At 59.2% G+C, this 109,598-nt stretch carries 120 protein-coding genes (1 of these 120 only partly in view); 79 read left to right on the forward strand and 41 right to left on the reverse strand.

The window, feature by feature from the left end:
* Positions 1 to 314: 314 nt before the first annotated feature.
* The 34 genes from CXF97_RS10830 (at position 315) to CXF97_RS10995 (ending at position 28,533) form a co-directional block, all read left to right on the forward strand.
* Positions 315 to 803, forward strand: a complete 489-nt coding sequence (locus CXF97_RS10830) for a phage regulatory CII family protein (RefSeq protein ID WP_101158738.1) — start codon at positions 315 to 317, stop codon at positions 801 to 803.
* Positions 796 to 1,002 carry a TraR/DksA C4-type zinc finger protein gene (locus tag CXF97_RS10835; RefSeq protein WP_101158491.1) on the forward strand — a complete coding sequence of 69 codons (207 nt, stop codon included), beginning with the start codon at positions 796 to 798 and terminating at the stop codon, positions 1,000 to 1,002. Before CXF97_RS10830 ends, CXF97_RS10835 begins: the two co-directional genes overlap by 8 nt.
* Entirely contained in the window at positions 999 to 3,698 is a 2,700-nt protein-coding gene (locus CXF97_RS10840) for a DUF5906 domain-containing protein (RefSeq protein WP_101158492.1), read from the forward strand. Before CXF97_RS10835 ends, CXF97_RS10840 begins: the two co-directional genes overlap by 4 nt.
* Complete coding sequence (locus tag CXF97_RS27970; protein ID WP_157830878.1) at positions 3,695 to 4,039, forward strand: hypothetical protein; 345 nt, start codon at positions 3,695 to 3,697, stop codon at positions 4,037 to 4,039. Before CXF97_RS10840 ends, CXF97_RS27970 begins: the two co-directional genes overlap by 4 nt.
* Positions 4,040 to 4,047: 8 nt before the next feature.
* Entirely contained in the window at positions 4,048 to 4,518 is a 471-nt protein-coding gene (locus CXF97_RS10845; RefSeq protein WP_241662889.1) for a hypothetical protein, read from the forward strand.
* A gap of 191 nt (positions 4,519 to 4,709) precedes the next feature.
* Complete coding sequence (locus CXF97_RS10850) at positions 4,710 to 5,054, forward strand: phage holin family protein (RefSeq protein WP_064364626.1); 345 nt, start codon at positions 4,710 to 4,712, stop codon at positions 5,052 to 5,054.
* A gap of 146 nt (positions 5,055 to 5,200) precedes the next feature.
* Positions 5,201 to 5,803 (forward strand): terminase small subunit, encoded by a 603-nt coding sequence (locus CXF97_RS10855; protein WP_101158493.1) that lies wholly within the window; start codon positions 5,201 to 5,203, stop codon positions 5,801 to 5,803.
* A 4-nt stretch (positions 5,804 to 5,807) separates the two neighbouring features.
* Positions 5,808 to 7,829 (forward strand): phage terminase large subunit family protein, encoded by a 2,022-nt coding sequence (locus tag CXF97_RS10860; RefSeq protein WP_101158494.1) that lies wholly within the window; start codon positions 5,808 to 5,810, stop codon positions 7,827 to 7,829.
* Between the two features lies 1 nt (position 7,830).
* A complete protein-coding gene (locus CXF97_RS10865; protein ID WP_101158495.1) occupies positions 7,831 to 8,037 on the forward strand; it encodes a phage head-tail joining protein in 207 nt (68 codons plus the stop codon).
* The gene (locus tag CXF97_RS10870; RefSeq protein ID WP_101158496.1) at positions 8,037 to 9,518 is read left to right on the forward strand and encodes a phage portal protein; all 1,482 of its coding nucleotides are present in this window, start codon (positions 8,037 to 8,039) and stop codon (positions 9,516 to 9,518) included. Before CXF97_RS10865 ends, CXF97_RS10870 begins: the two co-directional genes overlap by 1 nt.
* Positions 9,515 to 10,675, forward strand: coding sequence for a head maturation protease, ClpP-related (locus tag CXF97_RS10875; protein ID WP_101158497.1), 1,161 nt, complete (start codon positions 9,515 to 9,517; stop codon positions 10,673 to 10,675). The genes CXF97_RS10870 and CXF97_RS10875 overlap by 4 nt, the downstream gene beginning before the upstream one ends.
* Positions 10,672 to 11,016, forward strand: a complete 345-nt coding sequence (locus CXF97_RS10880; RefSeq protein ID WP_034156291.1) for a head decoration protein — start codon at positions 10,672 to 10,674, stop codon at positions 11,014 to 11,016. The genes CXF97_RS10875 and CXF97_RS10880 overlap by 4 nt, the downstream gene beginning before the upstream one ends.
* Positions 11,017 to 11,080: 64 nt before the next feature.
* Positions 11,081 to 12,076, forward strand: a complete 996-nt coding sequence (locus tag CXF97_RS10885; RefSeq protein WP_101158498.1) for a major capsid protein — start codon at positions 11,081 to 11,083, stop codon at positions 12,074 to 12,076.
* A gap of 2 nt (positions 12,077 to 12,078) precedes the next feature.
* Positions 12,079 to 12,399: a hypothetical protein gene (locus CXF97_RS10890; RefSeq protein WP_101158499.1), complete on the forward strand. Its 321-nt coding sequence runs from the start codon at positions 12,079 to 12,081 to the stop codon at positions 12,397 to 12,399.
* Complete coding sequence (locus CXF97_RS10895; RefSeq protein ID WP_101158500.1) at positions 12,396 to 13,061, forward strand: hypothetical protein; 666 nt, start codon at positions 12,396 to 12,398, stop codon at positions 13,059 to 13,061. The genes CXF97_RS10890 and CXF97_RS10895 overlap by 4 nt, the downstream gene beginning before the upstream one ends.
* Positions 13,054 to 13,569: a hypothetical protein gene (locus tag CXF97_RS10900; RefSeq protein ID WP_101158501.1), complete on the forward strand. Its 516-nt coding sequence runs from the start codon at positions 13,054 to 13,056 to the stop codon at positions 13,567 to 13,569. The genes CXF97_RS10895 and CXF97_RS10900 overlap by 8 nt, the downstream gene beginning before the upstream one ends.
* 29 nt (positions 13,570 to 13,598) lie before the next feature.
* A complete protein-coding gene (locus tag CXF97_RS10905; RefSeq protein WP_101158740.1) occupies positions 13,599 to 14,153 on the forward strand; it encodes a phage baseplate assembly protein V in 555 nt (184 codons plus the stop codon).
* 55 nt (positions 14,154 to 14,208) lie between these two features.
* Complete coding sequence (locus CXF97_RS10910) at positions 14,209 to 14,457, forward strand: hypothetical protein (protein WP_256589762.1); 249 nt, start codon at positions 14,209 to 14,211, stop codon at positions 14,455 to 14,457.
* Positions 14,458 to 14,462: 5 nt separating this feature from the next.
* Positions 14,463 to 14,789 (forward strand): GPW/gp25 family protein, encoded by a 327-nt coding sequence (locus CXF97_RS10915; protein WP_101158502.1) that lies wholly within the window; start codon positions 14,463 to 14,465, stop codon positions 14,787 to 14,789.
* Positions 14,786 to 15,667 carry a baseplate J/gp47 family protein gene (locus CXF97_RS10920; protein WP_101158503.1) on the forward strand — a complete coding sequence of 294 codons (882 nt, stop codon included), beginning with the start codon at positions 14,786 to 14,788 and terminating at the stop codon, positions 15,665 to 15,667. The genes CXF97_RS10915 and CXF97_RS10920 overlap by 4 nt, the downstream gene beginning before the upstream one ends.
* Before the next feature lies 1 nt (position 15,668).
* On the forward strand, positions 15,669 to 16,277 hold the full coding sequence (locus CXF97_RS10925) for a phage tail protein I (protein WP_101158504.1): 609 nt from the start codon (positions 15,669 to 15,671) through the stop codon (positions 16,275 to 16,277).
* Entirely contained in the window at positions 16,270 to 17,913 is a 1,644-nt protein-coding gene (locus tag CXF97_RS10930; RefSeq protein ID WP_101158505.1) for a phage tail protein, read from the forward strand. The genes CXF97_RS10925 and CXF97_RS10930 overlap by 8 nt, the downstream gene beginning before the upstream one ends.
* A gap of 2 nt (positions 17,914 to 17,915) precedes the next feature.
* Entirely contained in the window at positions 17,916 to 18,356 is a 441-nt protein-coding gene (locus CXF97_RS10935; protein WP_256589763.1) for a phage tail assembly chaperone, read from the forward strand.
* Positions 18,357 to 18,483: 127 nt separating this feature from the next.
* Entirely contained in the window at positions 18,484 to 19,650 is a 1,167-nt protein-coding gene (locus CXF97_RS10940) for a phage tail sheath family protein (RefSeq protein ID WP_101158506.1), read from the forward strand.
* Between the two features lie 14 nt (positions 19,651 to 19,664).
* On the forward strand, positions 19,665 to 20,168 hold the full coding sequence (locus CXF97_RS10945; RefSeq protein ID WP_101158507.1) for a phage major tail tube protein: 504 nt from the start codon (positions 19,665 to 19,667) through the stop codon (positions 20,166 to 20,168).
* 13 nt (positions 20,169 to 20,181) lie between these two features.
* Positions 20,182 to 20,781 carry a phage tail assembly protein gene (locus CXF97_RS28765; RefSeq protein WP_101158508.1) on the forward strand — a complete coding sequence of 200 codons (600 nt, stop codon included), beginning with the start codon at positions 20,182 to 20,184 and terminating at the stop codon, positions 20,779 to 20,781.
* A 149-nt stretch (positions 20,782 to 20,930) separates the two neighbouring features.
* Positions 20,931 to 23,549: a phage tail tape measure protein gene (locus CXF97_RS10955; RefSeq protein WP_101158509.1), complete on the forward strand. Its 2,619-nt coding sequence runs from the start codon at positions 20,931 to 20,933 to the stop codon at positions 23,547 to 23,549.
* Between the two features lie 9 nt (positions 23,550 to 23,558).
* Positions 23,559 to 24,404, forward strand: a complete 846-nt coding sequence (locus tag CXF97_RS10960) for a phage tail protein (protein WP_101158510.1) — start codon at positions 23,559 to 23,561, stop codon at positions 24,402 to 24,404.
* Positions 24,379 to 24,585, forward strand: a complete 207-nt coding sequence (locus CXF97_RS10965) for a tail protein X (RefSeq protein WP_073472996.1) — start codon at positions 24,379 to 24,381, stop codon at positions 24,583 to 24,585. The genes CXF97_RS10960 and CXF97_RS10965 overlap by 26 nt, the downstream gene beginning before the upstream one ends.
* A gap of 90 nt (positions 24,586 to 24,675) precedes the next feature.
* Positions 24,676 to 25,725, forward strand: a complete 1,050-nt coding sequence (locus CXF97_RS10970) for a phage late control D family protein (RefSeq protein WP_101158511.1) — start codon at positions 24,676 to 24,678, stop codon at positions 25,723 to 25,725.
* A gap of 49 nt (positions 25,726 to 25,774) precedes the next feature.
* On the forward strand, positions 25,775 to 26,338 hold the full coding sequence (locus CXF97_RS10975) for a glycoside hydrolase family 19 protein (protein ID WP_101158512.1): 564 nt from the start codon (positions 25,775 to 25,777) through the stop codon (positions 26,336 to 26,338).
* Complete coding sequence (locus CXF97_RS10980) at positions 26,320 to 26,862, forward strand: lysis system i-spanin subunit Rz (RefSeq protein ID WP_101158513.1); 543 nt, start codon at positions 26,320 to 26,322, stop codon at positions 26,860 to 26,862. The genes CXF97_RS10975 and CXF97_RS10980 overlap by 19 nt, the downstream gene beginning before the upstream one ends.
* A 150-nt stretch (positions 26,863 to 27,012) precedes the next feature.
* The gene (locus CXF97_RS10985) at positions 27,013 to 27,807 is read left to right on the forward strand and encodes a DNA adenine methylase (RefSeq protein ID WP_101158514.1); all 795 of its coding nucleotides are present in this window, start codon (positions 27,013 to 27,015) and stop codon (positions 27,805 to 27,807) included.
* A gap of 480 nt (positions 27,808 to 28,287) precedes the next feature.
* Complete coding sequence (locus CXF97_RS10995; RefSeq protein WP_095180631.1) at positions 28,288 to 28,533, forward strand: hypothetical protein; 246 nt, start codon at positions 28,288 to 28,290, stop codon at positions 28,531 to 28,533.
* 19 nt (positions 28,534 to 28,552) lie between these two features.
* On the opposite strand, the gene CXF97_RS11000 is transcribed toward CXF97_RS10995, so the two are convergent.
* The 6 genes from CXF97_RS11000 to CXF97_RS11030 all read right to left on the reverse strand — a co-directional run bounded on the left by CXF97_RS11000 (position 28,553) and on the right by CXF97_RS11030 (position 31,445).
* A complete protein-coding gene (locus CXF97_RS11000; RefSeq protein ID WP_073472985.1) occupies positions 28,553 to 28,807 on the reverse strand; it encodes a DUF6555 family protein in 255 nt (84 codons plus the stop codon).
* 121 nt (positions 28,808 to 28,928) lie between these two features.
* Entirely contained in the window at positions 28,929 to 29,552 is a 624-nt protein-coding gene (locus CXF97_RS11005) for a chemotaxis protein CheB (protein ID WP_157830879.1), read from the reverse strand.
* A gap of 186 nt (positions 29,553 to 29,738) precedes the next feature.
* Positions 29,739 to 29,987: a hypothetical protein gene (locus CXF97_RS11010; protein ID WP_101158516.1), complete on the reverse strand. Its 249-nt coding sequence runs from the start codon at positions 29,985 to 29,987 to the stop codon at positions 29,739 to 29,741.
* Positions 29,984 to 30,229 carry a hypothetical protein gene (locus CXF97_RS11015; RefSeq protein WP_101158517.1) on the reverse strand — a complete coding sequence of 82 codons (246 nt, stop codon included), beginning with the start codon at positions 30,227 to 30,229 and terminating at the stop codon, positions 29,984 to 29,986. The genes CXF97_RS11010 and CXF97_RS11015 overlap by 4 nt, the downstream gene beginning before the upstream one ends.
* On the reverse strand, positions 30,226 to 30,549 hold the full coding sequence (locus tag CXF97_RS11020) for a hypothetical protein (RefSeq protein ID WP_101158518.1): 324 nt from the start codon (positions 30,547 to 30,549) through the stop codon (positions 30,226 to 30,228). The genes CXF97_RS11015 and CXF97_RS11020 overlap by 4 nt, the downstream gene beginning before the upstream one ends.
* A gap of 677 nt (positions 30,550 to 31,226) precedes the next feature.
* Positions 31,227 to 31,445 carry a hypothetical protein gene (locus CXF97_RS11030; RefSeq protein ID WP_101158520.1) on the reverse strand — a complete coding sequence of 73 codons (219 nt, stop codon included), beginning with the start codon at positions 31,443 to 31,445 and terminating at the stop codon, positions 31,227 to 31,229.
* Positions 31,446 to 31,866: 421 nt separating this feature from the next.
* On the opposite strand from CXF97_RS11030, the gene CXF97_RS27975 reads away from it, so the two are divergent.
* The 6 genes from CXF97_RS27975 (at position 31,867) to CXF97_RS11055 (ending at position 37,722) form a co-directional block, all read left to right on the forward strand.
* The gene (locus tag CXF97_RS27975) at positions 31,867 to 33,198 is read left to right on the forward strand and encodes a hypothetical protein (protein ID WP_130910389.1); all 1,332 of its coding nucleotides are present in this window, start codon (positions 31,867 to 31,869) and stop codon (positions 33,196 to 33,198) included.
* Between the two features lie 363 nt (positions 33,199 to 33,561).
* Entirely contained in the window at positions 33,562 to 34,266 is a 705-nt protein-coding gene (locus CXF97_RS11035) for a hypothetical protein (RefSeq protein WP_101158521.1), read from the forward strand.
* 163 nt (positions 34,267 to 34,429) lie between these two features.
* Entirely contained in the window at positions 34,430 to 34,642 is a 213-nt protein-coding gene (locus CXF97_RS11040) for a hypothetical protein (protein ID WP_101158522.1), read from the forward strand.
* Positions 34,643 to 34,655: 13 nt separating this feature from the next.
* Positions 34,656 to 36,011, forward strand: a complete 1,356-nt coding sequence (gene chrA / locus CXF97_RS11045) for a chromate efflux transporter (RefSeq protein ID WP_101158523.1) — start codon at positions 34,656 to 34,658, stop codon at positions 36,009 to 36,011.
* A 239-nt stretch (positions 36,012 to 36,250) separates the two neighbouring features.
* Positions 36,251 to 37,135 (forward strand): manganese catalase family protein, encoded by an 885-nt coding sequence (locus CXF97_RS11050; RefSeq protein WP_101158524.1) that lies wholly within the window; start codon positions 36,251 to 36,253, stop codon positions 37,133 to 37,135.
* Positions 37,136 to 37,212: 77 nt separating this feature from the next.
* A complete protein-coding gene (locus tag CXF97_RS11055; protein WP_101158525.1) occupies positions 37,213 to 37,722 on the forward strand; it encodes a ferritin-like domain-containing protein in 510 nt (169 codons plus the stop codon).
* Between the two features lie 48 nt (positions 37,723 to 37,770).
* Here the strand turns inward: CXF97_RS11055 and CXF97_RS11060 are convergent, their stop codons facing one another.
* Positions 37,771 to 38,760, reverse strand: coding sequence for a ribonuclease Z (locus tag CXF97_RS11060; RefSeq protein WP_101158526.1), 990 nt, complete (start codon positions 38,758 to 38,760; stop codon positions 37,771 to 37,773).
* Between the two features lie 218 nt (positions 38,761 to 38,978).
* On the opposite strand from CXF97_RS11060, the gene CXF97_RS11065 reads away from it, so the two are divergent.
* From CXF97_RS11065 to CXF97_RS11075, 3 genes are all read left to right on the forward strand, one after another.
* Positions 38,979 to 40,556, forward strand: a complete 1,578-nt coding sequence (locus tag CXF97_RS11065) for a histidine kinase famiy protein (RefSeq protein WP_256589768.1) — start codon at positions 38,979 to 38,981, stop codon at positions 40,554 to 40,556.
* A 91-nt stretch (positions 40,557 to 40,647) separates the two neighbouring features.
* The gene (locus CXF97_RS11070) at positions 40,648 to 40,878 is read left to right on the forward strand and encodes a hypothetical protein (protein WP_101158528.1); all 231 of its coding nucleotides are present in this window, start codon (positions 40,648 to 40,650) and stop codon (positions 40,876 to 40,878) included.
* Positions 40,879 to 40,898: 20 nt separating this feature from the next.
* Positions 40,899 to 41,876: an SDR family oxidoreductase gene (locus CXF97_RS11075; protein ID WP_101158529.1), complete on the forward strand. Its 978-nt coding sequence runs from the start codon at positions 40,899 to 40,901 to the stop codon at positions 41,874 to 41,876.
* Positions 41,877 to 41,892: 16 nt separating this feature from the next.
* On the opposite strand, the gene CXF97_RS11080 is transcribed toward CXF97_RS11075, so the two are convergent.
* The 3 genes from CXF97_RS11080 to CXF97_RS11090 form a co-directional block, all read right to left on the reverse strand.
* The gene (locus CXF97_RS11080) at positions 41,893 to 42,411 is read right to left on the reverse strand and encodes a DUF4142 domain-containing protein (protein ID WP_101158530.1); all 519 of its coding nucleotides are present in this window, start codon (positions 42,409 to 42,411) and stop codon (positions 41,893 to 41,895) included.
* Between the two features lie 50 nt (positions 42,412 to 42,461).
* Positions 42,462 to 42,686, reverse strand: a complete 225-nt coding sequence (locus CXF97_RS11085) for a hypothetical protein (protein WP_101158531.1) — start codon at positions 42,684 to 42,686, stop codon at positions 42,462 to 42,464.
* A gap of 145 nt (positions 42,687 to 42,831) precedes the next feature.
* Positions 42,832 to 43,023 carry a DUF1508 domain-containing protein gene (locus CXF97_RS11090; RefSeq protein ID WP_101158532.1) on the reverse strand — a complete coding sequence of 64 codons (192 nt, stop codon included), beginning with the start codon at positions 43,021 to 43,023 and terminating at the stop codon, positions 42,832 to 42,834.
* A gap of 202 nt (positions 43,024 to 43,225) precedes the next feature.
* On the opposite strand from CXF97_RS11090, the gene CXF97_RS11095 reads away from it, so the two are divergent.
* Positions 43,226 to 44,155 (forward strand): LysR substrate-binding domain-containing protein, encoded by a 930-nt coding sequence (locus CXF97_RS11095; protein WP_101158533.1) that lies wholly within the window; start codon positions 43,226 to 43,228, stop codon positions 44,153 to 44,155.
* 167 nt (positions 44,156 to 44,322) lie between these two features.
* Positions 44,323 to 44,688: a 5-carboxymethyl-2-hydroxymuconate Delta-isomerase gene (locus CXF97_RS11100; protein ID WP_101158534.1), complete on the forward strand. Its 366-nt coding sequence runs from the start codon at positions 44,323 to 44,325 to the stop codon at positions 44,686 to 44,688.
* Between the two features lie 3 nt (positions 44,689 to 44,691).
* Here the strand turns inward: CXF97_RS11100 and CXF97_RS11105 are convergent, their stop codons facing one another.
* Positions 44,692 to 45,627 (reverse strand): LysR family transcriptional regulator, encoded by a 936-nt coding sequence (locus CXF97_RS11105; protein WP_101158535.1) that lies wholly within the window; start codon positions 45,625 to 45,627, stop codon positions 44,692 to 44,694.
* Positions 45,628 to 45,803: 176 nt separating this feature from the next.
* On the reverse strand, positions 45,804 to 46,946 hold the full coding sequence (locus CXF97_RS11110; RefSeq protein WP_101158536.1) for a cyanate transporter: 1,143 nt from the start codon (positions 46,944 to 46,946) through the stop codon (positions 45,804 to 45,806).
* Positions 46,947 to 47,294: 348 nt separating this feature from the next.
* Between CXF97_RS11110 and CXF97_RS11115 the strand changes: the two genes are divergently transcribed.
* From CXF97_RS11115 to CXF97_RS11130, 4 genes are all read left to right on the forward strand, one after another.
* Entirely contained in the window at positions 47,295 to 48,944 is a 1,650-nt protein-coding gene (locus tag CXF97_RS11115; RefSeq protein ID WP_101158537.1) for a phosphoethanolamine transferase, read from the forward strand.
* Positions 48,945 to 49,107: 163 nt separating this feature from the next.
* Positions 49,108 to 50,241, forward strand: a complete 1,134-nt coding sequence (gene rnd / locus CXF97_RS11120) for a ribonuclease D (RefSeq protein ID WP_071174688.1) — start codon at positions 49,108 to 49,110, stop codon at positions 50,239 to 50,241.
* On the forward strand, positions 50,238 to 50,531 hold the full coding sequence (locus tag CXF97_RS11125; RefSeq protein ID WP_101158538.1) for a YcgL domain-containing protein: 294 nt from the start codon (positions 50,238 to 50,240) through the stop codon (positions 50,529 to 50,531). Before rnd ends, CXF97_RS11125 begins: the two co-directional genes overlap by 4 nt.
* A 105-nt stretch (positions 50,532 to 50,636) precedes the next feature.
* Entirely contained in the window at positions 50,637 to 51,569 is a 933-nt protein-coding gene (locus CXF97_RS11130; RefSeq protein ID WP_101158539.1) for a D-2-hydroxyacid dehydrogenase, read from the forward strand.
* A 123-nt stretch (positions 51,570 to 51,692) separates the two neighbouring features.
* Here the strand turns inward: CXF97_RS11130 and CXF97_RS11140 are convergent, their stop codons facing one another.
* A complete protein-coding gene (locus tag CXF97_RS11140; protein ID WP_101158540.1) occupies positions 51,693 to 52,286 on the reverse strand; it encodes a nitroreductase family protein in 594 nt (197 codons plus the stop codon).
* A 165-nt stretch (positions 52,287 to 52,451) separates the two neighbouring features.
* On the opposite strand from CXF97_RS11140, the gene CXF97_RS11145 reads away from it, so the two are divergent.
* On the forward strand, positions 52,452 to 52,901 hold the full coding sequence (locus CXF97_RS11145) for a YcgN family cysteine cluster protein (protein WP_101158541.1): 450 nt from the start codon (positions 52,452 to 52,454) through the stop codon (positions 52,899 to 52,901).
* 122 nt (positions 52,902 to 53,023) lie between these two features.
* On the opposite strand, the gene CXF97_RS11150 is transcribed toward CXF97_RS11145, so the two are convergent.
* The 4 genes from CXF97_RS11150 to CXF97_RS11165 all read right to left on the reverse strand — a co-directional run bounded on the left by CXF97_RS11150 (position 53,024) and on the right by CXF97_RS11165 (position 55,192).
* The gene (locus CXF97_RS11150) at positions 53,024 to 53,401 is read right to left on the reverse strand and encodes a DUF2892 domain-containing protein (protein WP_101158542.1); all 378 of its coding nucleotides are present in this window, start codon (positions 53,399 to 53,401) and stop codon (positions 53,024 to 53,026) included.
* Between the two features lie 81 nt (positions 53,402 to 53,482).
* Entirely contained in the window at positions 53,483 to 53,953 is a 471-nt protein-coding gene (locus CXF97_RS11155) for an RNA methyltransferase (protein ID WP_007911337.1), read from the reverse strand.
* Positions 53,954 to 54,084: 131 nt separating this feature from the next.
* Entirely contained in the window at positions 54,085 to 54,456 is a 372-nt protein-coding gene (locus CXF97_RS11160; RefSeq protein WP_003222612.1) for a YajD family HNH nuclease, read from the reverse strand.
* Between the two features lie 49 nt (positions 54,457 to 54,505).
* Positions 54,506 to 55,192, reverse strand: a complete 687-nt coding sequence (locus tag CXF97_RS11165) for a spermidine synthase (protein WP_101158543.1) — start codon at positions 55,190 to 55,192, stop codon at positions 54,506 to 54,508.
* Between the two features lie 80 nt (positions 55,193 to 55,272).
* On the opposite strand from CXF97_RS11165, the gene CXF97_RS11170 reads away from it, so the two are divergent.
* Positions 55,273 to 55,557 (forward strand): hypothetical protein, encoded by a 285-nt coding sequence (locus CXF97_RS11170; RefSeq protein WP_101158544.1) that lies wholly within the window; start codon positions 55,273 to 55,275, stop codon positions 55,555 to 55,557.
* Here the strand turns inward: CXF97_RS11170 and CXF97_RS11175 are convergent.
* Together CXF97_RS11175 and CXF97_RS11180 are read right to left on the reverse strand one after the other, a co-directional pair.
* Positions 55,554 to 56,027: a cyclic nucleotide-binding domain-containing protein gene (locus CXF97_RS11175; protein WP_101158545.1), complete on the reverse strand. Its 474-nt coding sequence runs from the start codon at positions 56,025 to 56,027 to the stop codon at positions 55,554 to 55,556. The two genes, CXF97_RS11170 and CXF97_RS11175, sit on opposite strands and share 4 nt — an antisense overlap.
* A gap of 195 nt (positions 56,028 to 56,222) precedes the next feature.
* Positions 56,223 to 58,277, reverse strand: a complete 2,055-nt coding sequence (locus tag CXF97_RS11180) for a S9 family peptidase (protein WP_101158546.1) — start codon at positions 58,275 to 58,277, stop codon at positions 56,223 to 56,225.
* 234 nt (positions 58,278 to 58,511) lie between these two features.
* On the opposite strand from CXF97_RS11180, the gene CXF97_RS11185 reads away from it, so the two are divergent.
* The 3 genes from CXF97_RS11185 to CXF97_RS11195 are packed head-to-tail and all read left to right on the forward strand — an operon-like array spanning position 58,512 to position 60,356.
* On the forward strand, positions 58,512 to 59,009 hold the full coding sequence (locus CXF97_RS11185; RefSeq protein ID WP_101158547.1) for an MFS transporter: 498 nt from the start codon (positions 58,512 to 58,514) through the stop codon (positions 59,007 to 59,009).
* A gap of 15 nt (positions 59,010 to 59,024) precedes the next feature.
* The gene (locus tag CXF97_RS11190) at positions 59,025 to 59,801 is read left to right on the forward strand and encodes a class II glutamine amidotransferase (RefSeq protein ID WP_101158548.1); all 777 of its coding nucleotides are present in this window, start codon (positions 59,025 to 59,027) and stop codon (positions 59,799 to 59,801) included.
* Between the two features lie 12 nt (positions 59,802 to 59,813).
* Positions 59,814 to 60,356 carry a DUF2937 family protein gene (locus CXF97_RS11195; protein ID WP_016771223.1) on the forward strand — a complete coding sequence of 181 codons (543 nt, stop codon included), beginning with the start codon at positions 59,814 to 59,816 and terminating at the stop codon, positions 60,354 to 60,356.
* Positions 60,357 to 60,438: 82 nt separating this feature from the next.
* Here the strand turns inward: CXF97_RS11195 and CXF97_RS11200 are convergent, their stop codons facing one another.
* Complete coding sequence (locus CXF97_RS11200) at positions 60,439 to 61,353, reverse strand: LysR family transcriptional regulator (protein ID WP_101158549.1); 915 nt, start codon at positions 61,351 to 61,353, stop codon at positions 60,439 to 60,441.
* 159 nt (positions 61,354 to 61,512) lie between these two features.
* Between CXF97_RS11200 and CXF97_RS11205 the strand changes: the two genes are divergently transcribed.
* The 5 genes from CXF97_RS11205 (at position 61,513) to CXF97_RS11225 (ending at position 65,890) form a co-directional block, all read left to right on the forward strand.
* Positions 61,513 to 62,799 carry an MFS transporter gene (locus tag CXF97_RS11205; protein ID WP_101158550.1) on the forward strand — a complete coding sequence of 429 codons (1,287 nt, stop codon included), beginning with the start codon at positions 61,513 to 61,515 and terminating at the stop codon, positions 62,797 to 62,799.
* Positions 62,800 to 62,861: 62 nt separating this feature from the next.
* Positions 62,862 to 63,614: a 5-oxoprolinase subunit PxpA gene (locus CXF97_RS11210; RefSeq protein WP_101158551.1), complete on the forward strand. Its 753-nt coding sequence runs from the start codon at positions 62,862 to 62,864 to the stop codon at positions 63,612 to 63,614.
* Positions 63,611 to 64,315 carry an allophanate hydrolase subunit 1 gene (locus CXF97_RS11215; protein WP_101158552.1) on the forward strand — a complete coding sequence of 235 codons (705 nt, stop codon included), beginning with the start codon at positions 63,611 to 63,613 and terminating at the stop codon, positions 64,313 to 64,315. The genes CXF97_RS11210 and CXF97_RS11215 overlap by 4 nt, the downstream gene beginning before the upstream one ends.
* Positions 64,312 to 65,229: a biotin-dependent carboxyltransferase family protein gene (locus CXF97_RS11220; protein WP_101158553.1), complete on the forward strand. Its 918-nt coding sequence runs from the start codon at positions 64,312 to 64,314 to the stop codon at positions 65,227 to 65,229. The genes CXF97_RS11215 and CXF97_RS11220 overlap by 4 nt, the downstream gene beginning before the upstream one ends.
* 118 nt (positions 65,230 to 65,347) lie before the next feature.
* Positions 65,348 to 65,890 (forward strand): hypothetical protein, encoded by a 543-nt coding sequence (locus CXF97_RS11225; RefSeq protein WP_101158554.1) that lies wholly within the window; start codon positions 65,348 to 65,350, stop codon positions 65,888 to 65,890.
* A 53-nt stretch (positions 65,891 to 65,943) separates the two neighbouring features.
* Here CXF97_RS11225 and CXF97_RS11230 read toward each other — a convergent pair whose 3' ends face one another.
* From CXF97_RS11230 to CXF97_RS11240, 3 genes are all read right to left on the reverse strand, one after another.
* Complete coding sequence (locus tag CXF97_RS11230) at positions 65,944 to 67,122, reverse strand: VWA domain-containing protein (RefSeq protein WP_007956512.1); 1,179 nt, start codon at positions 67,120 to 67,122, stop codon at positions 65,944 to 65,946.
* Between the two features lie 12 nt (positions 67,123 to 67,134).
* Entirely contained in the window at positions 67,135 to 67,980 is an 846-nt protein-coding gene (locus CXF97_RS11235) for a MoxR family ATPase (RefSeq protein WP_076566454.1), read from the reverse strand.
* A gap of 140 nt (positions 67,981 to 68,120) precedes the next feature.
* On the reverse strand, positions 68,121 to 69,197 hold the full coding sequence (locus CXF97_RS11240) for a DUF748 domain-containing protein (protein WP_101158555.1): 1,077 nt from the start codon (positions 69,195 to 69,197) through the stop codon (positions 68,121 to 68,123).
* Positions 69,198 to 69,351: 154 nt separating this feature from the next.
* Between CXF97_RS11240 and cysK the strand changes: the two genes are divergently transcribed.
* Positions 69,352 to 70,326, forward strand: coding sequence for a cysteine synthase A (gene cysK, locus CXF97_RS11245; protein ID WP_101158556.1), 975 nt, complete (start codon positions 69,352 to 69,354; stop codon positions 70,324 to 70,326).
* Between the two features lie 183 nt (positions 70,327 to 70,509).
* Entirely contained in the window at positions 70,510 to 71,448 is a 939-nt protein-coding gene (locus CXF97_RS11250) for an aspartyl/asparaginyl beta-hydroxylase domain-containing protein (protein ID WP_101158557.1), read from the forward strand.
* Positions 71,449 to 71,490: 42 nt separating this feature from the next.
* On the opposite strand, the gene CXF97_RS11255 is transcribed toward CXF97_RS11250, so the two are convergent.
* Positions 71,491 to 71,904: a hypothetical protein gene (locus CXF97_RS11255; protein WP_101158558.1), complete on the reverse strand. Its 414-nt coding sequence runs from the start codon at positions 71,902 to 71,904 to the stop codon at positions 71,491 to 71,493.
* A gap of 441 nt (positions 71,905 to 72,345) precedes the next feature.
* Between CXF97_RS11255 and CXF97_RS11260 the strand changes: the two genes are divergently transcribed.
* Positions 72,346 to 73,209 (forward strand): DMT family transporter, encoded by an 864-nt coding sequence (locus tag CXF97_RS11260; protein ID WP_101158559.1) that lies wholly within the window; start codon positions 72,346 to 72,348, stop codon positions 73,207 to 73,209.
* 118 nt (positions 73,210 to 73,327) lie between these two features.
* Here the strand turns inward: CXF97_RS11260 and CXF97_RS11265 are convergent, their stop codons facing one another.
* Positions 73,328 to 74,236, reverse strand: coding sequence for a DMT family transporter (locus CXF97_RS11265; protein ID WP_101158560.1), 909 nt, complete (start codon positions 74,234 to 74,236; stop codon positions 73,328 to 73,330).
* Positions 74,237 to 74,450: 214 nt separating this feature from the next.
* Here CXF97_RS11265 and aceK point away from each other — a divergent pair, with 214 nt between their 5' ends.
* The 5 genes from aceK (at position 74,451) to CXF97_RS11295 (ending at position 82,823) form a co-directional block, all read left to right on the forward strand.
* The gene (gene aceK, locus CXF97_RS11270) at positions 74,451 to 76,172 is read left to right on the forward strand and encodes a bifunctional isocitrate dehydrogenase kinase/phosphatase (RefSeq protein WP_101158561.1); all 1,722 of its coding nucleotides are present in this window, start codon (positions 74,451 to 74,453) and stop codon (positions 76,170 to 76,172) included.
* A 316-nt stretch (positions 76,173 to 76,488) separates the two neighbouring features.
* Positions 76,489 to 80,400, forward strand: coding sequence for an ATP-dependent RNA helicase HrpA (gene hrpA, locus CXF97_RS11280; protein WP_101158562.1), 3,912 nt, complete (start codon positions 76,489 to 76,491; stop codon positions 80,398 to 80,400).
* Positions 80,401 to 80,721: 321 nt separating this feature from the next.
* A complete protein-coding gene (locus CXF97_RS11285) occupies positions 80,722 to 81,843 on the forward strand; it encodes a beta-ketoacyl-ACP synthase III (RefSeq protein WP_101158563.1) in 1,122 nt (373 codons plus the stop codon).
* 135 nt (positions 81,844 to 81,978) lie between these two features.
* Positions 81,979 to 82,590 carry an RNA polymerase sigma factor gene (locus CXF97_RS11290; RefSeq protein ID WP_101158564.1) on the forward strand — a complete coding sequence of 204 codons (612 nt, stop codon included), beginning with the start codon at positions 81,979 to 81,981 and terminating at the stop codon, positions 82,588 to 82,590.
* The gene (locus CXF97_RS11295) at positions 82,584 to 82,823 is read left to right on the forward strand and encodes an anti-sigma factor (protein ID WP_101158565.1); all 240 of its coding nucleotides are present in this window, start codon (positions 82,584 to 82,586) and stop codon (positions 82,821 to 82,823) included. The genes CXF97_RS11290 and CXF97_RS11295 overlap by 7 nt, the downstream gene beginning before the upstream one ends.
* 177 nt (positions 82,824 to 83,000) lie before the next feature.
* Here CXF97_RS11295 and CXF97_RS11300 read toward each other — a convergent pair whose 3' ends face one another.
* On the reverse strand, positions 83,001 to 84,323 hold the full coding sequence (locus tag CXF97_RS11300; RefSeq protein ID WP_101158566.1) for a putative porin: 1,323 nt from the start codon (positions 84,321 to 84,323) through the stop codon (positions 83,001 to 83,003).
* A gap of 281 nt (positions 84,324 to 84,604) precedes the next feature.
* On the opposite strand from CXF97_RS11300, the gene CXF97_RS11305 reads away from it, so the two are divergent.
* A complete protein-coding gene (locus CXF97_RS11305; protein WP_101158567.1) occupies positions 84,605 to 85,729 on the forward strand; it encodes a GNAT family N-acetyltransferase in 1,125 nt (374 codons plus the stop codon).
* A gap of 84 nt (positions 85,730 to 85,813) precedes the next feature.
* Here CXF97_RS11305 and CXF97_RS11310 read toward each other — a convergent pair whose 3' ends face one another.
* The 4 genes from CXF97_RS11310 to CXF97_RS11325 all read right to left on the reverse strand — a co-directional run bounded on the left by CXF97_RS11310 (position 85,814) and on the right by CXF97_RS11325 (position 90,043).
* A complete protein-coding gene (locus CXF97_RS11310; RefSeq protein ID WP_101158568.1) occupies positions 85,814 to 87,646 on the reverse strand; it encodes an ABC transporter ATP-binding protein in 1,833 nt (610 codons plus the stop codon).
* Positions 87,647 to 87,734: 88 nt separating this feature from the next.
* Positions 87,735 to 88,298 (reverse strand): peptidylprolyl isomerase, encoded by a 564-nt coding sequence (locus tag CXF97_RS11315; RefSeq protein ID WP_041478824.1) that lies wholly within the window; start codon positions 88,296 to 88,298, stop codon positions 87,735 to 87,737.
* Positions 88,299 to 88,301: 3 nt separating this feature from the next.
* Positions 88,302 to 89,105 carry an alpha/beta fold hydrolase gene (locus CXF97_RS11320; protein ID WP_101158569.1) on the reverse strand — a complete coding sequence of 268 codons (804 nt, stop codon included), beginning with the start codon at positions 89,103 to 89,105 and terminating at the stop codon, positions 88,302 to 88,304.
* 14 nt (positions 89,106 to 89,119) lie between these two features.
* Positions 89,120 to 90,043 carry a LysR family transcriptional regulator gene (locus tag CXF97_RS11325; RefSeq protein WP_101158570.1) on the reverse strand — a complete coding sequence of 308 codons (924 nt, stop codon included), beginning with the start codon at positions 90,041 to 90,043 and terminating at the stop codon, positions 89,120 to 89,122.
* 49 nt (positions 90,044 to 90,092) lie between these two features.
* On the opposite strand from CXF97_RS11325, the gene CXF97_RS11330 reads away from it, so the two are divergent.
* From CXF97_RS11330 to CXF97_RS11340, 3 genes are all read left to right on the forward strand, one after another.
* A complete protein-coding gene (locus tag CXF97_RS11330; RefSeq protein ID WP_101158571.1) occupies positions 90,093 to 90,407 on the forward strand; it encodes a 3-phosphoglycerate kinase in 315 nt (104 codons plus the stop codon).
* A 253-nt stretch (positions 90,408 to 90,660) separates the two neighbouring features.
* Positions 90,661 to 91,260, forward strand: coding sequence for an FMN-dependent NADH-azoreductase (locus tag CXF97_RS11335; protein WP_101158572.1), 600 nt, complete (start codon positions 90,661 to 90,663; stop codon positions 91,258 to 91,260).
* Between the two features lie 328 nt (positions 91,261 to 91,588).
* Positions 91,589 to 92,455 (forward strand): carboxylate/amino acid/amine transporter, encoded by an 867-nt coding sequence (locus CXF97_RS11340; RefSeq protein ID WP_101158573.1) that lies wholly within the window; start codon positions 91,589 to 91,591, stop codon positions 92,453 to 92,455.
* A 129-nt stretch (positions 92,456 to 92,584) separates the two neighbouring features.
* Here the strand turns inward: CXF97_RS11340 and CXF97_RS11350 are convergent, their stop codons facing one another.
* Positions 92,585 to 93,883: a mechanosensitive ion channel family protein gene (locus tag CXF97_RS11350; RefSeq protein ID WP_101158574.1), complete on the reverse strand. Its 1,299-nt coding sequence runs from the start codon at positions 93,881 to 93,883 to the stop codon at positions 92,585 to 92,587.
* A gap of 190 nt (positions 93,884 to 94,073) precedes the next feature.
* Here CXF97_RS11350 and CXF97_RS11355 point away from each other — a divergent pair, with 190 nt between their 5' ends.
* Positions 94,074 to 95,414 (forward strand): DEAD/DEAH box helicase, encoded by a 1,341-nt coding sequence (locus CXF97_RS11355; RefSeq protein ID WP_039761006.1) that lies wholly within the window; start codon positions 94,074 to 94,076, stop codon positions 95,412 to 95,414.
* Positions 95,415 to 95,465: 51 nt separating this feature from the next.
* Here CXF97_RS11355 and CXF97_RS11360 read toward each other — a convergent pair whose 3' ends face one another.
* Entirely contained in the window at positions 95,466 to 95,741 is a 276-nt protein-coding gene (locus CXF97_RS11360; RefSeq protein WP_101158575.1) for a hypothetical protein, read from the reverse strand.
* Positions 95,742 to 95,817: 76 nt separating this feature from the next.
* The gene (locus tag CXF97_RS11365; RefSeq protein WP_101158576.1) at positions 95,818 to 96,567 is read right to left on the reverse strand and encodes a thioredoxin family protein; all 750 of its coding nucleotides are present in this window, start codon (positions 96,565 to 96,567) and stop codon (positions 95,818 to 95,820) included.
* 173 nt (positions 96,568 to 96,740) lie between these two features.
* Between CXF97_RS11365 and CXF97_RS11370 the strand changes: the two genes are divergently transcribed.
* A complete protein-coding gene (locus CXF97_RS11370; RefSeq protein WP_101158577.1) occupies positions 96,741 to 97,133 on the forward strand; it encodes a transcriptional regulator in 393 nt (130 codons plus the stop codon).
* Between the two features lie 134 nt (positions 97,134 to 97,267).
* On the opposite strand, the gene CXF97_RS11375 is transcribed toward CXF97_RS11370, so the two are convergent.
* From CXF97_RS11375 to CXF97_RS11385, 3 genes are all read right to left on the reverse strand, one after another.
* The gene (locus CXF97_RS11375) at positions 97,268 to 98,137 is read right to left on the reverse strand and encodes a DUF6279 family lipoprotein (RefSeq protein ID WP_101158578.1); all 870 of its coding nucleotides are present in this window, start codon (positions 98,135 to 98,137) and stop codon (positions 97,268 to 97,270) included.
* A 77-nt stretch (positions 98,138 to 98,214) separates the two neighbouring features.
* The gene (locus CXF97_RS11380) at positions 98,215 to 98,931 is read right to left on the reverse strand and encodes a TorF family putative porin (protein ID WP_101158579.1); all 717 of its coding nucleotides are present in this window, start codon (positions 98,929 to 98,931) and stop codon (positions 98,215 to 98,217) included.
* A gap of 202 nt (positions 98,932 to 99,133) precedes the next feature.
* Positions 99,134 to 99,322, reverse strand: coding sequence for a hypothetical protein (locus CXF97_RS11385; RefSeq protein ID WP_016985943.1), 189 nt, complete (start codon positions 99,320 to 99,322; stop codon positions 99,134 to 99,136).
* 340 nt (positions 99,323 to 99,662) lie between these two features.
* Between CXF97_RS11385 and CXF97_RS11390 the strand changes: the two genes are divergently transcribed.
* The 3 genes from CXF97_RS11390 (at position 99,663) to CXF97_RS11400 (ending at position 102,201) form a co-directional block, all read left to right on the forward strand.
* Positions 99,663 to 100,499, forward strand: a complete 837-nt coding sequence (locus tag CXF97_RS11390) for a S1 RNA-binding domain-containing protein (RefSeq protein ID WP_016771157.1) — start codon at positions 99,663 to 99,665, stop codon at positions 100,497 to 100,499.
* 97 nt (positions 100,500 to 100,596) lie between these two features.
* A complete protein-coding gene (locus CXF97_RS11395; protein WP_101158580.1) occupies positions 100,597 to 100,989 on the forward strand; it encodes a DUF2177 family protein in 393 nt (130 codons plus the stop codon).
* A gap of 282 nt (positions 100,990 to 101,271) precedes the next feature.
* Positions 101,272 to 102,201, forward strand: coding sequence for a DMT family transporter (locus CXF97_RS11400; RefSeq protein WP_101158581.1), 930 nt, complete (start codon positions 101,272 to 101,274; stop codon positions 102,199 to 102,201).
* Here CXF97_RS11400 and CXF97_RS11405 read toward each other — a convergent pair.
* Entirely contained in the window at positions 102,149 to 103,330 is a 1,182-nt protein-coding gene (locus tag CXF97_RS11405; RefSeq protein WP_101158582.1) for an MFS transporter, read from the reverse strand. The two genes, CXF97_RS11400 and CXF97_RS11405, sit on opposite strands and share 53 nt — an antisense overlap.
* A 104-nt stretch (positions 103,331 to 103,434) precedes the next feature.
* Between CXF97_RS11405 and CXF97_RS11410 the strand changes: the two genes are divergently transcribed.
* Together CXF97_RS11410 and CXF97_RS28440 are read left to right on the forward strand one after the other, a co-directional pair.
* Positions 103,435 to 104,328 (forward strand): LysR family transcriptional regulator, encoded by an 894-nt coding sequence (locus CXF97_RS11410; protein ID WP_101158583.1) that lies wholly within the window; start codon positions 103,435 to 103,437, stop codon positions 104,326 to 104,328.
* A gap of 142 nt (positions 104,329 to 104,470) precedes the next feature.
* Entirely contained in the window at positions 104,471 to 104,599 is a 129-nt protein-coding gene (locus CXF97_RS28440; protein WP_003198971.1) for a PA1414 family protein, read from the forward strand.
* A gap of 160 nt (positions 104,600 to 104,759) precedes the next feature.
* Here CXF97_RS28440 and CXF97_RS11415 read toward each other — a convergent pair whose 3' ends face one another.
* The 4 genes from CXF97_RS11415 to speB all read right to left on the reverse strand — a co-directional run bounded on the left by CXF97_RS11415 (position 104,760) and on the right by speB (position 109,230).
* A complete protein-coding gene (locus tag CXF97_RS11415; RefSeq protein ID WP_101158584.1) occupies positions 104,760 to 106,139 on the reverse strand; it encodes a sodium:solute symporter in 1,380 nt (459 codons plus the stop codon).
* A 153-nt stretch (positions 106,140 to 106,292) separates the two neighbouring features.
* Positions 106,293 to 107,795, reverse strand: coding sequence for a cytosine permease (locus CXF97_RS11420; protein ID WP_101158585.1), 1,503 nt, complete (start codon positions 107,793 to 107,795; stop codon positions 106,293 to 106,295).
* A 51-nt stretch (positions 107,796 to 107,846) separates the two neighbouring features.
* On the reverse strand, positions 107,847 to 108,269 hold the full coding sequence (locus tag CXF97_RS11425; protein WP_101158586.1) for a nuclear transport factor 2 family protein: 423 nt from the start codon (positions 108,267 to 108,269) through the stop codon (positions 107,847 to 107,849).
* Positions 108,270 to 108,279: 10 nt separating this feature from the next.
* The gene (gene speB / locus CXF97_RS11430; protein ID WP_101158587.1) at positions 108,280 to 109,230 is read right to left on the reverse strand and encodes an agmatinase; all 951 of its coding nucleotides are present in this window, start codon (positions 109,228 to 109,230) and stop codon (positions 108,280 to 108,282) included.
* A gap of 302 nt (positions 109,231 to 109,532) precedes the next feature.
* On the opposite strand from speB, the gene CXF97_RS11435 reads away from it, so the two are divergent.
* On the forward strand, positions 109,533 to 109,598 hold the beginning of the coding sequence (locus CXF97_RS11435; protein WP_007956593.1) for a LysR family transcriptional regulator. The gene runs 828 nt beyond the window's last position; only the first 66 of its 894 coding nucleotides appear in the window; the start codon lies at positions 109,533 to 109,535; its stop codon lies beyond the right edge, outside the window.

The following is a 109,598-nucleotide window of genomic DNA, read 5'->3' on the forward strand; positions in this document are numbered from 1 at the left end:
GGAGCTGCTGCGGTCTGGTTTGTCCCAGAGAGTTATTGCAGATCGCGTAGGAACAACACAGCCGACCATTAATCGCGCCGCGAAAGGAGCAGATGTCCGGTACGTAACGGGTAAGGCAATCGAATGCCTATACACCCAAGAGAAAGAAGCGGCCGATCTAAAGTCAGCAGCTTAAAAGGTGCTGAGCTGGGGCCTCTCACCAAAAAATCCCCCAGCCCAGCTACGACGATACACAGCACATGCACATCGGTCGTAGTCGTAGGATAGGGTTTACCCTGAGCTATGGCTACACCGTAAACAGGGGATTTACGGTTATGAGTCGCACAGATCTTTTGCCGGACGCTGGTCCGGTGCTGCCACTACGCCAAGCGATTTATCGCGCTGGTCGTGACTACAAGGGCGGAATCACCGCCCTTGCCTTTGACATGGTGTTGGACAACGACACCCTCCAGAAGAAACTCAAGCTCGATGAAGAACGCCGCTGGCTGAATCCAGATGAGCTTGAGGAAGTGATCAGGCTGACCGCTGATCCACGCTTGCTGGACGCATTGATGCGTCCAGCAGGTGCGGTTTGGTACCGGCCCGTGCCCGTACCGGCAACCCGTGATGCCTTGAAAGCGGTTGGTAAGCTACTCGGGGAAACCGGTGAGTTCGTGGCCAAGATGCACGACGGAGCGGCGGACAACGTCTGGGAGCTTCATGAAGTCGTGGATCTCGAAAAGCACGGAATGGATGTGATACGCGAAGTCCTTGGAATCATGGCGGGCGCTCGTCAGGCGATGGAGGATCGCATCAATGGCTGATGATATCGACCGCGCAAACGAGCAGGCGCAATACCTGCTTGATGTTGCTATTCATCGCAGTCGCCGCGTGCCATCGAGCCGCGTTAGCGCGCAGTTCTGTGACGACTGCGACGAACCAATCCCGTTGCTTAGACAGCAGAAGGTTGAAGGTTGCGAGACCTGTGTCTCTTGTCAGGAGTTGCGGGAGGCCCGGCGATGAGTGAGTCGGGCAAAGGAACAGCCATCGCTACATGGGCAAAGCGTTACATCAGTACTTTTGACTTGGCACTCGTATCGATTGATCCAGGTGAAAAGGCTCCGAAAGGCCTAGGGTGGAATAAGCCCGGAGGCTATATCACCGACGCCAACACGGCCGAGGCGTTCTGGCAACGAAACCCAAATCACAACCTTGGCGTCGTGCTGGGGCCGAGCCGCGTTTGTTCACTGGATGTTGATGACGTTCAATGGACGCGACATGTTCTGTATGAACTGTTGGGCCTTGACCTTGATGCGATGGCAGTAGTGTTCCCGACTATCGTCGGGAATCCGCTGCGATTCCGGGTGGTGTTCAAGGTGCCGGAAGGCATCGAACTCACGCGTCATTCACTTTCATGGCCGAATGAAAAAGACCCGGACGGTTCTATTTTCAAACGGTTGATGGACAAGGCTAAGGTTGCGAAAGAGCAGGGTGATCTTGGCGCAGAAGCTGCTGCACGAACCGAAGCCGAGCCGTTCAAACGTTTCACGGTCTTTGAACTACGTGCGGGATTGGTGCAAGACGTATTTCCACCATCAATTCATCCCGGTACCGGCAAACCTTACATCTGGAAAACCGCTCCAAATGCTACTGACGGGCTGCCGAGGCTGACCAACGAGCTGCTTACCATTTGGCAGAATTGGGAGTTTTTTAAGCGAGATGCTGAAGCTGCGTGTCCATGGGCGATTGTGCCACCAAAGCCACCGGTCAAAACCCAAAAGCGTCCTGCACTCGGTGGCGGCAAACAGCCCTCGGTAATTGATGAATTCAACCGTTGTCACGATGTTGCGGAGCTTCTTCGTGCCCATGGATACATCAAGCGAGGCAATAAGTGGCTGTACCCTCAAAGCAGCACCGGTCTGCCAGGGGTGACGATCAGTGAGGACAAGGTTTATTCGCACCACGGTGCTGACCCTCTCGCGAACGGGCATCAGAACGACGCCTTTGAAGTGTTCTGCTTACTCGAGCACGGTGGCGACCAGTCGAAGGCTGTGAGGGATGCTGCGCGAATGTTGGGCATGCAATACGCCGCCCGTCCAGATCCGAATGATCTTCCCCCCACCCCATCCGGTGAATTGAGCGGGCCGATCTCCGACGAAACATGCCCGTCCAGCGAGGCCGCTCCTGCTCCTGACGGGGGGGCGGGGGAGGTCATAACGTTGGATCACATTCTGCGTCGTTTTGCGTTGGTCGAGGGCACCACGCACGTGTGGGACTGCGACCAATCGAAGGTAATGAAGAAGTCCGCCTTCGAAGCTCGCGTGGGCAAGCCTCTGGCCAAAGCCTGGTTGGACGACACCGGAAAGAGGCTGATTTCTGACGACCATGTTCGCGAGATCGAGCAGGCGCGCCGCATGGCTGGGAAGAAAGGCGGTGCATTCGGGATGTCTCCAACCGATCGCTACGTTTACATCGATGGCACCAAAGACGTTTGGGATCGGGAAAAGAAGCGGCGTATAGCCGAGGGCGCGGTGAAGATGGCGCTGGGTGACACTTACCCGCTGTGGTTGAACAGCAGTGAGCGCCGCACCGTCGATGTTGAACACATCGTGTTTGATCCGACCATGACGAAGGATCCTGCGGTGTACATCAATACCTTTGACGGGTTGCCGCTTGAGCCAGTCAGGGATGATGCAGCGTGTGCCAACCTGCGTTGGCTGATTTCTTTTCTTTGTAACCACGATGAAGCTGCAACCGATTGGCTAACTCGCTGGCTGGCGTATCCGCTGCAACACCTCGGCGCCAAGATGGATACCGCTGTGTTGATGCATTCGATCATGGAAGGTTCGGGCAAGAGCCTTTTGTTCGCTGACGCACTCGGCATGCTTTACGGCCAATACGCGGCGACTGTTGGTCAGACGCAATTGGAAAGCAGTTTCAACGCGTGGCAAAGCCGCAAATTGTGGTCGGTATTTGAAGAGGTCGTCAGTCGCGATCAACGTTACAACCAGGTGGGCAAGATCAAGCACTTGATCACTGGTAAAACGGTGCGGATGGAGTCGAAATTCATTAATGGCTGGGAAGAAGCCAACCACATGAACGCGGTGTTTCTCAGCAACGAGATTCTTCCGTGGCCAATCAGCGACAGTGATCGACGAATGCTGGTCATGTGGCCTATGGAGACCCTGCCAGTCGCAAGGCAAAAGGCGATTGGTCGTGAACTGGAGCAGGGTGGGGTGGCGGCGCTCTACGGTTGGTTATTGTCGGTCGATCTAGGGGACTTCAACCAGCGTACGCGGCCGCCATCGACCGAGGCGCGTGAGCGTTTGGTGGCCTTGAGCCGGGCCGGCTGGCAAACATTCTTGCATCTGTGGAAGTACAGCGAGCTGGGGCATGGGCTTTGGGGACCGTGTCTATCGACCGACCTCTATTCGTTGTTTCTCGAATGGTGCCAGCGCAACAAAGAGCACGTGATGAGTCAGACCAAGTTCTCTCTATTTATCAGTTCCGAAGTGGATAAAACGCGGGCGATACCTTGGACTGACGGCAATAACCGTCGCTTCGGCGCGTTTTTCTTTCCTGTGGATCTGGATGCTTCCCCGCCCCCATCACTCAAGGCGGCAGAGCTGGGCAAGCAGGTGGAGAACTGGCGGGCGAAGGCTAAGCTGGCGGGCTGGCACGTGGACAGCTGGGATCACATCAAGGCGCTTGCAGCATGACTATTTTCAAAAGTGTGTTGGGTGTGTTGAGTGTGTGTCGGGTTGATTTTGAATACCCCACACAATTTGAGTGCCCTAATCACATGCCTTCGCGGGTGTTGTGTGGGGTGTGTTGGGTTTTGTGTCGCGCACGCGCATGCATGACGTTCTTTGCATCGAATTCAATAGAAGGATTTTTTTCTTATGCGAAGACTAATAAACCCAACAAACCCAACAAACCCAACACACTCAACTCAAGTACGATTAAAGCATTGGATTTAAAGGGATTTATTTGTGTTGGGTTTGTGTCGGGTTGTGGTTTTTCTGTGTTGGGTTCGGTTTTGCGGGGGGCAGGGCTGTGATTGAGTCAATGGAGTTGTTGCTGAAACATTGGGGCGAGCAATGCCGACAAGGCGGTGAGGCTGGTGGCATGGGCAGCCCGATGGCCACGATCATGGAGTGGGGCGGCTGTGCGCCGCGCGGCACGCCCGGATCACGGATCCTTCTTGGCGGTGGCGCAGGTCCAGATGCAGTTGCTCAGGAAGTTGGTGCCGCTCTTTCCGAGATTGCCCGTCAAGATGGTCGGGGTGAGAGGCTGCAACAGTTGGCAGTTTTGCGTTATGGCTTTGACCCTGCGCCGACATGGGCGGCGCAGATGCATGAACTTGGTTACGTCTCAAAGGCGAAGCAAACCTACTACGATCTTGTGCACCGCCTTCATGTCCGACTCTTTGAGGTGCTGGCCGAGCGCAAGGACGCACGTAAGTGGCTGACCGTTGGTCGGGGCGCTTTACCTCAAAGTCTCCTCAAAGTTGCGTCAAAGTTGCGTCAAGTTGGATAACCGAAAATGCCCCCTTTTCGGTTCCGTACTCAGGGGGTAAAAAGTCCCCACGATATGGATTCTGCGCCTTGGCGCTTCCCCGAGCACGTGCTGTGCACTTCGTCCTGGCGTATGCCGCGACATTGAAAACCCTGCCCTCCGGCGGGGTTTTCTTTTTTGTGTTCGGCATGCTCCTTCACTTGAGGCACAACATGACAAATGAGCAGCAAGCGCTGGCAGAAATGCCGATCTGGTTGGTGATCGTCCTGGCTCTGGTCGGCGGCGTATCCGGTGAGATGTGGCGAGCAGACAAGGATGGTGCCCGTGGCTGGGCGCTGATGCGTCGGCTTGCGCTTCGATCCGGTGCCTGCATTGTCTGCGGAGTCTCGGCAATGATGCTGATGATCGCGGCGGGTATGTCGCTCTGGACGGCGGGCGCCTTGGGTTGTCTCACGGCAATGGCCGGTGCAGATGTTGCCATTGGCTTGTACGAACGCTGGGCTGCCAAGCGGCTTGGCGTGTGCGATGTCCCGCCGAATGGCAGCGGACCAGCCTGAAACCGCCGGGGACCCTGGGGTTATTCGGAGGGTACGGGGTCGGAAACCCGCAGGAAACTGTTAGCCGCAGGCTTCCCAGCTTACTGAAATTTCAATCATTGAAATCTTGAAAGGATTCATTGAAATACGTTGAAAAAGGAGGGCTCATGACAGAACCAACCTACCTGTCAAAGAGCGCCTTCGCGGCTCGGCTCGGCAGGTCGCCGAGCTACATCACTTGGCTGAAAGACAACAACCGGCTGGTACTTTCGCCGAATGGTAAACAGGTTGATGTACATGCCACCGAAGCGCTGATTCGCGACACCGCAGACCCGAGCAAGGCCGCTGTTGCCGAACGACACCAACAGGACCGGATTCAGCGCGACGTTTACAGCCAACTATCCAGCCAGGCCGAGCCGACTTCAACGGCTGCGCCGCCGCTCACGATTACACCTGCGGGGCAGCTCCCCGACTTCCAGAAGGCCCGGGCACTGCGCGAGCACAACTTGGCACAGCTCGCCGAGATCGAGTTGCACAAGGCCAAGGGTTCGCTGGTTGCCCTCTCGGCGGTGCAGTCCGGCGCTTACAACGCCGGTCGCATGCTGCGCGATCAACTGCTGGGCATGCCGCCGCAACTGGCTCCAGAACTGGCGTCGATGACCGACCCTTGGGAAATCGAAAAGCACCTCACGGCGGCGATCCGCCGCTCGCTTGAAGACGCAGAACGCATATCTTCAGCGGATCTTGAACACGCACTGACCACGAGTTAAGCCCATGCCCACGGAAATTCCCGACGGTGCAGAGGTGTACCGCGAGGCGTATTTCCGTGGGCTACGGCCCGACCCGGATGTCTGGATCGATCAGTGGGCCGATGAGTACATGCGAATCCCGCGTGACACCGGCGCCGCTGAGCCGGGCCAGTACCGCACCTCGCGTACACCGTATGCCCGCGAGCCCATGCGGTGCCTATCGCCGGCTCACCCCTGCAAGCGCGTGATCACCATGGTCGCGTCGCAGCTAATGAAAACTCAGATCGGCCTGAATTGGATTGGCGGCCTAATGCACATGGCACCGTCGAATATCCTGGCGTTGCTGCCAAGCCTCGGCCTGGCCAAACGGGTGTCCTCGCGCATCGGCAAAACGATCAAGGCAACGCCGGTGCTACGCGAACGCGTGGCGGCCAACCGCTCGCGGGATTCGCGCAACACGATGGACACCAAAGAGTTCGAGGGTGGCACGTTGTACGTCACCACCGCCGGATCGGCCGCCAACTTGTCGGAGCTGTCGGCTCGCTACGTTTACGGCGATGAAATTGATCGCTGGGAAGTCGATATCGGCGAGGAGGGCGACCCCATTGAACTGGCGGAAACCCGGGGCAGTACCTTTGGCCGTAACGCCAAGTTCTACTTCTCCAGCTCGCCGACGATCAAGGGCGCCTCGCGAATCTCCGACCTATTCGACGGCAGTGACCAGCGTCATTACTACGTGCCGTGCCCGTACTGTGGGCACATGCAGGTGCTTGAGTGGGAGAACCTTCTTTACTCGGCCGACTTCAGCGTAGTGCATTACAAATGCGCGGCGTCCGGGATGGACTGTGATGTACTGATTGATGAGTACCACAAGGGTGAAATGCTCGCCAAAGGCGAGTGGCGCGCTCATGCCGAGGGGGACGGCGAAACGGTGGGTTTCCACCTTAACGCGTTGTATTCACCGCTTGGTTGGATGGATTGGAAGTCGCTGGCCAAGCAATTCGAGAAGGCGAAAAAGGCCCAGGCCAAAGGCGATCTTGAGCCCATGCAGGTGTTCTACAACACCCGTCTGGCGAAGGTTTGGGACGCTGCTCAAGAGCAGACCAAAGCCGACGTTCTGAGGCAGCGCGCGCGGTTGGAAGGCTACACCCTTGGCTCTCTGCCGGCGGCGGTGATGATGATCACCGGCGCCGTTGACGTTCAAGCCAACCGGCTGGAATTCATGGCCATGGGCTGGGGCGTCGGCATGGAGCGCTGGGTCGTTGATTTCCAGATAGTTTCGGGTGATCCCGCAGACGAACGCACCTGGACGGCGCTGGACGAATTGCTCAAGGCCAAATATCGCCATCCGTGCGGTGTCGGTCTGGGCATTCTTGCGGTGGCCGTTGACTCCGGTGGTCACCACACCGATGAGGTCTACCAATTCTGCCGCGTTCGTCGCTGGCGGAATGTTTTCGCCATCAAGGGGGCGAGCAAACCCGGCAAACCGGTAATTGCTCAACGCCCGTCCATGGTCGACGTGACTTGGAAAGGACAGACCGAACGCAACGGTGCCGAGCTTTGGTTCGTCGGTACCGATACGGCGAAGGACTGGATCTACAACCGCTACCCGTTTGAGTCCGGGCCGGGCGCGTTGCACTTCGCAAATGACCTGCCAGACGACTTCTTCGACCAGTGCGTAGCAGAACGCAAGGTCGCCCGTTATGTGCGTGGCCACAAGCGCATCGAATGGGTGAAGGGCAAGGCCGAGCGCAACGAAGCGCTCGATCTGATGGTGTATTGCCTCGCCATGGCGCATTACCTGGGCCTCCACCGATATAAGGAACACGACTGGGAGCGCGTGCGTCAGTCCTTGGCGCAGTCCGGACTGTTTGACGAAGCGCCTGGCATCAAGCCCGTTCAAGGTGAACGGATCGATAGTCTTGGCCCGGCTCCCCCTGTTCGGCCCCCGGCTTCACCACCCGTTGTTCCGGTCGTGTCACCGCGTCCAGCAGCAACACCACCTCAACGCCGCAGCTCCACCAGCGGCTACCTGAAGAGACGCTGATATGTCATTTACCCAGAAGCACCTCGACGCGGTTGAGGCGGCCATTGCTCGCGGTGAAAAAACTGTGCGCTACACCGACCGCACCGTGGAGTACCGCACCGTCGATGAACTGCTTAGGGCTCGCGAAGAAATTCGTTCGTCGCTGGTCAGCGCGGCCGGGCCACGTTCGCGCGTGGTCCGGCTGTTCCACGCAGGGAAGGGGGTCTGATGGCCCGCCATTTTCCGACGCTGACCCGTAACGGATTTGTGCTGCCGTCCAACATTAAAGCCAGTTACGAAGGCGCTGGTGAGGGCCGCCGATCCACTGGCTGGGACGCTCCCGACAATGGGATCAACAGCATCAACACCCCGGCACTGCGCAACCTGCGGTCGCGTTCTCGGGCAGCGGTTCGCAATGATCCGTATGCCTTCAACGTCATCGACAAGCGCGTCAGCAATCTGATCGGCACCGGCATCACCCCTCGGCCGACGACTGACGATGATGCCTTGCGCAAGCTGCTGCAGGAACTGTGGGGCGATTGGGTCGATGAGTCCGACGCCGATGACCGAACCGACTTCTACGGCCAGCAGGCGCTGGTGGCGCGCACGGTGGAAACCTCGGGCGAATGCTTCGTCCGGTTGCGTCCTCGCAGCCTGGATGAAGGCTTGGCGGTTCCGCTCCAGTTGCAGATCCTCGCACCGGAGTTTGTACCGCACGACAAATTCGAATCCACCAAAAACGGCAACGTCATCCGCGCCGGCATCGAGTTCACCCCCGGCGGCAAGCGGGTGGCGTACCACATGTACCTGTCGCATCCGCGCGATGCGGCCTCGCTGAACGCCGGCTACAACCAACTGGTGCGCGTGCCGGCCGCTCAGGTTCTGCACATCTTCGAACCGGTCGAGCCGGGCCAGCTGCGCGGTGTGCCGCGATTATCGCCGGTACTCAAACGTCTGCGCAGTCTCGACAACTACGACGACGCCGTGTTGTTCCGGCAGGAAGTGGCCAACCTGTTCGCTGGTTTCATCAAGCGCCCGGCGCCGGAATCGGGGCAGACGCCCCGCGATCCAGTCACCGGCGCGTTGCTGGATCTGGATCGCGACGGCTTCACCCCGATGGTCGCGCTCGAACCCGGCACGATGCAGGAGCTGGGGGCAGGAGAGGAGGTTGAGTTCTCCAAACCACCAGACGCGGGCAACAACTACCCGGACTTCATGCGGCAGCAATTGATGGCTGCAGCGGCGGGTAGCGGTACGCCTTACGAGATCCTCACCGGCGACATGCGCGGGATCAACGACCGAGCGCTGCGGGTGGTGCTCAACGAGTTCCGACGCCGCCTGGAACAGCTGCAGTTCAGCGTGTACGTCCATCAACTCTGCCGCCCGGTGCGTGCCGCGTGGATGGACATGGCCGTTCTGTCGGGTGTTCTGGTACTGGACGATTACGCACAGAAGCGCCGTCAGTACCTGCGCACTCGCTGGGTGCCACAAGGCTGGGCCTACATCCAGCCGGTGCAGGACGTGCAGGCACGCCGGATGGAAGTACAGGCCGGCTTTTCCTCTCGCAGCGAGATGGTGCTGCGCACCGGCTACGACGCCGAAACGGTCGATCTTGAAAACGCCGCCGATCTGGCACGGGCCACAAAACTGGGCCTCAACTACAACACCCTTGATGCCGTCGAAGACACCGACGACAAGGAGCAACCATGAGCAAGAAAGCGCGACCGCGCATTTACAACCGCGCAGGCAAACGCGTCGAAGTTCAGGACAAGACCTGGTACGCCCTGCAGGCCAGCGGAGAGGCCACCGAGCGAGTGATCGAGGTTTTCGTCTATGGCGAGATCGGCGCGTGGGGCATCACTGCCAACCAGTTCGTGCAGGATCTGCGCGCCATGGATGACGGTGTGTCTCCGGTGATCGCCGCGTTCAACAGTATCGGCGGTGACCTGTTTGACGGTCTGGCCATGCACAACGCGCTGTCACGTCTGGGCGAACGTTGCACCGGACGAATCGATGCGCTTGCTGCCAGTGCCGCGAGTGTCGCCGTGTGCGGTGCACACCGCGTAGTCATCGCGGCGAACGCCATGTTGATGATTCACAACCCATACACCTATGCAGGCGGTGGCGCTGAGGACTTCCGGCGGGTCGCTGATGTATTGGATCAAACCTTGGAGGCGATCATCGCGGCCTATAAGGCCAAGGCGCCCGACATCGATGATGCCGAGCTGCGGCGGATGGTTGATGCCGAAACCTGGCTGACTGCTTACGAAGCGGTGGCTCTTGGTCTTGCAGACGAAGTCGGCGACGGCATCAAGGTCAAAGCATGCCTCGGTCAAGGCGCGGTGTTGCAACGGTTCCAGCACGCTCCGGCTGAGTTGGTAGCGCAGCTCGACGAGCCAACTGAACCAGATCCTGAACCTGAACCGGAACCTGTGGATCCGCCGCTGGTGCCGCCTGTGGTCGACTCGGCCAAGTTGGCACTGATGATCACTCAGCGTTGCACAACGGCGGGCATCAGCAACCTGGTCGAGCCACTGCTCAAGTCCACTCAGCTTGAAAGCGAAGAGATCGTTTTGGCGGGGCTGGCACGCGCCAAGGCGGTGAACGACCTCTGCGTGGCCGCGCGTCTGCCGGAATTCAGCGCCGAGTATGTCGCGGCCGGTCTGGATGCGGCGGCGGTGCGTGCGCGTCTCTTCGACAAGATTGTCACCAGCGGCAAGGGCTTTGAGATCGACAACAGCCTGCCACTGGACGATGACCCGGCACCTAAGGTGCAAGCCAAGAAAATTGATCAGCCATCTATCTGGTCGGCCCGCCAAGCTGCCCACACAGGTAAATCCCATTCCGCTACAGGAGCAAGACGATGACGATCCAACGAGAGCCGATGCATGCAGGTGAATTTCTCCTGTCCGAAGCGGCTGGCACCATTTCCCGCGAGGCAATCAACGTCGCCGCCGGCCCTGCATTAGAGCCGGGGCAGATCCTCGGTTTAGTTAGCCTGACCGGCGAATTTGCCCCGTACAACCCAACGGCCGAAGACGGCAGCGAAAACGCTATCGCCATTCTCTACGGTCCGCTGGGTGAATCGGACGTGGTTCGGCGCGGTCGTGCTGTGGTGCGGCTGGCCGAAGTCAGCGAAGCGCACCTGACAGGCCTGGATCCGGCAGCCGAAAAAGCGCTGGCCACCCACTTCCTGATCGTCCGCTAAAGGCGATCGCCACCAATTATCCAGCCCGCCCTGTGCGGGTTTTTTGTTTTCTGGAGATAGCTTCATGGCTGACATTGAAATCTTTAACGATGACGCATTCTCGGTCTCTTCGCTGACCGCCGCCATCAACGAACAGGAATACCTCCCGGGTCGCATCAGCAGCCTCGGTCTGTTTCAGGAGGAGGGCATTACCACCCTGACGGTCCAGATCGAAAAGGACGGCGACACCCTGGCCCTGGTACCAGCCGGTGAGCGTGGCACATCAGGACTGGTCGTCGGTGGCAGCAAGCGCAATCTGATCCCGTTCAACACCGTGCACCTACCTCAACGCTTCGCCATCAAGGCCGATGAGATCCAAGGCATTCGCGCCTTTGGCACCCGTTCGGAACTGCAAGCCGTGCAGGACGTGGTCAACAAGCGTTTGGGTAAAGCTCGTCGACAGCTCGATGCTACGCACGAATTCCAGCGTATGGGTGCGCTGAACGGCCAGATCCTGGACGCGGATGGCAAAACCGTGTTGCTCGACATTTACAAAACTTTCGGTGTGACCCGCAAAAAAATGTCCATGGGACTCAACAATCCTGACACGGAATTTCGCGTTAAGTGCGGTGAAGCGCTGGATCTGCAGGAAGAACAGCTAGGCAGTATCACCAGCAGTGGTTCCAGAGCGTTCTGCGGTAAGAATTTCTGGAATCAACTCCTGACAAACGTAAAGGTGAAGGAGACTTTCCTCAACACCCAGCAAGCCGCAGCGTTGCGCGGTGATGCTCGTGAAAGCTTCGAGTTCGGCGGCATTGTCTGGGAGCGTTATCGCGGCAAGATCGCTGGTGTGTCGTTCGTCCACGACGATAAAGCATTGCTGATTCCCGAAGGCGTACCCGATCTGTACATCTCGGTGTTTGCACCGGCTGATTACATGGAGACGGTCAACACCGAGGGCGTACCGTACTACAGCAAGATCGAACCGATGCCGTTCAACAAAGGCATGCTGGGCGAGGCTCAATCGAACCCGCTGCACCTGTGCACGCGACCGCTGGCGCAGATCCTGTTGGAGCTTTGACCATGGGCTTTCGCGATCTTATCGCCGAGGTCGATGCGGTGGTGTTCGAAACGCTGGGGGATACCGCACGGATTGAGGGTCGCGAAGAGCCAGTTTTCGGCATGTTCTCCGCGCCTTGGCTGCAGCCCAAATTTGGCAAGCTCAACACCGGTTTGCGCGAGCCGCGCTTCGAGATTCGCGTCAGCGATTCGCAAGGTCTGCAGCAGGGCATGCTGGTCAGCGTTGACTTGCCTGCCTTGGACGGCGGCGGTGACTACGACCTGATCCAGCTCGAACCGAGCGGTGACGGGCTGGTCGCTCTGATTCTGAGGTTACGGCCATGAGCGTCGGCAGCTATTTCAAACCCTCGGCCGGGGGCGGGATGATCTCCATCCAGTCCTCGGCCGCACATTTTCAAGCGTTCCAGGACTTTGCCAAGGTGGTGCCGAAAGCGGCTGCTGCGGCGCATCGGCGCGCGATCAACAAAACGTTGGGACGGTTGCGCACGCACATTGCCCGAGCCGTCAGCCGGTCAGAGCGCATTGCCGTAGCAGCGGTGCGTCAGCGGTTGCGCAGCTATCCAGTTTCCGGCGCGGCCGCGAGCGGCAAATTATGGTTCGGGTTGAACACCATCGAATCCAGCCGGATCGGCCGGGCGCGGCAGACCGGTAGCGGTGTGTCGGTGGCGGGGCGGCGTTACGAAGGGGCTTTTCTCAAGAAGGTCTACGGCAACAAGCCCGACATCTGGATCCGTACGGCCAGCAAGCATTTCAACGCGGACGACTACCCGGACAGCACGGTCTCCCCCGGTCGCGGGCCGAGTTCGGGCTGGGTCGCCGAAAACGGTAGTCGTTTCCCGTTGGCCAAAGCCAAGGTGTCGCTGGAGCAAGCCCGCCCGCATTTCGACAGCTGGGTCAAAAAGGCAGACGAGATCCTGTTGGCGATTCTCAAACAAGAACTCAACTTTGAGCTGCAGAAATACCTCAAGAGGATCGGCAATGTCTGACGAACCGTTCAGCCTGGACCAGCTTTATCGGGCGGTAGAACAGCATCTGCGTGCCCACTTGCCTGGTGTGCAGGACGTCACAACCTGGCCAGACATTAAGGATCGCGTGTTGCTGCCGGCGGTGTTTCTTGAAGTGGCTGAGATCGAGCCGGGTACCGATATCGGCACCGGCGAAACCTCGCTGGTCTGTAAGTCCGAGGCTCGGATCATTGTTGACCCGATCAAGCCGCACCATCATCAACAGGCCGTGCAATTGGCGACCCAGTTGGCGGTGCTGCTGCGTGCGCAGACGTGGGGGTTGGCAGTAGAACCCGCCGAGTTTGTGCAATCGCTGCAGGACTGGACCCAGCCGCACCTGGATGGATACACCGTGTGGCTGGTGGAGTGGACTCAGCAAGTCTATCTCGGCCCGGAGGAATGGCTCTGGCCGGACGAACCGCCGGGGATGTTGCTAATTGGCTTTCAGGAAGACGTCAAAGAGGACTTTGTCCCTGCGGAGGCGATGTGAGCGGCTACGCGAGCGCCCAGCATGACCGCATGATTGCGGGGGCTGTAAAGGCTTGCTACGTGGTCGCGGTGGATCTGTCCGCATCGCCGCCGGTGTGTCGCGTGTCAGACGGCAGTGAATGGGTCAGCGCTTGGGTGCGCTGGCACAGCATCGCCGCCGGCAAGGCAAGGCACTGGCGGGCGCCGTCTTTGGGCGAGCAGGGCAGTTTGATCAGTCCCAGCGGTGACGTGTCACAAGGCACGTTTGTCCCGGGCTTGTATGGCAATGCCGGGCCGCCGCCAGATAATCGCGACCATGTCGAGGTCTGGCGTTTTGATGATGGCGGCTCGCTGGTCTACGACTGGCAGGCCAAGTCTTACACCATCACCCTGCCGAGTGGCACGGTGGCGATCAAGGTCGGCGGCACGAACGTCGTCGTTACGGATAACGCGGTAACGGTGAAGTCGGGAACGATTGATCTTGAAGCGACAGTGAATATCAAAGGGCCTGTCAATATCGACGGCCCGTTATCCGTAACGGGCAACATCGACGGCGCTGGCAACATCATGGCCGCCGGCAACAGCGACAACCACCACAAGCATTAACCCAAACATTCATCCAGCCCGCCAAGTGCGGGCTTTTTCATGCCTGGAGAACCACATGGCCAAGATCGATATGACCTCAACCGATGCGCAAACGTCCTCGGAACCGGCATTGTCATCCTCAACTTACTCATCGCCTGAGTCCTTGAAATTCCGCGACAAGCTCTACACGTCGCGACTGGTGATTGTGCCCGGTACCGACCGTTCCTATCCGGTGGAGAAGGCGACGGTCGTGGTGCCGGCCTCCGACATCGAGGCGGTCAAATTCCTGAAAGCCAGCGACGAATACGAGCCGTTCAAGGAGTGACATCGATGATCGGAATGGATCGCCAGACCGGCCTACCCATATCCGGCATCGAGCACCTGCGCCAATCCATTGCCGACATCTTGAGCACGCCGCTGGGCAGTCGTCGGCATCGCATGGAATACGGCAGCAAGCTACGGCGGTTTATCGATTTGCCCATCAACGAAGGCTGGAAAAGCGCCGTACAGGCAGAGGTCGCACGCGCTCTGGGTCGCTGGGAGCCGCGTTTAAAGTTGGATCAGGTGCGAGTCATTTCCGTCATTGGCGGACAAATCAATTTGCAAATCGTCGGGAAGTACCTGGGCGACAGCGTCACGTTGGAGGTGGCCGCATGAGTACCGTGGATCTGTCGTCGCTGCCAGCGCCGACCGTGCTGGAACCTCTGGACTTCGAAGAGGTTTATCAGGACGGGTTGAGCGTGTTTCGCGGGTACATGGGCGGAAACTGGACGGCCGCGCTGGAAAGCGATCCAGTGGTCAAAGTGCTTGAGGTCGGGGCCTACAACAAGGTCGGCAACCGCGCCCGAGTCAATGACGCCGGCAAAGCGCTGTTACTGGCGCATGCCATTCGCGGTGACCTTGATCACTTGGGCGCAAACGTCAATCTGACGCGCCTGGTCATTCAGGCCGAGGATCTGCTGGCGGTACCACCGGTGCCCAAGGTCATGGAAGACGACGATCCGTTTCGCGAGCGCATCCAGTTGGCCTATGAGGGTTTGACCACGGCCGGCCCGCGTAACAGCTACATCCTGCATGCGCGTAACGCCTCTGGGATGGTGGCAGATGCCACGGCTGAAAGTCCGGAGCCTTGTTACGTCACGGTCACGGTGTTGGGGTTGGACGGGGAGGGCGAAGCGCCGCCGGAACTGCTGGCGACGGTGGCCGCTGCTTTGAATGACGATGACGTGCGACCGGTCGGTGATCGGGTGACTGTGCAGAGCGCAGAGGTGATCCGTTACGAGATTGACGCCATTTTGCACATGGCCAGCGCCGGCCCGGAAGCGGATGCCAGTTTGGCCGAGGCGAAAAGCCGCTTGGCAGCCTGGATCAATCCACGCAAGCGGCTGGGCGTCGAGGTCGCCCGCTCGGCTATTGACGCTCAATTGCACGTTGCCGGCGTTGCCCGGGTTGAGTTGGTCGGGTGGCAGGATCTGGCCCCGACGAAAGCGCAAGCGGCGTTCTGTACGCGCTACAACGTGAGGCTGGCGGGCTGATATGAAAAGTCTACTGCCGCTCAACAGCACGCAACTGGAACGGGCCATGGAGGGCGCGTTCTTCGAAAAAACGATTATTCCTCTGCGCGACCTCTACAACGCTGATACCTGCCCGGTCCATTTACTGCCGCACCTGGCATGGGCGTGGTCGGTGGATCGCTGGGATTACCGCTGGACGGAAGCAACCAAGCGCGCGGCCATCAAGGCGTCGTACTACATCCACAAGCACAAAGGCACCATCGGCGCGTTGCGCCGCGTGGTCGAGCCGCTCGGCTACCTGATCGAGATTGTCGAGTGGTTCAACACGGTGCCTGAGGGCGTGCCGGGCACCTTCGCGCTTAAGGTCGGGGTGCTGGATACGGGAATCACTGAGGAAATGTATCAGGAGCTTGAGCGCCTGATTGACGATGCCAAGCCCGTCACCCGGCAACTGACCGGGCTGGCGATCAGCCTGGAAACGCAAGGCGATTTGAATATCGCCGTGTCCCTCTACGAAGGCGACGAAATCGACGTTTACCCACCCGTCATGCGTGACATTGAGGTCACTGGCAGCTTTGGCGTGGTCGGTCGCGAACACACCATTGATACCCTGGACGTTTATTATGATTGATGCGAATTCGCAGTTTTTCGCGATCCTTACGGATGTGGGGATGGCCAAGCAGGCGAACGCCGACGCGCTCGGCATTCCCTGGCTAATCACGCAAATGGGCGTGGGGGATGCCAACCCGAGCGGGCTGGCTGATCCGCCCAATCCGGTGCCGTCGGCCAGTCAAACTAAGCTGCTCAACGAGTGGCGTCGTAAGCCGCTCAACCAACTGAAGATTGACCCGGTCAACCCGGCGGTGATCATCGCCGAGCAGATCATCCCGGCCGACGAGGGCGGTAAGTGGATCCGCGAAATCGGTCTCTACGATGCAGACGGCGATCTGGTAGCGGTGGCCAACTGCGCGCCGAGCTTCAAGCCGCTGCTGTCGCAAGGCTCGGGCCGCACGCAAATCGTGCGGATGAACTTTATTGTCACCGGCGCAGGGAACATTCAGCTCAAGATTGACCCAGCGATTGTGCTGGCCTCGCGGGCCTACGTCGACGCGGCCATTCTGGAAGTGCTGCCGAAGAATAAGGCGCCGGGCGAATTCACCCGGCTCAAGGTCAACGATCGCGGAATTGTCGTATCGGGTGACAACCCGGAAACGCTCGCCGCCATGGGTATCAAGGACAGCTACACCAAGGCCGAAATCGAGGCGATGATTGCCCAGGCTTCGGCCTTGCCTGTGGGTGCAACGGTCGTTTTTCCGTTGGACAAGGTGGCGCCCGGTTTTCTGGAGCTGGACGGCAGCGTCAAGAGCGTTGCGGTTTATCCCGATCTGGCGGCGTACCTAGGCACGACCTTCAACAAGGGTGACGAGGGCGCGGGCAATTTCCGTTTGCCGGATTCGCGCGGCGAATTCCTGCGCGGTTGGGATCATGGGCGTGGTGTGGATGCGGGCCGTGCTATTGGAAGCTGGCAAAATGCAACTGCTGTCGCGGTTGACGCCGTAGCGTCCAACGGGCTGGCCAAGCAACTCACTACCACCGGCTACAAGCTAGGCGACTACGCGAATATGCGCGGATCGGTCGGGGGCGATCTGCTGACCGAAGGGCCTTACCCTAATGTGGGCATTGTCGTACAGGACAACGACCAGCCCGGCGTCGGCTTTACCATCGGCTCTAGCGTGTTCAGTAGTCAGGCGCTGTTAGGCGCACGGCCACGAAACATTGCTGTCGTGTGGTGCATTAAGGCCTGGAACGCGCCAATCAATCAGGGAAATATCGACATTGCCGCACTCGCGGCTTTGGCGACGCAGGCCACGGAAATCAAGCTCGGCACTGCCAAGATTGCTACCCAGTCGCAGACCGATGCCGGCTCCGATGACGCTACGATCGTGACCCCGAAAAAGCTCCGTTTTGGCTTTCAAATCAGCTTGGGCGCCAATGGTTATATCGCGCTACCGAGCTGGCTTGGCGGGTTTATTTTGCAGTGGGGGTCTACGGTTCTGATTAACAGCGGTTCGTCCGTTTCGGTGCCGCTTCCCCTCGCTTTTCCGAATGCAATTCTGAATGCTTTTATCACGCCAAACGGATCGGGAAACTTTACGTCGGCGTTGTGCGGCGGTGTGAATGCGGCCAGTAAAACGGCGATCACTGTCTATCACTTTTCCGGCGGTGGTGGCGCGGCCAACTACCGTTGGCTTGCACTGGGGAGTTAAAAATGGCGTCTGCCAAAATGTATTACTCGAAAAGCACGGGATGTACCTATCTGGAAGGTATGCATGATGGGCAAATGCCCGAGGACGCGCTGCCTATCAGCAAAGAGCGCTATCAAGCTGTAATCGCAGATCCTGAGCCAGGCATGGTGCGCAGCCATGATGCGGAAGGATTGCCGATTCTGGTTGTGCCGGAAGTAACGCCCGATGAGCTGGTGCGGGATGAGCGGGCATGGCGTGACGCGGAGATTATCCGCATCACTTGGCTGCGAGATCGTCACCGTGACGAAATCGAAATCGGTAGCGATACAACGCAGACCGCTGAGCAATATGCCGAACTACTGGCCTATATCAAGGCGCTGCGAGATTGGCCGGCACAGATTGAGTTTCCTGCCGAAGAGTTTCGGCCGGTCGTTCCCGAATGGGTGGCCAGCCAAACCCCCTAAACGCCCCGCACTTGCAGGGCGTTTTTCATTCCGTTACGCGTAACACCATCACCATCACCATCACCATCACCATCACCCTCACAGCCTCGCTTACGCGGGGCTTTTTCGTTTCCGGAGACTGACCCTTATGAGTTTTTTCCACGGCGTCACGACCACGTCGGTCGACACTGGCGCGCGCACTATCTCGCTGCCGTCGTCATCGATCATCGGTCTATGCGATACCTTCACCCCGGGTGTCCTCGGCCGTGGTACGGCCAAGGCGGGCGAACTGAAGTTGATCACCACCGAGCGCGAAGCCATCGCTGCGTTCGGCGCCGACTCGGCGATCACCAAGGCCTGTCAGGCCATCTACGTCAAAGCCAAGGCGGTGATCGTCGCCATCGGCGTGGCCAAGCTCGAAGACGCCGCGTTGCAAACCTCGGCGATCATCGGCGGCGTTTTGGCCTCGGGTCAGCGCACCGGTTTGCAGGCGCTGCTCGACGGCAAAAGCCTGTTCAATGCGCAGCCACGGTTGCTGATCGCGCCAGGCCACACCGCGACTCAGGCGGTGGCCACGGCGCTCGATAGCTTGGCGCAGAAGCTGCGCGCCATTGGCATCATCGACGGCCCGGGCACCACCGACGAAGCCGCTATGGCCTACGCCGATAACTTCGGCAGTCGCAACCTGTTCATGGTCGACCCGGGCGTCAAGTATTGGGACACCATCACCAGCAAGACCGTCGACGCGCCCGGTTCGGCTTGGGCGGCGGGGCTGTTCGCCTGGACGGATGCTGAATACGGTTTTTGGGCGTCGCCGTCGAACAAGGAGTTGACCGGCATCACCGGTACCGGTCGTGCGGTCGAGTACCTGGACGGCGACGAGACCTGCCGGGCCAACCTGCTCAACAATGCCAATATCACCACGATCATTCGCGACGATGGTTACCGCCTGTGGGGCAACCGCACGCTGTCGAGCGATCCGAAGTGGGCATTCGTTACACGCGTTCGCACGCTGTTCATCCTCATGGACGCGGTGCAGGCCGGGCACAAATGGGCGGTCGACCGCTCGATCACCAAGACCTACGTGACCGATGTCACCAACGGTCTCAACGCGTTCATGGCCGACCTGAAAGCCCAGGGCGCGATCATCAACTTCGAAGTGTTCCCCGACACCGAACTGAACACGGCCAGCCAGATCGCGCAGGGCAAGGTGTATTGGCGCATCCGTTTCACCGACGTGCCGCCGGCAGAAAACCCGAATTTCCTTTTCGAAGTCACCGACCAGTGGATGACCGAAGTGCTTGAAGCAGCCTAAGGGGGGCGTAACCAATGATTCCTCAGACTTTGTACAACACCAACCTGTTCGTCGACGGCGTGAACTTTTCCGGCGACGTGCCGAGCCTGACGCTGCCCAAGCTGACCACCAAGACCGACGAATATCGTGGCGGCGGCATGGCTGGCCCCATCGATATGGATCAGGGGCTTGAAAAAATGGAAGCCTCGTTTGTCACCAAAGGCGTGCGCCGCGAGTCGCTGAAGTACTTCGGCTTGGCTGACGGCACGGCGTTCAACGCCACGTTCCGAGGTGCCTTCAAGGGTCAAAAGGGCGCGGTGACAGCGGTCGTTGCCACCCTGCGCGGTCGCCTCAAAGAGGTCGATCTCGGTGACTGGAAAGCCGGTGATGCTGCCGAGATCAAACACGCCGTTGCGGTCACGTACTACAAGCTCGAAATCGACGGGCGCCTGATGTACGAGATCGACATGGTCGCCGGCATCCAGGTGATCGACGGCAAAGACCAACTCCTCGAAGTGCGCCAGGCGCTCGGCCTGTAAGGAATAGATTCAGATGACTCAAGTAATCGCTAAAAACCTGCCGGCCTGGCTGTCGCTAAGTGCGCTCGGTGCGGTCGTAACGCTGACCCGTCCAAGCAAGGCCAACAGTGTCGACGTCGAGACGTTGAACCTGCGTAACCCTACCGTGCGTGAAGTGCGTGCGGCCAATCGTGCTGCCAACGGCGATGATGAGCAGCGCGAACTGATGCTGTTCGCAGGTCTCGCCGAAGTCGGGCTGAAGGATCTGGAAGGCCTCAAGCTGACGGATTATCGCCGCGTGCAAACGGCGTATTCGCACCTGGTACCGAAAACCGATTATTCGGACTCGATGCCGGCGTGGTTGTCGCTGACCACCGATCAGGTGCTGGTGACGCTGTCGTGCCCGAGCGAGATCAACGGCGTGACCGTCGACAAGCTGGCCCTGCGTTCACCGACCGTGGGCGACGTGCGGGCGGCCAACCGTGAAGTGGGTGGCGATGACGAGCAGCGCGAGCTGGTGTTGTTTGCCGCGTTGTCCGGTGCGTCTGTCGCGGATCTGGAGGGGCTGAAGCTGGTGGATTTTAACCGCTTGCAGGCCGGCTATTTTCGCATGGACAACGACGACGGGCTTTAACCCCAGCGTGATCAAGTCGGCGGCGAAACGTCTGGCGGCGGAAACCGGATTTTCCGCCGCCGAGATCCAGTCGATGCCGTTCGCGGAAATGGTGTGGTGGCTCACGGATTGAGCCGCCCCGGTAGTGCTGGGCACATGAGGGCCATCACATGGCAAACAAAATCGCCCTCGGGCTGGTGATCGGCGGCGCCGTCAGTTCCACGGTCGGCGCCGCGTTCAAGGATGTGACCGGGCGTATCAAGCGCCTCGAGGCAGAAGGCAACAAAGCGCGCGTGCTGCAGCGCACGATTGGCGACACCATCCGCTTGCGCGAAGAATGGAAGAAGGCTCACGACACCGGCGCGGCCGGTGCGTCCAAATTACTCAACCGTTTGAACTCGAACCTCGACAGCTTGAAAAAGCAGGGGATCGAGGTCGGCCGGTTGGAAAAAGCCTATCGCTCGATGGGGCAGACGGCCAACAAGGCCGAGCTGAAAGCCAAGGGGCATCAGCAGATCGATTCTGGCGTAAAGGGCATGAAGGGCGCCGTCGGTGCGGCGGTGGTCGGTGTTGGTGCCATGGCGGTACCGGCCAAGGTCAGCGCTGATTTTGGCGCGATTGTGCGGGATATCGCGATCAAGGCCGGCATTGCCAACAAGCCGCAAGAGCAGGAGATGTCGCGCAAGATCATCGACACTTCACGCGACACCGGCATGGCGCGCAACGATGTGGCCGACGTGGTCAATCAGTTGGTCGGCGCCGGTATGGACCTGAGCAAGGCGCTGGAATACGCGCCTGTCGCGGCCAAGTTTGTCGTGGGGCAAGGATCCAGCGGCGTCGACACGGCGAAGATGATCAACGCCCTGGGGCAGAACGCCGAGATCACCGACCCCAAGCAGATGCAGCAGGCGCTGGAGGCGATTGCTTATCAAGGGCAGGCGGGCAGCTTTGAAGCGGCCGACATGGCCAAGTGGTTTCCCGAACTGCTGGCCAACATGGCCAGCAACGGCATCACTGGCTTGGACGCGGTGACGCAACTGGGCGCCATGTTACAGGTGCAGATGAAGCAGGCCGGCAGTTCGGATGAAGCGGCCAACAACCTGAAAAACTGGATGGGCAAAATCGGTTCGACCGACACGGTCAAGGCCTACGAAAAAGCCGGTATTGATTACAAGGGATCGATGCAGACCGGTTTGCAAAACGGTATGTCCACGCTTGAGACCAGCATGGCGCTGGCTCAGAAATACATTCAGGCGACCGATCCGGCGCGTGCGGCGAAAATGGCCGAGGCCACGGCAAAAATCAGCGAGCAAGCCGACCCTGAAAAGGCCAAGGCCATGATGGCCTCGCTGGAAGAATCCCTGCGCACCGGCGACCTATTCGCCGACATGCAGGTCAAGGCCGCGCTGTCGGCCTACATGCAGAACAAGGCGCTGTACAGCCAGCTCAAAAACGATTCGCGTGACGCGACCGGGATCCTCGACAAGAACCTTGCCGAGCGGCGCGAGTCGTCATCGCAAAAATGGGCGGAAATGGCCCAGTCGATGGATGATGCCATGCGCAGCATCGGCGATGCGCTGCGCCCGGTGACGGACACCGTGGCCGAGTCTTTGACCAAGGTTACTAAAGGCATTACGTCGCTTACGGATAGCGCGCCCGGGGTAGTTGCCGGTATCGCCACGGTCGGAGCAGGGCTGATCGCCTTAAAAGGTATCATCAGCACGGTCAAGATCGGCAGGGGGCTGTTAAACCTTGCGCGTGGGTCGCGCGGTGGTCGGGGTGGGAGCGAAACCCGCAATAAAGATTCCGGGGAGCTTGATCTGTTAGCGACTGGCCTGGATGTTGTTTCGCGGGTGAAGGAAGCGGCTACAGGCGGTGGCCTTGGTGCTGCAAATGATGCAGGTAACGACGGCGTCCAAAAGGTTTTCGTCGTTAATGCCGGCGCTATGGGTGGCGGTGTGGATGTGTCGGGCGATTCGCGCCGACGTGGACGTGGGTCAAGGCGCAGCGCTCGGCGCCGGTCGTTGCCGAGTTCGAGAGGTCCTCGCCCATCTGTTCCTCGTCCCCCTGTTTCGATCCCGTCGCCATCAGTCCCTTCCGTTCCAAGTGGGGCATTGTCCAAGCTCGGCGTCGTCGCAGGCACCGTCGGTAAGGTCGGCAAGGCGGCCAAGGTCATTCCTGGCGGCACGCTGCTGGAGTCCGGCGCGATGGCTTTTGAAACCTTTCAAAACGCCAAGACCAAGGACGAAAAAGCCGAAGGTTACGGTTCGGCCGCGGGCAACCTGGCCGGCACCATGGCCGGTGCAGCAGCAGGCGCCGCCATCGGTTCGGTTGTGCCGATCATCGGCACGGCTATCGGCGGCATGATCGGTGCTTACCTGGGCAGTCAGGGCGGTGCGGCGCTGGGCGGGTCGTTGGGCAAGTCGTTGTTCGGTGGTGAGGATGAAAAGCCCGAACAAACGGCAAAGGCGCCGGTGCCAGTCACGCCGCTCATGATTGCGTCAGCGGGCCAGCAAGGTCCGGTATTGGGGGATGTCGCGCGCTCGATGACGGTGACGGCGCCGCTCAAGTCGGCGGCGCTCGCCATTCAACCCAAGGAGCCAGAAAAACCGGTTCCGGCCAAGGTGGATCAGCAGTTTCAGTACTCGCTGAACATGCCGGTCACGGTGCAGGGCGACGTCAAAGACCCGCAAGCTTTGGCGCAGGATCTGATGCCGCACATGCAGCGAATGATGGCGGATGCGGCGAAGAGTAACGCCGCCAAGCTGTACGACGAACCCCATGTCTAAGGAGGTTTCATGGCTTACATGGAGCAAATGCAATCGAGCCTGAAGTATTTGGTCGAGGCAGCGGAAACCGGGCGGCGCAGTGCTGACGGCATGCTGACCCCGGTCAACGGCGCGATCCGCGAACTGACCGGCGCCGCGTCCGAGCTGGAGAACATCCCGTTTGTAGGTCCGGCCGTCGGCGCCAAACTTCAGCGAGTGATGCGCGGCGTCGACGCGGCTCAGGCCAAGGTCGGTCAGGTGGTAGCGGTGTACGGCCGCGCCACCCGCGCGGCGGCTGAAGTGCAGGATCGGCTGGGTACTTTGAAGGAGCAGGCGAGCAAGGCGGCCACGGCGATCAACAATGTCGCCGGCAAGGTCAGTCCGTCGCTGGCCAACATCGTGCCCACCAGTTCCTTTGCCGGGGAGGCCACGCCGGCGCCGGAGGCGGTGAAGCCATTCCCGCACTTGATGATCATTCAGCCGCGCGAACCGAAAATTGAGCCGTATTACTTCAACCTGGACACGGCAGCTTTCGACGAGCTGAGCCGTTCGACCGAATTCCGCTGGGCTTCGCAGGAGCGGCTGACGCGCCGGCCGGCGAAGCAGGCCATCGGTATGGGCGATGAAAAGTTGACGCTCAAGGGCACGATCTATCCGGGCTTCAAAGGCGGTTTAAAGCAGCTCGACACGCTGCGTTCCATCGGGGCCAGGCTGCAACCGCTGACCCTGACCACGGGGTATGGCGAAGTGATCGGGACGTGGTGCCTGAAAAACATCAACGAGGAACAGTCCGCGTTGCTGCACGGCGGGATTGCGCGCAAACAGGGTTTTACTTTGGAGTTTGAACGCTATGGCGACGACATGCAGGACGTCTGACGGCGACATGCTCGATGTCATTTGCAACAACGTTTACGGCCATCTGAATGGCAGCGTCGAGGCCGTGCTCGATGCCAATCAGGGACTGGCCGATGAGCCTCAGCCGTTCCGGTCGGGCGTGATTATCGTCCTGCCGGATCTGCCGATGCCAACTGAAGAAGGCATCTCGCTTTGGAATTGATGAGCTATAGTCGATGTGTAGCCCTTGTTACACCTGCAGCTACAACCCCTTCAAAACCCGCTTCGGCGGGTTTTTTTATGGAAAAAATATATGACACCCGTATTTCGAATCGTCGCCGATGGGGCTGACGTCACGGCAAAAATCAATGATCGGCTGTTGCAACTGCGTACCTCGGACAAACCGGGCATGGAGTCCGACGAGTTTGAGTTGCGTATCGACGACCGTGATGGGCAAGTGCAATTGCCTCGTCGCGGCAGCTCAATCGAGATTTACCTGGGGTACGCCGAAACGACCTTGGCGCGCATGGGCAGCTATACCGTGGACACGGTCGAGGTGTCAGGCCCACCCGATACGATCGTGATCAAGGGCAAGGCCAGCGACATGCGTGGCAGCGGCAAGACCATCCGCAGCGGAAGCTGGGAAGACGTGCCGTTGTCGAAGATCGTGGCTGACGTGGCCGCGCGTAATGGCTGGACGCCGGTGTGTCCGGTGTCCACCAAGGTCGCCCGGGTCGACCAGCTCAACGAGTCCGATTTCAATTTCATCACCCGGCTGGCAAAACAATACGACTGCACGGCCAAGGTCGCCGACGGCAAGCTGTTGGTGATGCCACGCCAGGGTGGGCAGACAGCCAGCGGCAAGGCGTTCGGCGCCATTACCCTGACCCGACGCGACCTCAGCCGATGGCAATTCAGTCTCGGCGATCGCAACTCGCACAAGGCGGTGGCCACCAAGCATCAGGACAAAAAGAACGGCATGCTCGCGGTGGTCACTATCGACAACGATGACGCACCGGATGGCCTGCCGGCAGTCCATACCGACCGCCATATCTACCCGAACAAAACGGCTGCAGAAGCGGCGGCCAAGGCCCGTCTTTCAGCGTTCAACCGCTCGACCGCTGATGTGCGGCTTGAGATGCCCGGCCGGACGGACATCTTCGCCGAGCGCCCCATCATCGCTCAGGGTTTCAAGGTCGGGCTTGATGGTGAGTACCTGGCGGATTCGGTCGAGCAGGTATTCACCCAGTCCGGCTGGTCCACCACGGTCGAATGCAATGCCGGCAAAGCCGGTAAATCCAAGGGCAAGAAAAAGAAAGGACCGAAATCACCCCTCAAGGTAGTGAACATCGAGAAGCAGTAGTCGCATCCCATCGCCGCCTGAGTGCGGTTTTTTTACGTCTGGAGTTTGTATGTCCATCACTGAACAACAGCTGCAAAGCATCATGCCCAACGCCCGCCGCCAAGCGGGCGTTTTTGTTTCCGCCCTCAACGCAGCCATGGCCCATCGGCAGATCAACACGCCGAAACGCCAAGCCGCGTTCCTGGCGCAAGTCGGTCACGAGTCGGGTCAGCTGCAGTACGTCCGGGAACTGGGCGGCGAGCAGTACCTGAGCAAATACGACACCGGCAACTTGGCTGCGAAACTGGGCAATACGCCGTCAGCGGATGGTGATGGTCAGCGCTACCGCGGTCGCGGTCTGATCCAGGTCACCGGCCACGACAATTATCTGCGCTGCAGCTTGGCGCTGTTCGGTGACGAGCGATTGCTGCGCACGCCTGAACTGCTGGAGCTGCCGCAGTGGGCCGCCGAGTCGGCCGCGTGGTTCTGGTCCGTGAATGGGCTGAACGCGCTGGCCGATCAAAACGAATTCAACACGATCACCCGCAGGATCAATGGCGGTCTCAATGGCCTGCAGGATCGGTTGGAGTTGTGGGGGCGGGCGAGGGCGGTGCTATGCGTCTCGGCGAACTGATCCCGGCGCCGTATCGGCTGCTGGCCAAAGGTGTGCTGCTGGTCGTCTTGGTCAGTGGTTCTGCGTCCATTACCTGGCAAGTACAGGATTGGCGCTACGGTAAACAGCTGGCAGAGCAGGCCCGACTCCACACCGAAACCCTCAACCAACTGAATCTGGCCTCGGCCGCACAGCAGCGTGCCGAACAGGACAAACGCCTCGCGCTCGAGCAGCGCCTGGCCACCAGTGAACAAACCCATTACCGAGCCTTGAGTGATGCCCAACGTGATCAAGGTCGCCTGCGCGACCGCCTTGCCACTGCTGATCTGCGCCTGTCAGTCCTACTCGACGCCACCACCGACGCCGGCAACAGATCGGTGTCAGCCACCACCGCCACCGGCGGCCTGGTTCATGGCCCCACAAAAGCCGAACTTGACCCAGCGCATGCTCAACGAATTATCGGCGTCACCGATGACGGCGACCGGGGGCTGATTGCCCTCGCGGCCTGTCAGGCATACGCCAAAGAAGTCTCAACACCGAAGTGAAAAAAGAGCGGCCGGTCTGTATGCGTCAACATCCAGACCGACCGCCGTCCCTGCAGATTGTCCCTGCAAGTCCAGCCAAGGCTCTTGCTCCGTGCACAAAGCGCGGCGAGCCTAGCACCTGTTTATCCATACAGTAAAGGTCTTGCTTTCATGTCTACACCCATCATCCCTTGGATGGGCGGCAAGCGCCGCCTGGCCGACCGCCTCATTCCGCTTTTTCCGCCACACGAATGCTACGTCGAAGTCTTTGCCGGCGGTGCCGCACTCTACTTCATGAAGCCCCAGCCATCGCCGGTCGAAGTCCTCAACGACATCAACGGCGACCTGGTCACGCTTTACCGCGTCGTACAGAACCACCTCGAACAATTTGTGCGCCAGTTCAAATGGGCGCTCAGTTCGCGACAGGTGTTCGAATGGCAGAAAATGACCCGCCCCGAAACCCTCACCGACATCCAGCGCGCCGCCCGATTCTTTTACCTGCAGCACCATGCCTTTGCTGGCAAGGTCTCGGGTCAAACGTTCGGCACGGCGACCACTGCCCCGGCCATCAACCTGTTGCGCATCGAGGAAAACCTCTCGGCTGCGTGGCAGCGCTTGTCCGGCACCTACGTCGAAAACCTCCCCTGGCTTGAATGCGCAGAACGCTATGACCGTGCTCACACCTTCCATTACATGGACCCGCCTTACTGGCAGACCGCGGGTTATGGGGTGGACTTTCCGTTCGAGAACTACGAGCGGATGGCCGACTTCATGCGCCGCTGCAAAGGCAAGGTGATGGTCAGCATCAATGACCATCCGGACATCCGCCGTGTGTTCGACGGTTTCCACTTCGAGACACTGGACATCCGCTACACCACATCCAACCAGCGGCAAGGCAAAGCCGAGGTGAGCGGTGAGCTGGTGATCATGAACTGGGCGCCAGAATCGTTGGGCGGCTTGTTTTGAGGAGTCTCGGGCTTACTTACTCCGTCCGGAGCGGGGTGGCGCACTCCGCTCCGATAGCGAAGCGCCACGATAGTGCTGCTGGCTCAATTGCGTTAAAACTCGAAGGCATTGATCAGTGGCAAAGGGTTCGACAGATGTCCCATGGCTTAGACGTTCCCATCACGCATGAATATCGCGGCCATAAGCTGGTCGTAAAATTTGATTGGAATAGGCCAAACGATCCATCGCCGACAGCGGCGCATGTGCTGGCGGAGAGCGGAGTACATGGTCTCGCCGACACGGTCGCCGAGCTGCCAGGACCATGGCCGGATTATCCTTGTGCACTTGCTGACGCGATGGCGGCCGCAGAACGCTGGATTGACAGTCAGTTACCCTAGCAACCGGTTGTCGGTCCGAGCAGTCGTATATTTTGAATAGTGTCATAATGATGTCATGTGGGAGCAGAGATGTGTGCTTCCTCCATCCATACAGTGTGACTCCATGCTCTCGACCGATGATTTTCGATTCAATGCCCATCACTTGTTGCTCGACCTCGATGCAACCACCAATCACCTCATGATGCTGGTCGTATCGCACGAAGTCAGTGGCAGTCGATGGGAAGAAGCGTTGGTTCGACAGCAGCGAGCCTATGCCGCGTGGGTCTCCATCCTTCCAGGCATTCAGATCGACCCGATGCCTGTGCTCGACGGCCGAGCGGCTGACGGGATCACCACCGTAGCTGAGTGACAAACTCAACTTCGATCATTTACGCATGATCTTCCTCCCAGACGACTGTGACGGACGCCCGCCATTTCACGTCGGTCACGCCGAAACGCTCCGCCATCGGTTTAGAAAAACGCTTCAGTGGTGGACGCCCCGGCTTGGGTATCGGAGCAAGGCCCGCATCACAGCTCGCCCACTGCCAGGCCTCCGCGTTGTTCATCAGCTTCGTTCTGATGACGAAGCTTTTTGGCTCACCGTGGAGTTGATAATCGATGACGTACAAATCAGCTGGCTTCACGAGACCTCCTATTGCTCATGAATAAGTGATTTTGCGCGGTGAAGAAAATTCAGAGAAATTGTCCGACGATCATTAACGCCATCGGTAGGTCAGTGTTCGCGGTGAGCAAGATTGCGACGAGTCAGCAGTCGACAGACGAAGTTCTATCACCCGCGGCCGTTCGCTCCAGTTCGAGAGGCGTGACGCAATGGATCAGTGCTTCCAGTAGCGCGTCGGTGCGAACCAAGCTGTTCGGATGATCTTTCTCAATTGCCCTGATCGGCATGCTGGACACCAGCGCATCGCCGGGGTCTTGCACCAGGCTCACCCCACCGGCCGCCCGCACAGCGGCCGCCCCGGCGGCGCCGTCTCCGTCATTGCCGGAAAGGATCATGCTGATGACTCTTCTTCCAAACACCGCCGCGGCAGTGCCAAACAACCGATCCACGACAGGCTTGGAGAAATGCAGTTTTGGTCCATCACTGAGATGCATAAGCCCCGGTTCAACCACTTCAAGATGTCGTCCTGGCGGGGCCACGTAGACACGACCCGCTTCGACGCGGACGCCTTCGTCTGCGTAGGCAACGGGCAGGGCTGACCAAGAATCGAATATCGATGCAAGCAATCTGGGGCTGGAGGAGCCTGTGTGCACAACGATCAATACGGCAGCAGGGAAGTCTGCAGGCAATCCTGAAAGGATCTGACGAAGAGGGCCGAAGCTGCCCTCCGATCCACCGATCACTACGATATCTCTCACGGTATCCATGTCACTCGTACGCTCTGTCTTTATGAGTGGATCAACAGCGTCGGCCAAATGTTCCAGACTGCGGCGAGAATTTGCGGGTGAAAGAATTGCAAGACAGCAGGGTGACGATGTCTCAGATCATAGGTGAGTGATTCTCGGTGTCCGCTTTGCTGCCACCGATGGGCCGATTACACAGCCAAAAACCGCTCATAACTCCACGGTGAAACCCTTGAGACCGATGCTGTCGGCGAAACGGCCCACCGCTGTCAGGCTGGCCCAGGTGCGCAGCCGCTCACGCCGCGAGCGCACCGGCACCCAGCGTGCGCCGCTGCCGTCCAGGCGGATCGACAGGCCCCAGTCGGAGCCGCCATCGATCCTGGTCACAAGGCATTCGCGCACCGCGTGTTGCTCGACCAGGGCGCGCAGCACCTCTTCATGAATGCCTTCGCCGATCATCTATTCAGTTCCCGCTGACGCGCCTGCAAAGCGCGGTCGAAAATCAGGTACATCCCTTCGATGGCCCCGAGGTTGAGTGCTTTCACCGTTTCAATGCCCAGGGTGAAACCTTCGGCTCGGTCGGCGGCGTGCAGCGTGTCGGCCAAGGTGCTTGCCTGGACGATGCCAGCGAGCAACTTCAGCGCTTGCGCGTGCACAGAACGCGGCAGGTTAAGTGCGGAAAATTCGTCGTGGTCAATCATTGCCAGTGCCATCCATGCGGGGTATCCGGTTGCTCGAGCGCCAGGTCGTGCTGCTCGACGTCGATAAGCAGCCAGCCGCCAGTCGGTTCGTTAGACCCATCGATTATGAGCCCCTGCATCATGGTTCCATGCGGCAGCATCACCCGCAGCGCGTTGGCCTCTTTGGGGCCCTGCAGGTAATGCTGCAGTTCAACGCGGACGCGACCGGAGCCCACGTTAATGAGGCGCACCGGGCATTCAAGACTGGTGAGCTCGGCCGGCTCCTGCCCTTGATAGCGGGCCAACACCGTGACAGTGGCCAGACCTTCATAAACGCACATGGGCATCCTTTAAATAATGAGTGGCCGCAGCAAGCCACGCGGTAGGAGGATGGTAGACCAGTCTTGGCACGCCTGGTTTCCGAGGTACCAACAAAAGGCCCCCGTACCTGGCACGGGTGTGGGGGCCTGTTGAACATAAGCGGCGTTCTATCCACTAGTGGCCAATAGCCGCAATAGGTCATAATTAGTGTCTCGCGCATTTGCGCACTTCAACCCGACCGACGGTCATTCCAGTCGCCCCTCTGAATTGAACCAGCCTTTTTCTGGTGCAATCCATTGGTCACGGAGGGCAATTTATGAAATGTATGTGCTGGATTTGTTGGGAAAGTGCAAAGCTTCAATATGAAGTGGGAGACTGGCAGGTTATCGACTGTTCTGCCTGTGGCCGCTATTTCATTAGCAGGCAACTCATGCAAGAGAATGTAGGAAAGACGCTCGACGTGAAGGCTACCCGACAGCTCATCGTCGACGCAGTGTGCGCTGGGGTCATCCCGGCGATCAGCGATGGAACGGCTTATTTCACGTCGTCACGTAAGCACGTAGTGTGACTCTAAGGCCAGAAAAGCTGGCCAGCCGGATTCATGTCTAGATTGCGACGGTGTACGCTGAGCTGCGCTACTGAAGCTCGTGGGGCTGACCTTGCATTTAGCCCGCGCGCCGCCAGCCAAGACCTCCCCTTAAGACTTCCGTAGCCGCATGATCGCGTCTGTGATCGCTGCTGCGTTAGTGTCCAGCGTTGCCAAGGCCACGATTGCGTTATCGGCAACATCATCTGCACCAGCTCCCGATATCCACTGGGTAATCTCTTCTATCGCCGCACCCAGCGCATGCTGGTTGTGCAACAACAGTGTCAGCGCATCGGCAGTGGTGATATTGGAATCTGCATTATTTGGCATGCTGATCGTCCTTGGATCAAAGATTCGGAAAGACTGATTTGCGCCCCTAATACAGCGTAGCTCAGCCACTCAATCCTAGAGGCTCATTTCCGCACCGAAATGGCGCATCTGTCCCAGATCTGTCCCATATGCCCATTTTTCGGACACCAAAAACCACAAACCCCCGACTTTCTCTAGGAAAATCAGGGGCTTGCGTTTACTGAATATGGCGGTGAAGGAGAGATTCGAACTCACAACACTATGGGCCTGAACCAACCCTTCTAATAACCTCAAATGCCTTACGCCAATGGCCGCTTTCGGCCAGAATCGGACGTTCGCATAAGCGATTGAGAATTTTCCGCCATACCACTACCATCAGAGTGCCACTATGCGGGTAGAAAACAATTAAAACCCAAACTAAAAGTTGAAACGGAGTTCTATAATGCAGGATCTCGGAAAATACCTATTAAAACACGTATCAACTGACACTAGGCATGCAACAAATAGGTTTGAAATTGTAGATAAAATGTTTGACAGTTGGATGTCGGAAAAAGGGGTGACTGACCTATCAAGTGAAAAAGGAAAATTTACAAGCATCAAACAGGGTGCAAATGGAACTTTTTCTCGCAAGCTCATACAGAACGAGCTTGGAAGCCTCCGTGAAATATTATTAATTGAGATTTTTGAAAATGAGCATGCATTTGTAACTGAGCTTCGAATCGGACTTGTTGATAACTCGGTTTTTATATACTGTTCACTATCTGCAAAAAGACTGTCACAGATTATCGCTCCAGTCAGAATCCATCCCCGATGCCCTAGAATTATCAGAGAAATCATCGAGAAGTTCGATGACTGGGAGCTTGATGGAGACAAGATACCTTCCTCATCGATAATAGACAGCAATGGAGAAGACGGAGGTCTTGCACTGTGCACCAGGCTACTTGATAAAGGAAGGAAGTTTCCAGTCGTGGTCATTTCTGACGATCTCGATGAGCGACCTTGGCCTAACTTAGCTGAAAAACTTGCAAGGGATCTCGTTGGAGTCGCTCATGTAGCTGTCGTAGATGACGAGGGGTCTTGGGCAATGACAGATGAGTTAGGTAAGCGAGACTCCTGTTATCTCGGTGCAGTCCGACTGTATTGGCCACTGGGTGAGAAGGACTACCTTAGTTCTTCAATTTGGACGGCAAGCAAGCTTTGGGACGAATATTCGGGGGATATACCTGGACTAGGTAGATTCCAGTCAACTATCAGAGGAATTGTTCTCGAAACGTCCTCACTATCGCTTTCAGCGCCTAAAAGCCTCCGTGAAATCCCTAAGCGTGAGATGCGCGATCGTCTAAATGCTGCAAATGCTGAAGAAAAGGAAAAAGACCTAAATTCTATTATCGATGAAAACAGCGAATTAAATGACAAATTAGAAGCCGCAAATACTGAAATTTTAAAGCTCAAAAGTCGAATTGCGTTTTTAAGTTCAAAGTTAGACGATGGCGATCCGGAAAAAGACACAAATTCGCCCGAAGACTGCGAGACCGAAATTGCTCACTCTCCGGTAGGTGAAGGGCAAATAAGATACTATAAAAAAATCGGAAAAAAAGGTGATACCGACACATTGGTTTGTGTCAAACAATGCAACCACAATTCTTGGCGACCTGCCTTCAAAGCTATCCAGGCGGAAAAAGGAATTACAAAGCTGGAAGGTAGATCGGATTGGCGAAGTATCCAGCACTGCAACGGCTGCAAAGGTGGTGGACGGTGGAAGGTTCAGTGGTGATTTTCAAAGATAATATTGTTTCGAAGCCCACCTAAAGGTGCTCTTGGAATCGTCGGCCCAGACTATCTAGCCGATGATTTCCAAGACAAACTTGATATGGTTCGTCTAGAAGCAGTCAAACGGACGGCAACGAAAGATCTTATAATAGATATTGTAAGTTAGCGCGATCTCCTGACGAGTATTTTTCCATTACTGCCGGGGCGACTTGCAATATGCGATAAGAAGCGGCAAATACGATGCGAAAGGGGGATCTGGCGCTCGCCACGAGAGGCTTAGTTAGTTTTTGCCGGGCATCTACATCCTAAGGCATTGACCTGAAATATTGTAATTATTTAGATTCTATTTGATTTAAGGAAGATACTTATGGATTCTGGTTTTGATGAGGGTGATTTCAAGAAGGCTCGGGGTATGCTCCTATCCTTTTCATCCATACTCATATCTTTATGGTTTTTTGGTGCCGACTTAAAGTCGGTGTCCTTACTTGGAACTACAATTGCCTTTACGCAAAATACGCAACACGTCTGGATGGTGGCGCTAGCAATCAATAGTTATTTTTTGCTTAGATTCTATCAGCACTCACCAAATGCGTCCTATTCAGAAAATAAGATTTATCAAAGTGCTTTTGAAGATTTTTTGATTAAAAACATGCAGCGATTGAAAAAGGAAAAAATAAAGGAAGATTTGTTCCAGAATCTGAAACATCTTGGAGCTCAGGAAAGCGGTAATTATAAGCATGAAATTGTCAGGACTAGCTTCAGCACTGTAACCAACCCCCAGGACAAAAGAAAATTTTCTCGAGGGTTCGCTCGTATAGCAAAGTTTCAAGTTCGTGGAGAATACAAAAATCTCGACGCAACTGAGCTTAAAACCTCACCAGCATTCGAATATGGATATCCGTGTCCTTACTGGCTCGTAGTGCTAGCAACTTACCGAGCCAAGATAGCTGCAAACGTTAAAACATCATACGGAACTGAATACCTGCTGCCATATTTGTGGAGCAGCTGGGCAGCAGTGATTTGTATGCATCAGTGGTTTGTTATAAACCAATTAAGTTTAATGAAGGCCTAGCTTCATCTATGCAAATCAATCTCCATTAAAAAAGATAGGTACCGCCGGAAACGGTCGACCATCAACTTCGCCTCTGGTCGTGCGTGCTCGCTTGCAAACGTCCGCTTCTGGCCGAAAGCCGTCATACCTGTTTAGGGCAAAATTAGGGCATATGGAAGGCCGCTTGAGCCCACTGTACGCCAACGGCGAAGGGCGAAAGCGCCGTTTTTGGTGGGCTAAAGCGGCCTACAAAGACTCCAGAAGGGGTTCGAATCCCTATCTCTCCGCCATTATTGAACAAGACGAAGCCCCCGTAATCATTGCTGATTACGGGGGCTTTTTCGTTTCTGGCGTTTTGTTCGTTGCGCTTTTCCGGTACAACCTGCCGACTGCATGAAAGGAACAGCTCGATGAGTGAAGTTCAGCCATTGGTGGGTGATGACGACGTGAAGCCGCAGGCCGTCAGTTTGCGCGAGGCGTTCTGGTTCTGGCTGAAGCTGGGCTTTATCAGTTTTGGCGGGCCGGCCGGGCAGATTTCGATCATGCACCAGGAGTTGGTCGAGCGGCGGCGCTGGATTTCCGAGCGGCGTTTTCTGCACGCGCTGAACTATTGCATGTTGCTGCCGGGGCCTGAGGCGCAGCAATTGGCCACTTACATCGGCTGGCTGATGCACCGAAGCTGGGGCGGGGTGCTGGCCGGTGCGTTGTTCGTGTTGCCTTCGCTGTTCATCCTTATTTTCCTGTCGTGGCTGTACATCGCCTTCGGTGAAATGCCGGTGGTGGCCGGGCTGTTTTACGGGATCAAGCCTGCGGTGACCGCCATTGTCGTGCAGGCGGCGCATCGCATTGGCTCGCGGGCGCTGAAGAACAACTGGCTGTGGGCGATAGCGGCGGCGTCGTTTACCGCAATCTTTGCATTCAATGTGCCGTTTCCGCTGATCGTGCTGGGCGCGGCAGTGATCGGTTATTTTGGCGGTCGCCTGGCGCCCGACAAGTTCAGGGTCGGTGGCCATAGCGCGGCGAAAAAGTCTTTTGCCCCGGCATTGATCGATGACGACACGCCAACACCAGTACATGCCCGCTTCAGCTGGACAAAACTGGCCATGCTCGCCGTGATTGGCGCCGCGCTGTGGGCATTGCCCATGGGCGTATTGACCGCGCTATTCGGCTGGCAGGGCACGCTGACGCAGATGAGCTGGTTTTTCACCAAGGCAGCGCTGCTCACCTTTGGCGGGGCTTATGCGGTGTTGCCCTATGTCTATCAAGGCGCAGTCGGCCACTACGGCTGGCTGACCCCGACGCAGATGATCGACGGACTGGCGCTCGGCGAAACCACGCCTGGGCCGTTGATCATGGTGGTGGCGTTTGTCGGTTTTGTCGGCGCTTATGTATCGCAGGTGTTTGGCGCCGATCAGGTATTTCTCGCCGGAGCGATCGCCGCCGCGCTGGTGACCTGGTTCACCTTTCTGCCCTCGTTCCTGTTCATCCTCGTCGGCGGCCCGCTGGTGGAGTCGACACACGATGAACTCAAATTCACCGCACCGCTGACCGCCATTACCGCTGCGGTAGTTGGGGTGATTCTCAATCTGGCGTGTTTCTTCGGCTATCACGTGCTCTGGCCACAGGGTTTCAGCGCCAGCCTGGATTGGCCCTCGGCTTTGATTGCCATTGCGGCGGGTGTTGCGCTGTTTCGCTTCAAACTCGGGGTTATTCCGGTTCTGCTGGGGTGTGCGCTGGTTGGGCTGGCGGTGCATCTACTGCGTTAAAAATTCTCTGCCAAGGGCGTTCGTGTCGTCATCATCCGCCCTGCAACCACACCGTCTCGAGCCACCCTGACTGAACAAGCGCAAGCGGCAGACTGCCGTTTCGCTTGCTCACGCGGTTCAAACCATTTGTCCTCTGATTGAAAATTTTTTGAAATTTCCTCGCGAGCAGTGCTTCACAAAAGGGTAGGCAGGCTTTTAACCCACGACTTGCCACGCTTATCCGACTGAGGAGATTTGTCATGTTTCTACATAACAAGCGACTTCAATACACCGTTCGTGTCGCCGAGCCCAATCCCGGGCTGGCCAATCTGTTGCTCGAGCAGTTTGGCGGCGCACAAGGTGAACTGGCGGCGGCTTCGCGCTATTTCACTCAAGCCCTGGCCGAGGACGATCCGGGACGCAAGGATCTGCTGATGGACATCGCCACTGAAGAACTCAGTCATCTGGAGATCATTGGCTCGATCATCGTGATGCTCAACAAGGGCGCCAAAGGCCGGATGGCTGAAGGCGTTGAACAGGAAGGCGAGCTGTATCGCTCGCTCAATGGCAACGGCAATGACTCGCACATTACCAGCCTGCTCTATGGTGCCGGTTCGCCGCTGACCAACTCGGCCGGCGTGCCATGGACGGCGGCGTACATCGACACCATCGGCGAGCCTACCGCCGACATGCGCTCCAACATCGCCGCTGAGGCACGGGCGAAAATCGTCTATGAGCGTTTGATGAACGTGACCGATGACCCCGGCGTAAAAGAGGCTCTGGGCTTTCTGATGACCCGCGAGATCGCGCACCAGTTGTCCTTCGAAAAGGCCCTGCACTCGATCCAGCCCAACTTCCCGCAAGGCAAGCTGCCTGGCATGCCTGAGTTCACCAACGTCTATTTCAACATGTCGCAAGGCACCGAAAGCATGCGCGGCCCGTGGAACCAGGGCGACGACTGGGAGTTCGTCGAAAGCCCAGCGCCGGCGGTCGACGGCGGCGATGGCCTGGCCACCGTGCAACTGGACAGCGCCGACGAAGCCCTGCTGGAAAAAATGAAAATGCGCACCATGTCCGACCCCAACAGCGAACCGGTTACCGGTGCGGACCTGGGCTCCGGCGCGCAGGCCAAGCCTGGCTTGTAAGGCACGTGGGGCGCGCCTGACATGCGATGGCGCGGCCCGGTTGATCACTGTGAAATCATCAAGAAGAGGACTCGACAATGGCTACTCCACAGGAAAACCTGCTCGACTGGCTGCGTGACGCCCATGCCATGGAGCAACAGGCCGAACAGATGCTCAAGGCGCAATCCAAGCGCCTGGAACACTACCCGCAGCTCAAGGCGCGCATCGATCAGCACATCGAAGAAACCCTCGGCCAACAGAAACTCATCGACGAATGCCTGCAACGTCTGGGTGGCGATTCATCGACGATCAAGGACCTGGGCGGCAAGTTGATGGCGTTCGGTCAGGCCGTCGGTGGATCGTTGATGAGCGACGAGGTGATCAAGGGCGCCATGGCTGGCTATGTGTTCGAGAACATGGAAGTCGCCAGCTACACCGTCCTGATCGCAGCGGCGAAAGCAGCGGGGGACACGCAGACACAGAAGGCCTGCGAACAGATTCTGCCGCAGGAAGTGGCCATGGCCGAGTGGTTGCTCAAGCACTTGCCGCAGCTTACCGAAGCGTTTCTCGAACGCTCGGCGGATCCGGACAAGGAAGCCAAGAAGTAACCCTGCCCACCGGCGTCCGCCTGCTCACCGGGCGGACGCGGTTTATAGCTAAGGCGCGACTTCCAGAGGTTTGCGCTCGATTGCCACAGGCTGCAAATGCCCAAAGCGGTCGAGGTGATAGCGCTGCAGATCCCGCGCCAGAACCAGTTGGCCGTTGTACAGCGCCGCCGCTTCGCTACGCACATCTTCGATCGACGGACTCACCGCCGGGTTGGCCTGATAGCGCGCGCTGAAGTGCGTCAGCACCAGATTGCGCACCCCGGCGGATTCGGCGAAACCGGCAACAGCGGCGGCGCTACTGTGGCCGTAACTGGCACGCGCGCGGTCGATCGCTGCCTGCACGAATGTGGCTTCATGCACCAGCACGTCTGCCGATTGCGCCACTTCTGCCAGCAGTGCAGGGCGATCGTTATCGCCACAGACGATGATGCGCCGATCAGGGCGTGCGCTGAGCAGATAGTCGCGAGCGTGCAGTGTCCGACCGTCAATCACCACGTCCTGACCATGGGCCAATTGACCCCAGAGCGGGCCGCGTTCGATTCCCTCGGCATCCAGACGCTGAACGTCCAGACGCGGTTCCGGGTCGGATTCGGTGAACACATAACCGTGACACGGCACGCGATGTGACAACTCGATGGTCTGCACCTGGACGTTGACGTTGCGCCACTGCGTGAGCGTTTCCACCGCGTGCAGGTTGATCTCGAATGGCAGGTGCGATTGCGTCACCTCCAGACTCATTTTCAGCCACGGATGCAGCGCTGCCGGCAGGATGATATCCAGCGGCCGCGTGCGCCCGGACATGCCGGTGCTCGCCAGGAGACCCGGCAGGCCCAGGCAATGATCAGCGTGCACATGGGTGATGAAAATCGCCCGCAACTCGCTCAGCGACAGCGGCGTGTGTAGCACCTGATGCTGGGTGCCTTCGCCGCAATCGATCAGGTACCAACCTTTGCCGGCGGACGCGATCAGTGCCGTGGCGCTGACATTGCGCTGGCGGGTCGGCACGCCGGCAGACGTGCCCAGAAACAACAAATCCACGGTGGTTCTCCCTGGCGGTTCGGATTTGACTATGCAGACTGCCAGACGCGGTAACCGCGTGCAGTGCTCGGTGTGCTTTCGACACTCAGCGACGCGATTCGGATCCATCGATATTGTGCGGCAACTCATCGGACACCCGTGCTGTCGGCGCCCGGCCTTGGCACTCTTCTCGCTGGTAATGGTCACAGCGAAACGCAATGAGCTTAGCGGAGGTCAACTTGCCAAGAAAATCCAGGCCGATCGTCGACCGCGCCGACGCAGCGGTTCTTTCGCAAGAGCGCAAAGATGTGTTCTTCGCGGCGGTGCAGGTCAGCCGCATGGCCATGATCGTCACCGACCCTGCGCAGCCCGACGATCCCATCATTTTTGCCAACAATGCGTTTCTTGAACTCAGCGGCTACGAGCTGGAAGAAGTGCTCGGGCGCAACTGCAGGTTTCTGCAGGGCGAACAGACCGATCGCGCCGTGTTACAGCAGGTCAAGCAAGCGCTCAAGCACCAGCACGAAACCTGTGTGGAGGTGCTCAACTATCGCAAGGACGGCTCGTCGTTCTGGAACGAGTTGTTTATCGCGCCGTTATTCAACGAGCGCGGGCAACTGGTGTATTTCTTCGCCTCGCAAATGGACGTCAGCCGCCGCCGTGATGCCGAGGACGGTTTGCGTTACAGCGAAAACATGGAAGCGCTGGGGCAGTTGACCGGTGGCATTGCCCACGATTTCAACAACCTGCTGCAAGTGATGATCGGCTACATCGAACTGATCCAGCACACCGTCAAGCGGCCGAGCATTGATCCGCAACGCATTGTGGTAGGCGCCGGTCATGCGCGCGCGGCGGCGGAAAAAGCACGTCTGCTGACCCAGCATCTGCTGGCGTTTTCACGACGGCAGCGGCTCGAAGGTCGGGTGATCAATCTCAATGCCTTGCTCGAGCGGTCAACACTGCCTTCGCATGAATCCGCTGATCTTGAGCCGCGATTCGAACTGGCTGCAGACTTGTGCAATTGCCGCCTCGACCCGGCGCAGGCCGAGATGGCGCTGAATCATCTGCTATCCAATGCCCGCGATGCGCTGAGTCAGCAACAGCAGCCGATGATTACGGTGCAGACCCGCAACGTCGATGTACCGGACGCGGCGGATCCGCATCAGGCCGGACTGGTTGAAGGGCGTTACGTGTGCATCGCGATCGCCGATAACGGCGTGGGTATTGCCGCCGACGATCTCGACAAGGTCATTGAGCCGTTCTACACCACCAAAGAGGAGGGCAGTGGCGCCGGCCTCGGGCTGTCGATGGTCTACGGCTTCGTCAAGCAATCCGGTGGCGTCATCAAGATCGAATCGACGCCAGGCCTCGGCACCACGGTGCGCCTGTTCTTTGCGGCCGACGACAGTCTGCTGGTGAAGTCCGAGTCGTCGCCCGATGCCGAACAGCTCAAGGGCACGGAGCGCATCCTGATCGTCGAGGACCGTCCGGAAGTCGCTGAGCTGGCGCGTCTGGTTCTGTCCGAACACGGTTACCGCACCGACATCGCTGCAAATGCGAGTGAGGCGTTGGCAGGGCTGCAGAGCAACAAGTACGACTTGATGTTCACCGATCTGGTCATGCCCGGCGAGATGAACGGGCTGGCCCTGGCGCGGGAAATCAGCCGGCGCTATCCGACCATGAAAATACTGCTGACGACCGGGTACTGCGCCGACGAGTCGACGGCCAGTGAGCTGGCGGACAATGAATTCGAATTGATCGCCAAGCCCTACGCGCCCGTGGATCTGCTGCGCAAGCTGCGCTCGATGCTCGGCTGAAAAAACGAACTGTTTCCCCATCGCAGACGTCCATCCTTAAGACCGCTATAAGCAGCCAGAGACGGGGCCAACCCCCGGGGAGATATTTGCAATGAGCGATTATCCGATGGACGAAACCGATGCCGATCACCGCAACCGCCAGTTTGGCCAGGCGCTGGGGCTGGATGCTGACGAGGTCGAGCTGTGGGTCAGCGCGATTGAAGAGGACGGCAGCGGCATGGGCTACGTCGTGCACTTTTCCAGCGAGACGCCGGTCGATGTGCTTGCCAAGGTGCAGGGGCTGGGCGATGACCTGATGATCAACATCGGGCCAATTGACTGAATCGCCAGGGAGGACGATCCATGCAGGAGCAACCCTTGGTGGTGATAAGCGGCGCCAGTGCTGGCGTTGGGCGCGCGGTGGCTCATCGATTTGCCGCTGGCGGCTACCGCATCGGGCTGCTCGCGAGGGATCCAGCGGGGCTGGCCGCTACGCAAGAGGAGCTGCGCGCGTATGGTGTTCAGGTTGAAATCGTCAGCGTCGATGTCGCCGATGCGCTCGCTGTGCAGGAGGCCGCCCAGCAACTGGAAGCCACCCTCGGCCCCCTGGCGGTGTGGGTCAACGCGGCAATGGTCACGGTGCTCTCGCCAATTGAGCAATTGTCCGCCGCCGAGATCGAGCGCGTCACTCAGGTGACCTACCTCGGTACCGTCCACGGTACCTTGGCGGCGCTGTCGTTGATGCGTCCTCGTAACCAGGGGCTGGTCATCCAGGTCGGCTCGGCACTGTCCTATCGTGCCATCCCACTGCAGGCCGCCTATTGCGCAGCAAAATTCGCCGTGCGCGGTTTTACTGACTCGTTGCGCTGTGAGTTGCTGCATGAGCGCAGCCGTATCCGCGTGTGCATGGTGCAACTGCCGGCGATCAACACGCCGCAGTTCGATTGGGCGCGCAACAAATTGCCCAAGCGCCCGCAACCGGTGCCACCCATTTATGATCCCGACGTGGCAGCGCGGGCAATTTTTAGTGTGGTAAAGCATCCGCCCCGCGAGCTGTGGCTCGGTGGATCGACGATCAAAGCGATTATTGGCCAGTCGGTCATGCCGGGTTTGCTCGACCGTCTGATGGCGCGAAGTGCGTGGTCCGGTCAGCAGACCAATGAGCCGCAAGACAATGAGCATCCGGACAACCTGTTCGAAGCGCAGTCCGGTTTGCATCAGATTCGGGGCCGCTTCGTCGGCCGCTCGAAGGACGCGGCGATGGCGCTGACTTCGACGCAAGTCATGGCGTTATTGGCAATCATCGCCGTGCTGGTGGGGGTGATTCTTTTACAACTCTGATGAGTTCCCGGTTCGCTCAAGGGGTGACGGATTTCAGCGCGCCGGCGGAGGGCTTGAGTTTTTCCTGCAAGTCGCGTGCAGTTTTTGCCTGCTTCTCGATGCCCCGCAACGCGGCCTCGGCGAACGCTTTGAGCTGCGGATTTTGTGAAGACATGGCTTCTTTCTTGAACAGCATCAGCCTTTGCTCAAGGGTTTCGGCCTGGCTGTCGATGTAAATGCGGTCGAAAGACTCGTCCCGCGACTCAAGCCGCAGCTGCTTGGCTTTGGAAGCGACCGAAGGCTCGGCGGGAACCGCCATGTTCTGGCTTTGCCCCAGTTGCCTGATCTGTTTATCGAACCGCTCGTGGTCGGCGATCATCTGTTTGGCAAATTCCCTGACCTCGGGCAGCGCGCTTTTTTCCAGTGCTACACGCGAGCTGCTGTTCTGGAACAGGCTCTGCTGTGCCGCCTCTTCGACAAAGGCGTCAATCGTGTCAGCGTGACCCGACTGGATGCCCAATGCCAATGCGAGACAAATCGCGGCAAGTGATTTCATGGCTTGTGACCCTCGGCAGATTCGATGGACGGTGGCAGTCCCCGATCCGCTCACGGCTGCTGGTAGTGGCCAGGCGTGTTGTGGCCTTCGTCGTGCCTCGTGCGTTTTTGTACCTGGACGTCACTCAATGAAACGTCTTTGAGTTCCGGAAAAGCGGTCTTGAGCAGCGTTTCAGCCAGGCCAGGTTCAAGCGTATCGCCATCATGGATCAGCGAGCGGCATTGCGGCTGATTGTCGACGATGAAGCTGATGAGGTAGTGATGCTCATGGGACATGGCTCTAATCCTTCAATGCGTGGCAGCAGAACTTGCAGTGCATGCAGCTTTTGATGAACGGCGCTGACGAGCATTCAAATAAACGCTTCGAATCGCGACAAACGGTGCCCCTCTCAAGTGGAAAAGGGCACCAGCCCTGGGTCGCTCAAATCTCCTTGACGGGCGTCTCGCCCTGGACGGCTTTGATCAGGCTGATCACATGCAGGCAATCGGCCTTGTTCACATACGATTCGCCACTGGCCACCGTCTCGTGGTTGCCCGCGCGCAGACGCCAGCGCCATTGGCCTTTGCCAGTGCTCGGGGTGCCTCGGATTTGTCGGTAGATTTCGAAATACATGCGGTTCGCTCCCTGCGATAGATAAGTGCGCCAGCCTGTGTGACGCATCGACGCAAGCCTAGCGCAGCGGGCTTTTTTGGCTATTGGGGATTTGTTTCCAATCGTTCGCGGATGTTTCTGCGAGCACCGCCGCGTAAAGGTTTATGGACGCAATGCCTGAGGCCTTTCTACACTGCCGCTATTCCGGGAGCAGGGGCAATGGATGAACCGCAATGAACTACGCAAGGCCGACATCAACCTGATGGTGGTGTTCGAGACCCTGATGCTCGAACGCAACGTGACCCGCGCGGCAGAGAAGCTGTTCCTCGGCCAGCCGACCATCAGCTCGGCGCTCAACCGTCTGCGCACGATGCTCAATGACCCGCTGTTCATCCGCGTCGGCCATCGCATGGAACCGACGGCCCGTGCCGAAGACATTTACCGCCATCTCAAACCTGCCCTGGATTCACTGTCGGCGGCGCTGAGCCTGACCCGTGATTTTGATCCCGCCACCAGCAGCATGACCTTCCGCATCGGTCTGTCCGATGACGTCGAATTCGGCCTGCTGCCGCCGCTCTTGCGCGCGTTGCGCCAAGAGGCGCCGAGTGTGGTGTTCGTCGTGCAGCATGTCGATTACTGGCGCATTCCTGATCTGTTGGCCGCCGGCGATATCACCGTCGGCATCAGCCAGACCCGTGGCCTGCCGGCGAACGCGAAACGTAAACTGCTGCGGCACATCCAGCCAAGCATCCTGCGCGCCGACGCCTCTGATACGCCGCTGACCCTCGACGAATATTGCGCTCGGCCGCATGTGCTGGTCTCGCACACGGCCAATGTCAGTGGCTACGCTGATGAATGGCTGGCGGAACTGGGGCGCACGCGGCAGGTGGTGTTGTCGGTGCCGCAGTACAGCGCATTGCCGGCGCTGCTGGCGGGCACCGATCTGATTGCCAGCCTGCCGGATTACACCGCAGCGGCCATGGCGGCGTCAGGGCTGCTGTTCCAGGAACCATTCCCGTTCAAGACGCCGACCCTGGACCTGTCGATGGTCTGGCTCAGCCACGTTGACAGCGACCCGGCCGAACGCTGGCTGCGCGCGCGGCTGGAGGCATTCATGAGTGAACGGCCAGCTGAGTACCACGATCCCTTGTAGGCGCTGCCGAAGGCTCGGGCCGCGATCGGACGATCTTTTGATCTTGATTGTGAAAAACACAGAATCAAAAGCTCGCAGCCTCGTTTCACTCGACAGCTCCTACAGGTAATGCGCTGAGCCGACTGTGGTATACGTACGCCCCCGCACCCATCGACTGGAGACCCGCAATGCCACACCTGCACATGGAATACACCGCCAACCTGACGCAGTTGAACGCCGACATCGCCCTGATCCGGCTCAACAACACCCTGGTCGGTTCCGGTCAGTTCGGCGCGGAGTTTGATATCAAGAGCCGAGCGATCAAGGTGGAAAACTTCAAGGTCGGCACGGCGCTGGGCGAGCGCGCCTTCGTCCATGTGAAGCTGGCCTTGCTCAGCGGGCGTTCGGCAGAGATCAAGAAGCAGCTGTCGCAAAGTCTGCTGGCGGTGTTGCAGGAACTCTGCGAATGGCCGGCCGGCCTCGAAGTGCAGCTGTGCGTCGAACTGCTGGACATCGATCGCGAGTCCTACAGCAAAGCCGCGATCGGCATCTGAGGCTCAGACGCTTTCCAGCTCGCTGCACACCTGTATCACCTGCTCGCGCAGCCAGACGTTGGCGCTGTCCTGATCGGCGTTCTGGCTCCACTGCATGTCGAGGGTGAAGCCCGGCAAACCATTGGGCGCCTCGCAGTGATTGAACACCGCATCGTTGGTCAGCAAACGCTGGATACGCCGGGGCAGGGTGAGGATGAAGTCTGTACCGGTGATCATCTTCAACGCGGCACTGTAGCTGTTGGAGCGCGCGACAATCTGGCGTTTCTGCGCCTGACGCGCGAGCCAGCCATCGACCATGTTGCTGCTCGAGGTCCATGGCGTAGGAAACACATGTCGACGCTCGGTGAACGCTTGCAGGCTCAGGCGCGGCTCCAGTGGCGTGGCGCGTTTGTCGAAGACACAGACCAGATCATCTTCAAGCAACATGCGTGATTTCAGATCTGCATGCTGGCGATGAAAGTGCGGGCCGAAACTGATCACCAGGTCGAGGCTGCCGTCGCGCAACTCTTCGGCGGGCACGTCAGTTTCAAACTTGTGCATGTTGACCATCACCGGCAAGTCGTCGAAGTCGAAACGCTTCAACAGCCGCGGCAGAATCAATTGCTCGAAATATTCGGGGGCGCAGATGTTGAAGGTCACCGCCTGCCGGCTCGGGTCGAAGGCCGGGGCGCCGGCGTGGCAGAGGTTGATGCTTTCGATGATCTTCTGCACATGCCCGTACATGCTGCAGGCCTTGTAAGTCGGGCGCATGCCGGTGCGAGTGTTGATGAACAGTTCGTCTTCGAAACTGGTGCGCAGTTTTTTCAGGCAATAACTGACGGTGGACTGGCTGACGAACAGGGTTTCCGAGACATCGGTGACGCTGCTCTGCTCGTACACGGCGACAAATACCATCAAGTCCTGCATGTCGAGCTTGCGAAGCAAATTACTGTTCAGCATGAGTTCCGTCTCGCTGTGCCCCTTGCGCAGAAGTCGCGCAAACGTGTGCGTACGATCCTAACGGAACGATGGTTCCAGAAGAAACCCTTGTAGGACATTTCACGGATACATGTGGGACAGAAACTTTTACTAACACGACGTTACCGTACCGGTGCCTGAAAGGTGGCCAGAGGCCTCTAGCCTGGGCCAGGCAAGTGGCGTGCGTAGTGGCGAGGATCGAAGCGCAAGGTTATGAGCAGCATGATCACCATCACCGCAGTCAGCACCCACCACGCGCCTTCGAAGCTGCCCAGACGATCGCGAATCATCCCTGCCAATAGCGGCGACAGGCCTGCGATCAGATACCCGATACCTTGCACAAACGCAGTGAGGCCACCGGCGCGCTGCGGCTCGTCACAGTGATCCAGCGCGACAATCAGGCTCATCGGAAACAGACCGCCAATGCCCAGCCCCAGCAGACATGGCCAGAGCAGGACGAGATGCGCCGGGGCGAAAATCAGCCCGCAGAAACCGCCGATGATCAGCATCAGCAAAACCGCCAGTATCGCGCGGCGGTCACGGCTGCGATTGGCAATGGCTGGCACTGCCAGGCCGGAAATCACCTCCATCACGGTGAGAAAACCCAACAGCAGCCCGGCGTTTTGTTCGCTCCAGCCTTTTTCGACGTAGTACGGGGCGAGCCAGGCGAGGACGCAGGTATAGGACGCTGTGCCGAGACCAAAGAAAATCGCCAGCAACCAGGCGCGACGGCGCGTGATGAAGGACTCACGCCTGGTCATCCTTGATATGGCTTGCGTGGGCTGTAGACACCAGACCAGCAAGGCGAGCAACGCAAGCCCGGCCCAAACGGCCAGCCCCGCGCGCCAGCTGCCGCTTTGCATCATTACCAGCGGCGCCAACGATGCTGCAAGCGCAGCGCCGCCCATGATCGACGTTACGTAGACCCCCATACACAGCGCCACGTTGTCAGCAAAACGCGACTTGATCAGCGCCGGCATCAATGCCTGAATCAGGGCTATGCCAACGCCGGCGAGTATCGCGCTGACGATCAGCTCGGCCGCCGAATCGATGAACAGCCGCGATAAAGTCGCCAGCCCGATGATCAGCAACGACACAAGCACCGTCCGTTGTTCACCCAGACGCTGGCTGATGTGCAGACCGAAAAACATCGCCAGCCCCATGGCCGTCACTGGCAGCATCGTCAGCAGAGAAGCGAGGCTGAAGCTCAACGGGATATCGCCACGGATTGCCGAGAGCAGCGGACCGACTGCCGCCATGGATGGACGCAGATTGAGCGCGACCAGGACGATTGCGAGCATCAGCCAGACGGGGGGCGGGGGTGGTTCATCAGCAAGCCTTCAAGTGCAGAGGCTGATGATTAGGCGTGGCGTCGCTCGCATGGGCAAATCAAAAAGTCCCGGGCCAGACCTGAAAACTCGATAACACGCCGCTCACGCCTACAAGGGAACGGTAAAAAGCCGGGAAGCTGAATAAAACCTGAACCATTCTCAAATGCTCGCAAAGTTTCACGTTGTTAATTGAGTCCAACTAATCATTAGCATCTTTTTCACGAAAAATTGATCCGGGCCTGCCTAAAGTTTGTCATGCCTCGGTGAATGAATTTTTCACAATTGACGAGGCTCTTCTTTCAGGAACAGTCACTCATCATGTTGAAGTTAAAAGCCGTGCGCCCGGAATGGGTGACGTTGTTCGCCAGCGCCTTTTTGTTGCTCGGTTTCAATCTGGTGCTTTGGCAGCATCTGTTCGAGATCACAGCCGCCGATGGCAAAGGCATCGCCATGCGCGTGGCGTTCGGTGTAATGATCCTGGCCGCATTCAACATTGTCCTGACGTTATTCGCTTTCCGGCCGTTGCTTAAGCCAGTATTGACCCTGTTGTTTTTTGTCAGTGCCGGCGTGGCTTATTTCATGAGCCAATATGGCGTAATGATCGATGCCGGCATGTTTCGCAACTTTGCCGAAACCAATGTGACGGAAGTTCGTGATCTGTTGTCGTTGAAGTTGTTTGCTTATATTGTCTTGCTCGGCGTTTTGCCGTGTTTGTGGCTGTGGAAAGTGCCGGTCATTTATCGGCGCTGGCACCGTGAGTTGTTCAGCAAGGTTATTGTCAGTGCCGCCTCTGCAGCGGTGATCGGTGTTGTGGCATTGGCTAACTATCAAGGCTTGTCGTCACTGTTTCGCAATCACCATGAGATTCGCCTGATGCTGGTACCGAGCAATTACATCGGTGCCTCCATCGGGTATCTGCAGGAGCAAGTCGTCTCGGCGCAGCAGCCGTTCATCAAGATCGGCGAAGATGCCCAGCGCAATCCTGACTTGCAGTTTCAGCCGCGCAAATCGCTCACCGTGCTGGTGGTGGGGGAAAGTGCGCGGGCGCAGAACTTCGGCATTCTCGGTTATGACCGTGATACCACGCCGCAGCTGAACAAGGAGGCGGGGCTGATCGCCTTCACCGATGTGCATTCCTGCGGCACGGAAACAGCGGTCTCGGTGCCGTGCATGTTTTCCAACATGGGCCGCAAGAATTACAACGCCAGCAAGGCGAAGAATGAGGAGGGTTTGCTCGACGTTCTCAAGCGCGCCGGCATCGATGTGGTCTGGCGCGATAATCAGTCCGGTTGCAAGGGCACTTGCGATCGCGTGACGGTGCAGGATGTCAGCAAGTTGCAGGACCCGGCGCTGTGCGCCAACAGCGAATGCCGCGATGAAATCCTCCTGCAAGGTTTGCAGAACTTTATCGATCATCTGGATAAAGACACCGTGCTGGTCTTGCACCAGATGGGCAGCCACGGCCCGGATTACTTCAAGCGTTATCCCAAGGAGTACGAACACTTCACCCCGGTTTGTGAAAGTAATGCGCTGAACAATTGCAGCCGCGAAAGTATCGTCAACGGTTACGACAACACGCTGGTGTACACCGACCACGTGCTGGCGAGCCTGATCGATGTGCTGCGCAGCAATCAGGACAAAGTCGATACCGCCATGCTCTACCTGTCGGATCATGGTGAATCGCTGGGCGAGTACAACCTGTTTCTGCACGGCACACCTTACATGCTGGCGCCCGAGCAGCAGAAGCATGTAGCGATGCTGGCATGGTTCTCAGACAACTATCAGAAGGCCTACTCGGTCGACACGCACTGTTTACAAATGAGCCGAGACAAACCGCTGAGTCAGGACAACCTGTTTCACTCAATGCTGGGTCTGCTCGAGGTACGCAGCAGCGTCTATCAACCTGCCTTGGACATGTTTGCCGGCTGTCGCGGCGCGGTGATCGACGGCGTGTTGGCCAAGGAGTGAAGCGTTTCCGGCCTGTCGCCTCGATGTGACGGGCCTTTCTGTTTCTGCCGTCAGACTATTCTTGCTGACAGGCAAGACATTTCCTTACAGCTCTTGCCCTGCAAAGGCGCGTAAATCGCCGGCGGCGATATATACTGCGCGCCATTCTTCAAGGGAGAGCCGTGTGGCTATCGATATTCACTGGATTCGCGACAACGAAAGCCTCGCGCAGTTTTGCGCCGAGTGGCAGCAGCTGCCGTTCGTTGCCCTCGACACCGAATTCATGCGGGTCGACACCTTCTACCCGATTGCCGGCCTGTTGCAGATCGGCGACGGCAAACGCGCCTACCTGATCGATCCGCTGACCATCAACGCCTGGCAACCGCTGGCCGCGTTGCTGGAAAACCCGGCGGTGCTGAAAGTCCTGCACGCCTGCAGCGAAGACCTCGAAGTGCTGTTGCGCCTGACTGGCAGCCTGCCGGCGCCGTTGTTCGACACGCAGCTGGCCGCCGCTTACCTGAACCTCGGTTTCTCGATGGGCTACTCGCGTCTGGTGCAGGAAGTGCTCGGCATCGACTTGCCCAAGGGCGAAACCCGCTCCGACTGGTTGCAGCGTCCGCTGTCCGAAACCCAGATCAGCTATGCCGCCGAAGACGCCGTGCATCTGGCCGAGGTGTTCGTCGAGTTACGCCCCAAGCTGTCCGCCGACAAGTTCGCCTGGGTGCTGGAGGATGGCGCCGAACTGGTCGCCAATCTGCGCCGCGAAACTGATCCGTACGAGGTCTATCGCGAAGCGAAACTGGCGTGGAAGCTGTCCCGTGCGCAACTCGCCGTGCTGCGTGAGCTGTGCGCCTGGCGCGAAAAAGAAGCCCGCGCCCGCGACTTGCCGCGCAACCGCATCGTCCGTGAACACTCGCTGTGGCCCTTGGCCCGCACGCAGCCGGATAACCTCGCGGCGCTGGGCAAGATTGAAGACATGCACCCGCGTACCGTGCGTCAGGACGGTCAGTTTCTGCTTGATCTGATCAAGCGCTCTGGCAGTGTGGGGCCGGATCAATGGCCGCCGGCAGTGCCCGAGCCGTTGCCGATCGAAGCCGCTGCGTTGATCAAACAACTGCGTGCGTTGGGTCAGGCCGAGGCCGAACGCCTCGGCATCGCCCCGGAGCTGATGCTGCGCAAGAAAACCCTCGAAGCCCTGGTCAAGAGCGGCTTCCCCGAGGGTCCTTACCAATTGCCCGATTCGTTGCGTGGCTGGCGCCGCGAATTGCTCGGCCAGAAGCTGCTCGACAGCCTGGCCACCGCCGGAGAACAGCCTTGAAACGTATTTGCTCCATCTACCAAAGCTCCAAGCGCAGCGGCATGTATCTCTACGTGCTCAAGAGCGATGCGCTCGAGCGCGTGCCGCAAGCGCTGATGACGGCTTTCGGCAAAGCGAAGCATTCCTTCGATCTGGTGCTGTCGCCCGAGCGCAAACTGGCCAGCGAAGACATCACCGTGGTTCTGGAAAACCTCGACAAGCAGGGCTATCACCTGCAGATGCCACCGGCCGAGGACGAGTACATCGAGCACTTGCCCGAAGAGTTGCTGCGACGCAACGACCCGGTATGACCCGCGAGGCCCTGTCCTGGGCCTCGGTTAACCCTTGAACTGTTTTTACCGCGATGGCCGGCCCCAACCCGGCGGCCGTCTGCACGGTTTGCGAAAGGTTTGAAGATGCGCGTTCTGATTGCCGAACACGACCACGCGATATACGCCCGCCTGCTGCGTCAGGCCGCGCCCGAGCTTGAAGTCCTGACCAGCGGCGACTCCGCCGAACTGGCGCGTCAGGCCGCCGATTGCCCGGTGTGGCTGGGCCAGCCGGATCTGCTGGCGACTCTGTTGCGCCAGGGCCATCAACCGCAATGGCTGCAATCGACCTGGGCCGGCATCACGCCGTTGCTCGCCGACGGCCTGCGCCGCGATTATCGCCTGACCCGCGCCGTGGGGATTTTCGGTCAGGTCATGGCCGAGTACGTTTTGACCTACATCCTCGGCCATGAGCGCGAAGTGCTGGCGCGGCTGGTCAGCCAGGTCGAGCGCAAGTGGGACAACCGCAGCGGCCAGAGTCTGGTCGGACGCAAGGTGCTGATCGTCGGCACCGGCGACATTGGCCAGAGTGTCGCGCAATTTCTGCGGCCGTTCGGCGTCGAGCTGTACGGCGTCGCCAGCAGCGCGCGGGAACAGGCGCCGTTTGTCGAAGTCGGCTCGCTGGCCGATCTGCCACGGCTGGTGGGCGAAGTGGATTACGTGGTCAATCTGCTGCCGAACACCGAGCACACCCACGATATCTACGACGCGGCGTTGTTCAAGCAATTCAAACCGACCGGACTGTTCATCAACGCTGGACGCGGTGTGGCAGTGGTCGATGCCGATCTGGTTGAAGCTTTGAAGGAAGGGCATCTGGCCGGCGCGGTGATCGACGTCTGCCGTCAGGAACCATTGCCGCAACGCCATCCGTTCTGGACAGCCTGGGGCTTGCTGCTGACCGGGCACAGCTCGGCGCCGACCTCGCCAGCGCTGATGGTGGATTTGTTTGTACAGAACCTGAAGGCGTATGAGGCGGGTGAGGCGTTGCGTGGGGAAGTGGATTTCACCCGCGGATATTGATTCGCATCCATCCACTGTGGGAGCGGGCTTGCTCGCGAAGGCGCCGGTTCAGTCGACATCGATGTTGCCTGAACCGGCGCTTTCGCGAGCAAGCCCGCTCCCACATGTGCTTTGCATTGTGGCTTATAAGGTGAAATCGCCCTCAGCCACCAGCTCGCTCAGCGGGCGGCGCGGGCTCGGTGTTTCGCGGGCTTGCAGGTATTCGGCGAGGGTTGCCTTGTCCCCCAGTTTGCCCACTGCCACCGCCGCATGCAGGGCGTAGCCCTCGGGGATATTGAGTTCCTTGCGGGTCAATTCCTGATCGAACCCGGCCATGCCATGTGTGTGCCAGCCGCTGAGGCTTGCTTGCAGTGCCAGATGACCCCACGCCGAACCGGTGTCGAAGGTGCTCCACAGCGCCGGTGTTTCCTCGCTGGCGCCCGGTGCGACGAAGGTGGTTTTTGAGATCACGATCACCAGCGCCGAAGCGTGCTGCGCCCAGCTGCGGTTGAATTCGTTGAGTAGGCCCAGATAACGTTCCCAGTTCGGCGTGTCGCGACGTGCATACAGGAAGCGCCACGGTTGCGAGTTGTACGCCGACGGCGCCCAGCGCGCGGCTTCGAAGAAGCTCAGCAGGGTTTCTTCAGGGATCGCTTCGCCGCTGAAGGCGCGCGGCGACCAGCGCTCGGTGAACTGCGGGTGAATGGCGTAATCGGCAACGCGAGGGTTGGCACTCATGCACGGATTCCTTGCAACGGATTGGGTAGAAGTTCGCTGCAAAACCCTACTGGCCGGCGCTGGGGCTGACAAGTGGATTTACCGACAGTCGCCAACGCTTGGCCCCCGCGCGCGCTGGCACTAGACTGGCGGCCTTTTCACCACCTTGATGTTGATGCTTGAGCCATGGCCGCCATTGTCGAACCGTTCTGGAAACGCAAAACCCTCGATCAACTCGATCACGAGGAATGGGAATCGCTGTGCGATGGCTGCGGTCTGTGCTGCCTGCAAAAACTCGAGGATGAAGAAGACAACAGCGTCTATTACACGCGCATCGCCTGCAAACTGCTGGATCTGAAAACCTGTCAGTGCAGCGATTATCCGAACCGGATCAAGTTCGTTCCCGACTGCATTCAGCTAACGCCGGGTCAGGCGCAAGAATTCAAATGGCTGCCGCCAACCTGCGGTTATCGTCTGGTCAGCGAAGGCAAGGATCTGCCGTTATGGCATCACCTGGTGTGTGGCGACCGCGACGCGGTGCACCATGAGCGGATTTCACAGTCCGGGCGAATGCTCGCCGAAGGCAGCGTGCCGGAGGATGACTGGGAAGATCATCTGATTTTTCGCGCGGGCTGATGAAGTGGTGGGTTCTTGAACCCGTAAAGATCAAAAGATCGCAGCCTTCGGCAGCTCCTACAAATGGAAAACGTGATTCCGTGCAGGAGCTGCCGAAGGCTGCGATCTTTTGCTTTAAAGCCTCAGACGCCGGCCTTCGGCGAGACCAGCGAATCATTGCCGGTAACGGTTGCCGTTTCGGTAGCCACTTCGGCGTTGGTCTTGAGCTTGCTCAGTTCTTCCCCGGCGCGTTCGATCTTTGCCCGCACGTTGTTCATATCCTGACGGCCTTTTTCCAACAGGCTTTTTGCCGAGCAATGGCCGGTGATGCCGCGGGCCACGGCCATGCCGCCGAGCGCCACTTGAATCAGGCCGAACACGCCGCCACGGCGCAGGCCCTTGCCGACCATCAGCACGCCGCCGGTCAACGAGCCGACGCGCTCCCAGCCGTGCACGTTCTTGTGTGCAGGGGACTGGAACGGGGTGGATTCGATGCGTTCTACGCGTTTGAGCTCGCTCATGATCTATCTCCAGGCAGGGTGCGATTGATAGATAAGCTGACTGCCGTGGCGGTCAGCTTGTTCCATCGAATGTGCAACGCTTCAGCGGAATTTCGGCCCGGAGCGAGTATTCAGGCCTTTGGCCATGCGGTCGTAGAGCACGACATTGACCGTTGCAGCGAGATTCATGCAGCCGGTGGTCGGGATGTACACGACGTCTTCGCACCAGTCGCGAATCTCTTTGTCCAGCGAGCCGTCTTCCGGGCCGAATATGTATAGCGCGCGGTCGGGGTGGGTGTATTCCGGCAGCGGCCGGGCGCCTTCGACCAGTTCCACCGCCACTGGCACGCAGTTGAGCGGGAGGATTTTTTTCAGGTCGTCGATGCCGATCAACGGAATGTCGTAGTGCACGCGTTTGGTGTCGGTGACGAAGTCGGCAGCGCGTTCATAGCGCTTGCCGGTGTAAAACACCGACGCTACGCCGTAGCAGCCTGCGGCGCGCATCACCGAACCGACGTTCTCCGGTGATTTGGGGTTATACAAACCAATGCAGCTGTACCGTTTGTCTGCCACGAGCGGGGTGCCTTCGGGAAAAAGACGACGATTATACGGGGATAAGATCAAAAGATCGCAGCCTTCGGCCGCTCCTACAGTGCAATGGCGTACACCGTGCAGGAGCTGCCGAAGGCTGCGATCTTTTGCTTTTAATCTTCTTTTTTCATCAGGCCAGCGAGGGCCGCAAACGGATTGTGCGTGGCCTTGGCGATCTTCGGTGTGCTCAGCGAGCCGTCGCCGAAATACTGCTGGTCGGTGTAGCGCGAGTGCTCGTTGTCGTGGCAGTACAGGCACAACAGTTCCCAGTTCGAGCCGTCCTGCGGGTTGTTGTCGTGGTTGTGGTCGCGGTGGTGCACGGTCAGTTCGCTCAGGCGCTTGCCGGAAAACTCACGGGCACAGCGGCCGCAGACGTGCGGGTACATTTTCAGGGCTTTGTCGCGGTAGCCCATTTCCTTGTCGCGCTGGTTGTCGGCGAGGATGCGGTCCAGCTTCGACGTGTTGGTGGGGGTGGACGAACTCATGGGTTCACCTTTGCAGAAAGACTGATGACGGTTATGCGCAGAGTTTAGCTCAGCCCTTGAGCTTCTCGGCAATCCAGATCGTGTGGCGGGTGCCCTTGTTGCCGTGGGCGAAGACCTGGACTTCTTCGGCTTTGAAACCGGCCTTCTTCAACTTGTCGGAAAACTGCCGATCGGCGCTGGCCGACCACACGGCCAGTACGCCTTTGGGGCGCAGCGCCTTGGCGCAGGCATTCAGGCCTGCGGCGCAATACAGCCAGCTGTTGGCCTTCTGGGTCAGGCCTTCGGGGCCGTTGTCGACGTCGAGCATGATCGCGTCGAAACCGTTCGGCTCGCTTTGCAGCACATTGGCCACGTCTTCCATGCGGATCACCGTGCGCGGATCTAGCAACGGCCGCCCGGACTTCTCCCCGAGGGCGCCGCGATTCCACTCGACCACGCCGGGCACCAGCTCAGCGACCACCACTTCGGCCGACTTGCCCAAATGCTTGAGTGCCGAAGCGAGGGTGAAGCCCATGCCCAGGCCGCCGATCAACACCCGCGAATTCGGCCGGCCGGCGACCTTGCGGCAGGGAATCTCGGCCAGTGCGTCTTCGGAACCGTGCATGCGCGTGTTCATCAACTGCCCGCCATCGCCGCCCTGAATCTTGATGACGAAGTCCTCGCCATATTCGAACAGGCACAGGGCACCGCCGTTTTCAGGGATCGGGGTGGTGTCGAGCAGAACGAAACGTTTCATGGAAATCTCTACAGGGGGGAAGGCAAGCAGGCGCGTTGGGAGTAGCCTGAGCACAGACTAAAGGCCAAACGGAGACCTTGATGAAGCGCACCATTCTAACGGTCATTACCCTGGCCGCGCTCGCGATTACTGCAGTTCGGGCCCAGCAGAGCGTTCCGGTCAGCCCGACGCCGCAACCCGGTTCTCCCGGCACCGCGACGCCGACGCCGTATCCGCAGATCACTCCAATCACCTTGCCCAAGTCGGGCGCCGGCAGCGGCAGCCCACCGCTGGTACCGATCGAAATGCCCAGCCCGCCGAGCAAGGATCAACCGGTGCCGGGCATCGAGCCGAACGGCAACAAGGTCAAATCCCCCGGCGGTTAAACCTGTTGCGCGGCGAGTTGGCCGTCGGCCATGCGCAGACGTTTGGACAGCGAGACGGCGAGGGCGCGGATGATCTTCGCGGCGATTTTCGGTGCGTCGTTGAGCATTTTTTCCAGCGAGTCCTTGCCCAGATTGAGCAACTGACAATGGCTCGCCGCGATACAGGTGGCCGAACGACGCTCGCCATCGAGCACAGCCATTTCACCGAAGGCACGGCCGCTGCGCAGGGTCGCCATGGTGATCACCTGGCCGTCGGCGCCGGTTTTCTGCACGGCGACCTGACCGGTGTGGATGATGCACATGAAACTGCCCGCATCGCCCTCGCGGAAAATCGCCTCGCCTTCAGCCACGGTGCTGATGCTGAAGTAGCCGGAAGCGGCCGCGAAATCGGCCAGTTGCAATTGATCGAACAGGCCACAGTCCATCAGCCAGTCGCGGATTTCGTTGTTCAGGAAGGTCGGTTCTGACATGTCGGTGCGGTCTTTTTGTTATCACTGTTTCCAGGGGGCACACGATCCCCATGTAGGAGCTGCCGAAGGCTGCGATCTTTTGATCTTGTCCTTCAAAACCAGGATCAAAAGATCGCAGCCTTCGGCAGCTCCTACACAGGGAATCGGTGAAGGCTTTGGGTCTGCTGTTAAGACCCAGGCCACCCACAGAGTTCCTCAGGCAATGCCCAAAACCTTGAACACAAATGCATATTCGAGCGCTACGTCACGTAATCCCTGATAGCGCCCGCTCATGCCACCGTGTCCGGCGCCCAGTTCGGTCTTGAGCAGCAGCACATTGTCGTCAGTCTTGCTCGCGCGCAATTTCGCCACCCACTTGGCCGCTTCCCAATACTGCACACGGCTGTCGTTGTAACCGGCGATCACCAACAGCGGCGGATAAGCCTGCGCGGTGACGTTTTCGTAGGGCGCGTAAGCCTTGATCCGATCATAGACGTCCGGTTCTTGCGGGTTGCCCCATTCGTCGTATTCGGTGACGGTCAGCGGCAGTTCGGGGTCGAGCATGGTGTTGAGCACGTCGACGAACGGTACCTCGGCGATCGCCACGCCGAACAGGTCCGGGCGCTGGTTGAGCACTGCGCCGATCAGTAGCCCGCCAGCGCTGCCGCCGCTGATCGCCAGTTTCTGCGCCGTGGTGATGCCGTTGAGGATCAGAAACTCGGCGCAGGCGATGAAGTCGCTGAAGGTGTTGTGTTTGTGTTCCTGCTTGCCGGCGCGATACCAGGCCTCGCCCAGTTCACCGCCGCCGCGTACGTGGGCGATGGCGAATGCCATGCCGCGATCGAGCAGGCTCAGGCGTGCATGGGAAAACCACGGATCAAGGCTGGAACCGTAGGCGCCGTAACCGTACAGATACAGCGGTACTGGTTTGCCGACCATCTCGCGCTTCATCACCAGACTGATCGGCACCTGCGTGCCGTCCGGAGCGGTGGCCCACAGGCGCTGGCTGACGTAGGCGTCGGCATCGAACGGGCCGAGCACCGGGGTTTCCTTGAGCACCGTTTGCTCGCCCGTGGCGAGAGTCAACTGGCGCACCTGGGCCGGGCGATTCAATGCTTCGTAGCGCAGACGAATGCGGTCGCTCTCGAACTCCAGGCTGTTTTGCACATGGAGGCTGTAGGCCGCATCGGGCAATTGCACGCGGTACGACGTCTGGCCCTGGGGGTGAACCTCGATGATCGGCAAGCCGCCTTCGCGCAGGCTCAGGGTCATCGCCTCGGTATTGAGGCTGACACCGTCGAGCATCACGTCTTCGTTGTGCGCGATCAGGTTCTGCCAGTCGGCCTCGCTCGGCGGCACGCCGGTGTCCGGGGCCTGATACAGGGCGAAATTGATGCCGTCGCGGTTGGTGCGGATGAACCAGGTCCAGACGCCATCGAGCAGGCCGTGGTCGACGTCGTATTCGTGATCTTCGACCCGTGGCGCCAGGCAGGTGAACGGCAGATGCGGCTGATTGGCGTCCAGCGCCCAGACTTCGCTGGTGGTCTTGCTGCCCAGCGACAGCAGCAATTGCTGTTCGGAGCTGGCGCGGTAGCAATGCAGGAAGAAGCGCCCGTCCGGCTCGTGGAAGACTTCTTCAGCGGCAGTGCCATCGAGGCGATAGCGGAACAGTTTATGCGGGCGGTGGGTGTCGTCGAGCACGCCGAAGAACAGGGTCAGGCTGTCGTTGGCCCAGGTCATGCTGCCGTCACAGTCCCCGAATTCCAGTTCGCTGACCCGATCGTTGGAAAGCTCCTTGACGAACAATGTGTAGACCTCGTCGCCCGAGGTGTCGACGCTGTAGGCCAGACGCTGGTGGTCGGGGCTGATGCTGAAGGCGCCCAGCGAGAAGAAGCCGCCATTGGCCAGCGTGTTCGGGTCGAGCAGCAGTTGCTCGCGGCTTTCATCGAGGGTCAGGCTGTCGTCGGCCGGACGCGGGCAGCGGTAGTGCCGGGCGTATTCGTCGCCGGCAGTGGTGCGCGTGTAATACAGGTAAGGGCCCCAAGGCGAGGGCAGGGACAGGTCGGTTTCGAGGATCCGGCCCTTGATCTCGTTGAACAGGTTTTCACGCAGCTCGGCCTGGTCGGCGGTTTGCGCCTCTTGATAAGTGTTTTCTGCCTTGAGGTAGTCGAGCACCGCGTCGGTATCGCGCTCCTGCAGCCAGGCATACGGGTCGGCGCCGGGCGCCCGGTGGGCTATCGGGGCAGTCATGACATGGGCGGATTGGGGCATGGAAGGCTCTCGGACAATATTCGAATAAAGGTTTCGCGCAATTTGAAACTGCCGCAGACGCCTCTGGGAGCGAGCTTGCTCGCGAAGGCGTCGTGGCAGATGACTTTGTTGCAATGACCTACAGCTTTCGCGAGCAAGCTCGCTTCCACAGGGTCGGCTGCTGGCCGTCTGGTATTGGGACAAGCCGCATGGGCGAAAAGTCGTTACTATAAGCGCCTCTTTGCCTGCCTTGCCATGGACACCATGACCGAGAACGACTATCTGATCGCCTGGGGCGTTTACGCCTTTGCCGCCGTAGGCTGCCTGCTGGTATGGATGCGCCTGACCACCTGGATGTGGCGCTGGCTGCGCGAGCCGCTGCGTGTGCTGATGGCGGTGTTGCTGTTCAGCCCGACCATCGTCGATCCGGTGAAAGCCAAAGTTGCGCCGGCCATCGCCATTACCGTACTGGACATGCTGTTCAAGGTTGGCAACAACGCCTGGCGCGCGGTTTCAGACCTGTTCATGTACGGCATGATCGCGTTCGGTGTTTATCTGGTCTTCGTGTTGATCCGCCTGCCGATCGAGCGTGCCGCGACCGCGCGGCGCGAACGGGCCGAGGCCGCCAAAACCGCGGCCCGCGCTGAGGAACGCGACGACGATCAACCGTTCGGCGGCGCCGGTGACGACCGCTACGGCCGCCCGCCAGTGCCGAACAATCCGCAGCGCATGCGGGTCGAGCCGCGTCTGTAATCCGAGAGTCCGCACATGTGTGAATTACTGGGCATGAGTGCCAACGTGCCGACCGACATCGTGTTCAGCTTCACCGGCCTGATGCAGCGCGGCGGTCGTACCGGCCCGCACCGCGACGGCTGGGGCATCGCTTTTTACGAAGGCCGCGGCTTGCGCCTGTTCCAGGACCCGGCGGCAAGCAGCGAGTCGGAAGTGGCCAATCTGGTGCAGCGTTATCCGATCAAAAGCGAAGTGGTCATCGGCCATATCCGCCAGGCCAACGTCGGCAAGGTCTGCCTGTCCAACACGCACCCGTTCGTCCGCGAACTGTGGGGACGCAACTGGTGCTTTGCGCACAACGGCCAACTCGCCGAATTCACCCCGATCAAGAGTTTCTACCGCCCGGTCGGCGATACCGACAGCGAAGCGGCGTTCTGCGATTTGCTCAACCGTGTCCGCGCAGCCTTTCCGGAACCGGTCGATATCGAAGTGCTGCTGCCGGATCTGGTCGCCGCCTGCGCCGAATATCGCACGAAGGGTGTGTTCAATTGCCTGCTCAGCGACGGCGACTGGCTGTTCTGTTACTGCTCGACCAAACTGGCCCAGATCACTCGGCGCGCACCGTTCGGCCCGGCGCGACTCAAGGATGTCGACGTGATTGTCGACTTCCAGGCCGAAACCACGCCCAACGATGTGGTCACCGTGATTGCCACCGAGCCGTTGACCGAAAATGAAACCTGGTCCCGCTACGAGCCGGGCCAATGGAGCCTGTGGCGACGCGGCGAATGCGTAAGCCAGGGCAAGACCGAATAAGGATTTGCATCCATGTTGCTCAGTTATCTACGGCTGGTGTTGTTTGCGGCGGGCCTGTTGATCGGTGTTCAGGTGCCGGGGTTCATCAACGATTACGCCCAGCGTGTCGAAGCGCACCTGATCGAAGCGCAGACCGGTCTGCGTGGTTTTCAAGGCACGGCCGACCAGTTTTTCAAGGGCGATATGCAGGCGCTGGTCGCGCATTATCGTGCCAGCGAAGACCCGATTTTCCGCAGCGATGCTGACAGCCTGAACACCTTGCTCACCCGTCAGGTTGCGCTGGACAAGCAATTCCAGGCGATGCAAGGGCCGTGGTATGTGCGTTTCCTGCAAGTGGTGCTGGCGGCTGATCCGGATATTCGCAAGGAAACCTGGAACGGCTACAGCTATCAGATTCTGCTGACGCCAGAGGCAATGATCTGGGGCATGAGCGGCGCGTTGCTGCTGTCTTTCGGCATCGAATGCCTGTTTCGCCTGATCGACTGGGTTGTGCTTGGCGGTCGCCGCCTGCGCCAGAGCCGACCGATCGAAGATCGCGACGTGCGCGGTTTGTAAACCGAAGATCAAAAGATCGCAGCCTTCGGCAGCTCCTGCACCACCCCTGTCGGAGCTGCCGAAGGCTGCGATCTTTTGCTTTTCAGGCGTTCAAGACAATGTAACTGTCGCCCACTTTATCTGCATACCCCGCCAGCACCTGCTGACACAACGTCACTACCTCCTCGACCCACTCAACCCCGACCCGCCACGACACCACCACCGGCAGATTCGCCGGTCGCTGCCCGATGTCGAGCAAGGTCAAGTCGCCGCGCGCCAGCTCCTCGGCCACCAGTACCGGCGGCAGGGCGCCGATGCCAAAGCCGTCACGCAATAATCGGGTGATCGCCGACACCGAATTCACGCAATTCAAGCGGGGCGCCAGCACGCCGCTGGCCTGCATCAGCGCGACGATATCCTGATGCGGTCGTGAGTTTTTCGAATAGGTGATGATCCGCTCCTGCGCCAGTTCGGCGAGGTCGGCGTAGTCGCGGTTGTAGATCGAATTGCTCGCGACGATCCAGCCCAGCGGATGGCTCGCCAGTTCCAGGCTGCGCACGCTTTCATGGCGGATCAGATCGGTCTGCAGAATGATGTCGAGAAAGCCTTTTTGCAGCTGATCACAGAGGTTCAGCGCAGTGTCTGCCACCAATTCGATTTCCACCCGTGGGTACGCGTCTGTCATCTGCGCCACCAGCGGGCTCAGCCAGGTATGGATGACCGTGTCCATCACACCGATGCGCACCCGCCCGACCTTGCTCGAACGGGTCTCGATCGACTGTTTCAGCGCCGCCATGGTGTCGAGCATCTGCTCGGCATAGTCGAGCACTTTCAGGCCTTCCGGGGTCAGGCTGACACCGCGTGAATCGCGCAGGAACAGCTTCACCTTGAGCTCACCTTCAAGCACTGCGATGCGGCTGGAAATCGATGCCTGGGTGGTGAACAGCTTGTCGGCGGTCAGGCGAAAACTCTTCAGGCGCGCGACCCAGACAAAGGTCTCGAGAAACTTCAGGTTCATGGGCAAGGCTCGGCTGACAAATTTTTCTTATGCCTAAGGCGGGTTTTTATTCGTTGGACGGCACAGGGCTGGGCGGCGAAAAATCGGCGCATCCGGTTCCCACGATAGGCGTCGTCGGAGCTTCGAACAAGACCAATAAAAGCCCTGCGGAGATTTGCCATGAGTGCTCCCGACACCCTTCCTATATCCAAGCCAGCGGCGCGTCCCGGGCCGTTCGACTGGTATCGCAACATCAACCAGCAGGAGCGCCGCACGTTCTGGAGCTGCAAGATCGGCTACGGTCTGGACGGCATGGACACGCAGATGCTCAGCTTCGTCGTGCCGACATTGATTGCGATGTGGGGCATCACCACGGGCGAAGCGGGGCTGATCCACACCAGCACCTTGATCGCCTCGGCGATTGGCGGCTGGGTCGCCGGGATTCTCTCCGACCGCATCGGCCGCGTGCGCACCCTGCAACTGACGGTGCTGTGGTTCGCCTTCTTCACCTTCTTGTGCGGTTTCGCGCAAAACTACGAGCAACTGCTGATCGCCCGTACCTTGATGGGCTTTGGTTTCGGCGGTGAATGGACCGCTGGCGCAGTGTTGATCGGCGAGGTGATCCGCGCCAAAGACCGCGGCAAGGCGGTGGGCATGGTGCAGTCCGGTTGGGCGTTGGGCTGGGGCCTGACGGCGATTCTCTATGCTGTGCTGTTTTCGCTGTTGCCACCGGAGGATGCCTGGCGGGCGCTGTTCATCCTCGGCATCGTGCCGGCAATATTCGTGATTTTTGTCCGCCGCTTGGTGAAAGATCCGGAAATCTATCGCGAAGCCAAAGCCGCGCAAACGCCAGAGAATCCGGCGAAGTTCTACGAGATCTTTGCCCCCGGCATGCTTTTCACCACCTTTCGTGCGTCCTTGCTGACGACCGGTGCGCTGGGCGGTTACTACGCAATCACCTCCTGGCTGCCGACTTTTCTCAAGAACGAACGCGGTTTGAGCGTGCTCGGCACTGGCGGTTATCTGGCGATGGTGATCGTCGGTTCCTACGTCGGTTATGTGATCAGTGCTTATCTGACCGACCTGCTGGGGCGCAAAAAGAATTTCATTTTGTTCGCGGTCGGCTCGTTCACCATCGTTCTGCTCTACACGCAGATGCCGGTCAGCAATGGCGTGATGCTGTGGCTGGGCTTTCCGCTGGGCTTCTTCGCCTCGGGGATTTTCAGCGGCATGGGCGCGTTTCTCACTGAGTTGTTCCCCACGCGGATTCGCGGCTCGGGTCAGGGTTTCTGCTACAACATCGGCCGCGCGCTGGCGGCGTTGTTCCCGCTGCTGATCGGCCTGCTCAGTCAGAAAGTCCCGCTGAGCATGGGCATCGGTGCCTTCGCGGCGGTGTCCTACGGCGTGGTGATTCTGGCGGCGCTGAGCCTGCCGGAAACCCGAGGCAAGCAACTCGACGCGCAGTAACTGATACCCTGCGCGGCACTGTCCTACAGATAAAAAGACCAGCAGCTACAGGAGTGTTCACCGTGAGCCGCCTGCTATTGAATTGCGACATTGGCGAGAGCTTCGGCAGCTGGACCATGGGTCTGGATGCCGAGGTCATGCCCTTCATCGATTGCGCCAACATCGCCTGCGGTTTCCATGCCGGCGACCCGAGCATCATGCGCAAAACCGTGGCGCTGGCCCTCGAACAAGGCGTGCAGATTGGCGCGCACCCGGCCTATCAGGATCTGGTCGGATTCGGCCGACGCTCCATGGCCTGTTCCGCGCAAGAATTGCAAGACATCCTGCATTACCAGATCGGCGCCCTCGACGGCATCTGCAAGGTGCAGGGCGGGCGCGTGAGTTACGTCAAACCTCACGGCGCGATGTACAACGACATGATGGCCAACCCGGTGCAACTGCGTGCGGTGGTGCAGGCCGTGGCCGCCTATGATCGCGACCTGCCGCTGATGTTGATGGCAACCCGGGACAACGCGGCGGCGCAGCAAATCGGCGATGAATATGGCGTGACCCTGTGGTTCGAGGCTTTTGCCGATCGCGCCTACGACAGCGCCGGCCGGCTGGTTTCGCGGCAGTTGCCGGGCGCCGTGCATCACGATCCGCAGACAATCATTGAGCAAGCGTTGACCATCACCCGTGGCGGCGAACTCATTGCCAGCGATGGCAGCGCCTTGATCCTGCGCGCCAACACCCTGTGCGTCCACGGCGACAACGCCAGTTCGGTAGCCGCCGTGCAGCGCATTCGCCAAGCCTTGCAGCAGTCGAGTGCGTCATGAATCCAAGGATTGAAGTGGTAGCCCTTGATTGCCTGATGCTGCGTCTGTTCGATGAAATCGCCGAAGCCAACATGCCGTGGATGCTCGCCGCCAGCGAGCGATTGCGCACGGCGTTTGGCGCACAGTTGATCGATCTGGTGCCGTCCTATACCACGCTCATGGTGCATTTCGATCTGACGCTTTCGAGTCCGGCTCAGGCGCGCCAAAGGATCGCCGACGCGCTGGTCGATCTGGCGCCGAGTGCGCGCAGTGCTGGGCACTGTCACGTCTTGCCGGTTTGGTACGACCTCAGCGTCGGCCCGGAGTTGAGCCTGTTGGCTGAACGCAGCGGGCTGCCGGTGGCGGAGGTGGTTCGTCGCCACTGCGCACGTGAATATCAGGTGTTCGCCCTTGGTTTTGCGCCCGGTTTTGCTTTTATGGGCCTGGTCGAAGAGATTCTCGCCACGCCACGCCTGAGCACGCCACGCAAGAAAGTCGCCGCCGGCAGCGTCGGTATCGCCGAGCGGCAGACCGCAGCTTATCCGGTCGTCTCACCCGGTGGCTGGAACCTGATCGGTCGCACCCCGGCAAAACTGTTCGATCGGCATCGCGACGGTTATAGCCTGATGCAGCCCGGCGACACAGTGCGCTTCGAAGCCGTGGATCACGCTGAATTCGTTCGTCTGGGCGGCGACGACACACCGTTGGAGGCGCTGGCATGAGCCGATTGACGATTACCGCGAGTACGGCGCTGTGCCTGCTGCAGGACGCCGGACGTTTTGGTGTACGCCATCTCGGCGTAACACAGGGCGGCGCGGCGGACTGGTGTTCGATGAGCTGGGCCAATTGGCTGCTTGGCAATGCGCTGAATGCGACGGTGGTTGAGATCACCCTCGGCGGGTTTGCCGTGGTGGCTGAGGAGGATTGCCTGCTGGCATTGGCCGGAGCGGATCTCGGCGCGCAGCTTGAGGGACTGCCGCTGGCGCCATGGCGCAGTTTCAAGTTGCACAAAGGACAGAAACTGCAATTCACGCAACCCTTGCTCGGTGCCCGGGCTTATCTGGCAGCCCCCGGCGGTTTTGATGCACGCCAAGTGCTGGGCAGTAGCGCCACGGTGGTCCGCGAAGAACTGGGTGGACCTGATGGCATGGGCTTGCCGCTGGCCAGGGGCGGGGCGCTGAGTTATAGCGGTGAATCGCGATTACTGCGTGAAGTGCCGTTGCCGCTGCGGCCGGATTTGCAATCGAAGGCACCGCTGGATCTGGTGCTTGGCGCACAGATCGGCCAGTTCAGTGGCCAGAGTCTGTTTGATGCATTCAACACCGCCTGGACGCTGGACAGTCGTGCCGACCGCATGGGCATTCGCTTGTTGGGCAATGCCTTGCACTATCAGGGGCAACCCATGATTTCCGAAGGCATTCCGCTGGGTGCGGTGCAGGTACCGCCGGACGGGCAGCCGATCGTGCTGCTCAATGATCGTCAGACCATTGGTGGTTATCCAAGGTTGGGGGCGCTGACGCCGTTGGCAATGGCGCGCCTGGCGCAACAGTTGCCGGGAGACAGGATTCGCTTCGCTCCGGTCATGCAGGACCGTGCATGGCAAGCTCATAACAACTATCTGAAGTCCTACTTGTGATCGTCCAAACTTCGGACTGAAAACCGAGACGATTCGTTGAGCCCGAGGACATTGCCCTACATTGGTTTTCGGCGATGTGTGAAATCATCGAACCTCATCTCTCACAAGGAAGTTTCAGATGCGTTATATGAAAGTCAGTGTTCAGGTTAGCGTTGAAGGCGCGGCCAAGGTCGAACGTCATATCGTCGAGTTCTATGAGTCCGGCGAAAGTGATGCGATTTATAAAGTCGAGGTGGATCGTTTTGGCAATCTGCAGAAGTTGAGCATCGACAAGCTCGGCTTCGAAGGATTCGCGCCCATGTTCGAACAATTCATATCCAGGGCGAGGCTGGATATGACACGCATGTTTGACCGGCATCACCATGGAAATCAGAACGGCAAATCCATGCTGCTGATTGCCGGGGACCACGCCGCAGCGGACGCTGCTACGGGTGTCCTGTTTCGCTTTTTTGCAGCAGATGGCGAACTCAAACACGAAGAGTTACTTACAGCTGAAACCGATCTGGAACGAAAAAAACGGCGAAAGCTGCAGGCCCAGAAGAGGATAGAAATGGCGCTGGTGGCGAAACGGCGAGGTGTGCAACCTCCGGTCATTTGCGAAACAGATGACCGCGAGTTCATGGACAGGCTTTGCAAGTCCTACATCAAACTAGGCTGGTAACGGCTGCTGGTTTTCTGCATCGTCCCCACGCAGAACGGGGGACGATCCGGTGTTTATTTGGATAAAAACCTCATGCCTTCTTCCAGCCCGCGCAACGTCAGCGGATACATCTGATCCTCAATCAGATCGCGGACAATATTCGTCGAGGACGTATAGCCCCAGGTATCTTTCGGATAGGGGTTAATCCAGATGAGTTTCTTGTACTTCTCCATGAAACGCTGCATCCAGACATAGCCCGGCTCTTCGTTCCAATGCTCGACACTGCCACCGGCCTGGGTGATTTCATAAGGCGCCATGGCGGCGTCGCCGATGAAGATCACCTTGTAGTCGGCGCCGTACTTGTGCAGCAGATCCTGCGTCGAGGTGCGCTCGGAAGTGCGGCGCATGTTGTTCTTCCACACTGATTCATAAATGAAGTTGTGGAAGTAGAAGTACTCCAGATGCTTGAACTCGGTCTTGCAGGCCGAGAACAATTCCTCGCAAATCTTCACGTGCGCGTCCATCGAACCGCCGATGTCGAACAGCAGCAACAGCTTGACGGTGTTGCGCCGTTCCGGACGCATCTGGATATTGAGCAGGCCGGCATCTTTGGCGGTGTGGTCGATCGTGCCGTCAATGTCGAGTTCTTCCGCCGCACCCTGGCGAGCGAACTTGCGCAAACGACGCAGGGCGACCTTGATGTTGCGCGTGCCCAGTTCCACCGAATCGTCGAGGTTCTTGTACTCGCGCTGATCCCAGACTTTCACCGCTTTGCCCTGGCGTTTGCCAGCATCGCCGACGCGAATGCCTTCGGGGTTGAAACCGCCCGAGCCAAACGGGCTGGTACCACCGGTGCCGATCCATTTATTGCCGCCGGCGTGACGTTCTTTCTGTTCTTCCAGACGCTTTTTGAACTCTTCGATGAGCTTGTCCAGCCCGCCAAGGGACTGGATCTGCGCGCGCTCTTCGTCGGTCAGCGAGCGCTCGAATTCCTTGCGCAGCCAATCCTCGGGAATCAGCGCCTGCAAGTGGTCGTCTAGTTTCTCCAGGCCATTGAAGTACGCGCCGAAGGCGCGGTCGAACTTGTCGAAATGGCGTTCGTCCTTGACCAGAATCGCCCGCGACAAGTAATAGAACTCGTCCATGTCGGCGAAGGTCACGCGCTGTTTCAGCGCGTTGATCAAGTCGAGCAGCTCGCGCACCGACACCGGCACCTTGGCTGCGCGCATTTCGTTGAACAGGTTGAGCAACATGGCAGCAGCCTCTTAGCGGGTGCCGCGCCGGCTCATGAACGCCAGGCGCTCAAGTAGCTGCACGTCCTGTTCGTTCTTTACCAGGGCGCCTGCCAGCGGCGGGATGGCTTTGGTCGGATCGCGCTCGCGCAGCACCGCTTCGCCGATATTGTCGGCCATCAGCAGCTTCAGCCAGTCAACCAGTTCCGACGTTGAAGGCTTTTTCTTCAGGCCCGGTACCTTGCGCACGTCGAAGAATACGTCGAGCGCTTCGCTGACCAGGTCTTTCTTGATGTCCGGGTAGTGGACATCGACGATCTTTTGCAAGGTGCTGCGATCAGGGAAGGCGATGTAGTGGAAGAAGCAGCGGCGCAGGAACGCGTCCGGCAGCTCTTTCTCGTTATTGGAAGTAATGATGATGATCGGGCGTTTCTTCGCCTTGATGGTTTCGTCGATCTCGTAAACGTAGAACTCCATCTTGTCGAGTTCTTGCAGCAAGTCATTCGGGAACTCGATGTCGGCCTTGTCGATTTCATCGATCAGCAGAATCACTCGCTCCTCGGACTCGAAGGCTTCCCAGAGCTTGCCTTTCTTCAAGTAGTTGCGCACGTCGTGGACTTTTTCATTGCCCAGTTGCGAATCACGCAGGCGGCTGACCGCATCGTATTCATACAGACCCTGATGGGCCTTGGTGGTGGATTTGATGTGCCAGGTGATCAGCTTGGCGCCGAACGACTCGGCCAGTTGCTCGGCGAGCATGGTCTTGCCGGTGCCCGGTTCACCCTTGACCAGCAGCGGCCGCTCCAGGGTGATGGCGGCGTTGACCGCCAGCTTCAGGTCATCGGTGGCGACATAGGCCTGGGTGCCTTCGAACTTCATCTGCAAATCCTCGAACGGTAACGCTGACCTTACGGACAGGACGGGGCGAAATAATCGGATGGCCGACTATAACGCGCACGTCGGTCGACTGTGAACGCAGACGGCTTATTCAGTCTCTGAATGGAGCGTCACATGTTGACTCAGCCCTCATCCGGCTTCGGCCGTTCATACCGGGCATTGAAGGCCTGGATGAATCCATTACGCAAAATCTGCAAAAACGCTTCGAACGCGTTGACATCCTGTTGGTGAACATTGCCGCTGAGTTCGACGCGGGTGGCGAACTGGTTTTTGTTCTGGTTCTTCAGCACGGTCTCGGTGCCGCCGACCAGCGCTTCCCAGATCGAGCGGAACAGGCCTTTGTTTTTGTTCTCGACGTCTTGCTGCCAGTTGAAGACATCGACATCGCGCAGCAGGGGCTTGATGTAACCGGTGAGCCGGGCCTTCTCTGCCTTCGCTTCGATGACCACATCGCCGTGACCGGCGTTGAAGTCGAATTTGCCATAAGCCGACGCGAAGTCGTTCATGCGTTTGAGCTCGATGTCGCGGGCACGCAGGCGAAATTCGAAATCTTCGAAATCGCTCAGCGGATCGAACGTAGCAGTCACTTCGACAGGGGCATGACCCAACAGCAAAGCCTTGCCTTCAAAAAGGGCGTCGCGTTTGCCTTCCTTGTCGACGACGTTGGTCAGGTTGTAGATGCTCGCATTGACCTTGCTTGCATTCATGTTTACCGGTGGCTTGGAGTTGAAGTTGCGGAAGGTAATGCGGCCATCGTTGATCTGCACTTCATCGAGGGTGATCGGCAGCAGTTTGCCCAGTTGCTCCCGCCAATCGGTGCCTTGACCAGTCTGGGAGTTCTGTTTGTTGGCGCCGCCATCGACAAAGTTGATTTCAGGATTGAGAAATTGCACCTGCGCGACCACGGCATGGTCGTACCACAGCGAATGCCAGCTCACTGACAGATCGATCAACGGTGCATCGACGAACGGCACCGGTACCTTGCCGTCGACCTTGACGATTTTCAGGCCGTTGATTTTGTACGCGCCGCGCCACAGCGCAAGGTCGACGTCGGTAATCTGTCCACGGTAATCGCCCATGTCGGCGAGCTTGTCATTGAGGTAGTCGCGCACCAGATAGGGCAGGGCGAAATGCAGGGCGACCAGCAGCACCACGACACCCGCCAGGGTCCAGAGCGGCCAGCTGTAACGACGCTTCATGAGAGTGTTTCCTTGAACAGTGTTCCCTGATGAGGGTTGCATGGGTTCAATCCGATTGACTGCGCGCGTTTGCAGACGTTCGACCCGACTGGACTGTGATCGGCAACAGGCTTACCTTGAAAGGCTGAATTCAACGCTGCATAAGGACCCAGCCATGAGCCGTATTTACGCTGACAACGCCCATTCCATCGGCAATACGCCGCTGGTCCAGATCAACCGCATTGCGCCGCGCGGGGTCACCATCCTGGCCAAGATCGAGGGGCGCAATCCCGGTTACTCGGTCAAATGCCGAATCGGCGCCAACATGATCTGGGACGCCGAAAGCAGCGGTAAACTCAAGCCGGGCATGACCATCGTCGAGCCCACCTCCGGTAATACCGGCATCGGTCTGGCCTTCGTCGCCGCTGCGCGTGGCTATAAATTGATGCTGACCATGCCGGCGTCGATGAGCATCGAGCGGCGCAAGGTCCTGAAAGCCCTGGGTGCGGAGCTGGTGTTGACCGAGCCGGCCAAAGGCATGAAGGGCGCCATCGAGAAAGCTGCGGAAATCGTCGCCAGCGATGCCGACAAATATTTCATGCCGGCGCAATTCGATAACCCCGCCAATCCGGCGATTCACGAAAAGACCACCGGCCCGGAAATCTGGAACGACACCGACGGCGCCGTCGATGTGCTGGTGGCTGGCGTCGGTACGGGCGGAACCATTACCGGTGTTTCGCGGTATATCAAGAACACCGCCGGTAAACCGATTCTGTCGGTGGCCGTGGAGCCGGCGTCTTCGCCGGTGATTACGCAAGCGTTGGCCGGTGCCGAGATCAAGCCTAGCCCGCACAAGATTCAGGGCATCGGCGCCGGTTTTGTGCCGAACAACCTTGATCTGTCGATGGTCGATCGCGTTGAGCAGGTAACCGACGAAGAATCCAAAGCCATGGCTTTGCGCCTGATGCAGGAAGAAGGGATTTTGTGCGGTATTTCCTGCGGTGCCGCGATGGCAGTGGCTGTGCGGCTGGCGGAGACGCCGGAAATGCAGGGCAAAACCATCGTCGTGGTGCTGCCGGATTCGGGTGAACGTTATCTGTCGAGCATGTTGTTCAGTGACCTGTTCACCGAGCAGGAGAACCAGCAGTAACCCGGTTGATTCAGGTCAGCCAGGGTTCAGGTGCTGCATGTTAATAAAGGCTTTGTTGCGTAATGCTTAACACTGAATCTTGTGTCGGGCGGTTTTTCCGCAGGCCGGTAGTGTTTATCATGGCCGGCTGCCATGCCGGGTAAAGGGCATTGCGCAGCGTTGTCTTTATTCAAGGAGTTGTTGATGACCGTTTCGTTTGCCGCCAAGGCGTTTGTGCTGTTGCTCTTTCTGGGCAGCACGCTCTATGTGCATTTGCGCGGCAAGGCGCGTTTGCCGGTATTGCGTCAGTTCGTCAACCACTCGGCGCTGTTCGCTCCGTATAACGCCTTGATGTATTTGTTTTCCGGCGTGCCGTCCAAACCCTATCTGGATCGCAGCAAGTTTCCGGAACTGGATGTACTGCGCGACAACTGGGAAACCATTCGCGACGAAGCGATGCACCTGTTTGACGAAGGCTACATTCGCGCCGCCGAGAAGAATAACGATGCCGGTTTCGGCTCGTTTTTCAAGAAAGGCTGGAAGCGTTTCTATCTCAAGTGGTACGACAAACCGCTGCCATCGGCTGAAGCCCTTTGCCCGAAAACCGTAGCGCTGGTCAGTGCCATTCCCAACGTCAAAGGCGCAATGTTTGCGCTGTTGCCGGGCGGTAGTCATCTCAATCCGCACCGCGACCCGTTCGCCGGCTCGCTGCGTTATCACCTCGGCCTGTCGACGCCCAATTCCGACGATTGCCGGATTTTTGTCGATGGTCAGGTCTACGCCTGGCGCGACGGCGATGACGTGATGTTCGACGAGACCTACGTGCACTGGGTCAAGAATGAAACCGATCAGACTCGCGTGATTTTGTTCTGCGACATCGAGCGTCCGCTGAGCAACCGCCTGATGACCCGCATCAACCGCTTCATCAGCGGCTGGCTTGGCCGCGCCACCGCACCGCAGAACCTTGATGATGAACGCGTCGGTGGGATCAACCAGGCTTACGCCTGGAGCAAGAGCTTCAGTGACCGTTTCAGCGGCGCGGTCAAACAGTGGAAACGTCGCCATCCCAAGGCCTACCGCGTCATGCGCCCGGTGCTGGCAGTGGTTGTGCTGACGTTGCTGGGGTATTGGTTATTTGGGTGAGACTCGATCAGACAATAACCGCTCTTTGAGAGCGGTTTTTTATTAGCGGAAGGAAGATGACGATCCGGCTAATACGCCGCTTGGACGGTATAGAGGTATAGCTCCCGAAAGAGGCTCCTGAATTTCGATTTGCTGGCTGCCGAATCGGCTTTGATTCGGATTGGCGAAACAAAGTCCGCACAGTTCACGATCAAACCAGATTGCCAAATCGAAGCTCATTGGTTCTTTGGCTTTCCATCGGACAATTTCCTCCCGGCAGAAATGCGGATCGAGCCATTGCTCATAAGCTTTCATCGCGGACGCATCAATAGCTTCGAAGCGAACCTTGGAATAATCAACGTCAACGATTGCGCGCGCCTCGAGTTCGCTGTGTCGTTTCGCAAATGTAACTGCGGCCCGCTTCCTCGCCTCCGACCGATAAACCTGATCCCGCAAATACGTCCGTTCCCTTGGCATATGATCTCTTGCATTCCCTGTCTCCTGACAATCCGTTGCCACCGCCAATTACCCTAATCACCCGGCACCGCGCTATCGCTGGCGGCCCTTTGCCCAAGTCATTGCAATCTGTGTCACGCGCTGGTTATAGTCGGCGCTCGTGAATCAGGCGATTCACGTTCCTCCTAACGAGATCCGCATCAATGCCTGCATCCCTCATCAACGCGGTAGTCGATTCAGCGGTCAACGCTGGCGTCGTGCCGTGCGGGAATCAGCAGCCGGTGCAGATCAGTCATTACCCTCCACCTGTCAGTAGCACGCCGGTGTGCGCAGTCGTATCGCCGCCGGGCGTTGGCGTCCGGGGCTGAACGGCAGTTTCTGCTGACCCTGCGCCCGCCAGAAAAACCTACTGGATTTCAGCTTCGGCTGAGTTGGCTTCTTGCCTGACTACAGGTGGTATTCATGTTTGTCCTTTCGAAACAATCCGCGCTCGCGGCGACGTCCACGAGCCTGTTCGTTCTGCTGTGGAGCAGTGGGGCGATTTTCTCCAAATGGGGCCTGGCCCATGCTTCGCCCTTTGCCTTTTTGCTGATTCGCTTCGCCATCGCCCTGTGTGGGCTGGTGTTGCTGGCGCCGCTGCTGAAATTGAAGCTGCCCAAGGGTGGCAATCCGATGCTGTTCGCGATCGCCACCGGTGTGGTGCTGTTGGGCGCCTATCAGATTTTTTATCTGTTGGCGCTGGACTGCAAAGTCACACCGGGCGTGATGGCGACGATCATGGGCGTTCAGCCGATACTCACCGTGGTCTTGATGGAGCGCCAGCGCTCGGCGAGCCGTATATTCGGTCTGGCGCTGGGGCTGGCCGGGCTGATCATGGTGGTTTATCAGGGCATCGGTCTGGCCGGTATGTCCTGGACCGGCATGCTGTTCGGTTTGCTGGCGCTGGCGAGCATGACGCTCGGTTCGATCATGCAAAAATGCATCACCGACAACCCGCTCGGCACGCTGCCAGTGCAGTACCTGGCCGGCCTGTTGCTGTGTGCGATGTTCGTACCGTTCCAGCGGTTTCACTTCGAGCACAGCGCAGGCTTTATTGTCCCGGTGTTATGGATGGGCCTGGTGGTCTCGGTGCTGGCGACACTGTTGCTGTATCGGCTGATCGCGCGGGGCAATCTGGTGAATGTCACCAGCCTGTTCTATCTGGTGCCAGCGGTGACGGCGGTGATGGATTACCTGATTTTTGGTAATCGGCTCGCGGCGTTGAGTGTGTTGGGAATGCTGCTGATCATTGTTGGATTGGTGTTTGTGTTCCGTAAGACCGGATAACAGAAAGACAAGCGGTGACTCTTGCGTCGCCATCGCGAGCAGGCTCATGCCTATAACCGGAATGCGTTCCCATGTAGGCATGAGCCTGCCGCGATGGCGATTTTGCCAACAAAGCGGATTACCGATTTACCATCTCGGCAGGCTTCACCACCGCCGGCTTCAACACCAGCCACAACGCTGCCGCAATCAGCACCCCGCCATAAATGTGCGCCATCGACAACGGCTCATCCAGCAACAGCGCGCCCCATAACACGCCGAACGGCGGAATCATGAAGGTGACGGTCATCGATTTCACCGGACCGATCGAGCTGAGCAGGCGGAAATAAATGATGTAGGCAAACGCCGTGCAGCCCAGACCCAGACCGAGCAGCGACAGCCAGACCTGCCAGCCGCCCCAACTGGCCGGCGGCGCAGTGATCACGCTGAAGGCGAACAGCGGCAGCAAAAACAAGGTGGCCCCGAGCATGCTGCCCAGTGCCGATAAACGGCTGTCCAGCCCACCGGCCTGATCCAGCCAACGCCGTGCGAGAAATCCGGCGAAGCCATAACACGTCGTCGCCAGCAGGCAGGCGACCGCGCCCATCAGCAATTGCAGGTCGAATGCTACGGGACCGGCGCGCATGAGCACGCCGACGCCGAACAGGCCGAGAAATACGCCGCCGAGCTTCGCGACTGTGAGCTTTTCGCTGAAGAACAACCCGCCAATCAGCACGCCCATCAGCGGCGTGGTGGCGTTGAAAATCGCTGAATACCCAGCCGGCAGCACTTGTGCGGCCACCGAATACAGCGTCGCCGGAATCCCCGAGTTGATCACGCCCAGCAACATCACGGTTTTCAGCTTGCCCTTGAAATCCCAGCTGATGCGCATCAGCCCAAGGATCACCAGCAGTCCGGCCGCCGCGATGGACACGCGAAAAAAACCGGTCGGGATCGTGCCGATCACTGGGGCAATGATGCGCATGAACAGAAAACTCGCGCCCCAGATAGCGGCCAGCGACAACATACGGAAAATATCGACAGGGCTCACGGCGGGCTCCTTCCTTGATCGGGACGAGAGTGTTGCCGAGCGTCCGGATCATGGCAACCGCTAATCAGGCATTTAATTCTGCCTGCCGGGGTGTCGGCACGAGAAAGCGCGTCAACGGTCAGCCCTGTATCGGTTTTGGCAGAAATTGCGCTTTTCCTGCGAGTGGTTCGGTGACTAAGCTCAGACGAACCGAATTCCCGCCGAGGTTTCACCTATGTCGCAGCAATGGCCAGCCACCGAGATCGCCCGGATGATCCTCGCCGGCTTCGACGATTACCGCGAGCATTTCCGCCGCATCACCGATGGCGCGCGGGAGCGCTTCGAACAGGCGCGCTGGCAGGAGGCGCAGGCCGCGTCAGCGGCGCGGATCAGTCTGTATGAAGAAAAGGTCGGCGAAACCGTCGCTCGCCTGCGCGAGTATTTCGACGAAGAAACCCTAATGAACGTCAGTTGCTGGCCCCTGGTGAAAAGCGCCTACATCAGTGTGATTGACCTGCGCTTTGACGATGAGCTGTCCGAAACCTGGTACAACTCGATTTTCTGCGGGCTGTTCAGCCACGACCTGATCAGCGACGGCTGCATGTTCATCCACACCACGCGCCCGAGCCTGCGCCGTGCACGCGCCGCGCAGACCCGCACCTACAAGCCGCAGGGCCAGTTGTCGGCCATGCTCGCGAGCATGTTTGCCGACTACCGCTTCAGCGAGAATTACGCCGATTTGCCTGCCGACTTGTTGCGGCTCGAAGCGCAATTGCGCGAAAACCTGCCGGACTGGGTCTGCAAGGACCCGGAACTGAGCGTCGAGCTGTTTTCCTCGGTGCTCTACCGCAACAAGGGCGCGTATCTGGTCGGGCGCATCTACACCCGTGATGAGCAATGGCCGCTGGTGATTCCGCTGTTGCACCGCGAAGGTCGGGGCATTCAGATCGATGCGTTGATTACCGACGAAGCCGATGTGTCGATCATCTTCTCTTTCACCCGTTCGTATTTCATGGTCGACGTGCCGGTGCCGGCCGAATTTATTGGCTTCCTGCGGCGGATTCTGCCGGGCAAGCACATCGCCGAGCTGTACACCTCGATCGGTTTTTACAAACACGGCAAATCCGAATTTTACCGTGCCCTGATCAATCATCTGGCCAACACCGACGATCAGTTCATCATGGCGCCGGGCGTGCGCGGCATGGTCATGAGCGTGTTTACCCTGCCGGGTTTCAACACGGTGTTCAAAATCATCAAGGACCGTTTCTCACCGTCGAAAAACGTCGACCGCGCCACGGTGATCGAAAAATATCGCCTGGTGAAGAGCGTCGACCGGGTCGGGCGCATGGCCGATACCCAGGAGTTTGCCGATTTCCGTTTTCCACTGAGCAAGTTCGATCCGGCGTGTCTGGAGGAATTGCTTGAGGTGGCGCCGTCCACGGTCTCGGTCGAAGGCGAAACCGTGCTGATCCGTCACTGCTGGACCGAGCGCCGGATGACCCCCCTCAACCTGTATCTGGAAAACGCCAACGACGCGCAGGTGCGCGAAGCGCTGGAGGATTATGGTCTGGCGATCAAGCAGCTGGCAGCGGCGAATATCTTTCCCGGCGATATGCTGCTGAAAAATTTCGGCGTCACCCGTCACGGGCGGGTGGTGTTTTACGATTACGACGAGATCTGCTTCCTGACCGAAGCCAACTTCCGCCACATCCCCGCGCCGCGCACGCCGGAAGATGAAATGGCGTCCGAGCCGTGGTACTCGATCGGGCCGCTGGATGTGTTTCCCGAAGAGTTTCCGCCGTTTCTGTTCGCCGATGCGGGGCAGCGCAAATTGTTTGATCAGCTGCATGGCGAGTTGTATGACGCCGATTACTGGAAGGGTTTGCAGGAAGCGATTCGGGCCGGGAAGGTCATCGACGTCTTTCCATACCGGCGCAAGGGCCGCGATAGTGAGTAACGCTTGGTCGGTCACCTGATCGTTCCCATGCTCTGCGTGGGAATGCCTCATCGGACGCTCCGCGTCCGCTTCTGGGACGCGGAGCGTCCCCGGCTGCATTCCCACGCGGAGCGTGGGAACGATCACTAAGGGCCGCGATAACGAGTAACAACCCATTGTAGGAGCTGCCGAAGGCTGCGATCTTTTGATCTTGATCTTCAAAAGCAAAATCAAGAGATCGCAGCCTTCGGCAGCTCCTACAGGGGAAGCAGGTCAACTGCAGGCAAATCTGCGACAATCGCCCCCTGCACAAATAGACGACCGAATTGCCTACCCGATGACCGACGAATCGCCCTCCATCGACAAACTGCTGAAAAACCTCGATCACGCCATGCTCGCCGACCGTCACCGGCTGCGGCGGCAGTTGCTTGAGCTGCGCAAGAAACCTGACGAGGCCAAACTGGCACAGTGGGTGGCGCGGATGCAGGCGTCCTGTGACCAAGTGTTGGCGCGCCGCGCGAGCCTGCCGGTGATTCGTTACGACGACAGTTTGCCGATCGCGGCCAAGCGCGACGAGATCAAAAAGGCCCTGGAGCAACATCAGGTGCTGATCATTGCGGGCGAAACCGGCTCGGGCAAAACCACCCAGTTGCCGAAGATCTGTCTGGAAATCGGCCGTGGCCAGCACGGCCTGATCGGCCATACCCAGCCGCGCCGGATCGCCGCGCGCAGCGTCGCCAGTCGCGTTGCTGAAGAGCTCGGCACACCGCTCGGGTCGCTGGTCGGCTATCAGGTGCGCTTCGAAGATCAGAGCGATGCCAACACCCTGATCAAGCTGATGACCGACGGCATCCTGCTCGCGGAAACCCAGAACGACCGCTATCTGGAACGCTACGACACGATCATCGTCGACGAAGCCCACGAACGCAGTCTCAACATCGATTTCCTCCTCGGCTATCTGAAAACCCTGCTGCCCCGGCGCCCGGACCTGAAGGTCATCATCACCTCGGCGACCATCGATCTTGAGCGCTTCTCCAGGCATTTCGATGACGCGCCGATCGTCGAAGTATCGGGCCGCACTTTCCCGGTGGAAACCTGGTACCGGCCACTGACGCTGGAGCAGGACGAAGAAGGCAACCGGGTCGAGGACGACCTCACCGTCGACCAGGCGATCCTGGCCACCCTTGACGAAATTGCCGCGCACGAGCGCAGCGAACGCCGCAGCCCCGGCGACGTGCTGGTGTTCCTGCCCGGTGAGCGCGAGATTCGCGACGCCGCCGACATGTTGCGCAAGGCCCAGCTCAAGCACACCGAAATCCTGCCGCTGTACGCGCGTCTGTCGCCGGCCGAGCAGCAGCGGATTTTCCAGTCGCACCCGGGCCGCCGCGTGGTGCTGGCGACCAACGTTGCCGAGACCTCCCTGACCGTGCCGGGCATTCGCTACGTGATCGACAGCGGCACCGCGCGCATCAGTCGCTACAGCTATCGGGCCAAGGTCCAGCGCTTGCCGATCGAAGCGATTTCCCAGGCCAGCGCCAATCAACGTAAAGGTCGTTGCGGGCGGGTCGAGCCGGGCATCTGCGTGCGTCTGTACAGCGAAGAGGATTTTCTCGGGCGTCCGGAATTTACCGACCCGGAAATCCTGCGCACCAACCTCGCCGCCGTAATCCTGCAGATGCTTCATCTGCGCCTCGGCGAAATTACCGCGTTCCCGTTCATCGAACCCCCGGACGGCAAGGCGATCAGTGACGGTTTCAACCTGCTGCAAGAATTGTCGGCGGTCGATCGCAACAGTCAGCTGACGCCGCTTGGTCGCCAGTTGGCGCGCTTGCCGGTCGACCCGCGCATGGGCCGCATGCTCTTGGAAGCGGCCAAACTTGGCAGTCTGCAGGAAGTGCTGATTGTCGCCAGCGCCATGTCCATTCAGGACCCGCGCGAGCGTCCGCCGGAGCGTCAGCAAGCGGCGGATCAGGCCCATGCACAATGGAAGGATCCGGATTCCGATTTCGCGGGGCTGGTCAATCTGTGGCGTGGTTTTGAAGAGCAGCGCCAGGCGCTGACCGCCAACCCGCTGCGCAATTGGTGCCGGAAAAATTTCCTCAATTACCTGCGTTTGCGCGAGTGGCGTGATTCGCATCGCCAGTTGAGCCTGATCTGCCGCGACATGCAGTTGAGCCTGAATAAAGAGCCGGCGGATTATCCGAAGCTGCACAAAGCGGTGCTGGTCGGTCTGCTCAGCCAGATCGGCCAGAAAACCGAAGACGGCGATTACCTCGGCGCGCGGCAGCGGCGCTTCTGGATTCATCCGTCGTCGGGCATCGGCAAGAAGCGCCCGCAGTGGTTGATGACCGCCGAACTGGTGGAAACCACCAAGCTTTACGCACGCATGGTCGCCAAGATCGACGCCGACTGGATCGAGCCGCTGGCCGGGCATCTGATCAAGAAAAACCACTTCGAACCGCATTGGGAAAAGAAGCGCGGCCAGGTCGTGGCCTTCGAGCAGATCACCCTGTTCGGGCTGATCGTCGTCGGTCGCCGCCCGGTGCATTACGGCCCGGTCGATCCGGTGGTCTCGCGTGAGCTGTTTGTCCGCGAAGGTCTGGTACGCGGCGAGATTCAGTCGCGGGCCAAGTGCCTCACAGCCAACAAGCAACTGCTCGAGCAGCTCGACGAACTGGAAGCCAAGGCTCGCCGGCGCGATATTCTCGCCGACGAAGAAACCCTCTACGCGTTCTACGATGCACGCCTGCCGGCGGAGATCCATCAGACCGCGACGTTCGACAGTTGGTACAAGGTCAACAGCCAGAAAGACCCGCAGTTGCTGATCATGCGCGAAGAAGACGTGCTGGCCCGCGAGGCCAGCGAAGTCACCGCCCGTGATTACCCGGACACGCTGCACTTCGGCGATCTGGAGCTGGCGCTGACTTACCATTTCGAACCCAATCACCCGCGCGATGGCGTAACCCTGCGCGTGCCGGCGCCGCTGCTGCCGATGCTCCCGCCGGAGCGTCTGGAATGGCTGGTGCCAGGCTTGATCGAGGCCAAGTGCATTGCCCTCGTGCGCAACCTGCCAAAAGCCCTGCGCAAGAATTTCGTGCCGGTGCCGGACTTCATCAAAGCCGCGTTGCAGCGCATGACTTTCGCCGAAGGTTCGCTACCGCAAGCACTCGGTCGCGAGCTGCTGCGCATGACCGGCGCACGGGTCAGTGATGAGGCGTGGGCGGAAGCCGCGCAGCAGGTCGAAAGCCACCTGCGCATGAATCTGGAAATCGTCGACGGCCAAGGCAAGTTTCTCGGCGAAGGTCGCGATCTGGCTGAGCTGACCGCACGCTTCGCCGAAGCCAGCCAAGCCGCGCTGGCGGTGCCACAGAGCGCGAAAAGTCAGCAACCGGTCGAGGCAAAAGTCTTCGCGCCGGTGGCAGAAAAGACCCAGCAAAAGATCGCCGGGTTGTCGATGACGGTGTACCCGGCGCTGGTGGAAGAGGGCGGCACGGTCAAGGAAGGGCGCTTCTCGACCCCGGCCGAAGCCGAGTTTCAGCACCGTCGCGCCTTGCAGCGCCTGCTCATGCAGCAACTGGCCGAGCCGGCTAAATTCCTGCGTGGCAAGTTGCCGGGGCAGACTGAACTGGGCCTGCTGTATCGCGAACTGGGCCGCGTCGATGCGCTGGTCGAAGACATTCTGCTGGCGAGCCTCGACAGTTGCATTCTCGAAGGCGAAGAGCCGTTGCCCCGTGACGGCGCCGGGTTGGCGGGATTGGCCGAGCGCAAACGCGGCAACTGGACCGAACACGCCGAGCGTGTCGCGCGTCTGACCCTGGAAATCCTGAAGATCTGGCACGGCCTGCAAAAACGCTTCAAGGGCAAGATCGATCTCGCCCAGGCGGTTGCGCTCAACGACATCAAGCAGCAGATCGGCAATCTGGTCTATCCGGGCTTCGTCCGAGAGACGCCGATGCAATGGCTCAAGGAGTTGCCGCGTTACCTGAAAGCGGTCGAGCAGCGTTTCGAGAAACTCGGTGCGCAAGTGCAGAAGGATCGGGTCTGGAGCGGCGAACTCGCGGGACTATGGGCGCAATACCAGGCCCGCGCGGCCAAGCATGCGCAGGAAGGCAAGCGCGATCCGCAACTGGAGTTGTACCGCTGGTGGCTGGAGGAATACCGCGTGTCGCTGTTCGCCCAGCAGTTGGGGACGAAAGTGCCGATCTCCGACAAACGCCTGAGCAAACAGTGGAGCCAGGTCGAACCCTGACTTCGCGCCTTGCAACGATCCTGTAGGAGCTGCCGAAGGCTGCGATCTTTTGATTTTGCTTTTTAAAGATCAAGATCAAAAGATCGCAGCCTTCGGCAGCTCCTACAGGGATCGCGATGAGCAGGAGAATGGCGCCAAAACGCTGGGTTTATGGCAAACTTCGCCACCATAAACGCCGGTTTCGCGACCCAGAGCCTTTGGCCGTGTCGCGCCGCGCAATAAAACGATGCCAGGTTTGCGTCCCCCGGATGGGAATAGACCCTTTGCGTGTTGGTACGACGGTTCCAGCACTTTCTGCCTGAACAGATTAGAGAAACGACCATGCATAACGTCGTCATCAGCGGCACCGGCCTGTACACACCGGCCAACAGCATTTCCAACGAAGAGCTGGTGCAGTCTTTCAATACCTATGTCGCCCAGTTCAACGCCGACAACGCCGAGGCCATTGCCAGCGGTGAAGTCCAGGCCCTGACCGAATCCAGCGCGGCATTCATAGAAAAAGCCTCGGGCATCAAAAGCCGTTTTGTCATGGACAAGGACGGCATCCTCGATCCGCAACGCATGGCCCCGCGCCTGCCGGAGCGTTCCAACGACGAGTGGTCGGTGCTCTGCCAGATGGCCGTCGGCGCGGCTGAACAAGCCTTGCAACGGGCCGGCAAAACCGCCGCCGACATCGATGGCGTGATCGTGGCCTGCTCCAACCTGCAACGCGCCTACCCGGCCATCGCCATCGAAGTCCAGGAAGCTCTGGGCATTGAAGGTTTCGGCTTCGACATGAACGTGGCTTGCTCTTCGGCGACGTTTGGCATCCAGGCCGCCGCCAACAGCGTGCAGTTGGGTCAGGCGCGGGCGATCCTGATGGTCAACCCGGAGGTCTGCACCGGGCACCTGAACTTCCGTGATCGCGACAGCCATTTCATCTTCGGCGATGCCGCGACTGCGGTGATCATCGAGCGGGCCGATCTGGCGACGTCCAAGTACCAGTTCGACGTGGTCAGTACCAAACTGCTGACCAAGTTCTCCAACAACATCCGCAACAACTTTGGCTTCCTCAATCGGGCAGCAGAAGAGGGCATCGGTGCCCGCGACAAACTGTTCGTGCAGGAAGGCCGCAAAGTGTTTAAGGACGTCTGCCCGATGGTCGCCGAGCTGATTGGCGAGCACCTGGAGGAGAACCAGCTCAACGTTGGCGACGTGAAGCGCTTCTGGCTGCACCAGGCCAACCTGAGCATGAACCACCTGATCGTGCGCAAGCTGCTCGGCCGCGAAGCCAGCGAAGAAGAAGCGCCGGTGATTCTCGACAGCTACGCCAACACCAGCTCGGCCGGTTCGGTGATTGCCTTCCACAAATATCAGGATGACCTGGCCTCCGGTTCGCTGGCGGTGCTCAGCTCGTTCGGCGCCGGCTACTCAATTGGCAGCGTGTTGCTGCGTAAACGTTGAAACACGTTAATTTCCTCTTAATCGCGTCGATCTTTCCTGGATTCGAAGCGGCTGAAACGCTGTAATTTTTCGGAAATCGCGGCAGGTAAATACCTGCCGCGTTCATTTTCGAAATCCGCACAAGGGGATTGATGGATGGCGGCTGACGACACCCAACTGCTCGAACGCTTGCTGGCGGGAGAGCAAAAGGCTTTCAAGGAATTGGTCGTCCAGTATCAGAGCGCCATGCGCGCAGTGGCTTATGCGATTGTCGGCCAGCGGCATGTCGAAGAAGTGGTGCAGGATGCCTGGCTGTCGGTAGTGCGCCATCTGGCCAGTTTCGAGGGCCGCTCCAGCCTCAAGACCTGGCTGCTGACCATCACCGCCAATTCGGCCAAGAGTCGCTACAAGCTCAATCGCCGGGAAGTACTGCTTGATGACCTGCCATCTCCTCACGGCTCTATCGACGACGAGCGGTTTTCTTCGCGCGACGGTCACTGGCTGGTCGCGCCGTTCGCCTGGCACCAGGACACCCCCGAAGCGCTCCTGACTGAAAACGAACTGCGCGAATGCCTCGAGCATACATTGCTGAGTCTTTCCGACTTGCAGAGCAGTGTCTTGCTGTTGCGCGAACGTCAAGGCCTGGAGCTGGAAGAGATCTGTAATCTTCTGGAGATCTCGCTCTCCAATGTCCGCGTGCTGCTGCACCGGGCACGCTTGAAGGTCTTTGCAACCGTGGAACATTTTGAGGAGACAGGGGAATGTTGACCTGCAAGGAGCAAGTGGCACGATCCAGCGATTATCTAGAAGGCCAATTGAGCTTTCGGGAAAAACTGATGGTGCGTCATCACCTGATGTTCTGCCCCAATTGCCGGCGTTTCATGCGGCAGATGCGCTTGATGCAGGCAACCCTGAAGGCGCTGCCGGAACAAGCGGACGAGAACGTCGATGCTTTGGCTGAACGCCTGGCTGAGCAACGACGAAAAGACAACCCCCTGTAGGAGCTGTCGAGTGAAACGAGGCTGCGATCTTTTGATCTTGCTTTTAAGATCAAGACCAAAAGATCGCAGCCTTCGGCAGCGCCTACAGGGGTTTTTTGCATCCTGCAGAAATAACCCAGTGCGAACGAAACGAACGGATGATGGGGATCGTCCCGCCCGCACCGGGCTATCAATTTTTTAGAACTTCGCTTCAGCATCCAGCTGCAGGGTGTTGGCATCTGCATCGCGCTGGCTGCGGCTGGCGAAGTCGGCCTTGGTCAGGAAGTACGTAGCGCCGACGGCGAAGTTCTTGTCGATGTCGTAACCGACCTTGAACTTGTGCCCGCGCGAACCGGTGGTGCCGTTGGCAAAGTCGGAGTCGGTGAAGGCGCCGACCACGGCGTTGCGCTGTACATCGCGATAGTTGTAATCGAGGTTGAAACCGAACACTTTCGACTTGGCCCCGAGCAACCATGCGGTGTCCTGATCGGTCACGGCATCATTGTTCTTCACGTACTGACCGTAGAACGACAGTGGCATCGGCAGGCCGCCAATGTCGACCTGGCTGAACCCTTCATACAGACGGAATTCATTGTTGGCCGAGTTGCCGTTGACGGCCAGGGCGCACGGCGTCGAGGTGCCGGTGCAACGGCTGTCTTCGTCGTTCTGATAAGCGTAAACGCTGCCGCCTACGGTCATTTTCAGGTTGTCAGTGATGTTGAAGCGGCTGCCCAGTTGGCCAGCGGTCAGGCGCAGGTCGTGGCGGAATTGCACGCCGTCGCCGTCAACGTTGTCCTTGAGGTTGTAGTTACCCAGGCTACCAAACAGCTCGGCGCTGCCGCCCAATGGATACTTGTAGGTGACGGCCAGACCTTCCGGGTTGATATCGCTGTCCCAGATCACGTCGCCCATGCTGACCCACGGTTGCAGCATCTTGCCGCCGATGATGTGCAGGTTCTTGATCTGGTCGGGATGGTAATCGATGTAGCCGAGGTCGAGCCAGATCTGCTTCTTGTCGAAGTAGTTGTCCTGGTCCTGGTTGGTCGAACGGGCATCGTCGCCGCCGCCGGTGGCAATACGGATGCCGGTGTCGACTTGCGGGTTGATTTCTGTGTAGGCGCCCAGACGGGCACGGATGCGCTGGCGATCCTTGTCGCGGCCGCCGTTGTTCGGCTCGCCGTCGATCTTGATGGTTTCCTGACGGATGCGCACATCGCCCTTGAACTGGGTCTTGGCCGCCCAAGCCAGTTTCTGGTCGAACAGGCTCTGTTCGTTGCTCTTCTTGGCGACCGCCGCCACTTGTTCGTTGGTTTCCTGCTGCGCCTGTTGGGCGATCTGCTGAGCCTTCTGATCCTTGGCCAGTTCTGTTTGCAGCTCGATGTACTGCGCCTGGGAAATCGACCCGTTGGCCTTGAGCATGTCGAGCAGTTTGGCGTCGACTGCAGCACTGGCCGGAACGCTCATGGCCAGCAACAAGCCGCCGCACAGGGCCGCTGCAGTTTTCGTGGAAGCAAGACGCATAGCAATCTCCGAAGATGAAGGGGATGGCTGAACCATCCTGGGCACAACCGACACGAAGGTCGGAAAACTGTGGCCGGGTTAGAACCCGACGCTCTAAAAACAGGCGCCAGTATCGCGATGGTTTATGACAGAGCGGTGGCACGGTGATGGCAAGATGATGACGATGCGTATCAGGCGTGAACTATTGAGTTAGAGCACTGTCGGCCGATTGAGCGTGTGCAACGGGGTCGCGATCAGCGATACTCGCCGGGCTTTGTCGCCAAGCTGTGGAGTGCCAGTGAATGCCGTTGCAACGTCTGCAAAACCTGTCGGAAATCGCCCCGGCCACTTGGGATGCGCTGGTGCCGGACAACCAGCCGTTCCTGCGTCACGCCTTTCTCAGCGCGCTGGAAGACAGCGCCAGTGTCGGCCCGCACTCGGGCTGGCAACCCGAGCATTTGCTGCATATCGAAGGTGATCGACTGGTTGCCGCGCTGCCCAGTTATCGCAAGTGGCATTCCTACGGCGAGTACGTCTTCGATCACGGCTGGGCCGACGCCTGCGCCCGTGCCGGCATCGATTACTACCCCAAACTGTTGACCGCCGTGCCCTTCAGCCCGGTCAGCGGTCCGCGCTTGCTGGCGGCGCAGGTCGAGGACGGTTTCGAACTGCTCAAGAGCTTGCCCGGGTATCTGCAGATCGAAGAACTGTCCAGCGCGCACATCAATTTCACCGATCCCTTCACCGATGCAGCGATGGCCGAGCAGCCGGGCTGGCTGCAGCGCATCGGCTGTCAATATCACTGGCAGAACCGTGCGTACCGCGATTTTCAGGATTTCCTCGACGCCCTCAGTTCACGCAAGCGCAAGCAGATGCGCAAGGAGCGCGAGCAGGTGGCGGGGCAGGGCTTTGACTTTGAATGGCTGCAAGGGCGTGAACTGGATGAGGCACAGTGGGATTTCGTTTACGCCTGCTATGCCAATACTTACGCGGTGCGGCGTCAGGCGCCGTACCTGACGCGTGAATTCTTCAGCCTGTTGGCCGAACGCATGCCCGAGGCGATTCGGGTGGTCCTGGCCAAACAGGGCTCACGGCCGGTGGCGATGGCGTTCAGTCTGGTCGGTGGTGACAGTTTCTACGGGCGCTACTGGGGATGCCTGGCCGAGTTCGATCGGCTGCATTTCGAGACGTGTTTCTATCAAGGCATGGATTACGCGATTGCCCACGGTATCCAGCGTTTCGACGCCGGGGCGCAGGGCGAGCACAAGTTGATTCGCGGCTTTGAACCGGTGATCACCCATTCCTGGCACTACCTGCGCCACCCGGGTTTGAAAGCGGCGGTGAAGGATTTCCTTCAGCAAGAGCGCGCCGGGGTTCTGGCGTATGCCGAAGAGGCCCGCACCGCGTTGCCTTATCGCCAAACATAAAGCAAAAGATCGCAGCCTTCGGCAGCTCCTACAGGAACCGGTGTAGGAGCTGCCGAAGGCTGCGATCTTTCGATCTTGAGGGCATCAATCGATGCCGACAAAGCCTCCGGTCTGGTGCGCCCACAATCGCGCATACAGGCCACGATGGGCGAGCAGTTCAGCGTGGGTGCCGCTCTCTGCGATCCGGCCGTTCTCCAGCACCACGAGGCGGTCCATGCGTGCGATGGTCGAGAGGCGGTGGGCAATGGCGATCACGGTTTTGCCCTGCATCAGCGTTTCGAGGCTTTCCTGAATCGCCGCTTCGACTTCCGAATCCAGGGCCGAGGTCGCTTCGTCCATGATCAGGATCGGTGCGTCCTTGAGCAGCACTCTCGCGATCGCGATGCGCTGGCGCTGGCCGCCCGACAGTTTCACCCCGCGCTCACCAACATGCGCATCGAAACCGCTGCGGCCTTCAGCGTCGGACAGCAGCGGAATAAACTCATCGGCGCGCGCCTTGTGCACCGCCTCCCACAGCTCGGCGTCGGTGGCGTCGGGTTTGCCGTAGAGCAAATTGTCGCGAATTGAACGGTGCAGCAGGGAGGTGTCCTGGGTGATCATGCCGATCCGTTCGCGCAAGCTTTCCTGGCCGACTTCGGCGATGTTCTGGCCATCGATCAGGATGCGCCCGCCCTCGACGTCGTACAGGCGCAGCAGAAGGTTGACCAGGGTCGATTTGCCGGCGCCGGACGGGCCGATCAAGCCGATTTTCTCCCCTGGTTTTATCGTCAGATTGAGGTCGCCGATGATGCCTCTCTTCTTGCCGTAGTGAAAATCCACGTGCTCGAAACGCACTTCGCCCGAGGCCACGGCCAGCGGTTTGGCCTGCTCGCGGTCGGTGACGCTGACCGGTTGCGAGATGGTGCGCAGACCGTCCTGAACCATGCCGATGTTTTCGAAGATCCCGGTGACCACCCACATGATCCAGCCGGACATGTTGACGATGCGAATCACCAGGCCGGTGGCCAGGGCAATCGCGCCGACGGTGATCAGCGACTGCGTCCACAGCCACAACGCCAGCGCCGTGGTGCCGACGATCAGCAAGCCGTTCATGGTGGTGATTGCCACGTCCATGCTGGTCACCACGCGACCGGCCATTTGCGCTTTGACGGTCTGTTCTTCGATGGCTTCCCTGGCGTAGTGCTGTTCGAAGTTGGTGTGGGCGAACAGTTTCAGCGTGGCGATGTTGGTGTAGCCGTCGACGATGCGCCCCATCAGTTTCGAGCGCGCGTCAGAGGCTTCCACCGAGCGCTCCTTCACCCGTGGAACGAAGTAATACAGCGCGCCGATGTAGGCGACGATCCACGTCAGCAGCGGGATCATCAGGCGCCAGTCGGCCTCGGCAAACAACACCAGCGAACTGATCGCATAGATCACCACGTGCCACAGGGCGTCCACCGCCTGCACGGCAGAGTCACGCAGCGAGTTGCCGGTCTGCATGATGCGCTGGGCGATGCGCCCGGCGAAGTCGTTCTGGAAGAAATTCAGGCTCTGCTTGAGCACGTAGCTGTGGTTCTGCCAGCGGATCATGCTGGTCATGCCCGGGCTCAGGGTCTGATGCACCAGCAGGTCGTGCAGGGCAAAGAAGATCGGTCGCAGCACCAGAGCGACCACCAGCATCCAGGTCAATTCGAGGGCGTGGTCGCTGAAGAAATTCGGGTTGGGCGTGCCTTGTGCAAGGTCAATGATGCGGCTCAGGTAACTGAACAGCGCCACTTCGATCAGGGAGGCAAACAAGCCGATGACGAGCAGGGCGGCGAAACTCGGCCAGACCTGTTTCAGGTAATAAACGTAGAAGGGCCAGACGCGGTCTGGGGGAGACGCCGTCGGGGCGTCGCGGAAGATATCGATCAGTTGTTCGAAACGGCGATAGAGCATCAGATAACCGCCCGGAATCCGGGCTCTCCTTTTATCAGTGCGAGCGGCGCAGGCTCAGCCCGGCGCCGCTCGATATGCCCGGCGAAACTCAGTCGATGCGCTTGGCCGACTTGATGATCACAGGGTCGACAGGCACGTTTTGCATGCCGCTTTTGGTGGTGGTCTGCGAGTTGACGATGATGTCCACGACATCCATGCCCTTGACCACTTTGGCGAACACCGCGTAACCAGCGTCACGGCCCGGATCGAGGAATGCGTTGTCGGCAACGTTGATGAAGAACTGGCTGGTCGCCGAATCAGGGTTGGAAGTACGCGCCATCGACAGGGTGCCACGAACGTTGTGCAGGCCATTGCTGGCCTCGTTCTTGATCGGCGCTTTGGTTTCTTTCTGTTGCATCTGCTGGGTGAAGCCGCCGCCCTGAGCCATGAAGCCCGGGATCACGCGGTGGAAAATGGTGTTGTTGTAGAAGCCGCTGTCGACGTATTCAAGGAAGTTCTTCGTGCTGATCGGTGCCTTGACCGGGTCCAGTTCGATTTCGATCTGGCCGTTGGTGGTGTCCAGCAGCACGTGGGGCGCCTTGGCCGGGGTAGCAGCCATCAGGTTGGCGGCAAACAGTACGGAGCCGGCGGCGAGGGCGAGTTTTTTCAGCATGGGTCAGTGATCCTGAGAGTGAAGGTCGGCTGAGGCGAGAAAATCCAGCAGCGTGTGATTGAAACGTTCGGGTTGATCGAGCGGGGTGGCATGACGCGAGTCGGCAATGACCACCAGCTGCGCATCCGGCAACAGTTTTACATAGGTTTCTTTTAACGCCACCGGTGTGTAATCACGGTCGGCGCTGATGACGAGCGTTGGACAGGACACCCGGGAAAGTCGTTCCTGAACGCCCCAGCCCACGATCGCATCGAAGCTGGCGAGATAAGCACGTTTGTCGTTTTTTGCCCAGCGCTCGGCCATTTTTCGTCGCAGGTCGGCCTGTTCCGGTTTGGGGAAAAGTTTGCTGCCGAGGGCTTTGCCGATGGTTTCCAGGCTGAGCAGGCGCATCAGGCTCCAGCGTTTTAACCACTGCCAGTAATCGTCGCGGCTGCGCAATTTGACCTCAGGTGCGCTGTTGACGATGGTCAGGCTCTTGAGCGCTTGCGGCTGATCAACGGCCAGCTGAAAGCCGATCATCGCGCCCATCGACAGCCCGACGTAGTGCACCTGACCGAGACGCAAGTGTTCGATCAAGGCCGACAAATCGGCGCTGAATGCGGCAATGCTGTAGCGCTCGCGGGGTTTGTCCGAGCGCCCGTGGCCGCGAATGTCCGGGACGATGACCCGGTAGTGCGCGGCCAGCGCGGGGATCTGCATTTCCCAGTCCAGTGTGCTCGAACCGAGCCCGTGAACCAGCAGCAACGGCGCGCCGTGGCCATATTCCTCGTAGTGCAGGTTGCAACCTTCGTGCTCGAAATACGCCATCGGTGAGCTCCGTGTCAGGCTTGTTCGGGGGCGGCGAACGGTGCGTCCAGCGGCAAGGTGTCGAAGGTGCGCAACAGCTCAATGAGGATTTGTGTGGCCGGCCCCAGCGGTTTGTCCTTGTTCGAATACAGATAAAAGCTGGAGTTGCGCCTGCCGCCCCGATCCAACGGTAGCAGCTTGAGCGAGCCATCCTTCAGTTCCCGGTCGATCATGTGTCGCGGTAGCCAGGCAAAACCCAGGCCGCTGCTGACGAAGGTCGCGGCGGTGGCGAGACTGCCGACGGTCCAGCGCTGTTCGGCTCCGAGCCAGCCGACATCACGCGGCTGCTGGCGGCCGGAGTCGCGGATCACCACTTGCATCTGGGTTTCCAGATCCTGAAAGCTCAGTTCGCGATTGAGCCGGTGCAGCGGGTGATCAGGGTGGGCGACGGCGACGAACTCGACATCACTCAACTCCGCACCGAGGTAGCCCGGAATGCTCAGGCCGGTGATAGCCAGATCCGCCACGCCTTCAAGCAGCACTTCCTCGACGCCCGACAACACCTCTTCGCGCAGACGCACGCGGCAGCCGCGACTCTGCGGCATGAACGCGGTCAGAGCGCGGACGATCCGCGCGCTCGGATAGGCCGCATCCACCACCAGCCGCACTTCGGCTTCCCAGCCTTGCTCCATGTGATGGGCAAGGTCTTCCAGTTGACTGGCCTGTTTCACCAGTTGCCGGGAACGGCGCAGCAACACGCCGCCGGCCTCGGTGAGTACGGCTTTACGGCCGTCGATGCGCAGCAACGGCACGCCGAGCTGATCCTGCATGCGCGCCACGGTGTAGCTCACCGACGATTGCGAACGGTGCAGGGCCTCGGCGGCCTGGGCGAAACCGCCGTGGTCGACCACGGCCTGCAACGTTCGCCATTGATCAAGGGTCACGCGGGGCGCTTTCATCAATAGCTCCTCTTGTCCTAAGCTGGCCGTCCCTCATGGAGACTGCCGAATGAAAAAATTCTGTTGTGTGCTGCTGGCGCTGCTGCCGTTGACCGCGTTTGCCTATCCGATCGATGTGCAAAAGGATCTCAATGGCATGAAGATCGATTACGAGACGTTCGATACCGACAACGACATCGGCTCGATCCGGGTGGCCAACTATGGTGATGTCGATGCGACCTGCCGTGCGGTGTTCAGCAATGGGCCGGAAGCGCCACGCACACGCAGCATCGATGTCCCGGCGGGCAAACATAAAAACGCCACGGCCAAGTTCACCCGCGAGATCATCAAACTGCGGATCAAACTGACTTGCACCCCGAAATAACACCGGATCCATTGAACGACACTGGATTTATTGTGGGAGCGGGCTTGCTCGCAAAGGCGGTGTGTCATTCAAAGATGATGTGGCTGAAACTTCGCCTTCGCGAGCAAGCCCGCTCCCACACGGGAACATAGGTTTAGCTTATAAACGAATTAATCGATGGATTACAGCGGATATTTGCGCTTTTTCATCGAATAGGCTCTGTTTAACCTTCACTCCATCGACCTACAACATATTCGGATGGAGGCTACACAGCATGTCCCGCGTTCTGATCATCGAAAGCAGTGCCCGCCAGCAAGACTCGGTTTCCCGACAACTGACCCAGACGTTCATCGCTCAGTGGAAAGCCGCGCACCCTGCCGATCAGATCACCGTGCGTGACCTCGCCGTGAACCCGGTGCCGCATCTGGACGCCAACCTGCTGGGTGGCTGGATGAAACCCGCCGAGCAGCGCAACGACAGCGAGCAAGCGTCGCTGGATCGCTCCAACCAATTGACTGATGAACTGCTCGCCGCCGATGTGCTGGTAATGGCGGCACCGATGTACAACTTTGCTATTCCGAGCACGCTCAAGGCCTGGCTTGACCATGTACTGCGTGCCGGCGTGACCTTCAAGTACACCGAGACCGGTCCGCAAGGCCTGCTCGGCGGCAAACGTGCCTTTGTGCTGACTGCGCGTGGTGGTGTGTATGCCGGTGGTCCGGCGGATCATCAGGAGCCGTACCTGCGGCAGGTGATGGGTTTCATCGGCATCAATGACGTGACCTTCATTCACGCCGAAGGCATGAATCTGGGTGGCGACTTCCAGGAGAAGGGCCTGAATCAGGCCAACGCCAAGCTGTCCCAAGTCGCCTGATATGTTAATCGCCAGATAATCGCCGATTGTTTAAGTGACCTGGCGCAACCCCTTCAAGGTCCCACGCGCATCGAACCTCCCTTTGCACTTTTGCTCCTGAGTGCTGTAGCCCGATTGAACGCTTTAGCGAGATCGGGCTTTTTTTTGCCTGCGATATTTTCTGCTTCAAACAATCCCTCTGTAGGAGCTGCCGCAGGCTGCGATCTTTTGATTTTAAAAAAACAAGATCAAAAGATCGCAGCCTGCGGCAGCTCCTACATGGGGATTTGTGTTGGTTCCAGAAAGTAAAAACCGCTATCGTCGCCGCCATTCGATTTTCGAGGCGAGCATGGGCTATCTACTTTTTGTCACGCTGATCCAAGCGTTTTCCTTCAGTCTGATCGGCGAATACCTGGCCGGGCATGTCGACAGTTACTTCGCGGTGCTGGTGCGCGTAGTGCTGGCCGGGCTGGTGTTTATTCCGTTGACGCGCTGGCGCTCGGTGGAGCCAGCGTTCATGCGTGGCATGTTGCTGATCGGCGCGCTGCAGTTTGGTGTGACTTACGTCTGCCTGTACCTGAGCTTCCGCGTGCTGACGGTGCCGGAGGTTTTGCTGTTCACCATTCTAACGCCGCTGCACGTGACGCTGATCGAAGACGCACTGAACCGCCGCTTCAATCCGTGGGCACTGATTGCTGCGCTGGTCGCAGTCGGCGGTGCGGCGGTGATTCGGTTCGACAGCATCAGTCCTGACTTCTTCATAGGCTTCCTGCTGCTGCAACTGGCCAACTTCACCTACGCTGCCGGGCAGGTGTTGTACAAGCATCTGGTGGCAAAACATCCGAGTGATCTGCCGCATTACCGGCGCTTCGGCTATTTCTATCTCGGCGCACTGGCGGTGGTGCTGCCGGCGTTTCTGCTGTTCGGCAAGTCGAACTTTCTTCCGGAAGCGCCGCTGCAATGGGGCGTGTTGCTGTTCCTCGGGCTGGTGTCGACGGCATTGGGTTTGTACTGGTGGAACAAGGGCGCGTGCATGGTCAACGGCGGCACGTTGGCGGTGATGAACAACCTGCATGTGCCGGTGGGGTTGTTGTTGAATCTGTTGATCTGGAATCAGCATGAGGAACTGGGGAGATTGTTCCTTGGAGGGAGTGTGATTCTGGCGGCCGTGTGGATCAGCCGATTGGGCATCCGCAAATCCCCGGCCACCGCATAACGTCTGGCTGATAAATCCCCTGTGGGAGCGGGCTTGCTCGCGAAGGCGTCAGGTCAGGCAACATCCTTGCTGATTGACCCACCGCTTTCGCGAGCAAGCCCGCTCCCGCATTTTTGGTTTTGTGGAGGGTTACATGACATGTTTTTCCGGCTCAGCAAGACTCGCCGAGCCCAATACCGCTGGCAGCAGCCCGGCGCGCAAATCCCCGCCACTCGGCTGCTGATAGAGGCTCAAGCCAAACTCCGGCAGCACCGCCAGCAGATAGTCGAAAATATCCCCCTGAATCCGCTCGTAATCGGCCCACACCGTGGTGCGGGTGAAGCAGTAGATTTCCAGCGGAATGCCCTGCGCGGTGGTCTGCATCTGGCGGACCATGCAGGTCATGTTCGGCTGAATCTCCGGATGGCTCTTCAGATACGCCAGCGCATAGGCGCGAAAGGTGCCGATGTTGGTCATGCGCCGACGGTTGGCCGACATGGCTGCGACATTGCCCTGCGCCTCGTTCCAGGCTTTGAGTTCGGCTTTCTTGCGGCCCATGTAGTCGGTCAGCAGGTGCACTTGTGAGAGTTTCTCCTCCTCGTCGTCGCGGATGAAACGCACGCCGCTGGCATCGATGAACAGGCTGCGCTTGATCCGCCGACCGCCGGATTGCTGCATGCCGCGCCAGTTCTTGAACGACTCGGACATCAGCCGCCAGGTCGGAATCGAGACGATGGTTTTATCGAAGTTCTGCACTTTGACCGTGTGCAGGGTGATGTCGACCACGTCGCCATCGGCGCCGACTTGCGGCATCTCGATCCAGTCGCCGACGCGCAGCATGTCGTTGCTGGTCAGCTGCACGCTGGCGACGAACGACAGCAGCGTGTCCTTGTACACCAACAGAATCACCGCCGACATCGCACCCAGACCCGAGAGCAGCAACAGCGGCGAGCGGTCGATCAGCGTGGCGACGATGATGATCGCGCCAAACACGTACAAGACCATTTTCGCCAACTGCACGTAGCCTTTGATCGAGCGCGTGCGGGCATGTTCGGTACGCGCGTAGATGTCGAGCAAGGCATTGAGCAGGGCGGTGACCGCCAGGAGCATGAACAGGATGGTGAAGGCCAGGGCGACGTTGCCGAGAAAATTCATCGCGGTTTTGCTCAGCTCCGGCACCAGGTGCAGGCCGAACTGGATGACCAGCGACGGCGTCATCTGCGCCAGCCGTTGGAACACCTTGTTGTGGCGCAAGTCGTTGATCCAGTGCAGCGCGGGTTGGCGGCCGAGCATGCGGCTGGCGTGCAGGATCAGGTAGCGCGCCACTCGTCCGAGCACCAGCGCGATTACCAGCAACACCAGCAATGCCAGCCCCGATTGCAGCAGCGGGTGTTCTTCGAGTGTGCCCCAGAGGTCCTGAGCTTTGAGCCAGAGCTGTTTGATATCCATGAGCGAAACGTTTCTTCTGTAAGACGCGAGGGCCGATTAGAGCATTTAAGACGCTGTGTATTGCAGCGAGTGACAAATCGGGCAACAAAAAATCACTGATTGTCGCCGTTTGCACAAAGAAACTCGGCCTGAGCGCTCGAAACCGGTAACCTATGCAGCTGTTTTTTTGCATATCTTCGAGGTAGCACCCGTGTTTTCCCAATTCGCCCTGCACGAACGCCTGCTCAAAGCCGTGGCCGAGCTGAAATTTGTCGAGCCAACGCCAGTGCAAGCCGCGGCCATCCCGCTGGCGCTCCAGGGGCGTGATCTGCGGGTGACGGCGCAAACCGGTAGCGGCAAAACCGCCGCTTTCGTTCTGCCAATCCTCAATCGCCTGATCGGCCCGGCGAAGATTCGCGTCAGCATCAAGACGCTGATCCTGCTGCCGACCCGCGAACTGGCCCAGCAGACCTTGAAGGAAGTTGAACGCTTCGCGCAGTTCACCTTCATCAAGTCCGGCCTGATCACCGGCGGCGAAGACTTCAAGGTCCAGGCGGCAATGCTGCGCAAAGTGCCGGACATCCTCATCGGCACCCCGGGCCGGATGATCGAGCAACTCAACGCCGGTAACCTTGACCTCAAGGAAGTCGAAGTGCTGGTGCTCGACGAAGCCGACCGCATGCTCGACATGGGTTTCGCCGAAGACGTGCAGCGTCTGGTCGATGAATGCCCGAATCGTCAGCAGACCATGCTGTTCTCCGCCACCACCGGCGGTTCGGGTCTGCGCGAGATGATCGCCAAGGTCCTGAACAACCCGGAGCATTTGCAGCTCAACGCGGTCAGCCAGCTCAACTCGACCACCCGTCAGCAAATCATTACCGCCGACCACAATCAGCATAAAGAGCAGATTGTGAACTGGCTGCTGGCCAACGAGACCTACCAGAAGGCCATCGTCTTCACCAACACCCGCGCCATGGCCGACCGCATTTACGGCCGCCTGGTGGCGCAGGAATACAAGGCATTCGTGCTGCACGGCGAGAAAGACCAGAAGGATCGCAAACTGGCGATCGATCGTTTGAAGCAGGGCGGGGTGAAGATCCTCGTCGCGACCGACGTCGCGGCCCGTGGTCTGGACGTTGATGGTCTGGATCTGGTAATCAACTTCGACATGCCACGCAGCGGCGACGAGTACGTACATCGCATCGGTCGTACCGGCCGCGCCGGCAACGACGGTCTGGCGATCTCGCTGATCTGCCATGGCGACTGGAACCTGATGTCGAGCATCGAGCGCTACCTGAAGCAGAGCTTCGAGCGCCGCACCATCAAGGAAGTCAAAGGCACCTACGGCGGGCCGAAAAAGGTCAAGGCCTCGGGCAAAGCCGTCGGCGTGAAGAAGAAAAAGACCGACGCCAAAGGCGACAAGAAGAAAACTGCCGCCAAGACACCGACCAAGCGCAAGAGCGTCAACCGTCCGAAGCCGGATTCTCTGGTGAGCAGCGACGGTATGGCCCCGCTCAAGCGCCGCAAACCGGCCGAGCCTGCGGCTGAGTAAGCTCTAGCTGCGCGGATAAAAAAACCGGACATCGTCCGGTTTTTTTTCGCCTCAACTGTCGGCCTTCTTCTCTGCCGAACCCAGTTCCTTCAAGCGCTGATCGATCAACTGGCACTTGTCCGGCAGATCGGCGCTCGCCGTGTCCAGATCCATCTTCTGCAACTCGGCGTTGATCTCTTTGGCTTTTGCAGGATTCTGCTCGGTGAGCTTCGAGACTTCCTTGGCCAGTTGTTCGCGTTTGATCGTCGCCTCTTCCGGCGTGCAGGCCCAGACGGGCAGGGCGCAGGCAAGGGTGGCGGCGAGAGACAGCTTGATCAGGGTTTTCATGGGCAGGCCTCAGTTCCGGTTAAGGCAGACAAGCGGTTGAGGGCTGAAGCCTGGCAAAAGTTCAGAAACCATGACATCAACGTTGTTGCGCTCGATCGGCATGGCAGCAGCCCTGCTTCGGCGCACCGTCATACCGATCGTGATGCCGCACCCATTCCATGATCTCGTCCTCGTTGCGGCCCTTGGGTGTCAGATCAAGGTAGTGGTAAGCGCCAACCAGCATGTCCAGGCCGCGCGCGTAAGTTGAATAGGTGTGGAAAATCTCGCCTTGATCGTTGCGATAAAAAACGCTCAGCCCCGGCATTTCTTCCTCGGCGCTGTCGGTCTTTTCGTAGTTGTACGTAGCCTTGCCCTCAGCGACGTCTGCAGCCCGGGCGCAGACGCCGAAGTCGTAATTGAAATCGCAACCTTCTGACGACACCCAGTCGAACTTCCAGCCCATGCGTTTTTTGAACGGCTGAAACTCGCAGAACGGCGCGTGGGAAACGGCGACTACGGCAACGTCGTGGTGGGCCAGGTGCTGGTCGGCGCCGTCGATGTGGTCGCTGAGGAAAGAGCAGCCCGGGCAGCCTTCCTCCCAGCCCTTGGCGAACATGAAGTGGTAGATGATCAACTGGCTGTTCGTGCCGAATAGATCAATAAGCTTCAGCTCACCGTTCGGGCCCTGGAAGTGATAGTCCTTGTCTACTTTCACCCAAGGCAGAGCACGGCGCTCGGCGCTGAGGCGATCGCGTTCCCGGGTGAAGGCTTTTTCGTGGGCCAGATGCTGCTGACGGGCGGCGAGCCATTCTTGGCGTGATACCACCGGATGGTGCGTAACGTTCATGACCATGTCTCCTGCGGGTTGAACCGGCTGTTTCAGACTAGTCGTTCAACAGCCAGGGGAATCGACACACCGCCGGTCGGTCGGCGCATGAATATGCGGCTGAACGGCTGCGCAGCGCTTCGGTCACAACCTTGAACGCGGCACACATCACCCGCACCGGAGGTTGGATCAGGATGACGACTTATAACTGGGATTTGATTGAACGTTTGCTGCACGAAGTGCAGAACAGCGCTGGTCACAGCTTTGCCCCGCGCGCTTATGCCGAAGACCATGCAGCCGAGAAAGCCAGCGCTGGCGAGCCGATCGACAATCTCGATCACTTGAAAACCCTCGCCTGTGATTACGAGAAGCTCCTGCTTGAACGCGGATTCATCGAGCCGCGTCCGGATCATGAGGGCAGCACCGGCAACAATTTCATTCTCACGCCGCGCGGTTCCAGCCTGTTGAGCCTGATCGACAGCAGCATTCCGGGCAATGACCATCCGCGCCAGGTGCTGGATGAGCAGGAGGATGCGCTGGATGAGCTGACGTTTGATGAAGTGGCGTCAAAAGCCCAAATCGCCTGATTTTGTTGAAGGCCAGCTGAAAGGAAAGCTGTGGGAGCGGGCTTGCTCGCGAATACAGTCTGTCAGTGATATCTGGACTGCCTGACACACCGCATTCGCGAGCAAGCCCGTTCCCACATGCGAGCCGAGTGATCTCAGGATTTTTGTGCGGCTTTGAGACACTTCAGGTCATTGAAGTCTTTGCGTACCCCTTCGATCTTCTTCAGCAAGCGCTCACGCTGTTGCGGCGTGCTCTCGGCCATCAGGTCGACAAACAGCGCGCGCGCTTGAGCCTCAGTATTGGCGTAGGCCTTGCGGTAATCCGCTGTCCATAACTGCTCGCGGTTGACCAGAAGTGTCTCGATGCGTTGTGGGAATTCGGTACTTTTACGTTGCGCAACGGCCGCACTGAACTGTTGTTGCCAGTGCGCACGGTTGGCGATCCATTGGGTGTTTTGGTCGCCCAAGGCGTTGGTCCAGGCCACGACGCGTTGCTTCTGTGAGTCGCTGAGCGGACCCAGCCAGTCGTTCAGGCGTTTTTCCATGCGTTCGCCACGTTCCTTGATCTGCTGGGCCAGCGGCGGTTTCACGTATTCCTGCTGGCGTTTGCGCAAGTCCTTGGCGAAGGCGTCATTCATTTCCGCGACCTGTTTATCGTCCAGCCCCTGGAGCAACTCGATGGCCGATGGGGTAATTTCCCGGGCGGTGTCGGCGATGGCCTGTTTGGCTTCGGCGGTGCGCTCCTGGAGGGCGGCGTCGGTGACCTGATTGCTTTCGACCATGGCCTGTAAACGGTCGAGCCAGTCCAGGTAACCGGGTAACTGCGTGGTGCAGTGCCAGCTCAGGTGCTCCTTGAGCCGGTCGTTGAACCAGTCTTTCTGCTCGCCGTTCATGTCCACGTAGTCGCTTAGCGACCACGGGATAATCACATCGAGATTGCGGTAGGCCAGGCCTACGCGGCTGCAGGCGCCGAGGGCGAGGGTGAAGATCAGCAGGGTGGCAATCTGTTTGAACCAGCGAGACATGGGCAAATCCTTGCGAGAGCCTGGCGTCGGAAATCTGATTCTTATGTGATGCAGGATGCGCGCGGCAGTTCAGCCGATCAATAGAACGTGCGCACGGCCTTGAGGGTAACGAGGCCGTCGCACTCGCTGTTGTGCCCGGAATAGGCCGAGCAATCACTGCCGCTGAGGCTGGAGTCGCTGTAGATCAGATCAAGATCGACGCCCATGAAGGGGCGCGACAGTTTCACCGACCAGTCAGTGAAACTGCTGATGTAACCACCGTCCACCGCCGCCGGTGTATTCAATTGGTGCGTGGTGTATTTCATGCTCACGCCAATGCCGAACGGCTGATTGCCACTAAGGTCGGCAAACAAGGTGTTGTTCTGTTTATCCGGGTCGTTGCTCAGGGCGATGCCAAAGCGACTGCCGAGCAGGGTCAGGCCACCAAACAGCTCCTGGCTGTCGAGCGTGTCGAGGCGGGGATAGCTGTAATGGATCATCCCGACTTCATAGCCGAGCACCTGATCGAAAGGCTGCTTGAAGCCGACGTAGGAATCGATCTCGAGGTTCTTGCCCGGCGTGATGCCCATGCTCGGCGCGTACTGGCCGAAATACACGCCGCTGTCGTGGCTCAGATCGAGGCCGCCGTGGAACGAACCTACCGCCGCCGGTTTGACCAGGCCTTGGGCCATGCTGCGGCTGGGCGTGGTGCCGAGCTTGAGATCGAAGTCGCCCAGCTCACCCTGGAAAACCTGCGCGTGCGCGGCCGTGCCTGACAGCAGGCTGACGAACAATAAACAGGGAAATGGGCGCATGCGTCACTCCATGAACCGCGAGCGCAGGGCGAAGGCCTGCTGAAACGCTTGATCTAGACGCGTGCAAGGATACCGGCGAATGCGCGGCATTGATGGCCGTTCGTCGATTTTCAGGGATTTTGTTTGGAACGAAGGAGGGGGGCGTAATGCCAGTCCAGGCGCTTCGAAGCTCAAAGCGCCTCTGGACGGGGTGAAACCGGTATTACTTTTTGCCCAGGCTGATCTGCTTGGACGGGCCGAACGTCTGGCCACTGACGCCTTTGGCAATTTGCTGGATTTCGCCGCCGGACTTGAGGAACGCTGCGATCTGATCGTTGATCGATTCGCTGGTCTCAACGGCTGGAGCTGGCTTTGCTTTGCTGGTGGATGCTTTTACACGCATGGCGGCCATTAACCTGTAGAAAAGTAACTCGGCCAGGCATCGTACAGGAATAACTTGACAATAGCTTGGTAAATATCCCCCGGAATAATCAACCGCAGCGCTGCATTATTGCCGATCCGATATTTTGAATATGCCGCTAAGCTGCTGTTTTAAATAAGAACATTCGCTCCCGACGAGACAGCTTGGCGCACTCGCAAGCCGCTTGGCCGAACTGACGAGCGGCGCCTCACCGAGCACTGACCGAGGAAAATCAACACATTGACGCTGATCGGCCCGGTGCGAAGATGTGTCGCCCGCCGTTTGCGGGAAAAACGGGTAGAATGCCGCCCACGTATTGAGGGTTTCGGAAATGGCTTTAGTCGGGCGTTACAACAGTTTGCAAGTGGTTAAACACACTAACTTCGGTTTATATCTGGATGGCGGTGCCGATGGCGAAATTCTTTTGCCCAACCGTTATATCCCCAAAGATATTCCCAGCGAAGATGAAGACTGGCTCAACGTATTCATCTACCTGGACAGCGAAGACAAACTTCTCGCCACCACGGAAAAACCGAAAGTTCAGGTCGGCGAATTTGCCAGTCTGAAAGTGGTTGAAGTCAACAGCATCGGCGTATTCCTCGACTGGGGCTTGCCAAAGGATCTGTTGCTGCCGTACTCGGAAGAAAAGCGCCAGATGACCGCTGGCGAATATTGCGTGGTGCATGTCTACCTCGACAAACACACGCGCCGCATCACCGCCACCGCACGCCTCGATCGTTACCTGGACAAGACCCCGGCTACTTACAGCCCGGGCCAGGAAGTCGATCTGCTGGTGGCCGAGGCCACCGACATGGGCTTCAAGGCGATCATCAACAACAAGCATTGGGGTCTGATTCACAAGAACGAGATCTTCAAGTTCATGCGTTCGGGGATGCGCGAGAAAGGTTTCATCAAGGAAGTGCGCGCCGATGGCAAGATCAGCCTGAGCCTGCAACCGGTTGGCCAGGAAGCGGCCAGCAGCCTGAGTTCAAAGATCCTTGGCAAGTTGCGTGAAAACGATGGCACCCTGGCAGTCAGTGACAAGAGTGATCCGGCGTTGATCAGCAGCCTGTTCGGCGTCAGCAAGGGCAATTTCAAGAAAGCCATCGGCTCGCTGTACAAGGAAGGCAAGATCGTCATTCACGCCGATCGCATTGAACTAACCTGACTCCCCGCAGGCCCATGGTAGGAGCTGCCGAAGGCTGCGATCTTTTGATCTTGATCTTGCAAATCGGCGGCTCCCACATCTAAGGGGGGGTGAGCCAATGAAAAAGGCGCTGATCGCATACGTCTCGACGCTACTGACGTTTCTTCTGCTCGACGGTATCTGGCTCGGGCTATTGATGGCGCCGACCTATCGCGAACTGCTCGGTTCGCTGATGCTGGAAAAACCGCTGCTGTTGCCCGCAGCGGTTTTTTATTGCCTGTACGTTATCGGCTGCGTGGCGTTTGTGGTGTTGCCGGCGCTGAGCTGGCAGCGGGCGGCGAAGCTGGGTGCGCTGTTGGGGCTGGTGGCCTATGGCACCTATGACCTGACCAATTGGGCGACCCTGCGCGAGTGGTCGGTGCAGGTGAGTTTGATGGATTGGGCGTGGGGAACGGTGGCGACTGCAGTTGCTTGCACGGTGGGTTATTTGGTGGCGAAGCGGTTTGCGTGAGCGGGTCCGGCAGTTGTGTCGGCAATGCTGGCCTCTTCGCGACCAAGCCCGCTCCCACAATGAATTCCCGTCGTTCACAAATTCCACTTCCACCACAAATCCCCTGTGGGAGCGGGCTTGCTCGCGAATGACGGCGCAGCCGGCGGCCATTGAGCGCTGACGCCGCTGACCAAATAAAGGTCTTTTCCAGACGGCTTTTTCCCCGCATCTGATTGATAATCCCCGGCACTGTTTCCTGACCAATGGATGGCCTGCCATGTTGTGTGTATACGAGGTGTTGCGGTGAGTGCCGAGCGGCGCAATGCCGACGGGTTTGCCCTGCAAGTGATGATCGGCCTGTGCCTGATCTGGGGTGTGCAGCAAGTCCTGATCAAATGGGCGGCGACGGACATCGCGCCGGTGATGCAAGCGGCGGGGCGTTCAGGAATCTCGGCGTTGCTGGTCGGTTTGCTGATCTGCTGGAAGGGCGGCTGGGATCAGGTCGGCAGCACTTGGCGCGGCGGCTTGCTGGCCGGTGCGCTGTTTGGTCTGGAGTTCCTGTTCATCGCCGAAGGTCTGCAACTGACCACCGCCGCGCACATGTCGGTATTTCTCTATACCGCGCCGATTTTCACAGCGCTGGGCGTGCATTTTCTGCTGGCCAGTGAGCGCCTGCGACCGTTGCAATGGCTGGGGATTCTGCTGGCCTTCATCGGCATCGCGATTGCCTTCGCCGGTGGGGTGTCGTGGGACAACCTTGATCGGCGCATGCTGCTGGGCGATGCCTTCGGCGTGCTGGCGGGCGCCTGTTGGGGCGCGACGACTGTCGTGGTGCGTGCCTCGCGATTGTCCGAAGCACCGGTAACGCTGACCCTGTTTTATCAATTGATGGTCGGTTTCATCGGCCTGCTGTTGATCGCGTTGTTCAGTGGCCAGATCACCCATGTCAGTCTGACCACGGTGGCGGTGGCCAGCGTGCTGTTTCAGGGCCTGGTGGTGTCGTTCTTCAGTTACCTGGTGTGGTTCTGGCTGCTGCGCCGTTATCTGGCGGCGAACCTTGCGGTGTTCTCGTTCATGACGCCGTTGTTCGGCGTGACCTTCGGCGTGCTGCTGCTCGGCGAAGAACTGAGTGTGAATTTCATCATCGGCGCTGTGCTGGTGCTGCTCGGCATCACTTTCGTCAGCGCCGAGCAGTGGTTGCGTCGGCGTTTGCGCAAGGCGCTGGGTCAGTAGCCTTGGCCTGGATCGCCAGCGCGCCGGCCGCCAGCAGGCCTGCGCCGGCGATCAGCAGCGCCGGCTGCAGACCGCCGCTGAAATGGCTGCTCAGCGCCGCCAGCAACGGACCGCAGAGCTGGCCGACGGCGAAGCACGCGGTGAGCATGCCGGCATTACGCTGAATGGCGTGGGGCGCCAGTTCCCGCGAGCGCTGCATGACCAGTTGCATGCAGGCCAGAAATGGCGTGCCGCAAAGCATCACACCCAGCGCCAGGCCGAGGCCGCTGCCCAGCAGACAGGCGAACACACCGGCCGCTTGCAGCCACAACGTCGCCATCAGCCAGTGCCGCGTGGTCTCGGGATCATGTCGGCGCAAGCTCACCAACCACACTCCGATCGCCGCGCCGAGGCCAAAGCAGGGCCAGAACAGATCGGCCTGCCATTGGCCATGAAATTGCGCATTAGCCATCTGCGCCAGGAAGGTCGCCGGAATGATGTAACCGACGCCGTACAGCGCATACACCAGCGCCAGCCGGCCGATGCCTCGGCTGGCTGATGTTGCGGGAGCGATCGCCGTCTTCGTGACCGCCGTGGGCTGCGGCAACAACCGCCAGACGCTTAGCATCATCAGCAACGCGGCGGCCGCATAAATCAGCCACAGGGTTGCCGATGTCTGCTGCAAACGATGTGAGACCAGCGCCAGCAACCCTGTCAGAAAAATCCCCATGCCCGGTCCGGCAAAAACCAGAGCCCCCCAGCGCGGACGACCCGCTGCCGCCGCCAGCGGCTGGCTGAGCGAAGTGATCATCACCAGCACCCAGGCGCTCGCCACACCGGTACCAAAGCGCAGCAGCAGGTGCGACCAGAAACCGTTCGCCCAGAACGACGCCAAAGTCAGCAGCACGCACAGCCACAACCCACCATGCAGACGTCGCTGCACTTGTTGCGGACGCTGCGCGAGCATCGCATCCAGCGCACCAAGCAGATAGCCGAGGTAGTTGGCCGCCGCAATCAGACCGGCGGCGGTGAGGTCGATCTGCCCTTCACTGAGCAGGTGCGGCATCTGTGGCGTCAAGGCGAAACGGCCGATGCCCATCGCCATCATCAGGGCAACAAAACAGGCGGATAAACGTGTCAGCGGCGACATGGTCGGGCTTCCTGCAAAGGAACAATGACCGTCAGGCTAGGATCGATTGACTTTCTTTAAAATTGAATAATAGTGAGCAACTTGTTCTGTTGAGGAGAAAGCAGATGGAGTTCAGCCAACTGCGGATTTTTCAGGCAGTCGCCGAGGAAGGCTCGATTACCCGCGCCGCCGAGCGCCTGCATCGCGTGCCCTCGAATCTGTCGACCCGCCTGAAACAGCTCGAAGAGCAGTTAGGCGTAGAGCTATTCGTCCGCGAACGGCAGCGCTTGCAGTTGTCGCCGGCGGGCAAGGTGTTGCTCGACTACACCGGCAAACTCTTTGCGCTGCGCGATCAAGCCAGCGCGGCGGTGATGGGCGGGCAACCGGCCGGCGATTTCGTGCTGGGCACCATGTACAGCACGGCGGCGATCCATCTGCCGGCGTTGCTGGCGCGGTATCACAAGCAATACCCGATGGTGAATTTGCAAGTCCAATCGGCGCCGACCGGGGAATTGCTCGAAGGGTTGCTCACCGGCCGCCTCGACGCCGCATTGGTCGACGGCCCGCTGGAACTGGCCGGGCTCGATGGCGTGCCGTTGTGCGAGGAGCGCTTGGTGTTGATCACGGAAATCGATCATCCGCCGGTACGCAGCGCGCGGGACGTGGAAGGGCGTTCGGTGTTCACCTTTCGTCAGGGCTGTTCATATCGCATGCGCTTGGAAGCGTGGTTTTCTCATTATCACGCGGCGATGGGCCGGCCGATGGAGATCGAGTCGTATCAGGGCATGCTCGCCTGCGTGATCGCCGGCAGCGGTGTGGCGTTGATGGCCGAGTCGATGCTCGCCAGCCTGCCAGGTCGTGAGAGCGTTGCGGTGCACCCGCTCGCCGAGCCTTTCGCGGGTGCGACAACGTGGCTCATGTGGCGCAAGGGCATGGCCGGGGCCAACCTGAATGCCTGGATCGACGTGCAGCAAGCGGTCTATCCCGTGGCTTTGAATGAAGTGCGTGAAACAGCATGAACCAATGGCCACAGATCCTGTTCAATTCAGTAACAGATCATTGCGGATTTGGCCGAGCATTGCGTAGGACTTCGGACTATTATCAGTGCGAAGCGGCCTCAGAATTCCGGTCGCTCAGCACCACCCTGAAGGGGGCATGACGATGAAAGAGAAAATTCAGAACTGGCTGCACGATTTGGGTGTTGCGCTCGGCTTGATCGAACCGCCAATGCAACCTGTGCCGATCCGCACCGATGACGAGCAGCGCCGCCGCCAGCCACGTCGCCGTTAATACCAGCGATCAGAGATTTCAAGATCGCAGCCGTCGGCAGTTTCTACAAAGTGTAGGGGCTGCCGAAGGCTGCGATCTTTTGTTTTTTATCAGGCAAAAAAACGGGTGTGGCTACCGACGCCACACCCGCTGAAGAAAGCATCAAGTCGTTACACCAAGTTCAGATCGCAGGCGCCACAGCCGCCGGGCGCGGCGAGAACAGACTGACCAGCACGAAGCTCACCAGGCTGACACCGAGGCTGTAATAGATCGGCGTATTCGCGTCCATGCCGTCCTTGACCATGAACACCAGCGCAGTGATGAAGCCCAGCGTCATCGCACTGATAGCACCAGCGGTGGTCGCGCGTTTCCAGAAGATCGCGCCCATCAGCGGAACCAGCATGCCGCCGACCAACAGGTTGTAAGCCAGCGTCAGTGCACTGATCACGTCATTGACCACCAGAGCGATGCCCAGCACCGCCACCCCGGTAAGCAGGGTGAACAGACGGCTGACGGCGACGTTCGACTGTTTGCCGCCACGCAGTTTCGGCAGCAGGTCTTCGGTCAGCGTGGTGGAGGCGGCGAGCAGTCCGGCGCTGGCGGTGGACATCATCGCCGCCAATGCAGCAGCGATCACCAGGCCACGGATGCCGTCAGGCAGCGAGACTTTGACGATGGCGGCGAAGGCGTTGTTGACGTTGTCCAGATCCGGAATCAGCACATGCGCGGCCATGCCGATCAGCGCGCAAACCAGACCGTAGATGATGCAGTAGATCCCGGCCGAGGTGCCGGCGTACCTGGCGACCTTCTCGCTTTTGGCAGTGAACACGCGCTGCCAGATGTCCTGGCCGATGAGGATGCCGAAGAAGTAGATCATGAAGTAGGTGATGATCGTGTCCCAGCCGATGCTGGTGAAGTTGAAGCTGGCCGCCGGCAATTGCGCGACCAGTTGATCCCAGCCACCGACGCGGTACAGGCAAATCGGCAACAGCAGGAACATCAGGCCGACGGTCTGGATGCCGAACTGGACGATGTCGGTCAGGGTCAGCGACCACATGCCGCCAATCGTCGAATAGATCACCACGATACCGCCGCCCAGCAACACCGAAATCCAGAACGGCAGGCCGAACAACACTTGCAGCACGGTGCCGATCGCCAGGATCGAGGTCACGCCGATCATCAACGCGTAAGCAAGCATGATGGTTGCGCTGGCGGTGCGGGCCATCGGGTTGTAGCGCTTTTCCAGCACCTGGGTGACGGTGAATACCTTCAGCTTCAGTAGCGGTTTGGCGAGGAACAGGTTCAGCGCGACGATCCCGCAACCCAGTGCCGCGCACAGCCAGAACCCGGAGATGCCATGCACGTAACCCAGCCGCACGGTGCCGACGGTGGACGCGCCACCGAGGACGGTCGCCGCCATGGTGCCCATGTACAGCGAAGGCCCAAGATTACGCCCGGCAACCAGATAGTCTTCATGGGTCTTGGCCTTGCGCATGCCGTAGTAGCCGAGTATCAGCATCGCAGCGGCATAGATGAGTACGACGAATAAATCCAAAGCCATGATGGCGTGTCTCCAATTGTCTTTTTTATGGTGAGGCTGAGTTCAGATCCCGGTGGGAGAGGGCTTGCTCGCGAAAGCGGTGGGTCAGTCACATCAATGGTGGATGTGCTGCCGTCTTCGCGGGCAAGCCCGCTCTTACGGGTTCGAACTGCATCAGGCGGCCTGACGCAGTTCGGGTTTTATGGCGGCTTCGCTGCGCACATCCTTCGGCCCGAACACTTCTGCAGGTTCGGGAAACAGGCGCAACAGCGTCAGATACACCACCGACGCCAGGCCCAGGGTCACCGGCAAACTGACGTCGATGCCGCCGGCCAGTTCGCCCAGCGGGCCGACGAAGTGCCCCGGCAGGTTGACGAAGCACAGGCCCACCAGCGCACTCGGAATCCATGCGCCGAGACCGCGCCAGTTCCAGCCGTGGTTGAACCAGTAGCGTCCGCCCTGTTCGCCGCGGGTGAACACTTGCAGATCATCCGGGCAATAGAAGCCGCGCCGCACCAGCAGGCCGATGATCATGATCACCATCCACGGCGTGGTGCAGGTGATGATCAGCACGGCGAAGGTCGACACGCTCTGCACCAGGTTCGCAGCAAAACGGCCGATGAAGATGAAGGCAATCGACAGCACGCCGATCAGCAACGTCGCCTTGACCCGCGACAACACGCGCGGGAACACGCTGGACATGTCCAGCCCGGTGCCATACAGCGACGTGGTGCCGGTGGACATGCCGCCGATCACCGCAATCAGGCACACCGGCAGGAAGAACCAGCTCGGCGATACGGCCAGCAAGCCGCCGACATAGTTGTTTGCGGCGATGTAGTCCGGTGCCTTGATCGCGACGATGGTCGCGGTAGCGAGGCCGAACAGAAACGGGATCAACGTTGCCAGTTGCGCGGCGATCACCGCCAGCATGATCCGGCCTTTGGGTGTCTCACGCGGGATGTAGCGGGACCAGTCGCCGAGGAACGCGCCGAAGGAAATCGGGTTGCTCATCGCCACCAGCGCTGCGCCGATGAACGCTGCCCAGAACCCGGCCTGACCCAGCGCCACGCTGCCGGCGTACTGGCTGTCGAAGGCAGGGGCGAAGGCGAAGATACCCAGCAGGAACAACAGGCTCGCGGCCCAAACGGCGATGCGGTTGACCCACAGCATGATGCGGAAACCGTAGATGCACACGGTCAACACCAGCAGCGCGAACAGACCGTAGGCCAGGCCCAGGGTCAGGTCGGTTTCCGGCAAATCAACCAGGCGTTTGGCGCCGCCGACCAGCGCATCACCCGAGCTCCAGACTGACAGCGAGAAGAACGCAATCGCCGTCAGCAACGACAGGAACGAACCGACGATCCGCCCGTGCACGCCGAAGTGCGCACCGGAAGACACGGCGTTGTTGGTGCCGTTGAGCGGGCCGAACAGGCCCATCGGCGCGAGAATCAGCGCACCCACCACTACACCCAGAACAATCGTCCAGACACCGGCCTGAAACGACAGACCGAACAGCACCGGAAAACTGCCCAGCACAGCGGTGGCAAACGTATTGGCGCCGCCGAAGATCAAGCGAAACAGGTCGCTGGGTCGGGCGTCGCGCTCATGATCCGGGATCTGTTCGACCCCGTTTGTTTCGATGCTGCTAAGGCTTTTTTCGTTGTTGTTGTTATTCATGATCTGCTCCGATCATCAGGCGCGCTCATCGTGCGTGAGCGTCACCATTGGCTAAGGGGGTGGCAGCCCTTCCGGCATTGCGGACAAATGTTCGTGACAGGCCAGCCATAGGCCTTGTTGTTCTAGGCTCGACGCTTGTTTGCGGAAAACAATCGTCTCGCGCTCCTGGCTGAAGTGTTGCTCCCCTTGCATGCGCAGCTCGGTGGCCACGTCATGGATGAAAATCGCCACGTCACCCTGCAGGCTGACAAAGGCGTTGCTCGAGGTGCACGACAGCACCTCGAAACCATCCTCGGCGCGCCAGCGATCCCACAACGCCTGATAGGCATCGCGCGACAGCAGTGGCTGTTCGAGGGTGTAGAAAACGAAGCTCGCATCGGCGCTGAATGCACCGAAGTAAGCTTCGCGATCGTTACGCGCAAACGCGGCAACCAACTCGGCGGCCGCGTGCAAAACCTGATCACGTGCGTGCATGACCGGCCCCTCAGCGGTGAACCACGCCAGGCAGTACGCAGAGCATTTCGTACAGCAGGTTGGCGGCCAGCAGCGAGGTATTGCCGGTGGTGTCGTAAGCGGGCGAGACTTCTACCAGATCGCAGCCGATCAGGTCGAGGCCCTGACAGCCACGGACGATTTCAATCGCCTGAATGGTGGTCAGCCCGCCGATTTCCGGGGTGCCGGTGCCGGGCGCCCAGGCCGGGTCGATGCCGTCGATGTCGAAACTCAGATACACCGGACCGCCACCGACTTTTTCGCGCACTTCGGCCATCAGCGGCGCCAGCGACTTGTGCCAGCACTCTTCGGCCTGGACCACGCGAAAGCCCTGGTCGCGACTCCAGTTGAAGTCGTCAGCGGTGTAACCCTGCGCACGCAAACCGATCTGTACCACGCGGTTGCAATCGAGCAGACCTTCTTCGACGGCGCGACGGAACGTGGTGCCGTGGGCGATTTTCTCACCGAACATGTGGTCGTTGACGTCAGCGTGCGCATCGATGTGCACCAGACCAACCTTGCCGTGCTTCTTATGAATCGCACGCAGGATCGGCAGGGTGATGGTGTGGTCGCCGCCCAGGGTCATCGGAATGACGTTGTGCTCGAGGATGTTGTCGTAGGCTTCTTCGATAATGCGCACGGCGTCGAGCAGGTTGAAGGTGTTGATCGCCACGTCACCGATATCGGCCACCGACAGCGAGTCGAACGGCGCGGCGCCGGTGGCCATGTTGTACGGACGGATCATCACCGATTCGGTGCGGATGTCGCGCGGCCCGAAGCGAGTGCCGGGGCGCAGTGAAGTGCCGATGTCCAGCGGCACGCCAACGAAGGCAGCGTCCAGACCGGCAGCGGTAGGTACATGGGGAAGTCGGAGCATGGTGGCGATGCCGCCGAAGCGCGGCATTTCGTTGCCGCCCAGTGGTTGGTGAAGAATCTTGTCCACGGGTAGGGCCTCATCGTCTTTGTTTTATTTATGCCGGCGCGCCGTGCAGCACAGGTTCGGACGCCGCTGTGGGGCCGATGATGCGAAATGTAGTGGCGGGGAAGAATCGCTACGGGCAAAAACTTAGTTCAGATTTTTCTAAACTAATGCCGAGGCCGGGGATAGACTCTTACGTATCGAAATATCCCTGTAGGAGCTGCCGAAGGCTGCGATCTTTCGATTTTGACCCTATAAACAAAGATCAAAAGATCGCCGCCTTCGGCAGCTCCTACAGGGGAGAAGTCCGATGTTTGGAGAGCCGCATGGCCAACGCTTTACCCGACCTGAAACTCCTGCGCATCTTCGTCAGCGTCGTGCGCCATCAGGGT

The sequence above is a fragment of the Pseudomonas sp. Choline-02u-1 genome (assembly GCF_002836515.1).
Classification (GTDB): domain Bacteria; phylum Pseudomonadota; class Gammaproteobacteria; order Pseudomonadales; family Pseudomonadaceae; genus Aquipseudomonas.

What these genes read in the sequence shown, in the direction of transcription:
- CXF97_RS10830 (WP_101158738.1), top strand. Translation starts at nt 315, where the DNA reads ATGAGTCGCACAGATCTTTTGCCGGACGCTGGTCCGGTGCTGCCACTA.
- CXF97_RS10835 (WP_101158491.1), top strand. Translation starts at nt 796, where the DNA reads ATGGCTGATGATATCGACCGCGCAAACGAGCAGGCGCAATACCTGCTT.
- CXF97_RS10840 (WP_101158492.1), top strand. Translation starts at nt 999, where the DNA reads ATGAGTGAGTCGGGCAAAGGAACAGCCATCGCTACATGGGCAAAGCGT.
- CXF97_RS27970 (WP_157830878.1), top strand. Translation starts at nt 3,695, where the DNA reads ATGACTATTTTCAAAAGTGTGTTGGGTGTGTTGAGTGTGTGTCGGGTT.
- CXF97_RS10845 (WP_241662889.1), top strand. Translation starts at nt 4,048, where the DNA reads ATGGAGTTGTTGCTGAAACATTGGGGCGAGCAATGCCGACAAGGCGGT.
- CXF97_RS10850 (WP_064364626.1), top strand. Translation starts at nt 4,710, where the DNA reads ATGACAAATGAGCAGCAAGCGCTGGCAGAAATGCCGATCTGGTTGGTG.
- CXF97_RS10855 (WP_101158493.1), top strand. Translation starts at nt 5,201, where the DNA reads ATGACAGAACCAACCTACCTGTCAAAGAGCGCCTTCGCGGCTCGGCTC.
- CXF97_RS10860 (WP_101158494.1), top strand. Translation starts at nt 5,808, where the DNA reads ATGCCCACGGAAATTCCCGACGGTGCAGAGGTGTACCGCGAGGCGTAT.
- CXF97_RS10865 (WP_101158495.1), top strand. Translation starts at nt 7,831, where the DNA reads ATGTCATTTACCCAGAAGCACCTCGACGCGGTTGAGGCGGCCATTGCT.
- CXF97_RS10870 (WP_101158496.1), top strand. Translation starts at nt 8,037, where the DNA reads ATGGCCCGCCATTTTCCGACGCTGACCCGTAACGGATTTGTGCTGCCG.
- CXF97_RS10875 (WP_101158497.1), top strand. Translation starts at nt 9,515, where the DNA reads ATGAGCAAGAAAGCGCGACCGCGCATTTACAACCGCGCAGGCAAACGC.
- CXF97_RS10880 (WP_034156291.1), top strand. Translation starts at nt 10,672, where the DNA reads ATGACGATCCAACGAGAGCCGATGCATGCAGGTGAATTTCTCCTGTCC.
- CXF97_RS10885 (WP_101158498.1), top strand. Translation starts at nt 11,081, where the DNA reads ATGGCTGACATTGAAATCTTTAACGATGACGCATTCTCGGTCTCTTCG.
- CXF97_RS10890 (WP_101158499.1), top strand. Translation starts at nt 12,079, where the DNA reads ATGGGCTTTCGCGATCTTATCGCCGAGGTCGATGCGGTGGTGTTCGAA.
- CXF97_RS10895 (WP_101158500.1), top strand. Translation starts at nt 12,396, where the DNA reads ATGAGCGTCGGCAGCTATTTCAAACCCTCGGCCGGGGGCGGGATGATC.
- CXF97_RS10900 (WP_101158501.1), top strand. Translation starts at nt 13,054, where the DNA reads ATGTCTGACGAACCGTTCAGCCTGGACCAGCTTTATCGGGCGGTAGAA.
- CXF97_RS10905 (WP_101158740.1), top strand. Translation starts at nt 13,599, where the DNA reads ATGATTGCGGGGGCTGTAAAGGCTTGCTACGTGGTCGCGGTGGATCTG.
- CXF97_RS10910 (WP_256589762.1), top strand. Translation starts at nt 14,209, where the DNA reads ATGGCCAAGATCGATATGACCTCAACCGATGCGCAAACGTCCTCGGAA.
- CXF97_RS10915 (WP_101158502.1), top strand. Translation starts at nt 14,463, where the DNA reads ATGATCGGAATGGATCGCCAGACCGGCCTACCCATATCCGGCATCGAG.
- CXF97_RS10920 (WP_101158503.1), top strand. Translation starts at nt 14,786, where the DNA reads ATGAGTACCGTGGATCTGTCGTCGCTGCCAGCGCCGACCGTGCTGGAA.
- CXF97_RS10925 (WP_101158504.1), top strand. Translation starts at nt 15,669, where the DNA reads ATGAAAAGTCTACTGCCGCTCAACAGCACGCAACTGGAACGGGCCATG.
- CXF97_RS10930 (WP_101158505.1), top strand. Translation starts at nt 16,270, where the DNA reads ATGATTGATGCGAATTCGCAGTTTTTCGCGATCCTTACGGATGTGGGG.
- CXF97_RS10935 (WP_256589763.1), top strand. Translation starts at nt 17,916, where the DNA reads ATGGCGTCTGCCAAAATGTATTACTCGAAAAGCACGGGATGTACCTAT.
- CXF97_RS10940 (WP_101158506.1), top strand. Translation starts at nt 18,484, where the DNA reads ATGAGTTTTTTCCACGGCGTCACGACCACGTCGGTCGACACTGGCGCG.
- CXF97_RS10945 (WP_101158507.1), top strand. Translation starts at nt 19,665, where the DNA reads ATGATTCCTCAGACTTTGTACAACACCAACCTGTTCGTCGACGGCGTG.
- CXF97_RS28765 (WP_101158508.1), top strand. Translation starts at nt 20,182, where the DNA reads ATGACTCAAGTAATCGCTAAAAACCTGCCGGCCTGGCTGTCGCTAAGT.
- CXF97_RS10955 (WP_101158509.1), top strand. Translation starts at nt 20,931, where the DNA reads ATGGCAAACAAAATCGCCCTCGGGCTGGTGATCGGCGGCGCCGTCAGT.
- CXF97_RS10960 (WP_101158510.1), top strand. Translation starts at nt 23,559, where the DNA reads ATGGCTTACATGGAGCAAATGCAATCGAGCCTGAAGTATTTGGTCGAG.
- CXF97_RS10965 (WP_073472996.1), top strand. Translation starts at nt 24,379, where the DNA reads ATGGCGACGACATGCAGGACGTCTGACGGCGACATGCTCGATGTCATT.
- CXF97_RS10970 (WP_101158511.1), top strand. Translation starts at nt 24,676, where the DNA reads ATGACACCCGTATTTCGAATCGTCGCCGATGGGGCTGACGTCACGGCA.
- CXF97_RS10975 (WP_101158512.1), top strand. Translation starts at nt 25,775, where the DNA reads ATGTCCATCACTGAACAACAGCTGCAAAGCATCATGCCCAACGCCCGC.
- CXF97_RS10980 (WP_101158513.1), top strand. Translation starts at nt 26,320, where the DNA reads ATGCGTCTCGGCGAACTGATCCCGGCGCCGTATCGGCTGCTGGCCAAA.
- CXF97_RS10985 (WP_101158514.1), top strand. Translation starts at nt 27,013, where the DNA reads ATGTCTACACCCATCATCCCTTGGATGGGCGGCAAGCGCCGCCTGGCC.
- CXF97_RS10995 (WP_095180631.1), top strand. Translation starts at nt 28,288, where the DNA reads ATGCTCTCGACCGATGATTTTCGATTCAATGCCCATCACTTGTTGCTC.
- CXF97_RS11005 (WP_157830879.1), bottom strand. Translation starts at nt 29,552, where the DNA reads ATGGATACCGTGAGAGATATCGTAGTGATCGGTGGATCGGAGGGCAGC.
- CXF97_RS11010 (WP_101158516.1), bottom strand. Translation starts at nt 29,987, where the DNA reads ATGATCGGCGAAGGCATTCATGAAGAGGTGCTGCGCGCCCTGGTCGAG.
- CXF97_RS11015 (WP_101158517.1), bottom strand. Translation starts at nt 30,229, where the DNA reads ATGATTGACCACGACGAATTTTCCGCACTTAACCTGCCGCGTTCTGTG.
- CXF97_RS11020 (WP_101158518.1), bottom strand. Translation starts at nt 30,549, where the DNA reads ATGTGCGTTTATGAAGGTCTGGCCACTGTCACGGTGTTGGCCCGCTAT.
- CXF97_RS11030 (WP_101158520.1), bottom strand. Translation starts at nt 31,445, where the DNA reads ATGCCAAATAATGCAGATTCCAATATCACCACTGCCGATGCGCTGACA.
- CXF97_RS27975 (WP_130910389.1), top strand. Translation starts at nt 31,867, where the DNA reads ATGCAGGATCTCGGAAAATACCTATTAAAACACGTATCAACTGACACT.
- CXF97_RS11035 (WP_101158521.1), top strand. Translation starts at nt 33,562, where the DNA reads ATGGATTCTGGTTTTGATGAGGGTGATTTCAAGAAGGCTCGGGGTATG.
- chrA (WP_101158523.1), top strand. Translation starts at nt 34,656, where the DNA reads ATGAGTGAAGTTCAGCCATTGGTGGGTGATGACGACGTGAAGCCGCAG.
- CXF97_RS11050 (WP_101158524.1), top strand. Translation starts at nt 36,251, where the DNA reads ATGTTTCTACATAACAAGCGACTTCAATACACCGTTCGTGTCGCCGAG.
- CXF97_RS11055 (WP_101158525.1), top strand. Translation starts at nt 37,213, where the DNA reads ATGGCTACTCCACAGGAAAACCTGCTCGACTGGCTGCGTGACGCCCAT.
- CXF97_RS11070 (WP_101158528.1), top strand. Translation starts at nt 40,648, where the DNA reads ATGAGCGATTATCCGATGGACGAAACCGATGCCGATCACCGCAACCGC.
- CXF97_RS11075 (WP_101158529.1), top strand. Translation starts at nt 40,899, where the DNA reads ATGCAGGAGCAACCCTTGGTGGTGATAAGCGGCGCCAGTGCTGGCGTT.
- CXF97_RS11080 (WP_101158530.1), bottom strand. Translation starts at nt 42,411, where the DNA reads ATGAAATCACTTGCCGCGATTTGTCTCGCATTGGCATTGGGCATCCAG.
- CXF97_RS11085 (WP_101158531.1), bottom strand. Translation starts at nt 42,686, where the DNA reads ATGTCCCATGAGCATCACTACCTCATCAGCTTCATCGTCGACAATCAG.
- CXF97_RS11090 (WP_101158532.1), bottom strand. Translation starts at nt 43,023, where the DNA reads ATGTATTTCGAAATCTACCGACAAATCCGAGGCACCCCGAGCACTGGC.
- CXF97_RS11095 (WP_101158533.1), top strand. Translation starts at nt 43,226, where the DNA reads ATGAACCGCAATGAACTACGCAAGGCCGACATCAACCTGATGGTGGTG.
- CXF97_RS11100 (WP_101158534.1), top strand. Translation starts at nt 44,323, where the DNA reads ATGCCACACCTGCACATGGAATACACCGCCAACCTGACGCAGTTGAAC.
- CXF97_RS11105 (WP_101158535.1), bottom strand. Translation starts at nt 45,627, where the DNA reads ATGCTGAACAGTAATTTGCTTCGCAAGCTCGACATGCAGGACTTGATG.
- CXF97_RS11110 (WP_101158536.1), bottom strand. Translation starts at nt 46,946, where the DNA reads ATGCTCGCAATCGTCCTGGTCGCGCTCAATCTGCGTCCATCCATGGCG.
- CXF97_RS11115 (WP_101158537.1), top strand. Translation starts at nt 47,295, where the DNA reads ATGTTGAAGTTAAAAGCCGTGCGCCCGGAATGGGTGACGTTGTTCGCC.
- CXF97_RS11130 (WP_101158539.1), top strand. Translation starts at nt 50,637, where the DNA reads ATGCGCGTTCTGATTGCCGAACACGACCACGCGATATACGCCCGCCTG.
- CXF97_RS11140 (WP_101158540.1), bottom strand. Translation starts at nt 52,286, where the DNA reads ATGAGTGCCAACCCTCGCGTTGCCGATTACGCCATTCACCCGCAGTTC.
- CXF97_RS11145 (WP_101158541.1), top strand. Translation starts at nt 52,452, where the DNA reads ATGGCCGCCATTGTCGAACCGTTCTGGAAACGCAAAACCCTCGATCAA.
- CXF97_RS11150 (WP_101158542.1), bottom strand. Translation starts at nt 53,401, where the DNA reads ATGAGCGAGCTCAAACGCGTAGAACGCATCGAATCCACCCCGTTCCAG.
- CXF97_RS11160 (WP_003222612.1), bottom strand. Translation starts at nt 54,456, where the DNA reads ATGAGTTCGTCCACCCCCACCAACACGTCGAAGCTGGACCGCATCCTC.
- CXF97_RS11165 (WP_101158543.1), bottom strand. Translation starts at nt 55,192, where the DNA reads ATGAAACGTTTCGTTCTGCTCGACACCACCCCGATCCCTGAAAACGGC.
- CXF97_RS11170 (WP_101158544.1), top strand. Translation starts at nt 55,273, where the DNA reads ATGAAGCGCACCATTCTAACGGTCATTACCCTGGCCGCGCTCGCGATT.
- CXF97_RS11175 (WP_101158545.1), bottom strand. Translation starts at nt 56,027, where the DNA reads ATGTCAGAACCGACCTTCCTGAACAACGAAATCCGCGACTGGCTGATG.
- CXF97_RS11180 (WP_101158546.1), bottom strand. Translation starts at nt 58,277, where the DNA reads ATGCCCCAATCCGCCCATGTCATGACTGCCCCGATAGCCCACCGGGCG.
- CXF97_RS11185 (WP_101158547.1), top strand. Translation starts at nt 58,512, where the DNA reads ATGGACACCATGACCGAGAACGACTATCTGATCGCCTGGGGCGTTTAC.
- CXF97_RS11190 (WP_101158548.1), top strand. Translation starts at nt 59,025, where the DNA reads ATGTGTGAATTACTGGGCATGAGTGCCAACGTGCCGACCGACATCGTG.
- CXF97_RS11195 (WP_016771223.1), top strand. Translation starts at nt 59,814, where the DNA reads ATGTTGCTCAGTTATCTACGGCTGGTGTTGTTTGCGGCGGGCCTGTTG.
- CXF97_RS11200 (WP_101158549.1), bottom strand. Translation starts at nt 61,353, where the DNA reads ATGAACCTGAAGTTTCTCGAGACCTTTGTCTGGGTCGCGCGCCTGAAG.
- CXF97_RS11205 (WP_101158550.1), top strand. Translation starts at nt 61,513, where the DNA reads ATGAGTGCTCCCGACACCCTTCCTATATCCAAGCCAGCGGCGCGTCCC.
- CXF97_RS11215 (WP_101158552.1), top strand. Translation starts at nt 63,611, where the DNA reads ATGAATCCAAGGATTGAAGTGGTAGCCCTTGATTGCCTGATGCTGCGT.
- CXF97_RS11220 (WP_101158553.1), top strand. Translation starts at nt 64,312, where the DNA reads ATGAGCCGATTGACGATTACCGCGAGTACGGCGCTGTGCCTGCTGCAG.
- CXF97_RS11225 (WP_101158554.1), top strand. Translation starts at nt 65,348, where the DNA reads ATGCGTTATATGAAAGTCAGTGTTCAGGTTAGCGTTGAAGGCGCGGCC.
- CXF97_RS11230 (WP_007956512.1), bottom strand. Translation starts at nt 67,122, where the DNA reads ATGTTGCTCAACCTGTTCAACGAAATGCGCGCAGCCAAGGTGCCGGTG.
- CXF97_RS11235 (WP_076566454.1), bottom strand. Translation starts at nt 67,980, where the DNA reads ATGAAGTTCGAAGGCACCCAGGCCTATGTCGCCACCGATGACCTGAAG.
- CXF97_RS11240 (WP_101158555.1), bottom strand. Translation starts at nt 69,197, where the DNA reads ATGAAGCGTCGTTACAGCTGGCCGCTCTGGACCCTGGCGGGTGTCGTG.
- cysK (WP_101158556.1), top strand. Translation starts at nt 69,352, where the DNA reads ATGAGCCGTATTTACGCTGACAACGCCCATTCCATCGGCAATACGCCG.
- CXF97_RS11250 (WP_101158557.1), top strand. Translation starts at nt 70,510, where the DNA reads ATGACCGTTTCGTTTGCCGCCAAGGCGTTTGTGCTGTTGCTCTTTCTG.
- CXF97_RS11255 (WP_101158558.1), bottom strand. Translation starts at nt 71,904, where the DNA reads ATGCCAAGGGAACGGACGTATTTGCGGGATCAGGTTTATCGGTCGGAG.
- CXF97_RS11260 (WP_101158559.1), top strand. Translation starts at nt 72,346, where the DNA reads ATGTTTGTCCTTTCGAAACAATCCGCGCTCGCGGCGACGTCCACGAGC.
- aceK (WP_101158561.1), top strand. Translation starts at nt 74,451, where the DNA reads ATGTCGCAGCAATGGCCAGCCACCGAGATCGCCCGGATGATCCTCGCC.
- hrpA (WP_101158562.1), top strand. Translation starts at nt 76,489, where the DNA reads ATGACCGACGAATCGCCCTCCATCGACAAACTGCTGAAAAACCTCGAT.
- CXF97_RS11285 (WP_101158563.1), top strand. Translation starts at nt 80,722, where the DNA reads ATGCATAACGTCGTCATCAGCGGCACCGGCCTGTACACACCGGCCAAC.
- CXF97_RS11290 (WP_101158564.1), top strand. Translation starts at nt 81,979, where the DNA reads ATGGCGGCTGACGACACCCAACTGCTCGAACGCTTGCTGGCGGGAGAG.
- CXF97_RS11295 (WP_101158565.1), top strand. Translation starts at nt 82,584, where the DNA reads ATGTTGACCTGCAAGGAGCAAGTGGCACGATCCAGCGATTATCTAGAA.
- CXF97_RS11300 (WP_101158566.1), bottom strand. Translation starts at nt 84,323, where the DNA reads ATGCGTCTTGCTTCCACGAAAACTGCAGCGGCCCTGTGCGGCGGCTTG.
- CXF97_RS11305 (WP_101158567.1), top strand. Translation starts at nt 84,605, where the DNA reads ATGCCGTTGCAACGTCTGCAAAACCTGTCGGAAATCGCCCCGGCCACT.
- CXF97_RS11310 (WP_101158568.1), bottom strand. Translation starts at nt 87,646, where the DNA reads ATGCTCTATCGCCGTTTCGAACAACTGATCGATATCTTCCGCGACGCC.
- CXF97_RS11315 (WP_041478824.1), bottom strand. Translation starts at nt 88,298, where the DNA reads ATGCTGAAAAAACTCGCCCTCGCCGCCGGCTCCGTACTGTTTGCCGCC.
- CXF97_RS11320 (WP_101158569.1), bottom strand. Translation starts at nt 89,105, where the DNA reads ATGGCGTATTTCGAGCACGAAGGTTGCAACCTGCACTACGAGGAATAT.
- CXF97_RS11325 (WP_101158570.1), bottom strand. Translation starts at nt 90,043, where the DNA reads ATGAAAGCGCCCCGCGTGACCCTTGATCAATGGCGAACGTTGCAGGCC.
- CXF97_RS11330 (WP_101158571.1), top strand. Translation starts at nt 90,093, where the DNA reads ATGAAAAAATTCTGTTGTGTGCTGCTGGCGCTGCTGCCGTTGACCGCG.
- CXF97_RS11335 (WP_101158572.1), top strand. Translation starts at nt 90,661, where the DNA reads ATGTCCCGCGTTCTGATCATCGAAAGCAGTGCCCGCCAGCAAGACTCG.
- CXF97_RS11340 (WP_101158573.1), top strand. Translation starts at nt 91,589, where the DNA reads ATGGGCTATCTACTTTTTGTCACGCTGATCCAAGCGTTTTCCTTCAGT.
- CXF97_RS11350 (WP_101158574.1), bottom strand. Translation starts at nt 93,883, where the DNA reads ATGGATATCAAACAGCTCTGGCTCAAAGCTCAGGACCTCTGGGGCACA.
- CXF97_RS11360 (WP_101158575.1), bottom strand. Translation starts at nt 95,741, where the DNA reads ATGAAAACCCTGATCAAGCTGTCTCTCGCCGCCACCCTTGCCTGCGCC.
- CXF97_RS11365 (WP_101158576.1), bottom strand. Translation starts at nt 96,567, where the DNA reads ATGAACGTTACGCACCATCCGGTGGTATCACGCCAAGAATGGCTCGCC.
- CXF97_RS11370 (WP_101158577.1), top strand. Translation starts at nt 96,741, where the DNA reads ATGACGACTTATAACTGGGATTTGATTGAACGTTTGCTGCACGAAGTG.
- CXF97_RS11375 (WP_101158578.1), bottom strand. Translation starts at nt 98,137, where the DNA reads ATGTCTCGCTGGTTCAAACAGATTGCCACCCTGCTGATCTTCACCCTC.
- CXF97_RS11380 (WP_101158579.1), bottom strand. Translation starts at nt 98,931, where the DNA reads ATGCGCCCATTTCCCTGTTTATTGTTCGTCAGCCTGCTGTCAGGCACG.
- CXF97_RS11385 (WP_016985943.1), bottom strand. Translation starts at nt 99,322, where the DNA reads ATGGCCGCCATGCGTGTAAAAGCATCCACCAGCAAAGCAAAGCCAGCT.
- CXF97_RS11390 (WP_016771157.1), top strand. Translation starts at nt 99,663, where the DNA reads ATGGCTTTAGTCGGGCGTTACAACAGTTTGCAAGTGGTTAAACACACT.
- CXF97_RS11395 (WP_101158580.1), top strand. Translation starts at nt 100,597, where the DNA reads ATGAAAAAGGCGCTGATCGCATACGTCTCGACGCTACTGACGTTTCTT.
- CXF97_RS11405 (WP_101158582.1), bottom strand. Translation starts at nt 103,330, where the DNA reads ATGTCGCCGCTGACACGTTTATCCGCCTGTTTTGTTGCCCTGATGATG.
- CXF97_RS11410 (WP_101158583.1), top strand. Translation starts at nt 103,435, where the DNA reads ATGGAGTTCAGCCAACTGCGGATTTTTCAGGCAGTCGCCGAGGAAGGC.
- CXF97_RS28440 (WP_003198971.1), top strand. Translation starts at nt 104,471, where the DNA reads ATGAAAGAGAAAATTCAGAACTGGCTGCACGATTTGGGTGTTGCGCTC.
- CXF97_RS11415 (WP_101158584.1), bottom strand. Translation starts at nt 106,139, where the DNA reads ATGGCTTTGGATTTATTCGTCGTACTCATCTATGCCGCTGCGATGCTG.
- CXF97_RS11420 (WP_101158585.1), bottom strand. Translation starts at nt 107,795, where the DNA reads ATGAATAACAACAACAACGAAAAAAGCCTTAGCAGCATCGAAACAAAC.
- CXF97_RS11425 (WP_101158586.1), bottom strand. Translation starts at nt 108,269, where the DNA reads ATGCACGCACGTGATCAGGTTTTGCACGCGGCCGCCGAGTTGGTTGCC.